Here is a 115,343-nt window from a genome sequence, read left to right as displayed (position 1 = left end):
AGACATTCGCAGCCAATTATGCGCCTTAAAAGGCATAGGTAATTGGACGGTAGATGTTTACCTGATGTTTGTGTTACAACACACCGATGTGTTACCCATTGGCGATCTGGCTATTGTAAACGCCATAAAAAAGCTAAAAGGCCTGCCAAAGGAAACGCCCAAAGAAGACTTGATATTAATAGCGCAACAATGGCAGCCATACAGAACTGTGGCGAGCATGATGCTTTGGCATTATTATTTAGCCTCACCTAAATCCTCTCCAAAGGAGAGGACTTAAAACCAGTTCATCAAACCCTCTCCTTTGGAGAGGGCAGGGTGAGGTACTACACGTTAAACAAACCGTTCCGTTCTTGTTCCTGGTAGTTTTGTACCGTTTCGATGGCATTATCCACCACATCGCTTAGGGCAACAATAAATGTACCCGGCTTGGCAAGGCTCATGGCGTGTTTAATGGCATCTATTTCTTTGGGTACTATCTCGAACGATTTGCTATGATCAACCGACTTGATCCCCTGTATCAATAATTCCAGTATGTTTTCTTCGGTGCGGCCGCGCAGATGTTTTTCCTGGCGAAGGATGATGTAATCGAACATCTCTGCCGATATCTTACCTATCTCGCGTATATCATCGTCGCGCCTGTCGCCGGTACCGGCTATGATCCCTATTTTAAGCGGCGAATCGATATGGCTCAGGAACGATTTGATACCGTTAAAGCCATCAGGGTTGTGCGCAAAATCTATCATAAAGCGGAAATCTTTGAACTCAAAAATGTTCATCCGCCCAGGTGTTTGCGCCGCCGATGGTATAAAGGTTTCCAGCGACATTTTAATATCCTCGGTTTTAAATCCGTGTAAAAAAGTAGCCAGTGCTGCTGCCAAAACGTTCTCTATCATAAACGGCACCGTACCGCCAAAAGTTAACGGAATTAAAATGGTACGCTGTACCCGTATCTTCCAGTCGCCTTTTTGTATGGTGATATAGCCGTTTTCGCAAATAGCCGCTATGCCACCTTTTTTGCAGTGCGCTTTAATAATAGGGTTGTTTTCTGTTCGGCTAAAGTAGGCTACGTTACAATCGGCTTTTTTACCAATTTCAACACAGTACTTGTTATCGGCATTTAAAACTGCCCATCCGTCTTTTTTTACAGAATCTATAACCACACCTTTTACACGGGCCAGGTCGTCAAGGGTATGTATGTCTGATAACCCCAGGTGGTCCTCCTGTATATTGGTTATTACGCCAATATCACACGAGCTAAAACCCAGGCCCGAGCGCAGTATACCACCACGCGCGGTTTCCAACACGGCAAAATCAACGGTAGGGTCTTTTAAAATAAACTCGCTGCTTACAGGGCCAGTGGTATCGCCCTTCATCATCATGTTGTTTTGCACGTAAATACCATCAGAAGTGGTGAAGCCTACACGGTGCCCATTATTTTTTACGATGTGGGCTATCAGACGCGTGGTGGTAGTTTTACCGTTGGTACCGGTAATAGCAATAATAGGTATCCGTGCCGATTTACCAGCCGGATAAAGCATATCAATTACATGCCCTGCCACGTTACGTGCCAAGCCTTCGCTTGGTGCAATGTGCATCCTAAAGCCGGGTGCAGCGTTCACCTCTAATATTACGCCTCCGTTTTCGGTAAGCGGTTCGGTAAGGTTTTCGGCCATAATATCTATACCGCATATATCTAAGCCTATAATCTTAGATATACGCTCGCAAATAAAAATGTTTTGCGGGTGCACATGGTCGGTAACATCAACAGATGTACCGCCCGTACTTAAATTAGCTGTCGATTTCACAAACACTTTTTCACCTTTCGCAGGTACGGTATCTAAGGTATAGCCTTTCTTTTCCAGCAGATCAAGCGTATCGCGGTCAACATCAATTAAGGTTAGTACGTTTTCGTGCCCGTAGCCGCGGCGTGGGTCGGTGTTTTCTTTATCTATAAGCTGTTGTATGGTTAGTTCTCCATCGCCTTTAACATGGGCAGGGTCGCGCAGGGCGGCGGCTACCATTTTGTTATCAATAACTAAAACCCTAAAATCAAACCCGGTTACAAACCGCTCTACAATAACACGGCGCGATATGCGTGCGGCAAACTCGTAGGCTGCAATAGCATCCTCAATGGTTTGTATGTTAATGCTTATGCCACGGCCGTGGTTACCATCAAGCGGTTTAAACACCAGCGGGAAGCCAATACGTTTAATGGCTTCTACCACCTGCTCGGTGCTGCTAATGGTCATGCCCTTGGCAACCGGGATAGCCTGTTCCTGTAGCAAACGTTTGGTCTCATCTTTATTACTGGCAATATCAACGGCAATGCTGCTGGTCTTTTCGGTCATGGTGGCACGGAAACGTACCTGGTTTTTGCCATAACCCAACTGCACCAACGATTGATTGTTTAACCGTATCCATGGAATTTTACGCGCTATGGCTTCTTCCACAATAGCGCCGGTACTTGGGCCAAGTCGGGTATTTTCGCGTATCTCACGCATTTGCTGTATATCTTTCTCCAGGTCGTAATCTTCACCATCTATAAGCGCCTGTACAATGCGCACAGCCGATTCGGCAGCAAAAACGCCAACCTTTTCTTCGAGGTAAGCAAATACCACATTGTATACACCCGGGGTTTTAGTTTCGCGGGTGCGACCAAAACCGGTATCCATACCGGCAAGGGTTTGTATCTCTAAAGCAACGTGTTCAATTACATGCCCCATCCATGTGCCTGCAATAACGCGCTCAAAAAAGCCGCCCGGCACGCCAGGCGAGCAGCGATGCGAATGCAAACTGGGTATAAGGGCTTTCATGCGCTCGTAAAAGCCATCTATCGTATTGGATGGGCGCTCTTCCATTTCCTCCAGGTTAAGGCGCATTTGTATCAGCTTTTTACGGCTAACACTCCAAATGTTTGGGCCACGTAATACCTGTATATTTTCAATTTTCATAGATGCTTTCTAAAAATGATGGATTAATAATTTTAAAGCTAAAAAACTTATGAATGTTTTAAAATCTTTTCAGCAATAAATGCATTTTTATTAATTAATACATTAGTTTTTAATGAATTTTATTTTAATTTGTAATAACTGATAGTAAGATTATGGATGTGCCGAAAGGAAAGCTGGTTATAATTGGAGGTGCTGTGGATATGGGCAGCAATGTGAGCGTACTTGAACATATTAGGCAGCCCAATTATATCAAGTTTTTTGAAAAAGGGATATTAAAACGCATCATCACCGAGTCGGACAAACACGAAGGATCTGTTGTTGAAGTAATTACCACGGCATCGCAAATACCCGAGCTGGTTGGCAACGAATATATAAAGGCATTTAACCAATTAAATGTTACACATATTAACGTGCTGCACATAAAAAGCCGCGAGGATGCTGCAAACCCCGAGTATTTAGAGCGCATAAGCAAGGCCGATGTAGTAATGTTTAGCGGTGGCGACCAATTACGCCTAACCGCCATTTTTGGAGGCACCCAATTTTTGCAGATACTAAAAAGCCGTTATAATAACGAGAATTTTGTGATAGCGGGCACATCTGCCGGCGCTGCAGCTGCATCAACCCACATGATATACCGCGGGCAAAGCAACGAAGCCCTTATAAAAGGCGAAGTGCAAATAACCGCCGGCCTTGGCTTTATAGATTCGGTTATTGTTGATACGCACTTTGTGCAGCGGGGCCGCATAGGCCGTTTACTTTATGCTGTAGCTACTAACCCGGGCATACTGGGCATAGGCCTTGGCGAAGATGCCGGCCTGTTGATAACCGAAGGCAATATGATGGAAGCAATAGGCTCCGGATTAATAATGCTGGTTGATGGCAAGAATATTGTAGAAACTAACGTTTATGACGTAGAGATAGGCGACCCTGTTTCTATTGAGAACTTAAAGGTGCATGTGATGTCGATATTTGATAAATACGACTTGTTGCAGCACCGCATGATCATTAAAAAGGTTGCAAAGGTTGAGGAGGGTGTTTTTGTTAGCGCCCCGCAGGACAATGATTTATTACAATAAATGAAGCTGATCATACACGGTGGGTTTTTTAGCGAATCGTTAACAAACCAGGAAGTAAAAAAGGCTAAGCAGGATGCCCTGCGCGAGATTGTGCAGTTAGGCCACAAATATTTAGAGAGCCATACCGCCCTGCAAACCGTGGTATATACTACCTGCCTTTTAGAGGACTGCGAGCTGTTTAACGCCGGCACCGGGTCGCAGATACAAAGCGATGGCAAAATAAGGCTAAGCGCATCGTTAATGGACGGTAAAACACAAAAATTTTCGGGGGTTATCAATATCGAAGATGTAAAGAACCCCATTTGCATTGCCGAAAAACTGATGGACTACGAAGACCGCGTGTTAAGCGGACGCGGCGCCAATACTTTTGCCGCCAATAATGGCGTTGCCTACTATAACCCCGAAATACCACAGCGCCGTAAGGAGTACGAAAAAAAGCTAAGCGACTCTATACGTTTAGGTACCGTTGGCTGCGTAGCCCTTGATATATATGGCGATATAGCTGCGGCTACATCAACCGGTGGCAAAGGCTTTGAAATGCCGGGCCGTGTGAGCGATTCGGCTACTACCGCGGGCAATTATGCCAATTCATATGCCGGCATATCGTGCACGGGCGTAGGCGAAGATATTGTAAGCGGATCTGTAGCTACAAAAATTGTTACGCGGGTAACTGATGGTATGCCGCTATCTGTAGCCACAGCAAAAACCTTAGACGAGATGAAACCATACGACGGCTTTGCCGGCATAATTGGCATTACCAACACCGGCGATATTTACCATGCCGATACCCACCCCTACATGGTTTGGGCTTTGCACGATGGCGAAATTGAGGTTTTTGAATAATTTTAATCCTTTGTATATCATTCAAATATATTTTATATTTGCATACCAGTTAATTTAACTATACCCCGGCGAAAAAAATTAAATGCGATATATAATTTTAGTTCTCCTTTGTACTATCAGCTTATCGGCATCCGCCCAATGGTGGCGCGGCGACTTTAAGAGCCATAAACGCTACCCCTTAATTGCACAGGTAAAAGACAATACCGTTAAAAAGATGATCAAGTCTTTAAAGCCTCTTGAACGTCGTTTTATTGTTGCTATAAAACTCCCTCCCAGCCCTTATATGCTCGAACTTGGCGAACGAATGACCATGCGATCGGCACAGCATAATATGCGTTACCGCGAGTATGCCATGGCCAGTTACGATTTTAGCGAACTTGCTAAAATATATGTGCAGGCAAACCGTTTATCTGAAGCTAAGTGGTATTATTTACAGAGCATCCAGCTATCAAAACAGCAGATGGATCATCAGCACACCATTAACAGCCTGGTAAGCCTTGCAATGGTTAAAGCCGACTTGGGCGACCTGGTACAGGCCAAACAGGATCTTGCCGAGGCCCGCCAACTGGCCCTTACAACCGGCCGTGCTGACGATGTTAGGCGTATTGATGAAAGGGTAAAATTTGTGCAAAGCAATAAGGTATGGCTGCCAAAATCTGAGTTGCGATACGCCGAAGCTGTTGATGCTACGGGCAAATCAAAATAGGCTGATATCTTTTTGTAACATTTGCGTAAAATGCAGCTCCTATAATAAAACAAACCAAACATTATTGTAATATTGTTATTCAATAAATTAGCGGGACGGCTTTGTGGCTGTCTCTTTTTTTATAACCAGAATTAAAACAGGCACAAGTATTGATGTTTCATACAAAACCCGATTTAAATAGCACAAAAGATATGTTTAAGAAATTATATTTAATGTTGGTTTTAGCCGCCGCAGTGGCTTGCAACGCAGCGCCATCAAAACCCGTAGCTCGCAGACTTGACCCGGGCGATTTACAACCCGATGCGCAGCAAAGCGTTGTTTGTATAAAAGTGGCCGGCCTTATAGCCCAATACAACTATAAAAAGGTTCAGCTGAACGATTCGCTTTCAACCGTGATTTTTGACCGCTACATTAAAAAGCTGGACGAGAACCGTAACTACCTTTTAGCATCGGATATAAAAGATTTTGAGCAGTACAAAACCGTTTTGGACGACGATATAAAAACCGGCAACCTTAACGATATTTTTTACATGTTTAATGTTTTCCAAAAAAGGTATAAAGAGTATGTTGATTACTCTTTGGCTCAATTAAATAACAATTTTGATTTTTCGAAGAACGAGACCTTTACTTATGACCGTGATGACCAGCCATGGGCGTCATCTGTTGAGGACGCGCACAAGCTTTGGTCGCAACGTGTTAAATACGACTTACTTAACCTTAAACTTACAGGTAAAGATGCTGCTGCTAATAAAGAAACTTTAAGAAAACGTTACAGCAATGTGCTGTCGCAATCAAATAAGTTATCTAATCAGGACGTTTTTCAGGCGTTTATGGATGCCTTTACCGAAGCGGTAGATCCGCACACCAATTACTTTAACCCAACAAACGCGGCTAACTTTAATATTGATATGTCGCGCTCTGTTGAGGGTATTGGCGCATCGCTGTTAAGCGAGAACGAGTATGTAACCATAAAAAGCATTGTAGCCGGCGGCCCTGCTGATAAAAGCAAGCAAATAAGCATCGAAGACAGGATTATTGGTGTTGCACAAGGCAAAACCGGCGAGTTTCAGGATATTGTAGGTTGGCGGGTAGATAACGCCATATCGCTTATACGCGGTACAAAAGGTACTACCGTACGTTTGCAAATACTACCAAAAGGTAATGCGGCCAATGCCAAACCAAAAGTGGTTGAAATGGTACGCGAGAAGATCATATTGAAAGATATATCTGCTCAAAAAGAAATACGTACCTACAACAACAATGGTAAAACAGTTAAGATAGGCGTAATTTCTATCCCGGCGTTTTACCTTGATTTTAACGATTACAAGGCGGGTAACCCTAACTATAAAAGCACCACCCGCGATGTGAAATTGATATTAGATACCCTAAAACGCGAAAACGTTGACGGTGTAGTAATAGACCTTCGCGAAAATGGCGGCGGTTCCTTAATGGAAGCTATTGAGCTTACCGGTCTGTTCATTAAAACCGGCCCGGTTGTGCAGGTTCGCGACTCGCGCGACCAGGTTGATGTAAACCAGGACGAAGACCCCGCAATTGCCTACAGTGGCCCAATGGCCGTATTGGTTGACCGCTTTAGCGCATCAGCATCAGAAATTTTCTCAGGCGCAATACAAGATTATGGCCGTGGACTAATATTAGGCACACAAACCTATGGTAAAGGATCGGTACAAAACGCTATCGACCTGGATAGGGTGATCGATCAATCCTTACGCGATAAGTTGGCGCAATTGGCCGGTAAACAAAAAACCGTAGCAACCGGCAGCCAAAACAAATTTGGCCAGCTTAACTTAACCATTGCCAAGTTTTACCGCATAAGTGGTAGCTCTACCCAGCATAAAGGGGTAATACCTGATATCGATTTCCCATCGGTAATTCCTTTGGATAAATATGGCGAAGACACCGAGCCATCGGCTATGCCTTTTGATATGATAGCCAAAAGCGAGTATCAAAAAACCGGCGACTTTACTTCCGTTTTACCTCAGCTTAAAAAACTGCACGATCAGCGCATGAGCAGCAGCGATAGCTACAAATACCTGCTGGATGATATTGCCGAAATGAAAAAACGAGAAGCAGAAAAAAGCATCACCCTAAACGAGCAGGAATTAAAAAAACAACGCGACAGCGACGAAGCGAAAGCCTTTGAACGCGATAACCAGCGCAGGGTTGCCTTAGGCTTAAAACCTTTGAAAAAAGGCGAGAAGAAACCAAAAAATGAAGACCTTGACTTTTTAAAGCGGGAAGCAGGGCAAATTTTAACAGACTATATCACTTTAGATAGCAAAACTGCCAGTATAAGGCAATAAGTAAACAAATAGCTTTTAAGCCCCGTTCAAAATTTGAGCGGGGCTTTTTTATTACAGCTCTTTTTATTGCCCTATGATAATTGGCAATACAGAATTTATCCATAAATTTGTTTAACTAATTATTAGTATGACAACTAAAAAATTTGATAGCTATTCCCACCTGCTTGATCGCACGGCGCGCAAAGTTAAAGGTTATGCCCAGCAAAGGTTTACATCGGGCAGTTTTGATATTACTGTTGACCAATGGCTGATACTTAAAAGCCTGGATAATGATAAATATTTAAAGCAAAAGGAGCTGGCCGAAATTACCGGCAAGGACAACCCTACCCTAACCCGCATAATAGATCTGCTATGCAAAAAGGGGTTAACAGAACGCGTTATGCACAAAGATGACAGGCGAAGCTTTACGGTGCACTTAACCCTGTTGGGCGCTGCTAAATTAACTGAGCTTGCCCCGCAGGTTGATGATATACGCATGAAAGCCTGGGAAAACCTTACTGAGCAGGATTACGAACAGCTAAAAACCATACTGAATAAAATTTATCAAAATTTAGCATCTTAAATAAATAACAATATGATAACTACAGATATAGGCATTATAGGTGCCGGGCCTACAGGCATGTTTGCCGTTTTTGAGGCGGGGTTATTAAAAATGCATTGCCATTTAATTGATTCGTTACCGCAGGCGGGTGGGCAACTATCAGAAATTTATCCGCAAAAACCAATATATGATATTCCGGGTTACCCGGCTATAAACGCACAGCAACTGGTTGATAACCTGTCTGAACAAATAGCACCCTTCCACCCCGGATTTACCCTGGGCGAACGCGTGGAAACATTAGAAAAACAGCAGGATGGTACCTGGACAATCGGCACCAACGAGGGCACACTTATTAACTGCAAGGTAGTAGTTATAGCAGGTGGCCTGGGTTGCTTTGAACCGCGCAAGCCTGAGGTTGACCGCTTAGCAGAATTTGAAGGTAAAGGCGTATTATATGCCGTTAGAAACCCCGAAGCCTTCAGAGACCGGAATATTGTAATTGCCGGCGGCGGCGATTCGGCTTTAGACTGGACCATCTTTTTAGCTAATGTTGCCAAAAAAGTAACACTGGTGCACCGCGGAGATACGTTTAGGGGCGCGCCTGATGCTGCCGAAAAAGTGGCAGAACTGGCACGTACAGGTATAATTGATTTGGTGCTAAAATCAAGGGTGGTAGCATTAGATGGTGCAGGGCACTTAGAACAGGTTACTATTACGGGCCAAAACGGGCAGGACCAGCATATACAGGCCGATAATTTTATACCATTATTTGGACTAAGCCCTAAGCTGGGGCCGATAGAAAACTGGGGGTTAAAAATTGATAAATCGGCTATAGAGGTAAACACGTTTGATTATAGCACGAATGTTGAGGGCATATATGCTATAGGTGATATCAACACTTATCCGGGTAAATTAAAGCTGATACTTTGTGGTTTCCACGAAGCCGCCTTAATGGCCCAAAGCGCATTTAAACACGTTTACCCCGATCAAAGATTAACGTTTAAATACACCACCGTTTACGGCATAACAGAACTAGCATGATCACATTTAATGTAAAGGATAGGGACGGAAAGCAAACAGCGATAGAAGTCCCAGAAGGCATAAGCCTTAACCTGATGGAAGTGCTTAAAGGCAGCGGATACGATATTTTGGCTACCTGCGGCGGCATGGCGCTTTGCGCAACCTGCCGTGTGCAGGTGAAAACCGGTGCGGAGCAACTTCCCCCGCCGGGCGATGCCGAGCTGGATATATTGGATACTTTACCCTCTATTGAAGATAATACACGTCTATCCTGCCAGCTAAGAGTTAACGAAAGCTTGGAGGGCTGCCATTTTACTATTCCGCCCGAAGACTAAATTCTACGGCTATACCAGCGCAAAAACTAATTGGACTTATACGGGTTAATGATAACATGGCCAAACCATTACTGGAATTTACCGACAGGGGTATTTACTGCGAACAGGGCAAATTTTATATTGACCCCTGGAAACCCGTAGACGATGCCATTATAACCCACGCACATGCCGACCATGCCTATTGGGGACACAAGCATTACCTGGCGCACCACTTATCGCGCGAGGTAATGCTCTACCGCCTTGGCGATATTAACCTGCAAACCGTTGAGTACGGCGAAACCGTAATAAAGAATGGCGTTCAGGTATCCCTATTCCCGGCGGGGCATGTTATCGGCTCGGCTCAAATACGGGTGGAGTATAAAGGTGAGGTTTGGGTAGTATCCGGCGATTATAAAACCGAGGACGACGGGATATCTACACCATATGAGCCTGTAAGGTGCCATCACTTTATATCTGAGTGTACATTTGGCATGCCTGTTTACCAATGGAAGCCACAAGCGCAAATATTTGCCGATGTAAATAACTGGTGGCAAACCAACCTTGAAAATGGCGTGGCTACTGTATTAGTTGGTTACTCATTAGGTAAAGCTCAGCGAATACTTCAAAACCTTGATATGGGTAACGGCAAGGTTTATACGCATGGCGTAATAGAAAATACCAACGAAGCGCTGCGCCGCAACGGCGTTATTCTTAACCCAACAGAACGTATTACAGCCACTTCATCAAAAGAAGAGGTGCGCAAAGGTATTATACTGGCACCGCCATCATCAGTAGGCACACCATGGATGCGTAAATTTGGCCCATACAGCTTTGGTTATTGCAGCGGCTGGATGGCCCTGCGCGGGGCCAAACGCCGGCGTGCTGCCGATAGGGGCTTTATTATGAGCGACCATGCCGATTGGGATGGACTGATAAGCGCTATTGATGCTACGGGCTGTGAAAAGGTTTATTTAACTCATGGCTATACTGCGTCGTTCAGCCGTTATTTAACCGAAATAGGATTTGACGCGCACGAGGTGCATACCCTATATGGTGGCGAGGAAGAAGATGCCAGCATTACTGAGGGTGAGGAAAAAAAAGAAACGACACCAGCCGGTGATGTGGAAAAGGAGTCGGTTATATGAAAGCCTTTGCACAACTATTCCTCTCATTAGATGAAACCAACAAAACCAACGAAAAGGTAAAGGTTTTAAAAGATTATTTTATCAGCGTACCCGATACCGATAAAATGCATATGCTGGCCTTGTTTACAGGTAGGCGGCCCAAACGGCCCATTAATTCTACCTTAATTCGCACCTGGGCCATAGAGGCCTCAAATATCCCCGTATGGCTATTTGAAGAAAGCTACCATGTAGTTGGCGACCTTGCCGAAACAATGTCGCTATTGATGCCTGAGAGCCCCGAGAGCAGCAGCAAAACACTAACCGAATGGATAGCCGAAATAAACAACATAGCTAACAAAACCGAAGAAGAAAAAAAGAGCTGGTTGCTGGCATCATGGGCCATGCTGGACAGGCAGGAGCGCTTTGTGTTTAACAAATTGCTTACAGGCAGTTTCCGTATAGGGGTATCGCAAAATTTGGTTATAAAGGCCCTTGCCGATATTACTGACATTAAGTCCGCGGCATTAACCCACCGTATTATGGGTAGTTGGATGCCCGAAGATTACACTTACGACCAATTGGTGCAGGAACAAAATGCAGCTGATAATATATCACGGCCCTATCCATTCTTTTTAGCTTACCCCATACAGGAAACATCAGAAAAGCGGAAAACCGCCGACGAAATAAACACAGCCTTAGGCGAAGCCGCCGAATGGCAGGCCGAGTGGAAATGGGACGGCATACGTGCGCAAATGATAAAGCGCGACGGCCAAATATTTATATGGAGTCGCGGCGAAGACCTGGCTACCGAAAAATTCCCCGAACTGCACCCTTTTTTAAATGCCCTGCCAGACGGTACGGTACTGGATGGCGAAATATTAAGCTTTCAGGATGGGTTACCCATGCCTTTTAATGTTTTGCAAACACGTATCGGCCGCAAAAATCTCAGTAAAAAAATATTAACCGATAGCCCGGTTGCTACCATAGCTTACGATTGCCTGGAATACGGTGGAGAGGATATCCGTCATAAAACACAATCGGAACGCAGGAAAATATTAGAAAAAATACAGCAGGAAACCACCTTCCCCGAGGTGTTCAGGATATCTGCCTTAATTGATTTTAAAAGTTGGGACGAGCTGGCCGAAATAAGGGAGCAGTCGCGTGCTATGATAGCCGAAGGCATTATGCTTAAACGCAAAAGCGCCACCTATCAGGTAGGCCGCCGCCGTGGCGACTGGTGGAAGTGGAAGATAGACCCCCTAAGCGTTGATGCCGTTATGATATATGCCCAAAAAGGCCACGGCCGCCGCGCAGACCTTTATACCGATTATACCTTCGCCGTATGGGATGGCGATAAGCTGGTGCCCTTCGCCAAGGCCTATTCGGGTTTAACCGATCAGGAAATAAACAAGGTAGACTACTTTATAAAGCGAAATACTTTAGAGAAATTTGGCCCTGTACGTACCGTAAAACCCGAACTGGTTTTTGAGATAGGTTTTGAAGGAATAAACCGGTCGACACGGCACAAATCGGGTATTGCTTTGCGCTTTCCGCGTATATTGCGTTGGCGGCAGGATAAACCAAAAGAAGAAGCCGATACATTAGACAATTTAAAGGCCCTGCTAAATGAATAACACACTGCATATACTAAACGGGGATGCCACCTTAACCGGCTTTGAACAAACCGGGCTTAATGGCGATGTTTTGGTTTGGCGGGAAGTGCTGTCACAAGGGCCGTTGCTTGCCGATATATCATCAGCCGAGTTTTGGGAACGGCGCAGCAACTGGATATGCGAAAACTTTAGCGAAACACCCGGTCACTATCACGATAGTGTAATAGCCCCTTTAGAAAAGCTGAATTTAGGTTATAATGAAATAACCCTTTGGTTTGAATTTGACCTGCATTGCCAGGTAAATATGCTAGGGGTAATGATGCTTTTGAAACAACAGGCTGACCTTAACGAGCGCGCGATATATTTGATATGCCCGAACACATATCCCGGCAAGGATGACTTTGCAGGCATGGGCGAATTGGATGGAGAACAACTTACCTATCTGTACGACAATATACGCCTGCAATTAAGCGAGTATGATTTTATTTTAGCAGCAGAAGCATGGGACGTTTATGTAAGCAACAATGCGGACCGTTTAAAAACATGGCTAACCGAAACCACCTTTTGGGGTAATTTGCATATGCTGCAGGCCGCAATGCGCGCCCATTTAAAACGATTAGAGGTAAACAGCGACGGACTAAACTACATCCATCAAAAACTGCTGGCTATTTATAATAGCGGCACCCATAAACCCATTGATATTTATCGTGCCTTTTGGGCCACCGAAAAAATATACGGCATGGGCGATAGTGAATTGAACATGTACCTATTGCAATTGGGTGATAAAGGCCTGATCAAGTTAGATTAATTATTGTGTACTAATCGCGGCTGTCGGCGAGCGGTCGCTTTCATTCTTCAACCTGTCGATAGCCGTTACCACGTAATAGTACGATTTGCCCCTCTGTACGTTTGTATCCTGGTAAATAGGTATGGTATTATACTGAATAGACAATATGTTTTTAGGGTCGTTCATTTCAAACTTGTCATTCTCTTCAAAACGATAAATAATATACCCGTAAACCGGCTCGCTATCCCTGGCTAAAAGCGGTGGCTGCCATTTTAAGGTTATGCCGGCTTTGCCTTCGTATTTGGCCGCAATACCCTGTGGTGCATTCGGTGCTATCGAGTCGAGCCAAAGCATAGGCGGGGGCAAGGCAGGGTAACGGTAAAAGTTGTGCTTAAGCGTATCGGCTAAATGGTTCGCATTGGCCACAAGCGTTTGCGATCTGAAGAACACGCTTCCCTGTACGCGGGGGTTAGCACGTAATAAACGTATCTGGTTAGGTATCTCTGATGGATTTTTATACGCGGGGCTACGCTGCTCGTAATACCTGTATGGCCCCTGCCCAATGTATAGGTGCCGGTTATAGGTATTGTTGCTCCACCAGTCCAGCAGCTTTTCAAAAGCGGCCAGGCGATAGCCTATATGCCAGTATATTTGCGGATTAATATAATCTATCCAACCCTGCTGTACCCACTGGCGGCTATCTGCATAGTTCTCATAATATGACGAGCCACCGGCAGTTTCCGACCCTTCCTCGTTTTGCGCTTTGTTGGCCCATATACCAAATGGGCTAATGCCAAATTTCATGCGGGGTTTTACTTTGTGTATGCTATCTCCCAGCATTTTTATCAATGTATCTACATTGCTCCGGCGCCAGTCTTTAATATTATCAAACCCTTCTCCGTATTGTTCAAAAGCAGCCTGGTCGTTTACTTTTTGGCCATCAATAAGGTAGGGGTAAAAATAATCGTCCATATGGATGCCATCTACATCGTAGTTTTTTACAACATCTAATATCACCTGTACTATATATTCGCGCACTTCCGGCAGGCCCGGGTTAAATAATTTTATACCGCCGTAAATAAAAAACCACTCGGGTTTGGTACGGGTGATGTGGTTTGGCGCAAGGGTATAAAACTTGCCATCAAAAGTAGCGCGATATGGGTTAAACCAGGCATGCAGCTCCATATTGCGTTTATGGGCCTCTTCGATGGCAAACTCCAACGGATCATAAGTTGGTGCCTTGCCTTGTGTGCCGGTTAAATATTTCGACCAGGGTTCGCGGCTTTTAGCGTAAAAGGCATCGGCAGCAGGCCTTACCTGAAACATTATAGCATTGATACCGGTACGCTGGTGAGCGTTTAGCTGGTCTATCAGGTCGGTTTTTTGGCTTTCTTCGGTACCGCGGGCGTTTTGCGGCCAGTCAAGGTTTACTACCGTAGCTATCCAAACACCACGAAACTCGCGCTTTGGCTCGGGTTGGGTAGTTTCGGTAGCAGTTGTTTGTGCGTTTGATACTGTATATAGTAAGGAGAAAGCTATAAAGGCAGAAATATATTTATGTAGATGCATTAAGCGACTATTTGTTTAAAAGCTGCAAAGATATAAACTCATCAATAAGCAGTTTTATTATTAACATAATAAATACACGCATTTTGTGTTTTAATCATATTGTACTTAATTTTAGCCCTTAGGGGTATAAGTGCTGCAAGCAAACAGATTTTTATTATTTTGCGGCGCATTTTACCTACATTTAGGTACAATATTAAAAGCAACTATAGCTAATTAAAGGCCTTTAGGCCTTTGGTACTATTTAAACCTTTAATTATTATAACATGGAATACTCTCCTCAACCGGAACAACAATCGCCAAAAAAGAACTCGAACGTAATTTATTTTTTGATAGCTGTTGTAGTAGCCTTGTTAGGTACTGATGTGTACCTGTACATGCAAAAAAACAAGTCGGATACCAAGATCGTATATCAAAATGACGAAAAAACCAGGTTACAAACCGAACTTGACAGCCTTGAAGCGCAAATAGAGCAGGTTAATGCAGGTCGCGCTAAAATGACTGTAGAAATGCAAGCTAAAAACGATTCGTTAAAAGCTAAGATCAAAGTTTTACGCAGTGAATTAGCCAAAGGAAAGCTCACCGTAGCCGAATTAAGCAAAGCACAGGAAGACATTAAACAATTAAGGTATTTTGTTACTAAATACACTGCCGACATTGAAGAACTTAAAAAAGAGAACACCACCCTTGCTACCGAACGCGATACCTTAAAAACCAATTTGGCTACCGTTAGTCAAAAGGCTTCTGACCTGGAGCAAAAAAACCAGGAGCTTGATACCAAGGTAAAGGTAGCATCGGCTATTAAGGTGGGTACGGCCAGCGTGGTTGCCTATAAGGTAAAAAACAGTGGTAAGGAAGTCGACGTTACAAAAGCCAAACAGGCAAGCAAAATAAAAATAAACTTTACTGTTGCCAGCAATGCCGTTGCCGAAAAAGCACTGCATGACGTATACGTACGGATTATTGACCCAACCGGCAACCTGATTACGCAAACAGATTCAGGTACATTTAACGCCGATAGCCAGGATTTGCAGTACACCTATAAAACTGCTATCGATTATAAAGATGACGGCAGCGTTTACACTATAGATTGGGTTAACCCTACGCCTTTTCAAAAAGGCAGCTATACCGTTTTGTTGTATGCCGATAGTTATACAATGGGTAAAACAAGTTTTACACTTAAATAAGTAACAACTTAATACTAACAAAAAAACCGCCTGAACAGTGTTTCAGGCGGTTTTTTTGTTAAAACGGTGCGTTAATTGGCACAAGGGGTGTATATTTAGGCAGGCTATACATCAATTTAAATGGCATTTAAAAATTACGGCAAAGCTTTAAATTTATTTTTATTGCTGATTTGTGCCGTTGCAGTAACCGTTAAATGTTTAGGCGACGCTTTTACGCCCCGCTTGCCGTTAAAGTTGAAGCCTGTAATTATTACCAAAGTTCATGTCTATCCGCCTTTGGTAGTTGTAAGTACTAACCAGCACGTTGCTTGCGAAAATACCGCTTTTATTTACACCGCTTCGGTAACATATGGCGGTTTAAACCCGGTATACAAATGGCAGCTTAACGGGGTATCTGTTGGCGGTAACAGCCCTAAGTTAACTATTAATAATACATCCATAAAAATAAAGCCTGGGGATGTAGTTAGATGTATTGTTAAAAATTCCGAAAACAACCTGAGCGGCACATCAAACAGTGTTACCGGTATATATACTTACCCATACGCAACGCCTACAATACGAATTTACGACCTTACGTACCCTCCCCCGCTTTGCAGCGGCGACGAGATCACGATAGGTTCAGAAATATCAGGTTATACCCTTAACATGTTTCGCAATTACCGATTGCTTTGGTATATAAACGGCGTTTTTATTAGAGCTACCGATCATACCGGCTTAGTAGTGAACACTGTAAAAAATGGTGACGTTATAACCTGCGAATTAATAACAACAGGTGAGTGTTATATAAGTACGCCGCAGAAGTCTAACCGCTTTGTGGTTAACCTGCAGCCAGACGCAGCAGCAGCGCGAATTACAATAGCTACAAACACCGTTAATGCGTGTGCCGGTTCGGCGTTAACTTATAAAGCTACCGTTGCAAACGGGGGCGAACGGCCCAAATACCAATGGATAGTAAACGGCCAAAATGTTGGCACTAACAGCGATGAATATACTGCAACAAACTTGCAAAATGGCGATAAGGTTAGCTGTAGCATGTTATCATCGGTGCTCTGCTCGGCAGGGCCTGTTTTATCAAACCAGGAAACCGTAAGTGTTAAGACCGTAAGCAACAATTCGGTTAGTATTACATCTACTGCGGTAGATAATTATATAAAAGCCAACGAGGCGGTTACTTTTACTGCCGTTGCAGCAAATACCGGCAATGTTAACTATCAATGGCAGGTAAACGGCGTAAACGAGGGCCTTAATAGCGCTAATTATACACGCGCGGGCCTAACCCTTGGCGATAAAGTTACCTGTATCATATCTGAAGAAAACAAGTGTGTTACAGCGCCCGTTTCAAATACCATAACCATCTTAATAAAGCTGCCGATAGTTATACCCAATACCTTTACCCCTAATGCTGATGGTGTAAACGATACCTGGGAGATAAAGGCTTTAGTTGCCTATCCGGGTAGCACGGTTAGCATTTTTAACCGCTCAGGGCAACAGATCTATCACTCGGTAGATTACAGCACTCCCTGGAATGGCACTTACAATAATCGGCCAATACCTGCAGGCACATACTACTATATCATCGATGTAAAAAATGGATCGGCCAAGCTTTCGGGCTATGTTACCGTTTTAAGATAAGCCGGCCTCATTTACAGCAGGGAAGCTTAGGTAAAATGTAGTACCGGTGCCGGTAGTGGTTTCAAACCAAACCTTACCACTGGCGTTTTCGATGGAGTTTTTAACAAATGCCAAACCAAGTCCTGTACCCGAACTTTTTGTGGTAAAGTTAGGCTCGAATATTTTATCGCGCATATTCTCAGGTATACCGTTACCATTATCCTTTATAGTAAGCAATATATTTTTGCTGGTAGTTAAAAAGTTTATTTCAATAACGCATTGCGTATCCTGTGGGGTAGCCTCGATAGCATTTTTCAACAAGTTGTTAAAGCAGCGTAACAACTGATCCCTATCGGCGCTGATAAAAAACGGATCGTCGGGTATCTGCATTAAGATGGTCACGTTGTCCATATGTTTAAAAATGGTAACGGCCTGACCGAGCATATCAAAAATGTTTATGGACTCGATGCGGGTATCGGGCATTTTTGCAAATGCCGAAAACTCCGAGGCAATTGATGATAAACTTTCTATCTGCTCAACAAACGATTTGCTAAAGCGCTCAAACTTCAAATCAAACTTAGGGTCTTTATCCTTCCACGATTTATCAAGCAGCTGTAAACCCAGTTTTAATGGCGTTAGAGGGTTTTTAATTTCGTGAGCAACCTGTTTAGCCATTTCGCGCCAGGCGGTCTCACGCTCGCTCTGAGCAAGCTTTTGGGCACTGTTTTCCAGTGCAGCTATCATGTTGTTATACTCTTTAACCAACGCACCTATTTCATCGTCGCGCTCCCATTTGATGGGCTCATTTTTCTTACCGTAAATGGTGCGGCTTAAATTGTATTGTATAAAATTAAGGGGCGCGGTAATTTGCCGGGCTATAATTACGGCAAATAAACCAATGGCTATAAACACCAGCGCGTAAACGTTTATCATTATATTTAGCAACGAGCCAATTTGCTCGGTATAATCAGTAACATTTGAAAAATAGGGCAGTTGCAAATAGGCAACAGTTTCGTGTTTTAAATTGCGCAAAGGCACATAGGCCGATTTGTAAACAAGGCTGCCCACCTTCTCTTCGTTCACCACTTCAGATTTTTGCTCTTTACTTAACGCAATAAATGCCCGGCCGTTTATGCGCGGGGCTATAAGCCCATACTCGTAAATTTTAGGCTGGGTAGACATTAAGGGTACGCCACGTAAATTAAACAGTGTAATATCGGCCGAGTAGGTGTCGGCCAATCTGTCAAAGTTTACCCTGCTTTCCTCATTAATATCCTTTGTAAAACTGCTTAGATACGAACTTTCTATAGCCGATGCCAGCTGCATTATTTTAGACCTGATCAATTTATCCTGCTGCGCCTGGTATTGGCTACTGATAGAAAAAAAAGTAATAAACCCTACCAAAACAAGCGTTACCACCACGGCAAATATCATAGAGAATTGTATGCGGGTTTTATATAATATCTTATCAAAGTTGAGCTTAAAGCCCCATTTGATACGGTTATTATTGATATTGAATATTCTTACTTTGATCCATAACAGGCGTATGGCAAGTACAAGAGCATCAAATAACAGTATCACCACAAAAAAGAAAGTAATAGCGGTAATGTTAGACAACAGCAGGTTGCTGTCTTTAGTTACCACTATAAGGTTGCGCTTGCTGGGCTGATAAATAAGGTGGCTAAACTTTGTAAACCTATTGTACCAGCCCTGTTTGGCACTCTTTGTATTGGCGAACGTAAACTGCTTAAGTTTCCCTTTAAACGAGGTGTTTTTTATGCTATAAACAACGGTGCCGCTTTGCCCCACCAGGCTATTATCGGTGTAAAAAGCATAGGAGTAATCTTTAAACTCGTCGGCCGGAACAATCTCTTTATCTATCAGCAATTCGGGGAAAGTACCGTTAGCCAATAACGGTTTGGATCTAAGCTCAATTACAATGGTGCCCAGGTTTCGGCCTTCATCAATTACCGGCAATATGGCAAAATAGCTTTGGAAACCAAATGAGTCGTTTTCTCGGTAAAAATAATCTGATACCTTAAAGGAGCTGTAAACCACCATATCCTTAAAAACATCCAGTGTATAGTTTTTATCGGCCGATACGGGCTGGTTATCGTCATTGTACTCATGTACCTTAAAATCGTACCTGGATAGGTATCTGTCAAAATACAGCTTTTGCAAGCGTGTTTTCAGGTAATCGGAGGTATGGTCGGCCGTGCGGAAATACTGCACTAAAAGCGGGTCGACTATTATTTGTTTCTCTATTTTTTTAAAAAGGATATCGGCAGTAGCATCGTCGGGCACTTCCAGCCTTTGTACAAGTGCCTTGCGTGTTTCCCTTTCTTTATCGGCTTCAAAGCGGTTAAGTTTTGTTGAGGCAATTAATGCGCAAATAACTACGATGCTAATAAATGCACCTGATGTAAATCTTCTGTCGTTATAAAAATAAGCGTGCCCCCTTATTAATACCAACACCATCCAAAACACATAAAAAAGGCTAAACTCTACATAAACACCTACTACGGCTGTGATAATTAAAATAGTTGCTATAAAAAGCACCGCCTGTATACCTACAGCTATATTTAGCTTGATACAAATGGTTAGTATGGTTTCGGTTAATAATATAAATGTTAAAAAGCTAAAGCACAGCATTAACACCCCCAGCAGGCTAAATACCGAAAGGTTAAGCACGTTATTTACATCAAAACTGATCTTCGAGTTAACAATAAGCCCGTAAAAAATATGCAGCAAAGTGGTAGATGTAACCACAAGCACCAATATACAAACCGCAAAAACAGCATAGCTTACCGCTTTACCCGGTATACCTTTTAAAAGATGATTACGCTGCGTGTATAAAAAGCTACTGAACCAGGTTATCGCTAAGATATTGATGCAAAAATCGCCCAGGGAAGGGAATACATAATTTGACGCGTAAATATTAGGGTCGAAAAGCTTTAACGGCCTGGTAAAGTTTGGCCAGCCATAATGCAAATTAACAAACCTAAACACTATAATAAACACAGCCAACACCAATAAGGCCAAATACACCTGCTGCCTGCGGGCCATATAGCTTATAATGTTGTGTACTAATACACATAGCGTGAGGATGGTCATTAGCCAAAAAGCAACCACAAAATAATAGAACCGCTCGTTCAGCTTTTCTTTTACCAGCTTAACCGAAAACAAGTACCTGTTGTTAACATCATGTAGAGCATAAACACCCTTATCGGTAAAATCAGCTATATCAATGTTATCCTCGGTGGTTAGCTCCTTATTAAAGTTGTTTTGAAGGTATTTGTTGGTGAAGGTATAGTTGTTTTTTACGTGTATAAAAAAAACTATTGTTATAGCGCCCTCAGTATGCTTAATAGCTTCGTAATAGCCATTAGGCATTTTAAGGAATGATGAGCCCTCTTTTATTTGGCTCACATCATCGGGTATTACTTTAACCCCTGTCCAGTAATCCAGCTTATTGTTGATGTAGGTAAATATCCAGATGTTCTTTTTAACGGTAAACCTGTCTATATACTGTACGGCTTTTGTGGGGTTAACCGATAGCAGCTTAATCTCGTTAAGCGTTTTTTGATCGTTAATTGCCGCGTAAACGTAGTTTTCCCTATCGTGCAGGTTGTTTTCGAGTATCCTGGCGGTTTGCGTTAAGTTATTTGCAGGGGTGTACGTTTTTTCAACAACAATTGCTGTAAACAATAGGCTGACGAATAGCAAAGCCAGCAATCCCCGAATTTTCCCTGCGGTAGTCAAATCGTTTTAAATGTACTCAAAGATGAAAGAAAAAATAAAGCCACCCATATGTGAGTGGCTTTGTAACTATACTATTACAGCACTTGTTGTTTCTGCTTCTTTATTAACTTTTTTAACCAGCCCCTGCAATACTTTACCTGGCCCAACTTCGGTAAATAAAGTGGCACCATCGTCAAGCATGTGCATAACGGTTTGTGTCCATTTAACCGGGCCTGTAAGCTGTGCAATTAAATTATGCTTGATATGCGCTATATCGGTATATGGTTTAGCATCTATATTTTGATAAACCGGGCAAACGGGTGTGTTAAAGGTGGTTTGCACTATAGCCTCCTCTAATTCAACGCGGGCGGCCTCCATCAATGGCGAGTGGAATGCACCGCCAACATTTAATTTAAGCGCACGTTTGGCACCGGCAGCCAGCATTTTTTCGCAAGCGGCATCAATACCCGCTACCGAGCCTGATATAACCAATTGGCCGGGGCAGTTATAGTTTGCAGGTACCACCACATCGCTTACCTGGCGGCAAATATCCTCTACAGTAAAATCGTCGAGGGCCAAAATGGCAGCCATGGTGCCGGGCTGCAGGTCGCAGGCCTTTTGCATAGCATTGGCACGTGCGGCCACTAAACGCAATCCATCCTCAAAAGATAATGCACCGGCCGATACCAATGCCGAAAACTCGCCTAAGGAATGGCCGGCTACCATATCAGGGGCAAAATCGTCGCCCAATACCTTAGCCAATATCACCGAATGTAAAAATATGGCCGGCTGTGTTACATTGGTTTGTTTAAGGTCCTCTTCGGTACCGTCAAACATTACATCAGTAATGCGGAAACCCAATATTTGGTTTGCCTGTTCAAATAATTGGCGGGCCTGTTCGCTTTGTTCATAAAGGTCTTTACCCATACCCGTAAACTGGGCGCCTTGCCCGGGGAAAATGTATGCTTTCATGTGTTGCCCCCTAACCCCCTAAATGGGGAATAAGATTTTAATTGTTAATTATATAATGTAGCCAACCTTCACCCCCTTTAGGGGGATGGGGGGCCACTAACTTAATTTAGATGATATCAGGTTTAAAAACTCGGTACGGGTTTTTTCTTTTAAAAACTCACCGGTAAATGCCGATGTGGTGGTTACCGAATTTTGCTTTTGTACACCACGCATGCTCATACACAGGTGCCTGCACTCAATAACTACGCCAACGCCAATGGGGTTAAGCGTTTCCTGTATACAATCGCGTATCTCGTTGGTTAAACGTTCCTGTACCTGCAAGCGACGCGAAAAAACATCAACCACACGCGGTATTTTGCTTAGCCCAACAACGTAACCGTTGGGTATATAGGCAACATGCGCCTTTCCAAAAAACGGCAGCATGTGGTGCTCGCACATCGAGTATACTTCAATATCTTTTACTATTACCATTTGGCTATACTCTTCTTTAAACATAGCCGAATTAAGGATATCCTTGGCGCTAAGGTCATACCCATGGGTAAGGTATAGCATTGCCTTGGCCATACGCTCGGGCGTTTTTAATAAGCCGTCACGTTCAGGGTTTTCGCCGATATCTTTCAGCACCTCGTGGTAAAGGCCCGATAGGTTTTTTATCAGTTCGGGGTTGTAGCGGTCAATCTTCTGGTAGCCGTTAATGCCCGAGTCCCTGTCGGGAATATTGTTATCTTTATTCATGGGTCAAGTTTATCCGCCAAAGTACTCGGCAAAGTTGTTTTCGGTTTCGTATAGTTTCACCGAATGTAAAAACACACCCGGATAAGCTTCAATGGGCCCCTTTAGCTGGTTAAATATCTCTATACACAACAATTCCGTCGATGCCATTTTGCCGGCCATAAAATCAACGTCCTTGTTTATATTTTTATGATCCAACTTCTCTATCACGTAATCGTTTATGATCACCTTTAGCTCTTTAAGGTCAATTAAATAGCCGGTGGCATGAGTTACTTCGCCTTTTACTGTTACAAATAAATTGTAATTGTGTCCATGCCAGTTGGGGTTGGCGCATTTGCCAAACACTTCCTCGTTTTTTTCTGCGCTCCATTCTTCGCGGTACATGCGGTGTGCGGCGTTAAAATGTTCTTTGCGCGTTATATGTATCATCATAGCAATTAATGGTGCAAATATACAAAACAAAAACAGGTGAGTTGTTTTATCTTAGCTGTCAAAAATTATATTGATATGCGCGTATTGTTTGTAACGGCTACTGCTTTCGAGGTCGAAAGTTTAAAGTCTAAAATAGAAAGTATAGGCACCACGGCAAGCTTTGAACTTTCTACTTCAAACTTTAAACTTTTAACAACAGGCGTAGGTATGGTAGCAACCGCTTATGCTTTGGGGCGCGAACTGGCAGCAAACCAATACGATTTAGCCATTAACCTGGGCATTGCCGGCAGCTTTGACCGCTGCATACCCTTAGGCGATATTGTTGAAATAACCGAAGACACCCTTAGCGAATTAGGCGCCGAAGATGATGAAAACTTTTTGCCCATTACACAAATGGGCTTTGGCGAAAGTACATTTAAGGCAACCCAAAGCATTGCCAACCTTTCTAACAATTTTAAACTTACACAAGCCACAGCCATAACGGTAAATACTGTACATGGTAACCAGGTATCCATCCAAAAGCTGCAAGCACGGCATAACTCGCAAATTGAAAGCATGGAAGGCGCGGCTTTTTTTCATGCCTGTAACACTGCAATGGTACCTTGCATACAGATCAGGGCAGTGTCAAATTACGTTGAAAAGCGTAACCGCGATAACTGGCAGATAGGGCTTGCCGTTAAAAATCTGAATACATTTGCGCTGGAGTTGTTGGAACGTTTAAAAGTTGCAAAGTTGTAAGGTTTTATTCAGCTTGCCAACGTTACAACGTTTTAACCTTGCAACATTACAACAATAAAACATGAAACTAACCATAGGTTTTTCGCCCTGCCCAAACGATACTTTTATTTTTGATGCGCTTATACATCATAAGATAGATACCGAGGGACTGGAATTTGAAGTCTTTTATGATGATGTAGAAACGCTGAATCAAAAAGCCTTTCGCGGCGAATTAGATATTACCAAGTTAAGTTACCATGCCTTTGCCTATGCAGCCGATAAATATATTTTACTGGATGCAGGTAGTGCCTTAGGCTTTGGCGTGGGACCACTTTTAATTTCGAACACCGAAATTTCGATTCAGGATTTGGAAAAAAATCAAATCGTAAATCTGAAATCTGAAATCGTCAATCCACTGATCGCTATCCCCGGCAAATACACCACTGCTAATTTTTTGCTAAGCCTGGCTTTCCCCGGAGCTACCAATAAGCAAGAGGTTGTTTTTTCGGACATAGAAAATGCTGTTTTAGATGGCCGTGCCGATATTGGCCTTATCATTCACGAAAACCGCTTTACCTACCAGGACAAAGGCCTCAAAAAAATTATCGACCTGGGCGACTACTGGGAAAAACGTACAGGTTGTGCTATACCCTTAGGCGGTATAGTGGCTAACCGCAATTTGCCGCAAGATATTCAGCATAAAATAAACAGGGTAATAAAACGATCGGTAGAGTTTGCCTTTGCCAACCCAAAATCGGGCCTGGACTACATCCGCAGCCATGCGCAGGAGATGAGCGAGGAGGTGATGTACAAACACATCGAACTATATGTTAACCAATACTCGCTTGATTTGGGCGAAGAAGGTAAAAAAGCCGTTAAACTGCTTTTTGATACCGCGCTTGAAAAAGGCATTATCCCGCAGATAAGCGAGCATTTATTTTTGAATCAATAAGCCTCACCTAAATCCTCTCCAAAGGAGAGGACTTAAAGACTATATTTTAAAACTCCCTCTCCTTTGGAGAGGGTTGGGGAGAGGTTATTTCTCTGCCAACAGATCATCTGTCAGCTTTTCAAATTCGTTTACAAACTCGGTATAATGTTCGCCGGTGCCGGGGCCGCTAAAGCCTGTATGTATTTTACGCACATCGCCGCTTTTATCAATAATAATAGTTGTAGGGAAACCCACTACCTTGGTTAACATAGGTAAGCTTTTAGCCGTTTCAACCCTATCGCTGGTATAGCCGGTAATTAAAAGCGGGTAAGGCACGTTAAAGCGATTTTTTATTTGCGACAGTGCTTTTTGCGAGCGGGCAAAATCGGTTGTGCGCTCGTAGGCCAGGCCAATTACCTCAACGCCTTTAGCCTTATATTTTTTGTAGTAGTTAACCATGTAAGCGGTCTCGTCCATACAGTTAGGACACCACGATCCCAATATCTGCACTATCACTACCTTGTTTTTATACCTCGCATCGTTAAGCGATACGGTTTTGCCATTTATATCTTTAAAACTAAAGTCTATTTTTTTGTAGCCGGGTTTAAGTGCGCTAAGGCTGTATGCATCGGGTAGTTTGGCATTCTCATCTTTAACAGCTGCCCATACCGTGCCGCCGCTATAGCCCGAAAAGAATTTACCATCAGTTATCGTATTATCATCTTTTACTTTGGCAGTAAATAAAAAGGCATGCCCGCCATCAAAGCACGACAGGTACAGGTCATCGCCGCTTACAGTACCTTCTAAAAAGCGATAATCGCCGGTAGTAGTTAAAAAAGTGCCGGTTACTTTGTTGCCGGTTTGCACAAATTCGCCAACAGTAGTATCACGCCCATCGCCATCGCCAATAATGGCCGACCAACGGCCCGATACATTTTGTGCGGGTGCTTCGGGTTTTTCTAAAAAGCGATAGGCCGTGCCTGCAGTAGCTGTAAAGGGTGTAAGCACATCATTATTGGCCAGGTGCTTTACCCAGTTGCCGGTTAAGGTATTACCCGCCAGCTTTAATTTAAATTCCGAATCGAACAAAGGCATACGTATAAATACCGAATCGCCTTTGGTGGTTACATCGGGTACTTTAAAATGCTCGCTACTGTTTATTATAGCCAGTTCCTGCTTGTTACCGGCGTTGTTTACTTCAAAGTTGAAAGGTATTTGGTTACCCGTTTTTGTTGTTAGCGCGCCGCGCCAACTGCCGGTGGCCAGTTTGGTTTGTGCTAAACTGATATTTACAAACGCGCCTAAAGCCAGCGCCACTAACAGTGTTTTCTTTATCATGGGTAAAATAGTCTACTAATTTTATATACTTTATCAAAAGTAATAAAAGCAGCCAACTATTTCAACACTTCGCGGGATATGACAATCCGCTGAATTTCGGATGTGCCCTCGTATATCTGGGTTATTTTGGCATCGCGCATTAATCGCTCTACATGGTATTCTTTCACAAAGCCGTAGCCGCCGTGTATCTGCACCGCCTCTACCGTAGTGCGCATAGCGGTTTCTGATGCAAACAGTTTAGCCATTGATGCTGCCTGCGCATAAGGGCGTCCGTTATCTTTTAACCAGGCTGCGCGATGGCACAATAAGCGCGCCGCCTCAATTTCGGTAGCCATATCGGCCAGTTTAAATTGTATGGCCTGCAAATCGGCAATGGTTTTACCAAAGGCCTTACGCTCTTTGGCATATTGTACAGATAATTCATAAGCGCCGGCTGCTATACCCAAGGCCTGCGATGCTATACCAATACGGCCGCCCTCTAAAACAGCCATGGCAAACTTAAACCCAAAACCATCATCGCCAATACGGTTAGCTTTGGGCACCTTTACATCGCTAAACATCAGCGAGTGGGTGTCAGATCCGCGTATGCCTAACTTGTTTTCTTTGGGCCCTATGGTAAAGCCATCCAAGCCCTTTTCTACAATTAAGGCATTAATACCCCTGTGCTTTTGCGAAGCATCCGTTTGTGCTATTACTATATAGGTAGATGCTGTACTACCGTTGGTTATCCAGTTTTTTGTACCGTTAAGCAAATAATGGTCGCCCATATCAATGGCCGTGGTACGTTGCGATGTAGCATCAGACCCTGCCTCTGGTTCGCTCAGGCAAAAGGCGCCTATCTGTTGGCCGGTAGCCAGCGGCACCAGATACTTTTGTTTTTGCTCTTCGTTGCCATATTTCTCCAGCCCATAGCATACCAGCGAATTATTTACCGATACCACTACAGATGTGGAGGCGTCAACCTTCGATAATTCTTCCATTACCAGGCTGTACGATATGGCATCCATACCGCTGCCGCCATATTGTGGCGATACCATCATGCCTAAAAAGCCAAGTTCGCCCAGCTTCTTTATCTGCTCGGCCGGGAATTTTTGGTGTTCGTCTCGTTCTATTACACCGGGCTTTAATTCTGTTTGGGCAAAATCTCGTGCCGCCTGGCGTATCATCAGGTGTTCTTCGGTTAATTCAAACTGCATGGGCTTTTAAAAAAGCTAATTTATAAATATTATGCATGCATAGCAAAAGTGTCATAACAAAAAAAGAGAGCTTTTTGATGAGCTCCCTTTTCCCCTAATTAATTTAAACTATTGATTAAACCCAAAACAAAAGAACAAATTCATCTCAGCTTGGGCATCTGAGAATATTTTTAAAAATATTTTTATAGGTAGATGTAAATATTTTTTCAAAGATGTATGTAGGACCGTTTACATAATAACAAAAGGCAAGCCACAAATAAATATTGCCTAAAAATTAAAATCATTACAGATGCACTCTCATAAGGCATGTATGGGCTGCAAACAGCCCGTAAACGTCTTATCTCCTGATTTTGAATGGCTTAATAGTTAAATCAATTATCGACAATCGCCCTTTACAACTTTTAGCTATGCTATTGTAATATTGTTTTTACCAAAATATTGGTCTATGCTTTAGGTTTAGCCACACTTTAACCTCATTTTTAATTTTTAATTTTAAAAATGTGCTGTATATAAAAAAGACACAGTCTGCTTTTATATACACCCCTTGTATTTTATTTCGTACAAAACTCAAATTATGATAAAAAATAACACATTTAATGCAATTGCAGCCTGCGCCATTGGCGCGATAATGCTTAGTGGCTGTAAAGACAGGGATAAGATATACGCCGATAATGATGTGCTGATAAAAAACATGGATAAGTCGGTAAAACCGGGCGACGACTTTTTTAAGTATGCTAACGGCACCTGGCTTAAAAATAACCCGATACCGGCGGCTTACTCTGCCTGGGGCATTGGCAATATTGTGCAGGAAGACCTGCGCGATAAGCTAAAGCAGATAAACGAGAACGCCCTGCAAGGAGCCGCAGACAAAGGCAGCAACAACCAAAAAATAGGTGATTTTTATTACAGCGGAATGGATACCGTTAATATTGAAAAACAAGGCCTGTTACCATTAAAACCAGAGCTGGACCGCATTGATAAAATAGCCGATATTACCGGTTTAGTAAACGAATTTGCCCATTTAAACACCATTGGTGTACCAACCCCACTTGGTACCTACGTAGGCCAGGACGATAAAAACAGCGAAAAAATGGTGCTGTCGTTATACCAGACGGGTATTGGGCTGCCTAACCGCGATTATTACTTTAACACCGATGAGCATAGCGTAACCATACGCAACGATTATCAGCAAAAGCATTTACCAACTTTATATAAGTTGATGGGCTTTACCCCACAGGCAGCAGATGCGGCGAGTAAAAAAACATACGAGTTAGAGAAATTTTTGGCAGATAGCTCCCGTAAATTACAGGACCTGCGCGACCCGTATAAAAATTATAATAAAATGCCTGTTGCCGGCCTAAGTAAGCTTGCGCCAGATGTGGATTGGAAAAACGCCTTTAATCTGATGGAATTTAAGGGTGTTGATACCGTAATTGTTGGCCAGCCCGAGTATTACCGCGCGGTAAATAAGGCGCTAAAAGCCTTTACGCTCGACGATTGGAAAAACTACCTGCGCAAAAACCTGGTGAACGATTATGCCGCCTACCTAAGCAAGCCGTTCGATCAGGAAAACTTTCGCTTTTATGGCAATGTAATATATGGCAGCAAAGAGCAATTGCCGCGCTGGAAACGTGTTTTAGATGCCGAGAACAGCCTGATGGGCGAAGTGCTGGGCCAAATATTTGTAAAAGAATACTTCCCCGAGAAAACTAAAAAGCGCTACGTGAACCTGGTTGAAACCATGCGCGAAACGTTTAAAGAGCATATTGATAAGCTGGACTGGATGAGCCCGCAAACCAAAGAGAAGGCTTATGGCAAACTAAAAAAGGTATTCCCTAAGGTTGGCTATCCGGATAACTGGAAAGATTTTTCGTCGCTGGAGATAGATAGGTCATCCTACGCGGCAAACGTAATGCGGGGCAATGTTTTTTGGCATAAATACAACGCCGATAAGTTAGGCAAACCTGTTGACCGCACCGAATGGGGTATGACACCGCAAACTTACAATGCTTACTACAACCCCTCAAACAACGAAATTGTACTGCCCGCGGCTATATTTATGATACCCGGCGCTTTAGATGAAAACATTGACGATGCCGTTGTATACGGCTACGCGGCCGCATCAACCATTGGCCACGAAATGACCCACGGTTTTGACGACTCGGGCCGCCAGTTTGATGAGAAAGGCAATTTAAAGGCCTGGTGGTTGCCGCAAGATTCGGTTAAGTTTACGCAGCGCGCCAATATGCTGGCCAATCAGTTTAGTGCTTATACCGTTTACGGCCTGCACATTAACGGCAAGGCCACCCTTGGCGAAAACATTGCCGACCTGGGTGGCATCGTAATTGGCCTTGATGCCTTCAAAAAAACAGACCAGTATAAAGTTGGCAAGCCAATTAACGGCTTAACTCCCGTGCAGCGCTACTTTATGGGCTATGCCTTAGGCTGGCTGGGGCAGGATAGGGCAGAATCGTTAAAAAGCCAGATATTGACCAATGAGCACTCGCCCGGCTTTTTACGCGTGAACGGCCCCTTTAGCGATGTACCCGAGTTTTACGAAGCATTCGGCATCAAAAAAGGTGATAAAATGTATTTAGCACCCGAGAAAAGGGTGAAGATCTGGTAAAATAACCTCGCGTCATTGCGATCTGTTGGCTAACGGATCGCAATGACGTTTTTGGCATAGCGCACATACATTCCGCTCATCTTTAAATCCTTTAATCGTGTTATATTTACCGCATGCAAATTATACAGGCGTTGCAGCAGTGGTGGCAACACCAAACCTTACTGGAAATTAGCGGGGTAATAACGGGCCTATTGTGTGTATACCTGGCTGCCAAAAACAACATCTGGAACTGGCCGCTCGCCATCATCAGCGTTATCTTATACATTTTTATATTTTTTGAGGCCCGCCTATATGCAGATATGGGTCTGCAGGTTTATTTTTTGGTCACCAATATTTATGGCTGGTATTTTTGGAGCCACAAACCCGCTACCGAAGTAAAGACTCCGGTAACACTCATCAGCAAACGCGAAGGTTTATACTCCGTAATTGTTGTAGCCATAGTTACGCCATTGCTGGGTACGGCTTTAGTAAAGTTATCGCCCATATTGCATTATACACCGGCATCGTACCCCTATCTTGATAGCTTTTGCACGGCCTGTAGCCTGGTAGCCCAGGTGTTTTTAGCACGAAAGGTGCTGCAAAACTGGCTGATATGGATTTTTGTTGATGTTATTTATGTAGGCGTTTATATTTTTAAAGATCTGCACCTTACCGCGGTAATGTATGCCGTGTATGTAGCCATTGCCGCAATGGGGTATATAGATTGGAAGAAGGATTACATCAAACAAGCGAAATAGACCTTAAGAAGCAGGGATCAGGATAAAAAGAGTGCCTTTAAAACATCTCCAATGCAAAAATTTGAAATTGAAAATCCGGGCTCCGAAATCGTCAAGATAGCTGTTGTTGGGCCCGAATCTACCGGTAAATCTACCATGTCGGCTTATTTGGCGGCGCATTACCAAACGGTTTGGGTGCCAGAGTATGCCCGCGAGTACTGCGCCAAACTAACCGAACAACCCACCTGGCAAGATGAGATTAACATGTTTTACGGCCAGCTGGCTTTAGAGGCCGGGCTATTGCCCAAGGCCAATAAGCTGCTGATATGCGACACTACGTTTATCACCGTAAAAATTTGGAGCGATCACATCTTTGGCCACTCACCGCAAGAGGTACTGGACGAATTGCCCAAACACCCTTACGATCTGTACTTACTACTGAATATCGACCTGCCCTGGGAGGAAGACCCCCTGCGCGATTTCCCGCATCTGCGGCAGTATTTTATGGATAAATGGGTAAGCGAGTTAAACGCCTTAAATGCCAATTATACATTAATATCTGGCACCGGAGCCGACCGCTACGAAAACGCCGTTAAAGCCATACACGATTTCGGGATTTAAGGATTTATGCTCCCGCTGCATATCCTTAAATCGTGCAAAATCATATAATCGTGTATTTTTTTTACCTTCCATGCAACGTTGTTACACGCCCTGCGTCATTTAACCTGAAACCTGTCATTAATTTGGAAGCTGTATACATCGATAAGCACTACGACCTGGTGGCCGAGTGCAAGCAGGGAAGTAAAAAAGCCTGCTATGAACTGTACCGATTATATGCTAAAGCGATGTTAAACGTCGCCTTTAGGATAGTGGGTAATGTTGCCGAAGCTGAAGATGTTTTGCAGGAAGCTTTTACAGACGCGTTTAATAAACTAAAGGATTTTAGGCAGGAAACAACTTTTGGTTTATGGCTAAAGCAAATTGTGGTGCACCGGTCAATAAACCTTTTGCGTAAACGCAAGTTAGATTTTGTTGAGTTAGAAGATGGCCAGCTGGATAATGTGGCCGATGAAGAGCCCTGGGACGACGAAGATGTACAATACCAGGTGGCACAAATAAAAGAAGCCATGAGGGAACTGCCCGAAGGCTATCGCGTGGTATTATCGTTATACTTATTAGAAGGATACGACCACGAAGAGATTGGACAGGTATTAAATATTAGCGAAAACACATCGCGTACACAGTTTTTACGCGCAAAAAGAAAATTAAGCGAGATACTAATAAAGAAAGGGATAAAAAAATGAGCAAGCGGTTAGAAGACTTTATAAGCAACAACAGGGAACAATTTGACGACCTGCAACCACGCGCCGACCTTTGGAGCAATATTGAAAAAGAACTGGATGCCTGGGAGGAACAACAAAAGCCAAAAAAGCGCGAAGCAAAAACTTTTTCGCTGGGCTTTGTACTAAAAGTAGCCGCAACAATAATTGTTGTTATGGGCATCGGCTTCGGGGTGTACATACAAAGCCAAAAAACCGAAGAGGTAGACCTGGCCGATATTAACCCTACTTACGCCAAGCAACAGGTGCATTACGCATCGCTTATAGAAACCAAACGCACACGGCTTAAATTAATAGCCAAGTTTGACCCGCAGCTATACCGCGAATTTAGCGGCGAGATAGCCAAAATGGATGCCAACTATAAAAAACTAAATATAGATTTAGCTACCAGCCCCAACCAGGAGCGTGTTTTACGTGCAATGATCCGGAACTTGCAAATACAAACCGAGGTGCTTAATCAGCAACTGAGTGTTATTGAACAATTTAAGGAAAGTAAAAAGGATCAGCAAAATGGAAACAAAGATATTTAAACAAGCGCTGCTTACTGTTATTGCAGCAGCGGTGGTAGGCTCGGGCGCGTTTGCCCAGCGCAGCAAAACAAAGCAAAACCCCAAGCCCAAGGCCAAAAATGCCGATGTAGAGGTGTTTGACAGCGAAACGTTTAACCTGCAAATGGATAAGCTTAACGTAGAGTTAGGCAGCCTGGGCACGCAAATAAACGCGGCGGTTAAGGGCCTTGATGTAAAACTGGTTAACAACCTTAAAGACCTGGGTAAAAATATTGCCACCAATGTATCGGTTAACCTTGACGGCCTTGAGGCGCTTAACAATATAACTGTTAACACCAACGATGACGCCGACGATGATGATGACAACGACAAGGATAGCGACGACCATGACAAGGGCGGCTACAACAATTCGGCTGGCAGTTTTGCAAACGAAAAGGTTAAAAGCTACAGCAAAACCTATAGTATTGATGGTAACGACCTGATACAAATTAACAACAGCTTTGGTAAGGTAACCCTTAACACCTGGGACCGTAAAGAAGTAAAAGTTGATGTGCAAATAAAATTGGGGGCCGATGATGACGACGATGTGGACGAAATGTTGAAGAACATTACCATAAGCGATAGCAAGGTAGGCTCAACCGTATCGTTTAAAACTAACATCCGCAACAATAATAACCATGGCCGTAACAACCATATGGAAATTAACTACACCGTTTATATGCCGGCAAGCAACCCGCTTGATGTTAAAAACAGCTTTGGCAGCGTAATTCTGCCCGATTTAAGCGGTAAGGTTATAGCAAGGGTATCGTACGGATCGCTTAACGCGCAACAGCTTTTAAGTAATGATAATGATGTTAAGGTGAGTTTTGGCGATGGCAGCATCAGCAACTTTAACGGCGGCCAACTGGCCATTAGCTACGGCAAACTAAAAACAGGCACGGTTAGCAATGTTAATTTAGATATTGATTTTGCAGGCTTTAGCACCGAAAGGTTGAAAAACTCGGCCAAGGTTGATATTAAATACGGCGACGGCTTTAACGTAGGTGTGATAGACCGCAGCGTGCGCAACTTAAACATTAAGGCATCGTTCACCAAAATAAGGCTTGATTTTAGCGAATCGCAAAGCTTTAACTTTGATGTTACCACCAAAATGGGCGGCTTTAATTATGATGATGATAAGGTAAAGGTAACTTCCAAATCACCGTCAGACGAAGACCACGGCTGGTCGTCAACCAAAACCTACAAGGGTTATATAGGCAAAAACAACTCTGATGGTAAAATTACCATAGATGCCGATTTTACCAATGTAAAGTTTAACTAAACCATCCCAAAAAATCAATTTATAAAACCCTTGCCATAAACGGCAGGGGTTTTGCTATTTTAGTGCCGCACATAATATACCGCCGATGGAAATATTTACTAATCCGGAAAACTGGATATCGCTTATTACACTTACCGTTTTAGAAATTGTTTTAGGCATCGATAACGTGATATTTATATCCATACTGGCCGATAAGTTACCAAAGCAACAGCAAAACAGCGGAAGAAAGGTAGGCTTGGGGATGGCCATGATCACCCGTATATTACTGCTGCTATCTATTACCTGGGTAATGACGTTAACCGCGCCTATATTTAACATATCGGGCCTGCTAAACATAAACAACCACGAGTGGGTGCAAAAGCTGGCCATATCCGGCCGCGACCTGATACTTATTATTGGTGGCTTATTCCTGATATATAAAAGCACATCCGAAATTCACCATAAAATTGAAGGCGAAGACGAAAACGCCGAGAACGTAAAACCACACTCGTTTTGGGGTACCATAGTACAAATAATGCTGCTGGATATCGTTTTCTCGCTTGATTCGGTAATTACCGCGGTAGGTATGGCCCAACACGTCGAGATAATGATAGCCGCCGTTGTGGTTGCCGTTGGTATAATGATGTGGGCATCAGCCGGGGTAGCCAACTTTGTAAACAAGCACCCTACGGTTAAAATGTTGGCGCTATCGTTTTTACTGCTGATAGGCGTATCGTTATTGGCCGAGGCCTTTGAACAGCACATCCCTAAAGGGTACATTTATTTTGCCATGGCTTTTTCTATACTGGTAGAGATGCTGAACCTGAAGATGCGTGCGCAGCGCGCCAAAGCTGCCGAAAAGGCATCGCGCAAGGCTGCCGCTAAAAAACAACAGTCGTAAAATAAGCGTTGCAACCTGCATTACAAATGCGTTGGTTAGTTTTGATAATTACAATTTTAGTTATATATTATTTTGTTATTTAAAAAAATACAAAACAATATATCTTTATTAAACTTTTATACGTATACTTGGTCATACAATATAATAGCCCGTTTGGCGTAATTGTATATAATTAACCGCATTGCACACTTTAAACAACAACGCTATGTTAAAGTCTTATCAATCCATTTATGTATCAGCATACAGGTGGAGCTTTAAAAATTTCGGTCACGGTACCTTGCCACAATTCAAGTCTATGTTTAACGTAAGCTTTTTGTTGGTAATATTATTAACCAATGCCATGTTGTTTACCAAGCTGGCGATTAAAACGCAAATGCTTACCCTAAACGCGGCAACCTGCTTAGCTATAATTACCGGCACTATATTACTGTTGTTTGCCAACCACTTTATACTGTTAAACAACCGCTGGTTAAAAAAGGTGAATATGCGCCTGGCAACCATCAGCCATCATAATAAAACCCTGTTTTCGGTAGCGTTAATGGTTAATGTGATACTGGCCTGTGGGTTTTGCCTGATGTAAGCCGGTTTATATAAGATATGTAGAGACGCGATACTTCGCGTCTTTTTTTTGCCTGGTGGTTTTGCCCCCACGCCATTGCGAGGAGCGATATCGACAAAGCAATCATCGATAGAAAAGTCGGCTAAAGGCAATGTTGAAGATTCTACTGACTTGAGCACACGCGGCACGCGTGCGCCACCGTTTAAAACGAAATATAAAAAGAGCGCGGGCCTTCTGTCAGCGCGCGCGGGCCAGGTGTATGGCGGGAATGACGGTTTAGCTTTTTTGGATGGATTGGAGCAAAGCGAACAATCGACAAAAAAGCGTGAAGAACCGGCAGGGAGCGCAGGAAGCATCGCGCTAACTTAAATTTTGGTTACTTTGTTTCAAGACAAGTAACAGCCCCCGCGGCTACTGAGCGGCGAAAGCTCGTTTGAAGTACAAAGTTCGTTACTTGTCTAGTCAAGAGATTGCTTTGTGTCTCGCAATGACACGCGGGAAAAGAATGTGGCAATCTGTGTTTTCATCCCTCAAATAAAATCTATATCTTTCGCTATAAATAAACCTTATCAGTGTTAGTTAAGACGTTTGGCAGTGCGGTTTATGGTATACAGGCAATTACCATAACAGTTGAAGTGAATATAGCATCAGGCACCAAATACTTTGTGGTAGGCCTGCCCGATGTAGCCATTAAAGAAAGTTATTTCCGTATCGAGTCGGCTTTAAAGAATTGTGCTTACCGCATGCCGCGCCAGCAGGTGGTGGTAAACATGGCACCTGCCGATATAAAAAAGGAAGGCTCATCCTACGATCTTACCATTGCCATTGGCGTTTTAGCAGCATCAGGGCAGATAGAGGCCAACAACCTGGACAAATACCTCATTATGGGCGAGCTATCGTTAGATGGCGGCCTGCAGCCCATTAAAGGTGCACTACCTATTGCCATACAGGCCCGTAAAGAGGGCTACAAAGGTTTTATACTACCCAAGCAAAACGCACGCGAAGCCGCCATTGTAAACGACCTGGAAGTTTACGGCGTAGAAAATATAAAACAGGTAGCCGATTTTTTTAATGGAGATGCTACCCTTGAACGCGAGGTGGTAAACACCCGCGACGAATTTTTTAATAGCCTTACCGCATACGACAGCGACTTTAGCGAAGTGCGCGGGCAGGAAAACATTAAGCGCGCCTTAGAAATTGCTGCCGCTGGCGGCCATAATGTAATATTAATAGGCCCGCCCGGCGCAGGTAAAACCATGCTAGCCCGCAGGCTGCCCAGTATTTTGCCGCCACTTAGTCTGCACGAATCTTTAGAGACCACCAAGATACATTCTGTTGCCGGCAAGCTATCCGCGGCAGATGCGCTTGTAACCACACGGCCATTCCGCTCGCCGCACCATACCATAAGCGATGTAGCGCTTGTTGGCGGTGGCAGCAACCCGCAACCCGGCGAAATTTCGTTAGCGCACAATGGCGTTTTGTTTTTGGATGAATTGCCCGAGTTTAAGCGCAGCGCCCTTGAGGTAATGCGCCAGCCGCTGGAAGAGCGGCGGGTAACCATATCGCGCGCCAAATTCACCGTTGATTACCCCAGCAGCTTTATGCTGGTGGCCAGTATGAACCCCTGCCCCTGCGGCTACTACAACCACCCCGAGAAGGAATGTATATGCCCGCCCGGAACCGTACAAAAATACCTGAGCAAAATATCCGGCCCTTTGTTAGATCGTATTGACCTGCATGTGGAGGTTACCCCGGTAAACTTTAGCGAGCTATCGTCAGAACGGTTGGCCGAGAAGAGTGAGTTTATCCGAGAGCGGGTGATAAAAGCCCGCGAGGTGCAGATGGAGCGTTTTGGCAACAAGCCCGATCTGCATGCCAACGCCCAAATGAGCCCGCAAATGGTGCGCGACGTTTGTAAAATAACCGATGCGGGGCAGCTACTGCTAAAAAAGGCCATGGAAAACCTGGGCCTTAGCGCCCGCGCTTACGACCGAATACTAAAAGTAAGCCGTACCATAGCCGACCTTGCCGGCAGCCCCGATATAAAAATGGAACACCTTGCCGAAGCCATCCACTTCAGGAGTTTGGACAGAGAAGGGTGGGCAGGGTGATGAGGAAATTGTTAACTATATTAGTATTACTTGTTACTATTAATTGTAGTGCGCAACAACAAACCCAAAAAGACAGTACTGTTGAAGAGCTGGTTAGCATACGCCCTATTCCACCACCTGATACCGCCACTAAATTCATTGTTTATCGCAACAACCAGATAAATAAGAGATTAAGGAATAAGATTAAAAATTTAAACGATACTTTGCTATCTGCATATTTAGACAATGATACATCGAAGCTTCATTCTATGTATTCAGATAGGTCGAAAATTCAATTAGCTAACTTTAAAAGCCTGGAAGAAAGTTTTCCCTCTCCGGTATTTAAGGTGGAGCGCTATACTGATATTACAGAGAAACGCTATCGCGTGCTTGACGAATTCTCGTATAGGTCTAACGAGATTGGTAAGGTGGGGGTAATTGTTAAAGATTCGACAAGTGGCAATGGTTACAAATTCAAATTTTTCATTACCCAAAAAAACACATACATCTCGTTATTAATTTGCCCGGGAGAGAACAGGGAGTTTTTATTAGCCAGTGTATATTGCAAATATGGCAATACCTGGAAGATGGAATTTTATGCTGTACTGCCCTATAGTATAAAGGGTATTACAGCGGTCGACTTTTATAAATTAGCCCGGCAATATTACGGCAAGGGCTATTTATTAGATACCTATAACAATATTATTTTATCAGCCCGCACAATATCACCATTCCCGCAAAGCTTCAACTACACAGAGCTACCGGCGATGAAAAAATTTGAAGCAGAAGTATTTAAAGAGATGGCCGAAAAATATCCTATGCCTATTAAACTCTCTAAGATTCCTACAATGCCCGAAATTGTTTATGTAAGTCCATTTACTGCAAGTAATGGGATATTTACATCTATCACCTATATAACCAAGATACCTCTACAAAACACCGCAGAGCTAACAGCTGAAAACGAAGAGATTAAAAAGATACTTGTTGAGCTCTTTCCCGGTATTGAAAAAGGCAAAAAATATGTATACCTAAAAGCCTTAAACGAGTTGCCCAGCGTAACAAAAAAAACCGTGCAGAGTTACGGTTTTATATTGCGTGGGGATAGCGAGTAATCTAACATTATAAAAGTAAGCCGCACCATAGCCGACCTTGCCGACAGCCCCGATATAAAAATGGAACACCTTGCCGAAGCCATCCACTTCAGGAGTTTGGACAGAGAAGGGTGGGCAGGGTGATGGGAGACATCTCGGTTTGCCAATAAATTTTTATATTAGTTAAGCACACCCAACGAATTAAAACGAAAAAAAGAGAAAAAATCCCGCATGACCACGAAAAAATTGGAATGGTTTATGCGCAGGTGTGGAATGTAAAAAACCGGCTGTTGGTAAATGACGTATCTAATGCTTATCCCGCTAATTAAAAAATTTGCTTTTTTTAAAACTTCTTTTTAGTTTCACATCCTACATTTCCAATGAGCAACACAAACAAAAAGATCATTATTTTTGATGATGATGAGGACATTCTGTCTATCTGTAGCTATATTTTAGAGGAACAGGGATGGGAAGTTCATACCTATACAGATTGTAACGACATCGTAGAAAAGGTTTCGGGTATACAGCCGGATGTGATTTTGATGGACAACTGGATACCTGATGCCGGTGGCATTATAGCTACCCAAACGCTTAAAAAGGACGATGACCTTAAAAACATCCCCGTAGTTTACTTCTCGGCTAATAGCGATATACAGCTACTCGCTGACCATGCCGGTGCCGAAACCTACCTGGCCAAACCATTTGATCTGGAGGAGCTTGAGCGGGTTATTAATACTGTATTAGTAAAAAACTAAAAATCATAAAGTATAAAAAAGGCCCCTGTTTCATCAACAGGGGCCTTTTTGTTATATAGCAGTTTAGAATGTGCCGCCGCCCGGAGGGGGGCCGCCAGCCGGAGGGCCGCCAGCAGGGCGATCGCCGCCGCCACCTTGTCTAAGGTCTCTGTTTTGAGTTGGGGCCTTTCCCGAGAATTTTTGCAAACGCAGGGTAAAGCTCACCAGGTAATAACGGCCAAGCCTGTTTACGTTAGTTTGGGTTACTGTACTGCCATTGGTAACAGTTGAGTAGCCCGTATTCTCGTTAAATATATCGTATGCGGCAAGGCGTATGGTACCGCGATGGTCTTTTAAAAAGCGGCGCTCTACGTATGCATTTAACAGGTTAGGGTTTTTAATATTAAGCGTTTGCGAGTAACCGTAGTTTAATTGTTTGGTGTAGTCGTAGCTTAAGGTCCAGTCTTTCCAGAAATAATTTTTGCCATTTGCACCGAGCTCTAAGGTACGGGTGTTGGTATTGTTGTTGAAAACCGGGTTTTGTAACGAGTTATTGGTTTTGTTGATGGTGTATTTGGCGTTCAATTCCGCATCAATTATATCAGTAATATTCATTCTGAAACGCACATTAGGAATAACTGATAGCGTTTTTGCTATGTTTTTTTCTATTGCAGAGAATACGTAGTTGCTATCTACACTTTGCGAGAAACCAATGTTATTGGTATAGGCAACGTTACCGCCAAATATTAAGGTGTACCTGCGCTCGGCCCATGGTTTTGAATATACTACACCACCGCTTAACTGGTAATAGCCGCTGGTATTTAAATACTGGGTTAAGTTAGTATTTTGTAGTCGCTTGGTCTCGTCAGATGCTGTAGCCAATACTGCAGCCGTAAACTTTTCGGGATAGGTGACGGTATTTGCTACGATCTTATTATTTGTTGATGTGTACGACAGATTGCTGAAAAATATATTACCTGTTTGAAAGCTAAAGTTGTTGTATCGTAACGAAACATTGTTGGCAAACTCGGGCTTTAAGTTGGGATTACCTTGTACAGGGTATAACGCATTAGAAAAATCGGTAACAGGTTGTAATTGATTAAACGATGGCTGGTTACTATTACCATTATAGTTAAAACGCAAAGCCTTGCTACGCGAAAAGTTGTAGTTAAAGTTTGCAGCTGGTATAACATTAAAAGTTGATACACTGGTTTTGATGCCATTTTGCAAATTAACGCCCGATAGTGTTGCCGGCTGTACACCAACACCCACTGTATAGTTGTACAATTTTTCTACTACCCTATAATTTAACCCAAAGCGGTTAGTAGTAAACGTGTAATTATAATTGTTGCTTAACAAATCGTATCGGTTATATCTGTTAGTATTATCAAGCGTATCGGTTTGCTTATCGCTGGTGTTGTAAGAGTGATTATAAGCGTAATTTAACTCCAAGAAGGAAACCTTACCTATGGGCTCAAGGAAAGAAAAGTTTGCACCATAGCTATTTGTGCGGCTATCGGTGTTAATAACCTGGTTAATAGGCGCAGTAGGGTTGCCTACCGTGTAATTATATATAGGGTTATCGTACGATGAGTTTTTTGATGTATTAGCATTGAAGTTGATGCTTAAATTACGGCCCTTACTATTAAACCTGTGATTGTACAAACCGGTAATGCCATAATTAGGCGAGGTGGAATTGCTGATAGAGTTTGATGTATAAGCTAAATTAGGCGCATTGTTTCTGGTTGAACTTACATCATCAAAACTGGTTACATCTGTACCCGAATAAGAAAAGGTCGGCGTAAGCTTTAAGTAATTAATAGTATCCGGCTTCCACTCTAAATTAAAATTAAACCGGTGATTTAATGGATTGGCTGTTTCCTGGCTATTGGTATTACTAGTCGTTGGCGTTTGGTTATTATTTTCTTGTAGCGATGTCGAATTTGTAAAGGTGGTGTTATTAGTATAACTATAGCTACCATAAACAGCCAAATTTTTACCCCATTGATCGCGAAAGTTTAAGCCGATAGAATGGGCATTGGTTATACCATTTGCGTTGGTTGTTGAGCCTGTAGAACCGCCCCGCAAAGCGTTACCGCGGCCACCGCCACCGCCGCCGTTACCACCAAAACCGCCACCACCACCACCTGTTGGCGCGCCGTAGCTAAAGGTATTAACGTTGGTATTGTTTATACTGCCTAAAACAGATATTTGCTGGTCTCCTTTAAATTTAAAAAAGTTTAGTAAGCCAACATACCTGTTTTCGTTAGTTACACCAGGCTCTTTTGGTAATAGGTCACTGCCATCACCTGCTGTCGCTTGCCCAAAATAACCATAGTTTTTATCCTTACGTATTGTAAAGTTTAATATTTTGGCTGGTTCGCCGGTTTTAACACCGGTTAGGTTGGCCTGGTCGCCATAGTCGTCTACTATTTGTACGCTTTCAATTACATCAGCCGGTAAGTTTTTGGTAGCGCTTTGTACGTCGCCGCCAAAAAAGTCTTTACCGTTTACGCGTACTTTAGTAACCTGCTTACCTTGCGCGGTTACAGTACCATCCTTCGCTACATCAATACCGGGTATCTTTTTTAATACATCTTCAACAGGTGCGTTTTCGCGTACCTTATAGGCACTAACCTTATATTCAACGGTATCTTCCTTAAAAACCACCGGGTTAACACCCACAATAGTTACCGCGGCAAGCTGCCTTGTGTCTGATTGCAGTATAATGGGGTCGAGCGTTACCGGGCCCGTGCCTGCATCAAGGGTAAAGTGTTTAATTATTGCCTGGTAGCCAATTGAGGTAATGGCCAAATTTATCTTAGTGCCCTTTACTTCCGGGAAAGTAAATTTTCCGTTAGCATCGGCTATAGTAATAACGCTATCGCCTTTATCCGACGTAAGGCGTAGGTTGGTGCCCGGCAAGGTTAGTTTTGTACTGTCTATAACAGTACCGCTTACCTGGCGTGTGGCCTGTGCATTCGCTTTAATTATACCAAAGGATATAAGTATGAGTATTAAATATAAATGTTTCATAATCGTCTTAAATACATATACATGCTGTAATTTCCGCAGGGGTAACGCATATATTGTGCAAATGTTCGCTTATTTAGTTTTAAATATTTAACTAATCATATTATTGTTACATATAACCGTATTAAAGCAATACCATTGTTACATTAAACAATAAAGGGGCGCTGTTAGCAGCTCCCCTTTATTTATATAACCTTTTGGCTTGTATACATTTACATACAATGCCACTATTAATTACCTAACCGCAATGCCGATGCTACTTGCGTATAATCCTTTAGATTTAAGCCCGGATGCACAGTGCCTAAATTGGTGAGCCCGGTGCCCGATATCACAACTATTCTAAAATCGAGGTTGTTAGCAGTAAAGTTTGCCTTAACATCTAAACTGCCGGCGCGGTATGATGATACGGCAAGCGTGTTCCCCGCCTCGTTATAGGGCAGCGAGAAATAACCGGTACCACTACCAGATATGCGAAAGTAAACAAGCACTAATCCCTGATCTACTATTTCCTGGGTAATAGCCGGAATACTAAATGTTGTAAAGCCTGTTAGCGCAACACTGCGGTTGGTTAGCAAAAAGCTTTGCACGTTGGCATTGCCATCTGCCCCTTGCGGGCCTTGTGCGCCGGTTTCGCCGGTGGCTCCTGTCGGGCCGGCGGGGCCTTGTGGGCCGGTTGCACCGGTAGCGCCCGTTGCGCCGGTTGGCCCCTGCGGGCCGCCGGTACCTGTGGCACCCGTTGCACCTGCCGGGCCGGTTGCACCCGTAGCGCCGGTTGCACCGGTTTTGCCGGTATTCCCCGTTTTACCTTGCGGACCAGGCATGCTCAATTTTTTGCAAGCGCTTACACTTATCATAGCCGGCAACAAAATGGCAATCAGTAGTCTGTTTATTTTCATAAATATTTTATTTGGATACCGTCTTGTACGAGGTATCCTTCAATTAGTTTCAAAAATTTCTTTGATGTGTATTAATTTTCTTTAAAGAATTAAATAACCAGTTACAGGTTACATTAGCAATTAACTATTGTTAAAAAATCAATGCTGCAAATCGCGCAACATTTTCAACTCGCTTTTCGTTAAACTTTATAAATACATTAACCTATGGATAATTTTGCTGTGTCATTGCACTCAAGGGTGCATAAATGGATGGATGCCATTGGATTTAGGCTTAACGCCTCGCAAACAAATAATAAAAGCCACATTACAACTAACCATTATTTTTATGAGACCTTCAATTTTTTGGAGAAATCAAAAGATAACGACCCCCGAAAGTCGAAGTTTCTTTGCTTTGATACTTATGGCGAAAAAATAAGTGTGCGCACTCTTTTGGACATCCAGACTGCTTTTTTTGAAAATATAAGCCAGTTAAAATAAAAAGCCCCCGTTGAAAACATCAACGAGGGCTTAATGTAAAGCACTTGATTTTTAATATTCTATCTGGCTGTTATCATTAGCTAAACGCCCCGGCGCACCGGCAGGTATGTTCACAATCGGCCTTGTTGGATATAAGGCTTCTTTGATACGCAAACGCAGATCGGCGTAATGTGCTGCTGTTATGGCATCCCCACCTTTAGGCAAGCCTGCACTTATTTTAGTTAACTCGGCCCTAACCAACGGCCTGATGTCAGACAAGGCAATGTTGATAGGTGTTAAACCATAATTGGCTAATTGCGCCGATGTAGCGCCAGGAAAGCTTCTGCTGGCATCTTCGTTCAACAAACTCTTTAAGTTATCAATATAACCACGTTGCAGGTTTCTTTTAAACTGATCAGGTTTGCCTGTGGTGAATATACCGGCATGTAAGTCAGTCAGCAATTCGGCTACTGTATAAGCTTTTGCGCCATTTTTAGCCTCGTTATCAAACATACGCGCCAACCTTGATGCGTTAAGCACATTAGCTGTAACGTTTACCTGTAGCGCCTTAATACGGCCTAATACTACACCATTGTCAAACTTGCTTAGTTCCGAATTATTTATTAGCCAGTATGGGGTAGTAAATAATTGCTGATTTAAAAACATTACTGCATCGTGTTGCAGGCTTTTGTTTACAAAATCATAAACAGGGCCCTTCTGATCGTATGTTTTAAAGTTTTCGTTCATACCCCCAATATTGGTAGTAACATGCCCCATGTACCTATTAAACTGTCCAATAACCTCGTTATACAGGTCCTGCACATCAGAATAGTCTTCTCCTTTTTGAAAGGTCCATTTTTCGATGTTTGGCAAAATACGTTTTAAGTTGGCTATACCATAGGTACTTGCTTTCATGGCGTTATCGCCCAAATCTTCGTTTTGTAAACGCGGGTCGATAGATGTGCCCTGGCGGCCGTAATAATAAAGCGGGTTACCGGCTTTTTGCATTGTCCAGACATCCAATATTTCTTTTTCTTGCTTAAGAGTTTTTTTACCAGGAAAATAGCTGTACCCCCATTTGATAGACCAAAGGTCGTACTCGCCAATTTGCGGATACAAGTGAGTAACACCATCGCCCGGCTGCGCTATGTAATTAAAACGGGCGTAATCCATTATTGATGGTGCTGTACCATGTGTAGCGGTAAATGTTTTTGACCGCAACGAATCTACCGGGTAAGCGTAGCTGCTACCAAAGTTATGCGGTAGCCCCAAGGTGTGGCCAATCTCGTGCGATGATACAAAGCGTATCAGTTCGCCCATTTGCTCATCAGTAAATTTAGGGTTGCGTACATTAGGGTTTACAGCCGCGGTTTGTATAAAAAACCAGTTACGCAGCAAGCTCATTACGTTATGGTACCAACCTACGTGGCTTTCTAATATCTCGCCGCTGCGCGGGTCGGATATATGCGGGCCGTAAGCATTTTGCACATCTGATGCGAAGTACCTGATTACGCTGTAGCGGGCATCTTCGGTACTAAATTCAGGGTCTTCTTTTGCAGTTGGCGCCACTTTACCAACAATGGCGTTTTTAAAGCCTGCCGCTTCAAAACCTTTGTTCCAGTCGTTAATACCTGCTATTAAATAGGGCACCCATTTTTTAGGGGTTGCGGGGTCTATGTAATAAACAATTTGCTTTTTAGGTTCAACCAATTCGCCGCGTGCATATGCCGCTTCGTCTTTAGGCTCTAACCTCCAGCGGTGTATATATGCTGTACCTTCGGCTTTTTGGGCACCTGTACCATAATCTGTTTGGTATTGGCCAAAAAAGCCAACCCTGTCATCGTTTAAACGTGCCTGCATTGGCACTTTAGGCAATAACAGCATTGATGTATTCAGCTCAAAGGTTACCGCACCGGTGGTATTATCCGTTGGCGACTCGGCAGCTCTGTAAGTTTTTAGCGTACGTGCTTCAACATTTATTGGGAAGCTTTTTATAGTATCAATGTAAGAGCGGGTATTGTCGAGCCCGGTTACTTTGTACATTTTTTTGATGTTATCAGGCAATCCTATTGCTGCGATATCGCCATTATAAAGGTCGGTTACATCAACTAGCACACCTGTAGTATCCTTATTGTAAGCCTTTATATCAAACGCTGCCAACACGGCATCAAGGTTTGAGTTTTTTACCGACTGGTACATATCGCTGGTGCTATCGGCCCTCACGGCATAGCTGGGTATGCGTATAAAAACTTGTTTATCGTGTCGCTCCCATTTCCATACCTGGTCGTTAACTTCTTCGCCGCCATACTGCTGGCCAAATGATTTTAAGCCAACGGGGGTTTTAACAAAACGGGTAACTACTAGCATTTCGCGACTTACCAGGCTATCCGGAATTTCGAAGTAATACTTACCGTCGATCTTATAGGTATTAAAAAGGCCGGTATCGGCTTTTGTTTTACCCACCAGGTCGCTGAATTTTTTAATGCCTTCTTTTTTAGCCGGCCCAACGGTTGCGGTAGCTGTAGATCCGGAAGAAGTGGAGGTGGTTTTAAGAGTAACTGTTTGGCCCTGGGTTGCCTGTTTTTTTGTAGCGCACGATGTTGCTGCAATCGCAAGCGTAGCAACGGCTATAGGGAGGTATTTACTTCCCCGTAATATTGACATCATTGTAAAAGTTTAAATTATTAGTAAAGGCTAAAAATATCGATTTTACAGCGATAAAACCAACTGCAATAGTTTTGTTACAGTTATATTCGGCGCTTTAACGTTATAATAACCCGGTCGTATTTTTTATCATGAAAAATATCGATTAGCAGACTACGCTCGCTACGCGATTTAAAGAAGTTATCAACCTCTTCGATACTCATTTTTGAAACCGGTTTAAAGTTTATCGAAACTATCTCGTCATCTTTCTCCAGTCCCGCAATATCTGCCGGCGACCCCGGCTCAACCCTGCTGATAAAAAGGTGGCTAAGTTCAGGCCCGCCCGAGTAGTATTCCATCCCGGTCATATCATGTTCAAATGGCTCGCGGTAGGTTTCGTTGGGTTTAATATATAAGGCACTATTGCTGTAGTCGAAAATTAAATTAAACCTTTTTAATAAGCCTATGCCAATATTACCATCGCGTTTAATGCTAAACAAGCGCTTGGCGTAGTCAATATCGGGGAATGATGTTAGCACGCCCTTTACTTTGTATTTGCCTACCTCCACCTCGTTCATCCTGCTTATATAACCGGTTATGGGGCCGTTGAGTGCTACCCCTAAGTTGGCTGCTATATATTTTGGCGGCAACCCACTTTTTTGAATCAGGTTCTCTAAAGATAGCGGGTGCCCGGCGCCCAGGTCAATTATCAATTTATTCAGCACTTTCTTACCGTCTGGGAAAACGATATTCGATTCCATATAGGGCTTTTTATCTTCGATAGTAATAGGCACCTTATTACTCCTGCGGGGTATTTTAAAGTATTTTGGTTGGGTTACTGTTATGGTGCTGTCGCTAAAGTTAACACCTACCACAAGGTTGCTAAAAAACTCATATCCCAACAAACCATGTATTTGCGAGCCCACAAAGCCCGACAGGTTAAAGTAATCCTTTTTTAACACCGCTGCCGATACCCCAACACTTCTAATTCCTGATATGTCCACATCTATAGGCGGGGTAACCAGCGCTTCAAAAGCTTCGGCTTCGCCCAGGCCGGATATTTTAATAGTACGTGTATTTTTTATTTGAATAGAATCTACCAGTTTGGGGTCGGTTATCAGCATTAAACCTACACCAGTATCTAATATAAAGTTAAACGGGCCTTGTTCGTTTATTTTTACTTTAATAATTAGCATGTTCCGAACAACCTTAAACGGTATTGTCATGCTTCGCCGGTTACTATCAATGGCAAAACTTTGAGCCCCTGCCGAAACAATTGTACAGCACAATAGCACGGTAAAAAGCCATGCAGCAAGGTTTTTAATATTTAAAAAGGAGCCGCTTAACACTTGTTTAAATTGGTAGTTAAATCTACAACATTATTTGTAATTAATGCTGATTTAACCACCTATTAACAGTGTAGCCGGCAATTAAAATATCACCCCTAATACGTTGATAGGCACCTTATTTATTCTCGTCGCATTTCAGGTTGCCCTTTAATTCGGGGTTCTGCGGGGGGAGTTTGTCTACCACCCGCTCTATTTCGGTTTGCTTTACGCTTACAGCATATTCTGCCGGCTCAATATGGCTGCCTATGGCTTCGGCATACACCTGCGTAAACTCGGCACCAATGTATAGAATTGCCGCGGTATAGTATATCCAAACCAATATAACGATCAGCGAGCCTGCGGCGCCATAGGTAGAGCCCTGTGCCGTATACTGAATATATAAACTAATAAGGTACTGGCCAATCATAAAAAGGATAGCTGTAAATATTGCCCCGGTACGCACATCTTTCCATTTAATTTTAACATCGGGCAAAAACTTAAATATAATGGCAAACAAGGTTGATATAACGATCAGCGTTATACCCAGGTTTACACCCTGTATAAGCAGTTTGGTGAGGCCCGGTAAAAAGTGGTTTATGCGGTCGTTTAAGGCACTTATTAATAAATTTATAGCTAATGATGCCATCAATAAAAAGCCGAGGCTGATAATAAGCGAAAAGGATAAAAACCTGTTTTGCAGCATTTTTACCCACCCGCGTTTTGGCTTTGCCTTTACACGCCATATGGTGTTTAACGAATCCTGCATCTCAATAAATATACTGCTGGCACCTATAAGCAGGGTAACCACACCAATAACTACAGCAACACCTGTTTTGCCTGACAACTCTAACTGTTGTAGCATCTCTTGTATCTGCAAAGCCGCTTTAGAGCCTACATAGTGTTCTATTTGCGGATAAAGGCGATGAGTGGCCGCATCAGGGCCAAAGAACAGCCCCGCAAGCGATATGATGAGTATCAACAAAGGTGCCAGCGAAAACACTGTATAATAGGCTAACGAAGCACTAAATTTTAGACCGTTATCATTAGAAAAACCACTAAATGTGGCTAATAATACTTTCCAAAATTGCTTTAAATACTCTTTGCTAAATAATTTCATGTCAAAAATCAGATATATTTGTTAGTGCTTATTTCTAAAACAGGTTAACATAGCTTTATGAAACATGCTCCCTTAATATTATTTTTACTTATTAGTTTATTGGCAAGCAATTTTAATGCCCGTGCACAAAAAACTATTATTTATATAGTTCGCCATGCCGAAAAAGTTACCGGCACTGCTAATAACGACGACCCTGTTTTAAGCAGTGCCGGGCAGGAAAGGGCATTAGCCCTTGCCAAAGAACTAAAGCGTGCCCACATTAAGGCTATTTATGTTACTAAATATAAACGCACAGGTTTAACCGCAAGGCCATTGGCTTACCAGGCAAAACTTTTACCGCGTGTATACCCCGATACTAACCTTAAAAAGTTTGCCGCTACCATTACTAAGAACTTTAAGGGTAATAATGTTTTAATTATTGGCCACTCAAACACCGTTATGCCGCTATTAGATGCATTTGGTGCCGAAATGCCTTTTGAAACACTGGATGATGAGGATTATGATATGCTTTTTAAAGTGATCATACAGGAGAATGGCGATGTGGAGCTGGAAATTACCAACTACGGGCAAAAACACCATTTAAATGATATACCCGACAAATACCTGCCGGAGGTAGTGCACCCTGAATATGCCAGGCCGTATTATTGATCAGTGGTTAGATACAACTAGCAGGTCCAGGTCTTTACATGGGATAGAGAAGCGCTCGCCCAGGTGCTTGTTGGTAATATGCCCCTGGTAAATGTAAACCGCTTTGCGTATACCTGCCTTTTGCCATATTACATTTTTTAGGCTGCCCTGCTCGCCAATATCTACCAAAATGGGAGCAAATATATTGGTTAACGCATAGGTTGCCGTGCGCGCCACGCGCGATGCTATATTTGGTACGCAATAATGTATCACATCGTATTTGCGAAACACCGGGTGGGTATGGTTGGTAACCTCTGATGTTTCAAAACAGCCGCCCTGGTCTATACTTACATCTATAATAACCGAGTTTGGTTTCATTTTGCTAACCGTCGCTTCTGAAACTATGCAGGGGCTGCGGCCATCTTCGGCGCGTATGGCACCTATTGCCACATCGCAGGTGGTGATAGCCTTCTCCAGCACAATAGGCTGCACTACCGATGTAAATACCCGGGTACCAATATTATTTTGCAGCCTGCGTAGCTTATATATCGACGGGTCGAAGACTTTTACTTCGGCACCAAGGGCTATAGCGGTACGGGCAGCATATTCGCCAACAGTGCCGGCACCTAATATTACAATTTCGGTTGGGGGTACACCGGTAATGCCACCAAGCATTAATCCCTTACCTTCGAAAATATTACTTAGATATTCGGCTGCAATCAGTATAGATGTAGCGCCTACAATTTCGCTCATGGCGCGTACTACGGTTAACGATCCGCCCTCGTCTTCTAAATGCTCAAAGCAAAGGGCTGTAATCTTTTTTTTGATAAGGGCATGCAGGCATTCGGCTTTTAAAGTAGATACCTGCAGGGCCGAAATAAGCAGTTGCCCCGGCTTCATCATTTCAATTTCTTCCAGCGTTGGCGGTGCTATTTTTATAATGATGTCGGCTTCGTAAACGCGTTTGGTATCGTATACTATTTGCGCGCCTTGCTCACTATAATTATTGTCGGTAAAATTGGCGGCTTGCCCGGCATTGCTCTCCAGCACTATTTCGTGCCCGTTGTTTACCAATAACGCTACCGATAGCGGCGTAAGCGGGATGCGGTTTTCCTGGAATGAAACCTCTTTGGGTATACCAATATAAAGTTTGTTCTTTTTGTTTTTAACCTCCAGCATCGATTCCTGGGGTTGCATCATCGCCTGTTTGGCGACATCAGAAAACCCGCTTAATTTCCCTGAACTCATATTATTCTATTTTTCCGGCTGATGAAGATAAGAAAAAAACAGGATTGATGACTAAATGTTTTCAACGGTAATTTGTCTGCTTCCGTCACCTGTTACCTGTATGCGCACCCCTGTATACTGTTGCGGTATAAGGCCTCCAATTTTTTCGGGCCACTCTATAAAGCAATAGTTGTCCGAGTAAAAATATTCTTCGTAGCCCATATCCAATGCCTCATTCTGATCTTTCAACCTGTAAAAATCAAAATGATAAATTGGACCGTTACTCCCGGCGTATTCATTTACAATTGAAAAAGTAGGGCTGGTAACAGCATCCACCACACCTAATTCTGCGCAAAGGTTCTTAATGAGCGTGGTTTTGCCCGCGCCCATATCGCCATAAAACAAAAATATTTTATTAGCCCCTGCGTAGCTTATAATTTGAGACGCTACTTCGGGCAGTTCGGATAGGGATGAGATATGTAAGTCCAATTTAAGATAATTCGTATAAAACCAAGTCGAGATCCGGAATCTTCTTAAAATTCTTATCTGCGGTAACAAATGGTAACTTCTTAGTTAACGATGATGCTGCAATGATGCTATCTGGCAGCTTCATTTTGTAATTTCTCCTTATATCAATTGTCTTTTGCTTAATATCATTAGATATATCGATCAATGTAACCGAATTTATAAAAGCTTTTAAAATATTTACAGAAGTGTCGCTTTGCCCATGATAAGCAAAAAGTTCAATTTCGGTAATAAATGAAATGTGAATACTTTGATCTTGTAAAAGCTTGGCTAATTTGGCATCTCCATTCAATAAATAAATACAAATATTGGTATCTATGAAGATATCAGTTCCACTCATTTCTTAATCGCAGTTGAATTTCTAAAGCGTCTTCATCTGTTTTTAAAAGCCCGCAAAACTTTTTTGCGTCAAACTTTTTACTTTGACGCTCTGCCAATGCTTTTTTTATTTTAATAACGTCTTTTTCGGTTTTTAATACTACAACCATACTCAAAAATACTAAAAAAAATTAATTATTTAGGCCCGTAAGTTACTATCGGGATGATCATTTCTTCTAAAGATATACCCCCGTGCTGGAAGGTTTCGTTATAAAAATTAACAAAGTGATTATAGTTATTAGGGTATACAAAGTAGCTATCGCCCTTGGCAAAAACAAAGCTCGAGCTTACATGCAGCTTAGGCAGCATGGCATCGTGCGGGTTACGGATGTGAAACACCTCTTTTGCATTATAATTAAGGTTTTTACCTTGTTTATAGCGCAAATTGGTGTTGGTGTTACGGTCGCCGATTATTTTGCTGGGGTTTTTAACGCGTATGGTACCGTGGTCGGTGGTTATTACCACCCTAACCTGTTTTGATGCCAAAAACTTAAGCAAATCAAACAACGGCGAATGCTCAAACCACGATAGCGTTAACGAGCGGTAGGCGGCATCGTCGCTCGCCAATTCGCGTATCATTTGCATATCGGTACGGGCGTGGCTAAGCATATCAACAAAGTTGTATACCACTACGTTAAGCTCGTTATTCATCAGGTTATTAACCGACTCATTCAGCGCCCTGCCTTCATCAATATTTAAAATTTTATGGTATGAGTGCTTAATATCTTTACGCAGCGTTCTTTTTAGTTGATCAGCAATAAAATCGGCCTCGAATAAATTTTTGCCGCCCTCATCCTCATCATTTTGCCACATTTGTGGGTAGCGGGTTTCCATTTCTAATGGCATCAGGCCCGAAAAGATGGAGTTACGCGCATATTGTGTAGCGGTAGGTAAAATACTGTAATAAGTATCTTCATCTTCCAGCCTGAAGTATTCAGATATGATAGGGTTAATTATCTTGAACTGATCGTATCTTAAGTTATCTATCAGTATAAAAAATACCGGCCCTTTACCGTCCAGCTTAGGGAAAACCTTCTTTTTAAATAACTGAGGAGATGTAGTTGGCCCATTCTCGGGGTCCTTTATCCAGCCAAGGTAATTGCGCTCAACAAACTTGCAAAACTGCACATTGGCTTCGGCCTTTTGCATGGTAAGTATCTCGTGCATACCGGCGTCTTCAAGTGTTTCCAGCTCCAGCTCCCAATAGATCAGCTTTTTGTAAACATCTACCCATTCCTGGTAGCTTAGGTTGTCGTTAAGCGTCATCCCCAGGTTACGAAAATCCTGCTGATAGGCCATAGTGGTCTTTTCTGTCACCAGGCGTTTGTTTTCGGTCAGTCTTTTTATAGTAAGCAGTATCTGCTTTGGGTGTACGGGTTTTATTAAGTAGTCGTCAATTTTAGAGCCGATGGCATCCTCCATTAAGTACTCTTCTTCGTTTTTGGTTATCAGCACAATAGGTACATCGTTATTAATGTTTTTTATTTGCTGCAGCGTTTCAAGGCCGGTTAATCCTGGCATATTCTCATCCAGAAAAACCAGGTCAAAATAGCCTTTCTTGAATTCATCTACCGCGTCGTTACCATTGGTAACTGTAGTTACTTTATATCCTTTTTCGTTCAAAAAAAGTATGTGCGGTTTTAACAGATCAATTTCGTCATCGGCCCATAATATGGTGGTGTCCTGCATAATTTTATATATTTTTCACCAACTATAACCTGTTAGCCGGGTATTTGTTGTAAAAATAGGTAAGGATTAACATATATTAACAATTAGACCATACATGTTTTGTCATAATTCATCACTTTTGCATACTTTACAGCTACTTTGAACAAAAAGAAAATTATAAACGACCCCGTATACGGGTTCATCAGCATACCTACCGACCTGGTGTTTGACCTGATAGAACACCCGTACTTTCAACGCCTTAGGTATATAAAACAGTTGGGCATGACTCATTTGGTGTACCCCGGCGCGCTTCATACACGCTTTCATCATGCTTTGGGTGCCATGCATTTAATGGGCATGGCCATAGAAACGCTTTGTAATAAAGGCCAAACCATTACCCCCGAAGAAAAGGAAGGGCTGATGATAGCCATTTTATTGCACGATATTGGGCACGGACCCTTCTCGCACGCTTTAGAGCATACCATTGTTGAGGGCGTGAGCCACGAAGATATATCTATACTATTAATGAACCGCTTGAACGACGAGTTTAACGGGCAACTTACTTTGGCTATAGCTATATTTAAGGGCACCTATCCTAAAAAGTTCCTTCATCAACTGGTAAGCAGCCAGCTGGATATGGACCGTATGGATTACCTTAACCGCGACAGCTACTTTACAGGTGTATCTGAGGGGGTAATAAGCAGCGACCGCATCATAAAAATGCTGAATGTTAAAGATGACAGCATTACGGTTGAAGAAAAGGGTATTTACTCGATAGAGAAATTTTTGATTGCCCGCAGGCTGATGTACTGGCAGGTTTACCTGCATAAAACCGTTATAGCCGGCGAACAATTGCTTTGCAAAATATTTAACCGCAGCCGCGAACTAACTTTACAGGGTGCTAAGTTTGCTATTACCCCCGCGCTCAACCATTTTTTAGAAAAGATAATATCTAAAGAAGACTTTATTACCAACACCCTGCATTTAGAAACATTTGCACTGTTGGATGATACCGATGTAATGGCAGCAGTAAAGGTTTGGGCCGATAGCGACGATAGGGTTTTAGCCACCTTATGCCACAACTTTATTAACCGCAAGCTCTATCATGTTGATATTACAGCCGATAAGCCTGATGAAAAACTGATAAAAGATTTAGCGGCTAAGGCCATGACAACCTACAACATCAGCGAGGATGATGCCAGCTATTTTGTGTTTACCGATGCCATACGCAATAATGCCTATAACAAAGGCGATGGTAACATACACATATTAATGAAAGACGGCACAATTAGAGATATTACGCTGGCCAGCGACAATTCAAACCTCGAAGCCTTATCAAAAACCGTGAAAAAATACATACTTTGCTACACCAAAGGCTTAAAATAAGCGTATAAAGGCTAAAAGTTAATAATTTGTTGCTTTGGTTTTAACATTTAAATTTGTACGATGCAATTTACCGCAAAGGATATAGCCTTTATGCTAAACGGAACAGTTGAAGGCGATCCGCTTGCGGCCGTTAACCAACTGGCCAAAATTGAGGAAGCCGGCAAAGGTTCGTTGTCATTTTTAGCTAACCCTAAATATGAGCAATACCTTTATACTACCGGTGCAAGTATTGTTATTGTTAATAATACGCAGCAACTTACCGGCCCGGTAAATACCACCCTTATACGTGTAGAGAACGCTTACAGCGCTTTTACACTACTACTGGAACAGTACAACACCATTAAACTTCATAAGGCTGGTATTGAGCAGCCAAGCTTTATACACCCATCGGCCACGGTAGGAAAAGATATTTACTTAGGTGCCTTTAGTTATATAAGCCAGGATGTAGTAATGGGCGATGGTTGCAAAATATACCCTGGTTGTTACATTGCCGATAATGTAAAACTGGGCAATAACGTAACTTTGTTCCCCGGTGTTAAAGTATATTTCGATTGTGTAATTGGCAATAATGTGGTTATACATTCGGGCACCATTATAGGCAGCGATGGTTTCGGCTTTTCGCCTAATGCCGATGGTACTTTTACTAAAGTGGCCCAAATAGGAAACGTAATAATTGAAGACAACGTAGAAATTGGTGCCAACTCTACTATTGACAGGGCCACCATGGGATCAACAATTATACGAAAAGGTGTTAAATTAGATAACCTGGTTCAAATAGCCCATAATGTAGAGTTAGGGGCCAACACTGTTATTGCCGCGCAAACCGGCGTTGCGGGCAGCACAAAACTTGCCGAAAATGTAATGCTTGGCGGCCAGGTAGGTGTAGTGGGCCACATTACCATTGCAAAAGGCACACAGGTACAGGCACAATCGGGTATTAGCCGCACCATTACGGATGAAGGTAAAAAATGGGCAGGTTCGCCGGCCATACCTTATGGTAATAATATGCGATCGAACGTGGTGGTGAGCCGCCTGCCCGAATTGGAGAAACGAGTGAACGAACTTGAAAATATAATAGCGCAGCTAATTAAAGAGCGCCAATAGTTTACTATTGAAAACAACGAACGGTATAACATGAATGTAAAACAAAGAACTATTAAGGCACCCGTTTCGGTTTCGGGCACGGGCCTGCACACCGGGCAAAGCGTTACCATGACGTTTAACCCCGCAGCCGAAAAACATGGCTATAAATTTCGCCGGGTTGACCTGCCGGGCCAGCCTATTATCGATGCCGATGTGGATAATGTTACTGATACATCTCGCGGCACTACCATTACGCAAAATGGCGCAAGTGTAAGTACTGTAGAGCACGTATTAGCCGCTTTAGTTGGTTTAGAGATAGACAACGTGCTGATAGATTTAGATGGCCCTGAAACGCCTATAATGGACGGCAGCTCGATACAGTTTATTGATGCTATTGAAGAAATTGGCTTTACCGAGCAGGATGCCGATAGAGAGTATTACCATATACCCTATAACATTCACTACTCCGAGCCCGACCGCAAGGTAGATATGGTAGCCATGCCATTAGATGATGAATACCGCTTCACCTGTATGGTTGATTATAACTCACAGGTTTTGGGCAGCCAGCATTCTACTATTTCAAGCATATCAGAATTTAAGAAGGAAATAGCATCCAGCCGTACTTTTTGCTTTTTGCACGAGTTAGAAATGCTGGTAAAGCACGACCTGATTAAAGGCGGCGACCTTAACAACGCTATAGTAGTTGTTGATAAAGAGGTTGACGAAGAAGAGCTTGCCCACCTGGCTAAAATATTTAACCGCAAGGATATTAATGTTGCCCCGCAGGGGATATTAAACAACATTGAGCTTAGGCACCAAAACGAGCCTGCCCGCCACAAACTGCTGGACATGATAGGCGACCTGGCCTTGGTTGGTGTGCCTTTAAAAGGCCATATCATGGCGGCAAGGCCGGGCCACGCGGCTAACGTTGCCTTCGCTAAAAAAATAAAAACGCTTATCAAAAAAGAGCGCAGCCGCAAACATGTAAAGGTATACGACCCCAACATGACACCTGTATACGATACCGTTCAGATAATGAACATATTGCCGCACCGCCCGCCTTTACTGTTGGTTGATAAAATATTAGAACTGACCAAAACGCACGTGGTAGGCCTTAAGGCGGTAACCATGAACGAGCCGTTTTTTGTGGGCCATTTCCCGGGTGCGCCGGTTATGCCGGGTGTGCTACAAATAGAGGCTATGGCACAAACAGGTGGTATATTGGTATTAAACACCGTGCCCGACCCCGAAAACTGGTTAACCTTGTTCCTGAAAATTGAAAATGCCCGCTTTAAAGACAAGGTTTTGCCGGGCGATACGTTAATATTCCGTTGCGACTTGATAGCACCTATACGCCGTGGTATAGCACAAATGAAAGGTATAGGAATGGTAGGCGAAAAGATTGTAGTAGAGGCCGAGCTAATGGCACAAATAGTTAAATATAAATAAATATGATACAGCCCTTAGCGTATATACACCCGCAGGCCAAAATAGCCGACAATGTAGTTATCGAGCCCTTTGTTACCATACATAAAGATGTAGAGATAGGCGAAGGCACTTGGGTGGGATCAAATTCGGTGATTATGGATGGTGCCCGCATCGGCAAAAACTGCCGTATTTTTCCGGGAGCTGTGATATCGGCACCGCCACAAGATTTGAAATACAAGGGCGAACCCAGCACCGTAACCGTTGGCGATAACACCGTTATCCGCGAATGCGTAACCTTAAACCGCGGTACAGCACTTGATAAAAACACTACCACCATAGGGAGCAACTGCCTGTTAATGGCCTATGTGCACGTAGCGCACGATTGTGTTATTGGCGACAATGTTATCATAGCCAATGCTGTACAGTTGGCCGGCCACATTAATGTTTACGATTACGCCTTTATAGGTGGTACATCGGCCGTGCACCAGTTTGTTGAAATAGGCGCGCATAGTATGATATCCGGCGGATCGCTGGTACGTAAGGATGTTCCTCCATTTACCAAGGCCGGCCGCGAACCATTATCGTACATTGGTATCAACTCGGTAGGTTTACGCCGCAGGGGTTACTCGGCTACTACCATAAACGAAATACAGGAAATATACCGCATCATCTTCCTTAAAAAATACAACATGACCAAGGCACTTGATATCATCGAGGCCGAGTTTAATCCAACAGTTGAACGCGACGAGATCATCAATTTTGTTCAAAACTCACAGCGTGGTATCATGAAAGGTTTTGGAAGTGTCTAATCATCTGAATTAATAGCCGATAGGCCAATTTTAATGCAGATAACCCTCGATAACATCGGCCGTCGTTTTAACCGTGAATGGATATTCAGGGGCATTACCTATACCTTTAACCCTAAGCAAAGCTATGCCATACTTGGCCCTAATGGTTCGGGCAAGTCTACCTTATTGCAGGTTTTAAACGGCAGTTTAGGGCCTTCCGCCGGCACGCTTCAATATTTTGATGGTGATGCAACAATTCCGGTAGAAAGCGTATTTGAACACCTTAGCCTGGCCGCGCCTTATTTAGAGGTAATAGAGGAGTTTACCTTAAACGAGATGATAGACTTTCATTTTAAGTTTAAGGCCTTTAAACCCGGTATTGATAAAGCTGCACTTACCGATATTTTAAGTTTAGCCGGCAGCCAAAACAAACCTATCCGGTACTTTTCGTCGGGTATGAAACAAAGGCTTAAACTGGCGCTCGCTTTTTGCTCGGATACCGGCATGCTAATGCTTGATGAACCCACCTCAAATTTAGACACCCAGGGCATAGACTGGTATTTAAACCTTGTAGAAAAGTTTAGCGCAAACCGCCTCACCATCATCTGCTCAAACCAGCAACACGAATACAGTTTTTGCCAGCATCGCTTAAGCATTGCCGATTATAAAAGCTAACCCGCAAGGCAAACTTGTTTCTTTGCCCTTCAATAATTAATTTTGTCGCCTCAATTATAATATCTATGGCAAAGGCATCTGATGTAAAGAATGGAAATATATTACGCTTTAACGGCGAACTGGTACAGGTAGAGGAGTTTTTACACCGCACACCTGGTAACCTGCGTGCGTTTTACCAGGCCCGCATGCGCAACGTTAAATCGGGTAAACTGGTCGAATACCGCTTCCGTACAGATGAGGAGGTAGATATTGCACGCGTTGAAACCAGCGATTACCAGTACCTATATGAAGATGGCGATTCACTGGTGGTAATGGATAACACTACTTACGATCAGCATAATGTTCCAAAGAAGTTATTTGGCAATGCCGTAAAGTTTTTAAAAGAGGGCATGAACGTTATTGTTGCATTTGAAAGCGATGAACCCATTATGGGCCAGATACCGGGCTCTGCCGAATTAGAGATCACCTACACCGAGCCTGCTGTAAAAGGCGATACCTCTACCGGTGCCCTAAAAAACGCCACTGTTGAAACCGGTGCCGAAATAAAAGTGCCCCTGTTCATCAACATTGGCGATAAAGTGAAGGTAGATACTGCTACAGGTAGTTATGTAGAAAGAGTGAAAGCATAGTAATTTAGATATAAAAGCCTTCATTTATGGAGGTTTTTTGTTAGGTGGTAATACGTTATCTTTGAATATGCAGGACATTGAAAAATATAAGGCTTTAATACTACCGGTTTTAAAACGGTATTTTATTAAGCGCGCTGCTATTTTTGGTTCTGTTGCTAAAGGCAGCCAATCTACTACAAGCGACGTTGACCTGTTGATAGAAGGGCAGAACGATTTTACGATTTTCCAGCTTTTAATGCTTGAAGAAGAAATATCAAAATTGGTTAACCGAAAGGTAGACCTGGTTGAATATAACGCTATAAAACCATCTATAAGGAACGAGGTTTTAAATTCAGCCGTCGCCATTCTATGAGATCAGATAGTGTCTATATTCAGGATATCATAGAGTCAATATGCATTATCTAAGCATATATTGACACTAAAACAGAATTTGATTTCACAAGTGATATGATGATGCAAGATGCTGTAACCCGCAGGTTTGAAATAATTGGCGAAGCAGCATCTAAGGTATCAGATACAATTAAGCAAAATTATCCTCAGGTACCCCCGCTGGTGCGCGCGTGTCGCGCGTTCGCCAAGGAACTTTCGGGCAATAGTTTAATCATGGCACTAACCTGCTGAAATGCGACATGTTGGAGAACGCGCGACACGCGCGCACCAGCGATGTGAAATAAGCTTATCCACGAATACTTCGGGCGTATCTGCCACCACCATTTATTCTACGATCAAACTTGATTTTACCTATACTAAAAGAGCAATTATTGTTAATAAAATAATTGCTCTTTAGAATATCTGATAGTCATTTATATAGTGCGATGCTACATCGTTTCCGGTCTAAAACTCTAATTCCAGCAAAACCGGGCAATGGTCGGAGTGTTTGGCTTCAGGTAGTATGGCGGCGCGTTTAATGTTATCTTCCAGCTCTTTACTGGCCATAGCATAATCAATACGCCAGCCCAAATTTTTGCCGCGTGCACCGGCTCTAAAACTCCACCAGGTGTAGTTATGCGGCTCTTTGTTTACATGTCTAAAAGTATCTACAAAGCCCGACTCTATAAAGTTCTCCATCCATTCCCGTTCTTCGGGTAAAAAGCCCGATGAGTTGGCATTTGACTTTGGGTTATGTATATCAATTGGGCGATGGCAAATATTGTAGTCGCCGCATATCACCAGTTTTGGATGATCTACCTTTAGCAGGGTAAGGTATTTACCAAACTCATCCAAAAAGCGGTATTTAAATATCTGCCTTTCATCACCGCTGGAGCCTGAAGGGAAGTAGGCGCTCATTACCGATACCTCATCAAAATCTACCCGTATACAGCGGCCCTCGCGGTCAAAATCGGGTATACCGCAACCATACTCAACATGGTTGGGTAAGCGTTTGGTGAATATAGCCGTGCCGCTATACCCCTTTTTTTCGGCCGGGAACCAATAGTGCTGGTAACCCAGGGCATCAACCAAATGCAATTCGTTGATCACATCCGGCGTGGCCTTAATCTCCTGCAGGCAAACTACATCAGCATCGGTAGCCTGTAGCCATGCCAGCCAGTCTTTATTTATAGCCGAACGTATGCCGTTAACATTGTAGGTAATTATCTTCATGCCCCCTCCGCCCCCTAAAGGGGTACTTTTTTAAGTTTAATTGATTCTTTTATTAGCAGACCACACCATACGTCCCCTTTAGGGGGTTGGGGGGCCAAGTATCTTATCCAACTGTTTGCATTCGCGTTTGCTCAGCAATTCTACGGTCATGGGTACATCGGTTTCAGGGCGGTCGTTCTTATCGGTTTTAACACCGGCAATACGGTCAACCATATCCAGGCCGGTAACCACCTCGCCATAAACGGTGTAATTTTGGTCCAGGTGCGGCACGCCGCCTACGGTAGTATAAACATCGCGCTGCCAGGCAGGTATTTTACGGCCTTTTAAACGGGTGTTTTCCAGCGTGTCTAATTTGCCGGGTGTAAAGCGTTTGCCCTCTACAATATAAAACTGTGCCCCGCTCGACGCCTTGGCCGGGTTATCGTCCCGGGCTGCAGCCAGCACCCCCCGCTTATGAAACAAGCTATCTCTAAATTCGGCAGGGATGGTATATTTTACATCGCCGTTACCCAATTCGGCACCGGGTTTATTTTTGGTCGTATCTTTAGAGTCGGGGTCGCCGCCCTGTATCATAAAGTTTTGTATCACCCTATGAAAAAGCACACCATTATAAAAGCCGGCCTTTGTTAGCTTTATAAAATTATCGCGGTGTTTTGGGGTTTGGTTATACAGGCGTATAATGCAGCTGCCATAGCTGGTTTTTATGCGCACATATTGGTTTTTAGGCGGTTTAGCAAACGCTATAGTAAATGTTAGCAGTAATAAACACAGGGTAAAAAGTTTTTTCATATCAATAGCGTCCGGGTTTTTTTTGATCAGGATAAGCCCCATTCCATTTCGTTTTCAAAGTAATCAATTATCAGCGATTTCAACAGCATCTCCTGCTCTAATATAGTATAGTTAGGTACCACTTTCACCAACTTCCAATGCGGCCAGCCGTCCTGGTCAAGCCCTTCCAGTTCATAAAATCCCATTTTGCTAAACAACTTGCAATTGGCAATATGCATCAGCTCTTCCTTTTGCCTTTTACTGAATTTTCGCGGCCCCTGGCCAAGCTCCTGCACGCCTATTAAAAACAGCATTACTTTAAGGTCGGGCTTTTCGTTATCAAACTCCGTAGCTATCCTGTCTTGCAGCGCGGCCCATTTTAAATTGATCTCAGCAGGTTTCATAAGGCAAATATACATTAGTTTTTACAGCACAAGAACCAGCAATAATTAACAACATTGTTACGTTTTAAAGGCAGGGTTAGCATATTATTAACTACTTTTGCATGGTATTGCAAATAATACATGAAAAGAAGCACTTATCATATTATTTACTCGTGGGCCCTGCTGGTTTGTTTTGTAACAGGCCAGTATATGGTATATGCCCACCAGCATAATATTGTTAAGAAAGCTCATTTTCATGCCCTGCAAAACGATAACAATTCATCTAAACAAGTACTAACAGAAAAGTGCCCCCTTTGCGACAGCATGCACCATACCCATATGGAGCTTACGCACAATAACACTTATTACACTTCTAACAGCATCAATCATACCTATATTACCGTTACGTATGATTTTAAAAGCATAGCCCTTATACTCGCGTCCGGGCGTGCTCCTCCTGTAATTTCATAATAATTACCATCCAAACAAACGCCGGTAACCGGCATTTTCTTGAATCTTTTATTTATTTATTATTATGAAACTAAAGCTAATTAGTTGCTTTTTATTGTTGTTCGTTCAGTTTACTGCATTTGCAGATGCTATAGATATTAAGGGTAAAGTTATTGATGCCAAAACTAAGGAGACGCTCCCCGGCGCGGTAATAAGCATTCCCGATTTGCATATTTCCGTAGGGACCAATGCTAACGGCGAATTTGTTATACACTCCATACCGGCTAAGGGTAAGTTTGTGGTGCAGGTACAATACTTAAGCTATAAAACACTAACCCAAACCGTCGATTTTTCGTTAAACACACCGCTTGTTTTTGAACTGCAAAGCAGCATTGTAGAAGCACACGAGGTAGTAATTACCGGCACGCCTATAACAGCGGGCAGCAGGTACAACAGCACGTCGGCATCGGTAGTATCAAAAGACCAGCTGATGGCATCGTCTACCAATTTAATTGATGCGCTGGCCAAGCAGGTACCGGGCGTAAGCCAGATAACTACCAGCCAGGCTATATCTAAGCCTGTTATACGTGGTTTAAGCTATAACCGCGTGGTTACTTTAAATGATGGCGTTAAACAGCAGGGCCAGCAATGGGGCGATGAGCACGGCATTGAAATGGACCAGTACGGCGCGGCCCGTGTTGAGGTTTTGCGCGGCGCGGCATCGTTAATGTACGGCTCGGATGCATTGGGTGGCGTTATTAATGTAATAGACCCGCCTACCCCGGCCGAGGGCAATATACAGGGCGAGGTATTATCCAACTACTCTACCAACAGCGGCTTAAGCAATACATCGTTAATGTTAAGCGGAAACGAAAACGGCTTTGTTTGGCGCGGGCGCGGCACTTATCAAAATGCCTATGCTTTTAACACCCCACTGGGCCATTATATTAACAGCGGCTTTAACCAAACCAATGCCAGTGGTATGCTGGGGGTAAACAAAGCGTGGGGTTTTTCGCATTTAAACTTCTCGTACTTTAAAAACAACATCGGCTTTTACGATGCCGAGCCGGGCGACCCATTGTACACTACATCAACCAGCCGTACTTTAGATTACCCAAGGCAAGATATCCGACACTATAAATTAGCTTTAAATAACAACTTCATATTTGGCAGCAGCTCATTAAAACTCGACCTGGGTTACCAAAAAAATCAGCGCCGCGAGCTGGAAAACAGCCCGGACCCATCGCTGTTTTTTGATCTGAACACTTTTTCGATAGATGCTAAGTATAACCTGCCGCAAAGCAACGGCTGGAGCCCTGTAATAGGCTTAAGCAGCAGTTTAGAGCATAGCATTAACCTGGGTAAAGAATTGCTTGTGCCGGCTTATGACGAGTTTACAACAGGCGGCTTTATCTACGCCAAAAAAACTTGGGACAAGAACACTTTTAGCGCAGGCGCAAGATTAGATTATATTAGCAACAAAGGCAAGGCGCAGCAGGATAACGGCACCGTTATTTTTGACGGTTTCGATAACAAGTTTGCCAACCTAAGCGGCGCATTGGGCTTTACGCATGTATTTAACGATAACTTTAGCTTTAAGAGCAATGCGGGTTCGGCCTTCCGTGCGCCAAACCCTGCCGAGTTAGGCTCTAACGGCGTGCATGAGGGTACCAACCGCTACGAAATTGGGCTTGGCTCTCTCAACCCCGAAAGAAGCTACCAGGCCGATGCTACCTTAGAGTATGGATCGGGCTTTGTTACCGGCAGCTTAGGCGTTTACGAAAACTATATCCACGACTTTATTTATGCATCAAACACCAATAAAGAGCAGGTAACCGTAATTAACCCCGATACCGGCCTGCCCACCAGTTACGATGCTTACCGCTATGGCCAGGTAAACGCTAATCTTTACGGCTTTGAGGGTAATTTAACGCTGCATCCAGTAGCGTTTATCCACTTCGAAAACACGTTTAGCTATACTCACGCGCAAAACCAATCGTTTAACAGGCCATTGCCATTGATACCTGCCGGCACCTTGCACAACACCTTACGTTTTGAGCCAAAAATTAAAGGCCTAAGCGATGTTTACATTTATGGTGGTATAGATAACTATTTTAAGCAAACCCGTATAGATGCTACATTTGAAACCCCAACAGATGCTTACACGCTTATTAATGCGGGGATCGGCGCAACTATAAAATTAGGGGCGCAACCGCTTAAATTGTATGTATCGGGCACCAACCTGGCTAATAAAAAGTATTACGATGCGCTTAGCCGTTTAAGGCCGGGCCGCTACAGCCAGGAAGACCCCACTTTTGGTGTTTACAACATGGGCCGCAATATCACCTTTGGTTTTTATCTGCCTTTTGGCATCAACAAATAATACTGATTAGTATGTTTTTTAGACGACCCCGTTAATTAACGGGGTCGTCTTTTTTTAAGAGAAGGATGAGACCTGCCAATAAATATAAAAAAGCAAAAACCTTCGTTTACCTATTTTTTATATGCCGGATTTTGTTATATTAGTAAACATCCCCCAACGAATTAAAACGAAAAAAAACGAATAGCCCACAGCGTAACACGAAAAAAAGTGGAATATTTTTAGCTTAATGGTGGAATGTTAAATAACTGTTAATGTCCGGCTATCGAATTTCCTGAGTTGGAAAAAATTCCGTTATTTGACCATACTTTATGAACCCTTACCAACAAAAACGCCGATGGAAATACTCTCTGCTTGCATTTGCAGTGGTTATAGCCTGCGGGTCGTTGTTTTATACGCGCCACCTGGTTAACAACATAGCCCGGTCCGAGCGCACCCGGGCGCAGGTTTGGGCACTGAGTATCAAGCAGATAGGCGGTACATTTGACAATGATGTACTCAGTTACGTATTTGCCGTAAGGGATAGCTTATCTGTACCAGCCATAGTAACCGGCGCCAACGGTGATTTTAAGTTTACCCGCGGGTTAGATACCAACAAAACCTTCATAAAGCTGGATGATACCGAACTTAAACGCACCAAAAAGCAGTACGACCCCGACTACTTTAAAGACGAACTGGCCTACATGCAATCGCAGCACGAGCCTATCCGCCTAACCATACTAAACGAGCCCTGGCTGGTTTATTATAAGGATTCGGCCTTGTTAAGCCAATTAAAGATATTCCCCTATGTGCAGTTATCGGTCATCGCCATATTCTTAATGGTAGCCTACACCGCCTTTAGTTCGTCCCGAAAATCGGAACAAAACCAGGTTTGGGTGGGTTTGGCTAAGGAAACTGCCCACCAACTGGGTACGCCTATATCATCGCTAATGGCCTGGATAGAGCTGATCAAAGACAAGTTTAATGCGGAGGACGACCCGCTAATGGCCGAAATGGAAAACGATGTAAAGCGGCTCGAAATAGTAGCCGATCGCTTTTCAAAAATAGGCTCAAAACCGCAGCTGGAAGATCACTCTGTATATGAGGTGGTTAAAGACTTTGTAGATTACTTTAAAGTACGGGTTAGCGACAAGATACACTTCGAGCTTAGTGGTAACAAGGGCCTCATTGCAGGTATAAACATTCCTTTATTTGATTGGGTATTAGAAAACCTGCTTAAAAATGCGGTTAACGCTATTGATACCAGCGGTAGCATAACCGTGCAAATAACCGGCAATAAGCTTAAAAAACAGGTATATATCGATGTTACCGATACAGGCAAGGGTATACCACGGTCAAAGTTTGATACGGTATTTCAGCCGGGCTATACCACCCGCAAACGTGGCTGGGGGCTGGGGCTATCATTAACCAAAAGGATGATAGAAAACTACCACAACGGCCAAATTTTTGTGCGCGAATCTGAACTAGGCAAGGGCACAACATTCAGGATAGTATTAAAAACAATAAGATATGATAAGCAGACCTCAGCCTGACGATTACTCGCCTTATGCAGCCGGGTATGTAGCCGCCGTACCCGATGGTGCCGATGTAATGGAGTTGTTAGAAGCCAACCAAACGCAAACCTATAACCTGTTCAGTAACATGACGGAGGAGCAAGCTATGCACGCCTACGCCGAAGGTAAATGGACACTAAAAGAGGTACTTGGCCACATGATAGATACCGAAAGGGTGTTTAGCTTTCGTGCGTTTGTATTCTCCCGGGAGGATATCTCATTGCCGGGTTTTGACCAGGAAACGTATGTAAACAGTACCGATTTTAACAGCCGCAGCATACAAAGCCTCGCTGCCGAATTTAGGGCCGTGCGCGAAGCTACACTATATCTTTTCGGCTCCCTTAGCCAGGAGCAGTTAAACCGGCACGGTGTTGCCAGTGGCAACCTGGTTAAGGTTAGTGCCTTGGTTTATATAACGGCAGGCCACGAATTGTATCATTTAAAGTTGATTAAAGATCGATACTTAGCCTAAACAAAAAGGGACCCTGTGATCACAGAGCCCCTTTTTTGTTAGATAGCATTTACAATTACTGCTTGTTTTCGTTATCGTATAGCTCTTTTTTCTCTATGCGGTACGAAAGCACCAGTCCAAGGCCACCAAATATGGCTATCAGGCCAAAATAGATGGCTTCGTTTTCATCGCGGGTGTTTGCAAACACTGTTCTGTCAAGCAAAAATGCCAGGAACAAGCCAATACCGGCACCTATAAGCAATAAACCCCATTTTAAATTTTGATAAGGGGCTGGTTGTGCCTTATAAGCACGTGGGTCCATCCCTCTTTCGATCATTGCCATTCTCTCCCGGTTTCTTATGTAAAAGATACCAAACACCATTGCGAAAAATCCAAGTGGTATTAATATGGGAACTAAAACTCCTTCCATGATAATATAGTTTAATTAGTTAATAATAATTTTTTCAAAGCCACCAACCCGGTGTATTTGTATGCTATGACCACGTGTTTCTTAATGAGGTTACAGGCATCCCTAAAAATATTTTAGATATTAATTACGGGGGAGCCTTGTGGTATATATAATAGATTAAATGTATATATTTAATAAAAGTGTAACCTAACCATGCGCTATGTAGTCACAGGGGTTATAATATGCAAAGCAAGCTTTCAGATATTGATTTAATAAAGCAAACCCTTGGCGGTAACCAATCGGCATACGCCGATTTGGTTAAACGGCACCAGCGTTTTGTTTTTACTCTTGCTTTGCGTTTCGCGAAAAACAGGGAAGATGCCGAAGAAATTTCGCAGGATTGCTTTATAAAAGCATATAGATCCTTAGCGTCATTTCAACAGCAATCTAAATTTAGCACCTGGCTTTATAGCATAGTTTACACTACCGCTATGACATTTTTACGCAAAAAGCGGGTAGATACTACCTCTATAGATGATGAAGAAACGTATTTGCAGATAGAGGGAAAACCCGGCAGTTTTGATGAGAACAACGTCGAGAATAAGTCGCGGTCGTATTATTTAAACCAGGCTATAACCCAGTTACTGCCCGATGATGCAACTATTATAACGATGTTTTATAAAGGCGAACAATCTTTAGAAGAAATTGCCCAGGCAATGGGGATTGAGGCCAACACCGTTAAGGTAAAACTATTTAGAGCGCGCCAGCGTTTAAAAGAACGGCTGGAGCGCAATTTGAAACATGAAGTTAATGAACTGATATGAATAGCATAGAAGAAAAACTTTGGAGCTATATAGATGGCACTTGTACTACAGAAGAGCATGCAGCCATAGCGCGCCTTATTGAGCAGGACAGTGTGTATACCACAAAATACAGTGAGCTGTTGCAGTTGAACGATGAGTTTGCTGCCATAGAACTGGATGAACCATCAATGGCGTTTACCTATAAGGTAATGGAAAACATACGTGCCGAACATGCCAAAAAGCCCCTAAAGGCGGCGGTTGATAAGCGCATTATATTGAGCATTGCAGCCTTTTTTGTAATTACAATCTCGGCGTTGCTTGTCTACTCGTTCAGCTTGGTTAACTGGAATACCAGTAGCAATATTAAACTGCCACAAGAAGTGAGCCCTGCACACATTAAGGGGTTTTTTACAGGCCCGGTGGTAAACGGATTTATGTTTGTTAGCGTGGTTATGGGCTTGTTTATATTAGACAACATTTTGCGCCGCAAAAATGAAATAAAGCAAGGATAAGTGTTTAGTTTTTAGGTTTAAAAAGTGGACACTTTTATATAACTGAACAAGAATCTAAGGTATTAGATTTAAAACTTCACCAAAATGCCATTATAGGGCTATTTAAAAGTGGCATGAAAAATTGTACTCAATTGGTATAGTATTTGTACTAACCTATACGGACCGGTAATCTTACCGGTTAATTGTGATAAGGTTTAGGTTGAAAGTCCCCCGGAGCAAGTCTGGGGGGCTTTTATTTTTTATCGTTATCTGGCAACTCCTCTCAAATACTTTTTCACCGAAAATTCATTTTACAATTATTAACTTCGTGGGAAAGAAAAACTAATGAGAAAACCTTTATTATACTTGTTTACCATGCTAATGGCATGTGTAACTTTAAAAACCTATGCGCAGGAGCCCCGCATTCCTGAAGCCAGTTCGACGCAAACCATCATACAAGATTTTGGATTGGGAAAGATAACCGTAACGTACTCTCGCCCAAATGTTAAAGGCCGTAAAATATTTGGCGGCATAAACCTCTATGGCGAAGTTTGGCGCACCGGCGCAAATGCGGCCACAACCATTACTTTTAGCGAGAATGTATTGGTAGAAGGTAAAAGTGTACCTGCAGGCACCTACGCGTTATTCAGCATACCCGAAAAGGACGAATGGACCATTATTTTAAACAAAACCGCAAAACAATGGGGCGCCTATAGCTATAAACAGGCTGATGACCTTTTGCGTGTTAAAGTTAAACCATTGAATGTTAAAGAGAAAAGAGAAACCTTTACCATTGCATTTGCCAACACAACAACAAAATCAAACGATCTGTATTTGGTATGGGACCATACAGCAGTTCCAATTCACCTTCAAACAGATGATGATGCACAGATAACCGCCAACATTGAAAAATTAATGCAAGGTCCGGATGTTAAAAGCAGACCTTATTTTAACGCTATACAGTATTACTACGAAAACGATAAAGACCTGAACAAGGCATTAACATGGGCCCTGGAAGCCGAAAAGATTGAGCCAAAAGCGCCATGGTATAAACTGTGGAAAGCCCGCATACAGCTAAAAATGGGCGATAAAGGCACCGCAATTGCCACGGCCCAACAAGGCATAGCATTAGCCAAAGCATCAAACGATGATGAATATATCAGGCTGAATGAGGCCGTTATATCGCAAGCAAAAAATTAAATTATACCCCTACTATTATATTTATAAGCCTTAAGCAGCAATGTTTAAGGCTTTTTTTTATGCCAACCCGTTAGGCATATGCGAGTAGCTTTGAGGTTGTACAAACACCAGCTTTATTAATGGAAATGCGCTTTTTATAGCCAGGCGTACCCTTTCTATTGATGCTGTTATCTCCTCGGTATCAATATCCGGGTCAAATTCTACTATCAGCATTAATATCACATCTTCGGGCGATTGATAGGTGGATAGGATGTTGACCACTTTAATAATATGCTGATCACCTTCAGCAAGTGCCTTTATTTTGTTTTGAGTTTCGGGCGCAATACCCTCGCCCATAAGCAGGCTCCGGCTTTCCCTTGCCAGTATGGTAGATACGCACACCAGCAATAAACCTACAAGGGTAGATGCTACGCCATCTAAGTAAGGCATGTGGTAATTATGCCCTATTAACATAAAAACAAACACAATGCTTAACCCCATTACCGCGGCACCATCCTCAAACAACACCAAAAAGCTGGATGGGTCTTTACTTTTTACTATAGCCGCCCACCACGACATACCATTACGAACCTTATTGAATTCCTTTATCGCAACCATTAGCGATGCCCCTTCAAATATCATAGATAGCGCCAGTACAACGTAATTCCAAATGGGGTTGGTAACGGGCTCAGGATGAATAATGTGTGCGATCCCTTGATAGATTGATATCCCCCCACCCAGGCCAAATATCAATATAGATACAATAAACGACCAAAAGTAAAGCTCGCGACCATAGCCAAATGGCCTTGTGCTATCGGGCGGCTTTGTGCTGCGTTTTAGGCCATACAGCAGCAATATTTGGTTTACGGTATCTACAACGGAGTGTATACCCTCGGATACCATTGAGGAGCTATTGGTGAAGATGCCAGCAATAAACTTGGTTGCTGCAATGAGCAGGTTTGCCGCCAGCGCGCTGTATATGGATGTCCTGTTTTTAGCCATTTGGATATATGTTATAATACCAAACGGGTAAATGTGTTTGCAGTAGCTTAATTTTTAGTGCTTTCAGCCTTTACTCAATACCATTTTACGCAGTTTAAGCATTGGTCTCTCAACCACTAACTGCAGTAAAATTGCGCCAATTATCACAGAGATCATGCATAACACGAACATTAAATTACCATTCTTGGGGATAGAATGGCTTTCTAAATGTTGCTGCACTAAATGAATTATACCCTTATGAATGAGATAGATACCATATGACAACCCGGCCAACTTTTCGGTTATAAACGACTTGTATTTATATAGCACACTACCCCCGCTTACCGCGCACAGCACTATAGCACCATAACCCAGCGCAACCACCGGGAAACCAAATATAGTGCCTTGATAGGAGTGCTGGTCTATACATAACCAATAGGCAAAGGCCAGTATAGCTAAGCCAAGGGGTAATAGCCAGTTGCCATATTTTGCTATTTTTTTAGCTATAACAGGCTGATAATGAAGTAGCGCAGATACGGCAATTCCCATTAAAAGTCCGTCAAGCCTGTTGTAAATGGGGTAGTATATATACATATACCAATAGCGGAAAAAGTCGTCGGCGCCCTGGTGGGGAGTAACCAGGTGGTACCAGCTAAATGCCCTTATAGCAAAGCCCAATAATGCTATTAGCGCAAGTATATAAGCGCCTTTTCTTAACAATAACTTTCTGTATATCAACAACAAAGCCAATGGCAGCAACAGGTAAAACTGCTCCTCGACGCAAAGTGACCAAGCGTGCGAAAAGGTGCCGCCTGTAGCAATGTTTAACCCTATGTTTTGGGTAAAGGTGAGGTGTTTCCAAATGGGTGGCAACGCTTCGCGTTCACGAAAAGCGGGTATAAAGTAGTAAATGGCCAAAACCAGCCAGTACCCCGGCAGTATGCGAAAGCTGCGTTTAACAAAGAAGTTTTTTAACGAAATAGTCTGACTATTAGACAGTTCGGCAAATAGTTGCGAAGATATTAAGAACCCGCTGAGCACAAAAAACAGGTCGACACCCGTCCAGCCGAACGAGCCAAGGGTGTTTACCCAATTAGGGTGCCCAAAGGACTGGTAGTGGAATATAACTACAAAGCTAATGGCAAAAGCACGCAGATGATCAAGGCCGTAAAGTTTTGCGGGATGGTAAGGGTCGGCGTTTTTAGTCACGTTTTGAATGGGGTTACACTTTATTGCAGCTCCTGTGTGTTTTATTCTTTTATTTTCGCCGTCACAGCTAAAATTTTTCTTCTTTTTCGTTTTTTTTTTCGTTCGGTCAGGTTCACTAATATAACAAAATCCACCATATAAAAAATAGCTCAAAGCCTCTTTTTTTGAATCTTCTGATAAATATCAGGCGGCGACATTTTCATCTTTCTCAAACATGGTGAGCAAGCCGGCTACCAGTATAACGCCTAAACACCCAATGGCATTTAGCCAAAGGTAGGCTACGGTGTTGTAATACCCCATCACACATATCACCACTTCGGTTACAACGGCGGCAATAAACACCGCCCTGCCCTTAATACGTTTAATGTAAAAGGCCACCACAAACACCCCAAGTATGGTACCGTAGATATAGGAGCCCAGTTGGTTCACTGCCTCCAGCAGATTGCCAATTTTGCTGGCATATAACGCCATGCCAATACACACCACTCCCCAAAACAAGGTAGCCAGGCGCGATGCGTTTACATAGGCCTTATCGGTAGCGCCGGGGTTGATGATGCGCTTATAAATATCTACCACGCTGGTTGATGCCAACGAGTTAAGCCCACTGGCGGTTGAACCCATCGACGCCAGGAAGATGATGGCGATAAGCAAGCCTATTAAGCCCTTTGGCAGGTAATGGGTAACAAAGGTGAGGAATACGTAATTGGTATCGTTAACCTCGCTGTTGCCGCTACTTTTTTTGATGATATCTACCGCCTGTTTACGAATAGTGTCGGCGTGGGCAGCAGCTATTTTAAGGTCGGCTTTAGCGCTGGCTATTTGTCGGGGGTTATTACTGTCGAAGGCTTTTACAAGGGCCTCGGTCTTTGTTTTGCGGGTATCGGCAGCGGTGGCATATTGCTGCTCCAGTTGGTTAAACGCCGGGGCATACTCGGTTTTTTTAACCTGCTCCACCTCGTAGTTGTTAAAAAACACCGGAGGGCGGTTAAACTGGTAAAAGCTAAATACCAGTACCCCTATCAGCAATATTAAAAATTGCATGGGTATTTTTATCAGCCCGTTCATGATAAGGCCCAGGCGGCTTTGCCCAACCGAGCTACCGGTGAGATATCGCCCCACCTGGCTTTGGTCGGTACCGAAGTAGGATAACTGCAAAAAGAAACCGCCGATGATGCCACTCCAAATGTTGTAGCGGTTATTAGGGTCAAACTTCCAGTCTATAACATTCATGCGGCCCATGTTGCCGGCCAGCTTAATAGCCTTGCCAAAACCAACATCGGCAGGCATTAGCATCACCACAAAAACGCCTGCCAAAAACATACCCGTAAATATGATGCTCATTTGCAGCAGCTGCGTGTACGATACCGCCTTGGCCCCGCCGTAAACGGTATAAAACAGCACCAGCCCGCCTATAAATAATGTGGTGTAAGTAGTGTTAATATGCAATATGCCCGATAGGATAATAGCCGGCGCATAAATGGTAATACCAGTTGAAAGCCCCCGCTGTATCAAAAACAAAACGGAGGTTAGCACGCGGGTTTTTAAATCGAACCGGTTCTCTAAAAACTCGTAGGCGGTATAAACCTTTAGCTTATGAAAAATGGGGACAAAAGTGATGCACAAAACGATCATGGCCAGCGGCAACCCGAAGTAGAACTGAACAAAGCGCATCCCATCGCTGTAGGCCTGGCCGGGGGCCGATAAAAAGGTAATGGCGCTGGCTTGTGTAGCCATAACCGATAGCCCTATGTGGTACCAGGGCAGCGATCGGTTGCCCGTAAGGTATTGGTCGATATTTTTACTGCTGCCGCTTTTCCATACGCCGTAGGCAACTATGGCCAGCAGGGTGGCGCCTAATACTATCCAATCGGTTAAGCTCATTCAAATGATCGGGTAATGAGCCAAAACACCGTAATTAAAAAAACCAGCCATACAACAACAATGCCGTAAAACTGGTTCCAGTTTTTTATAAAAGATGGTAGGTCGGTATGGTCGTTAGACCTCTTCACGGCCTTTCACCAGCAATTTAAGGAATGTAGCAGCAGTTAATAGCCCAAACACACCACCTACAGGTATCCATATAAAGCCACGCTCAACAATGGCGCCTACAAACATGCCGGCAACTAATGCTACAAGGTAAAATACGTTATCGAAGTTCTTTTCTTCTTTTGGATGATGGTGATGATGTGACATTGTATACTATTTATTGTTCGGTACAAATTTATATTATTAAACGATTGATGCCTAATTGAATTGCGAGTTTTTGTAAAACGCAGTAAAATAGGTTTTAAGTATAAACTTATAACCCTCCGCCCTTGTTGGTGTTGTCACCAACAAGCCACAGGGCATTGCGTCTGCCTCTTTATCACTTGTCCTAAAGGTTGTTGGAAACAAACCAATAACGGCATAATCGCGACCATCCTATAACGATGGAATCAACTCTTCATAAAAGCCACCCAGGCCAATGTAATTGACCCGTTTGTTATTGCCAATTAAGGTAGCCTCATAAAAGCGCACGCCCGCATCGGCTATGCCCTGCATAAACTCGGGGAAATTGGTTTTACCCTGCTGATTATCGCGTATGGCTTGTATCACCTGCGCCCGGTTAAAATTTAAACCTATCATACGCGGGGCTACATTACTGTTGTTGTGCAAAAGGGTTTCGCCACCACTTAAACGATATATTATGGCCGTGGTAGATACCTCTACGGTATACGATTCTATCCCCACTGCTGCCAGTTTAGCAGCCAGGTCTGGGTAGTTTTTGGCGGTGGCATAGGCTTGTTGTACCTTTTCTTCGGTTTTCATGTTGGTTTTAATGTAGCTGTAATAATCTTAAGCGGGCCTAATAATTTAATGACTCGCTGTATACGTACGTTGGCTCAAATATGTATTCTGCATAATAGCAATTTTTAGCTGGTCGGCAGCGCACACATAAGAGCTATACCCCATAGGGGTTAAAGCTTGGTAGAAAAAGGGAATAGAAGCGCATTCCGTGCCGTAGTTATGGCACCATGTAGCGTACCTACGGCACGCATAACCCACGTTTATTTTTCTACCAGGCTTTTGCACCTAACGGTGCATTTTACTCAATCATAGTGCACGATTTTTATTATAGTTTATTCTTCTTAAAGTCGTTGTATTTTTGTTCGACTATTTTTTTGGAGTCGTTAATCAACTCTAAAAATTCAGTATATTCAAATTCAAGATGTTGGATATCAGCAAATAATACCTCACTTACCCCTTTGTCATTTATTGATACGACTATAGCGCATTTCCCTTTGTACCAAATTTCGCAATCATAACCATCGTTATCATGCGATGAGCTTATTATTCTTTTAATTTCATTTTTCCCAACTAACATCGCATCCAAATTAATCCTTCGGCTTGCTTAATAAATTAATAAACAGCCTGTACGCGCCCGGCACGCCTGCTGGCAGCTCCCTAAAAAATACCAGCGACGTATATATGTACCGGCCCTTGCCATAGTCGGCTACTATTAACGAACCGTTTTGTGGCTGCTGGCCTGGGTCGTGCATTTGCAGGGGGGCCTTATACATAGGGTCGATATTGTTTACCATATATATGCTGCGTTCCTGTATCCAGCCGTTAAAATCATTCTGGGTTATTTTGTTGGGGTAGTTCAATACCGGGTTACTGCTATCAAAAATGGTAACGGGCGCGTCCTCATTGGTTACGCGTTCGTTCACTACCTTAAAGGGATATGGGCCCAGTTGCTGTGTAACCAGCCCGTTATTATTATTGTACTGCACCACCAGGTTACCGCCATTTTTAACGTACTCCATTAATTTGGGCTGCTCGTAGGCCAGCCGTTCGCTTACATTGTAGGCGCGTACACCGGTAACAATAGCATCATAACCGCTCATGTCGGTGTTCAGTATCTCGTTCTCGGTCAGCTGGTGCACCTCATAGCCTACTTCGTGCAGGGCCTCGGGTATCAGGTCGCCTGCTCCGGCTATATAGCCTATTTTTTTACCCGCGGTTTTCAGGTCTATGTTTACCAGCTTGGCCTGTGCCGGCGGGAAGATTGTAATGGCCGGTACGTGGTTGTATTTAATATTAAGCAGGCCCTGAGTAAATGTTTTATCGCCTACGGTACTTTGCACTTCTAAAACGCTGGTTTTAGGGTCGGCATTGGCGGGGGTAACAGTAAAGCCAACGGTCCATTCTTCGCCTTTTGCCTTGCCTGCAAAGTCTATCTTTTCGGGGCTTATCTTCCAGCCTTTTATGGTTTTAATGCTTACGCTGCCCGTAGCATTGGTAAAGCTTTTTAGTTTTACCTGTATGTTTTGCGGCTGGCCGTTATTAAAAATGTAAACCTTATCGGCAATGTTGGCGGTGACAGGCGGGGCCACAACCAAGGGTTGATACAATTCGCCACGGGCAGGATCCACATATTTGAATTGAATGGTACGCGGCATTAATATTATCTTACCGTTTATAGTGAATTCAAAATATATTTTGGGCGCATCCGGGTTTTCGGGATTACCTACCTTAAGGTCGTCGTTAATGGCATAGGCGCCTATGCCATGCGGCGCTTCCAGCCAGTAAGGCTGCGATATTTTGCCGGCCTTTATTTTATAGTTTACGGTTTTAAGCTGGTTAAAAGGCAGCGCGTTATCTTTTAATACAATATAATCTGCCGGGGTGGTGCTAAAGGCGCTCAGCTTTGCATCAACATTGCTTTGGCTGATGGCCTGCAACCTCACATTTATCGAATCGCCTAAGGCATAACTTGGCTCGGCGCTGTACGCCTCAAACCATAAGCCCGCGCAGGCCGCTATCAATTCTTTTAATTCCTTTGTTTTTTGCTTGTGCCAATAATCATAGGCGGCGGTGGCGGTTTCTATCAACCGTACCGTTTGGAATGCTTTATTAGTAGCAACTGTTTGGTCTACCTGGCCCAGTAAGGCCACCAACGCCGGCACCGATGCCTGTGGTGCATCATCATTAAAAGCTTTGGTTATGGCGGTTATTTGGGCGGCAATGGGTGCGCCAAAAGGCGTCCTATCCCAGCTTACATCCACGCCGTCCATCAGGTCGGTTTTGGGGGCATCGCCTAAAATGGTTCTAAAATATTCAAAGGCGTCGCCGCGCTGCCTGGCCGAGCCAAAGCCCTGGGTTTTATGGTTGCTGCGGCTTTCGGCAGCTATTTCGCCATAGCTTTTGCCCAATATGGTGTTGTAACCGCCTACATTAATTTTAAACTGATCTTCGGAGGTGGTGTTGGTATTGCCAAAGTTAAAGGTGTTCCACAACAGGCGTTTGGCCTGCCATACCTGTACATATTTTAATTGTTCGGGGTAACGTTTTGGGTCCGCCGCCGCGCTGAAGGCTTCCTGCGCCAGTATGGCCGATGCTGTGTGGTTGCCATGTCCGCCTTCGCCTGTAGTAGGGAAACGGCATATCATTACATCGGGCCTAAAGTTGCGTATCACCCAAACCATATCGCCCAATACTTTATCCTTATCCCAAAACTTCAAAGTCTCTTCGGGATTTTTTGAAAAGCCAAAATCGTTTACGCGGCTAAAAAACTGCTCGGCACCATCTACACGGCGGGCGGCTAATAGCTCCTGTGTACGTATCAGGCCTAATAATTCGCCCTGCTCGGTACCTATCAGGTTTTGGCCACCGTCGCCGCGGGTAAGGCTTAAATAGCCGGTGCGGTAATGCTTTTCCTGCGCCAGGTAACCCAGCAGGCGGGTATTCTCGTCATCAGGGTGGGCGGCTATATATAGTACGCTGCCCAGTACATTCAACTTTTTAAGGTTTTGATGAATGGTGGCTATATCTGCCGGCGGGGCCGTTTGGGCAACTACCACTTTAGCTGCAAATAGAAAGATAATGGCGGGCAATAAACGCTTCATATAAAACAAATATATCGAAAGATGCATTGGTGCAATAATTGCTGCCATAATTATACGGTCAAAAAAACTATTTCGCTGTAGCACGTTAGTTAAACGATAAATTTTCCGCTCCCGCTATCAATTCCTTACAATAATATTACAAAAACATTTTCCACTAATCAATCGTTTGATTAATTTTGCCCCGCGACAATAAAAAAATGGAAAAAGAGAAGATAGATAAAAAGGATCATATCCTTGATGTAGCAGAAAGAGTTTTTGCTGAATTAGGATATGACGGAGCATCAACCCGCCAGATATCGGGCGAGGCTAATGTAAACATGGCCATGCTTAATTATTACTTCGGTTCAAAAGAAGGGCTTTTCCTGGCCATATTCGAGCGACGGATAACCGCTTTTCAAAAGGCCCTGGCCGATATAGGCAACGAAGACGGAGCAACATCATGGCAAAAGCTGGATAAGTATATAGATAGCTACGTGAACAAAGTGGTTAACAATAACTGTTTCCACATTATGCTGCACCGCGAGATATCTAAATCAAAAAAGACCGAATTGACCGACCAGATAACCAGCATTGTTATGAAAAACGTGAAGGTTTTTCAAGGCATTATAGCCGAAGGGGTTAAAAACGGTGAGTTTAATAAGGATGCCGACCAGGAAATGTTGGTGGCTACCATGTTTGGCACCAAAAATTATATTGTTAACACCCCGCATATATCATCGCGCATACTTGGTTTTGATGTGATGGACGATAACAACCAGCAAAATCTACTTAAGCCACGCTTAAAAACATATATGAAAAACCTGCTAACAGCTTATTTACAGAAAGAAAATGACAACAAGTAACATACCTCCCAAACCTTACCTTACAAAAACAACGGCCGCAGCCGGTATTATTATACTGCTGCTATCGCTGATTTTTACTGCTACCGTGAACGCGCAGGACAGAGCTATTACCCTTGACGAAGCCCTTAAGCTTGGTTTAGATAACAGCAAAACCCTTAAGCTGTCACAATCTAAGATCGATCAGGCTGTATCGCAATACAACCAGGCAAAAGACCAGGCCTTGCCAACAGGCAGCGCCAGCCTTGGCTACAACCGCGCGCAGATACCCGCTAACAAGTTAAACGTAGGCCAGGAAGCGCTAACCCTGCCTACCAGCGCTAACGCTTACCTGGGTACTATATCGTTAAACCAAACCATATTTGCAGGCAACAAGTTAAAGTATGCCCGCGAGTCTACCAACCTGCTTACCCAGGTGGCCCGCTTAGATGCCGTTAACGATCGCGACGAGATTAGCTACAACATTATTAACGCTTATTACAACCTGTACAAAGTGCTGCAAAGCAAAAAGGTTGTCGAGCAAAATTTGGCTACCATTGATGCCCAAATAAAACAAGCGCAACGCTTTTTTGACCAGGGCCTGGTTACCAAAAACGATGTACTCCGTTTCCAGCTGCAACGCTCTAATATCGAGCTAAACGGCATCGACCTGGAAAACAACCGCCGCATCATCAACTATAACATGAATGTTTTGTTGGGCCTGCCCGAAGATACGCAGTTAACCATAGCACAAATTGTTGAAGCCGACAGAAGCCCTGCGCCTTTAGCCGCTTACCTTGATACCGCAATGGCTAACCGTGTAGAACTTAGGCAGCTTGACTTGCGCACACAGGTTGCCGAAACCAATATTAAAAGCATAAAGGCTAATACAACGCCTACGCTATCGGCATCGGGCAGTGCATACTATGTAGGTATATCGGGTAACCCTATACCAAAAAGCGGTAACTACATTACACCTATATCATTAGGCGTAACCGCTGCCTGGAACTTCGGCTCGCTTTGGACCAACAAAAACAAAGTGAAAGAAGCACAGATACAGCGCGAGCAGGTGATCATCAGCAAAGGTATCACTACCGATAATGTGAAGAATGAGGTGAACCAAAGCTACCAAAATTACAAAATGGCGGTAGATAAGATAACGCTGCTGCAAACATCAATTGCACAGGCGCAAGAAAACAACCGCATACTGGAATCGAAATACCGTAGCAATATATCATCGGCTACCGACAGGGCCGATGCGCAAACCCTGCTTTACCAGGCCGAAATAAACCTGGAACTGGCTAAAGCCGATGCAGGATTAGCCTACTATACCTTATTAAAATCAACTGGAAAACTTAACAAATAATTACAATAATTAAAGCAATGGCAACACAAGAAACAGAAACCAAAAAGAAACCAAATAGAGTTCTCCCGATCATCCTGGGGATCATCCTGGTGGGCGGTATTATTTTTGGTGTAAAAGAATATATATACTTCAGCAAGCACGTTGACACCGACGACGCGCAAATTGACGGCGATATAAGCCCTGTTGTAGCACGCGTTGGCGGCTATGTAGACAGCATTATGTTTGAAGAGAACACCCACGTTGAAAAAAACCAGCTACTGGTTAAAATAGACGACCGCGACTATAAAGTAAAGTTAGAGCAGGCACAAGCCGCCCAAGTTGGTGCAAGTGCAGGCATTAACGTTGGCCAATCGCAGATATATGCTACTGCTGCCAACTCGTCGAGCGCTAAGGCAGATGTTGCTTCGGCATCGGCACGTTTAGATAAGGTGCGTAAAGATTACGATCGTTATGCCAACCTGGTTAAAGACGGATCGGTAACCCGCCAGCAATTTGACCAGGCCAAAGCCGACCTGGAAGTGGCACAAGCCAACTACAACGCTGCCCGCGATAAATATAAAGCAGCAATGGAGCAGGTGGGTACTACCCGCAGCCAGTTAAAGGTTACCAATACCGGCGTTAGCCAAAAGCAGGTTGATGTTGATTATGCAAAACTACAGTTAAGCTATACCAACGTTAAATCGCCGGCAAGCGGTATTGTTGCCAAAAAGAATGTACAGGTGGGTCAATTGGTACAAGCCGGCCAAACATTGTTTTCGGTAGTTAATGATAACAGCATTTATGTTACCGCCAACTTTAAAGAAACACAGTTAAACAAAATACGCAACGGCCAAAAGGTAGACCTTAAGGTAGATGCATACCCTAACCTTAAAGTTGAAGGTACGGTATATAACTTTTCGCCGGCTACAGGCGCTAAATTTTCGTTACTGCCGCCAGATAACGCTACCGGTAACTTTGTTAAAGTGGTACAACGTGTACCTGTTAAAATTAAAATTACAGGTAGTAAAGAAGAACTTGCGAAACTGCGCCCGGGTATGAGCGTTGATGTTTCGGTAATTACAAAAGACTAATTAAAATGGCTGAAACTGGCTTTAAAAAATGGATCATTACCATTACGGTAATTATGGCATCGCTGCTTGAGCTGATAGATACCACCATTGTAAACGTAGCTATACCGCACATACAGGGTAACCTGGGCGCCACATTAGAGGATATTGCCTGGGTGGTTACCGGTTACGCCGTGGCAAACGTTATCATCCTGCCTATGTCGGGCTGGCTTGGGGGGCGCTTTGGCCGTAAAAACTATTTCCTTACTTCAATTATCGTATTTACCATTGCATCGTTTTTATGCGGTAATGCCACCTCGCTTGATGAGTTGGTAGTTTTTCGTATACTACAGGGTATTGCTGGCGGTGGTTTAATATCTACCGGCCAAACCATCCTGATAGAAACCTGGCCTCGTGAACAAATTGGTACTGCCACCGCTTTATTTGGCTTAGGCGCGGTAGTAGGCCCAACTGTAGGCCCAACCATTGGCGGCTGGATAACCGAAAATTACTCGTGGCCATGGATATTTTATGTGAATTTGCCGGTAGGCGCACTTGCCGCGTTCCTGGCGTATACCTTTATTAACGAAACGCCCAAAGAAGCTAAGAAACCCATAGACTGGTGGGGCATTGGCTTGCTGGCAGTAGCGGTAGGCAGTTTGCAAACCATACTTGAAAAAGGCGAGTCGGAAGACTGGTTTGCTAAAACCTATATATTGGTATTAACCATTACCGCTATACTGGGTACTATATTATTTATATGGCGTGAGCTAAGTACCGACCACCCCATTGTAAACTTTGCCATTATGCGGCACCGCAGCTTTGCTGTAGGTATGTTTACCTCCTTCATCCTCGGGTTTGGGTTGTATGGCTCGGTGTTCGTGTTCCCGGTATTTTGTCAAAACCTGTTGGGCTTTAACGCGCAGCAAACCGGGCAACTATTATTCCCGGGTGGTTTGTGTACCATATTTATGATGCCGTTTATAGGTAAAATGCTCAATAAGGGTATCCCTGCGCAGTTTATGGCTACAGCGGGTATGTTCCTGTTCTTTGTGTTTACCTGGATGCTAAGCAACTCTACCCTGGCAACAGGCGAAAAGGATGTGCTGATACCCCTGTTAATTCGTGGTGTAGGTATGGCTTTATTATTTGTGCCATTAACCACATTGGCCATGGCCGACCTGAAAGGGCCGGAAATTGGACAAGGATCGGGTTTAAATAACATGATGCGCCAATTAGGCGGTTCGTTTGGTATAGCCGCCTTAACTACCATTATACACATACGCCAGGGCTTTCACCGCAGCACGCTTATAGAGCATGTTAACCCTTATAACCCTGCGTTTACTGAAAGGTTTAACCAGTACCTGCATGCTTTTATGGCCAAGGGCAAATCCATTTCTGATGCTACCCAGATGGCCTATGGCGCAATTGAAGGTGTTGTTATAAGGCAAACCATGTTGCTTACCTACGATGATGCCTACTGGATATCGGGGTTGGTGATGCTATTTTCGATACCGTTGTTATACCTGCAGCCTTTCCGTAAAAACATGAAGGCTGTTACCGACGCCCACTAAATAATAAAGCCGTTCCATTTTTATCAAACGGAACGGCTTATCCAAAAAAATCAACAATTAAATTTGTGTTATCCCTGTATCAGTAATGTTTCCGTAAAAAAATAATTATTGGTTACAGGGGTTAGCGCAATCTTAAGCTATAAAATTAATTGTTTTTAGTTTAGAAACACAAATTTTATTTTACAATTATTTTTTTAGGCACTTTATATACTTTTTTCTTTAAAAAAGAATTTTGCCAGTAGCTGTAACCAGCGATGCAATACGCACCGCATCAAAAATACGCTCCTCGGTTGTGCCCATTTTTATTAACGAGTCCTCGTGCGCGTTTACACACATTTCGCAGCCATTTACCGCCGAAATGGCTAAACTCATCAATTCAAAAAACTCTTTGCCGGTTACCGGTTTCATCATTAACTGCATGCGTATGCGGGCAGGTATTTGCGTGTACTTTTCTTTTTGGGTAAAATGCCTGAAACGATAAAAAACGTTATTTGATGCCAACAACGATGCACAGCCAACAGCTTCGGCAACCTCGGCGGGTGTAGCGCCCTGCTCTTCGGCATATTTAGTGTAAAAAGCAGTAAGCGGCTGGTTGTTGTTATTGATAGCAGTGCTTAAACCAAGCAAGGCGCACTCTTTAGCGCTTAAATGCTCGGATGTTAAGGTGCTGCTAAAATTCAGTTTCAGATCGCGCAGGTAGCGGCTTTCGCCGGCCTCTAATAAATTAAGGCTTGATGTGCGGTAGGTAGTATCAACATTAATGCTTTGCAGCAATTCGGTTATTATTTCGGTGCTTTCGCTCATGATATTTTTGGTAATAAAAAAGCCCCTGCACTTTTGGGTACAGCGGCTTTGTAATGTTATAATTAAACAGTTAAAGTTTCCTGGCCTTTTTCCCAGTTACATGGGCAAAGTTCGTCGGTTTGTAAGCCATCCAATACACGTAAGACTTCTTTAACGTTACGGCCAACGCTTAAATCGTTAACACACACCCAACGGATGATGCCTTGTGGGTCGATAATGAAGGTAGCACGGTAAGCAACCTTTTCATTTGGCTCTAATATGCCTAAATCTTCGGCTAATGATTTTGAAGTATCAGCCAGCATAGGGAATTTCAGATCGCGCAAATCGTCATGGTCTCTTCTCCAGGCAGCGTGTACAAATTCGCTATCTGTTGATGCGCCTATCAGGCGGGTATCACGGTCGCGGAATTCGCCAAAGTTTTTGTTGAACTCGGCAATTTCTGTAGGGCACACAAAAGTGAAATCCTTTGGCCACCAAAACATTACCGTCCAAACGTTATCCTCATTGGTTAGGTAGTCAGAAGTTATTGTTTCAAACTCTTTACCTTTTTCGATGCTTGTTACCGCTATTTTAGAAAATTGCGGAAACTGTTGTCCTATTGTTAACATAATAGATGTTTTATTAAATTTTATGTAACAAATATACGCTTTATTTTCGCTCAACTTTATCTTAAATATCTATATGATATAGTTTTTATCTATATAAAATACTATTATAATTGATAAATGCTATTGAATTGATTTTCAATACACAACATTGCCGAGCTCCTAATATGTAATAATTTGACCCTTCTGCCTTTTGTAAAGCCGGCTTAGTTTTTTTAAATTGCATTAACAAAACATCACACACTATGCAAAACTTTAAAGACCAACTACAGGCCATGTTTGTGCCCGAAGAAAATATACCTGCCGAACATCGCATAAGCGAAGTGCATCAGCGCGAATACCTCGTAAACGGCGAAATGCGCCCCTGGGATGGCGAAGTAGCCAAAGTATATTCGCCTGTGTGTATCCCTGATGCCGATGGCGTGTTGACGCGCAAACTAATAGGCACATACCCGGTATGTACCGAAACCGAAGCTATGGAGGCTATGGAGGCCGCCCTGCAAGCCTATGACAACGGCCGCGGCGAATGGCCCACCATGAGCGTTGCAAACCGTATAAAGTGCATGGACAAGTTTGTTTATAAAATGCTGGAGCAACGCAGCCTGGTAGTTAAACTGCTGATGTGGGAAATTGGCAAATCGTACGCCGACTCGGCCAAGGAGTTTGACCGCACAGTTGAGTACATTAACGCTACCATAGATGGCTTAAAGGATATAGACAGGCAATCGTCGCGGTTTGAGATGGCCGAAGGGCTTGTTGCACAAATACGCCGATCGCCGCTTGGGGTAGTACTTTGCATGGGACCTTTTAACTATCCGCTTAACGAAACTTTTACCACGCTTATACCGGCCCTTATTATGGGCAATACCATTTTATTTAAACCACCAAAACATGGCACGCTTTTACACTACCCTTTGCTAACTGCTTTTAAGGATGCGTTCCCTAAAGGCGTGGTAAATACCATTTACGGGCGCGGGGCTGTGGTTACACCGGGCCTTATGGCTACCGGCAAAATAAATGTATTAGCCTTTATAGGCAGCAGCAAAGTGGCAAACGATTTAAAAAAGCGCCACCCCAAAGTAAACCGCTTACGCGCGGTATTAAGCCTTGATGCCAAAAATGCGGCCATTGTAACCAAAAATGCCGACCTTAAGCTGGCTGTAAGCGAATGTATACTGGGCGCCCTGTCGTTTAACGGGCAGCGCTGTACAGCCATTAAAATAATTTTTGTACACAAACAAGTAGCCGACGAGTTTTTGAAGCTGCTGAGCGCGGCTGTTGAGGCCCTAAAGCCCGGCCTTCCCTGGGATAAGGATGTTAAACTTACCCCACTGCCCGAGCCACATAAGCCGGCCTATTTAAAAGAATGTATAGATGATGCCATAGCCAATGGTGCCAAAGTGATAAACGAACATGGCGGCATCACTGCGGAGTCGTTTGTTTTCCCGGCGGTGGTGTACCCTGTAACCGAAAATATGAAGCTTTACCGCGAAGAGCAGTTTGGCCCCATTATACCGGTTATCCCGTTTGAATCTATCGAAGAGCCGATAACCTACCAGATAGATTCGCCGCATGGTATGCAGGTGAGTATTTTTAGTAACGATGCTAAAGAGATATCATCGTTGATAGACCCCTTTGTAAATTTGGTAAGCCGCGTAAACATCAACAGCCAGTGCCAGCGCGGGCCTGATGTATTCCCTTTTACCGGGCGAAAGGACAGTGCCGAAGGTACACTATCTGTACATGACGCGCTAAGGTCGTTCTCCATCCGGTCGTTGGTAGCCACCAAAATGAACGATACCAATAAGCAACTGATCAACGAGATAGTGAACGATAACGATTCGAACTTTTTAAGTACAAAGTTTATACTGTAAGGCTTAAATAAAAAAGGCATTCTAATCATCGTTAATGATTAGAATGCCTTTTCACACGCTGTTGTGCGTAATTATGGGGCGCGTTTAACACGCGAGTAATATGCCTTTAAAACCGGAGTAAAATTTAGTCCAGCGTTATTTGCCTTTTAATGCTTTCCTCTAATGATATAAATGTTTCGGTGCGTTGTATGCCTTTTACGCTTTGTATCTGCTCGTTCAATACCTCGCGCAGGTGGTTGGTGTCGTGGCAAACTATCTTAGCGAAAATGCTCCAGCTGCCGGTGGTGTAGTGCAACTCTACAATTTCGGGAACCATTTTTAATTGTTTAACCGCTTCGTTATACTGCGAGCCCTTCTCCAGGAATATACCCAGGAAGGCGGTTACATCGTAACCCAATTTTTGCGGATTAACTTCCAGGCTGGCACCTTTAATTACACCCATCTCCTCCAACTTTTTCATCCGCACGTGTATGGTTCCGCCCGAAACGATCAGTTCCTTTGCAATTTCCGTGTACGGAGTAGTTGCATTTTTCATCAATATTGATAAAATCTGTATATCCAGATTATCAATTTCTAAATTTTGAGGTTTCCTGTGAGGCATAATTTTAAATATCTATATTCAAACACAAGTATAATTATAATAAAACTAAAAATAAAAATATTTTGTTGAAATATTTGCAAGAAATTGTCAACAACTATACATTTGTATTGTAGCAACTGACCATTGCTTGTCGTTCTTTAAAAAAACAAACATTGTTGGGTGGTGAAATTTTTGGCAGACACACCTCCTTGTCGCGGTGGCGGAGATCATGGAAAACCCGAAGCGGGCTAACCACTCTGTGAAGGTTCGAACCCTTCCCCAACAGCTAATCTGAGCGATTCAGATTACTATCCTGTAGGATGGTGAAATTTTTGGCAGACACACCTCCTTGTCGCGGTGGCGGAGATCATGGGAAACTCTTAGCAATAAGAATAACCACTCTGTGAAGGTTCGACCCCTTCTCCTACAGCTCTTCTCATAATTTAGGTTTATAATTGGTTAGCAAAAGCCCCTGCCCATCAGGGGCTTTGCTGTATATAATGGTTTTTAGTCGGCACGGGCAGCCCCCTGAATGTAAATAATACAGAATAATGAATTTTGAATGTAGATATCGAAGTGAAGCGCTTTGCCTTTCATCATTCCAAATTTAGCGTTCGGCATTCGATGTTAAACAAAAAAGCCTCCCGGCATACCGGAAGGCTTTTTTGTTTATAACGTTTACAACCTTTTAAAGCAACTTAAAGCCAACGCTTAAAGCCCAAAGATTTTGGCGCTGGCCGTAGCTTTCGTTAATTTTGGTAAGGCCGCCTTCGTAACGTAAATCGGCAGTAATGCGGCCAATATCAACGCCGCCGCCCGCCTGGAAACCCAGCGTGCTTTTCTTGTAATCGCCAAAATCGTTATAAGCGCCGCCCACATTATCGCTAAAGTTTTGGTTTTTGTTTAAAACATAGCTGTAAATGGGCCCGGCCATTATCCTGAAATTCAAATTATCGCCACCGAAAGATTTACCCAGTAACAGGGGTACATTTAAAGTGGTAAAGGTTACCTTACCATCACTGGTAACCGTAGTATTGTTAGTATTAAAGTTAAACTTACCACCACTGCTGCCCAAATAAAGCTCGGGCTGTAAGTACAACGAACTGCCAAAACGGCCAAATAAACCCGCCTGGTAGCCCGCAACGGTCGATTCGTTTACATTATCGGTGTTTATTTTTGAAAAATTAACACCGGCTTTAATACCTATTGTTGATTGCGCCCTTGCGCCTACTATGCCTGCTGCTACTATCGCAACGCTTAAAAAAAACTTTTTCATTGGTAAATGTTTTAGTTAATAATAAGTGTTTGATGGTCTGCACTGTTAAAAGTTTAGCCATCGCACAGGATATTAAACGTTAAGCACGGCGTATTTTTTATATTTTTGCTAAAATATTTTAACTATGGCTGAGATTACTATTAGCAATAAAGACTGGGATCGTATTAAAATAAAGGTGCAAAGAAAGTATAACCACCTAACAGACGAGCAGTTACAATACACCGAAGGACAGGAAGAAAATCTGATAACCCGCTTAATGGACCTGGTTAACCGCGACAGAAAATATGTAGTATTTACATTGCAAAAGGCTTTAACTAATATAGATAATAACCGCCTTTAAAATGAGTTACTTATAAAAAGCTGCCCTGCTTTTTGTAGTTTTATATTTATAATATAATAAGGTTTTGATGATAAAGGATAAGGATAAAAAGAGCAGCTATTACAAACGGCCGCTAATTATAGCCGGCGCGCTAACGTTTGCTGTTACCATTTGGAGCTTTAATGACGACCTTTTCCAGATATCAAAAAACCTGGATGTATTTGCATCGGTATATAAAGAGGTAAATATTAACTATGTTGATGATATTAACTCGGCCAAGCTGGTAAAAACAGGCGTTGACGCTATGTTAGACGGCCTGGACCCCTACACCGAATTTGTACCCGAATCGGAAATTGAAGATTACAAGCTGCACTATGTAAGCACACAATACGGTGGTATAGGTGCAAGTATTTTTGCCCGCGACGGCAAAATTTATATATCAGATATATTTACAGGTTTCCCGGCACAAAAGGCCGATATACGCCAGGGCGACCAAATGGTGAAGATAAACGATATTGACCTTACCGGTAAAACCAACGACCAGGTGAGCCTTTTGCTTAAAGGATCTAAAGGGGCCGCCATAAAACTCACCATGAAACGCGATAACGAGCCTGAGGTTGTTAAAAACCTGGTCCGCGACGAGATAAAACAACCTAATGTAGTATACTCGGGCATGGTTGGCGGTAATATGGGCTACATTAAACTGAATAAGTTTTTAGAGAATTCGGCCGATGAAGTAACCAACGCCTTGGTGGCTATCAAAAAAAACAACCCCAACGGTATTATATTAGACCTGCGATCGAACGGTGGCGGTATTTTACAGGAGGCTGTAAAAATTGTTAACCTGTTTGTACCAAAGGATGTGATGGTGGTGTCGCAAAAAGGAAAAATCAAAGAGAAAAACTTTACCTACAATACGGTAGCCACCCCAATGGAACCTAATTTGCCTTTAGTGGTGCTGGTAAACGGCAGATCCGCTTCGGCATCAGAAATTGTCGCCGGTGCCTTGCAGGACCTTGACCGCGCTATTATTATAGGCCAGCGCAGCTACGGCAAGGGCCTGGTACAACAAACCTTTAACTTACCTTATAATAGCCTGGTAAAAATTACTGTAGCTAAATATTATGTACCGTCGGGCCGTTGCGTGCAGGAGATAGATTACACCCACCGTAAAGATGATGGCAGCGTAATTAAAGTAGCCGACTCGCTGATACACGAGTTTAAAACCAAAAATGGCCGCTCGGTTTATGATGGCAGCGGTATCTACCCCGACATTTTTATCAAGCAGGATAAGTTTGCCAATGTTACACAGGCATTAGTGAGCAAGCTGCTGGTTTTTGATTATGCTACGCAATACCGTAACAGCCACCCTAAATTGGAAGATCCGCGCGGCTTTACCTTATCTGATGTGGAGTACAATAACTTCGTATCTTATGTGGCCGGTAAAAATTATACCTATACAACCATATCAGAAAAATTGCTGAATACCCTAAAAACAGAAGCTACTAAAGAGAAGCAATACACCGCCATACAGGCCGAATATGATGCCTTAAAAGCTAAACTGCAAAGCAGCAAAAAAAACGACCTTCAACAGCATAAAGACGAAATAAAGCAAATACTTGAAAACGAGATAGCATCGCGTTATTATTACGAAAAGGGCCGCTACGAGTCGAATTTTAAATACGACCAGGAAATTGCCGAAGCGATAAAAACCATGCAGGACAAAACCCAACTGGCATCCATACTAAAAGGCGAAGGCAACTTTAAAACTATAGGCAAGCCGGTATTGGCTATGGCAGGTAAAAAAGACGATAAAGATAATAACGACGAGTAAGTTTTTAAGGCTTATACATTAATCCAAAAGGCGAAAGGTTTATACTTTTCGCCTTTTTTATTTCTGCATCTGACCCGGTCAGTTAAGCAGACATCTTGTAACATCGCCGTTATACAGCCGCTTAGGACTGTATGTTTATTAAACCTTAGGTATTGCGGGCTGTCATACCTGCAAATAACATACAACTATGAAAAAGATAATTTTAACAGCCGCATTATTTTTAGGCTTATTATCAATAAAACAAGCCGATGCGCAAATAAGTTTAAGTATTAATATTGGCAGCCAGCCAGCCTGGGGCCCCGTTGGATACGATCATGCAGATTATTATTATATGCCTGATATAGACACCTATTATGATGTGCCTGCACACCAATATGTGTATTTAGAAAATAACGCCTGGGTGCGCCGTGCCTCTTTGCCGCCACGCTACAGTAATTACAACCTTTACAATGGTTATAAAGTAGTGGTTAATGAGCCAAGGCCATGGGCCCGTGCCGATGTGTATCGTGTAAAGTATGCCAATTATAAGGGCCGCAAAGGGCAAACTGTTATACGTGATAGCCGCGATGTAAAGTACAAAGACCATTGGGATAACAGGCGCGAACTGCGTAACGACCGCAAGGAAATACGTAACGACAGAAAAGAAGTGCGCCATGACAGGAAAGAAATGAAGCATGACCGTAAACACTAATTATTGAATAAATGTGATTGATAAGAAGGCCCCTTTATAAGGGGCTTTTTTTATTTTTCGAGTATGCCGCTTACAAATGATTTCCATTGTGGTAACGATAAGCCCTCGCGGGCTGTTAGCGCTATAATGGTGTTGCGTATCCTATCATAAATATTGGTATCTGTCGTGTTGGGGGTTTCGTTACGGCCATGTACAGCGGCACTTACATGGTTTTTGTAACGCTCAACAATAAAAGTATTGGTAGATGCATGTCCAAAAAAATGTGCCGTAGCCTTGTCGGGGTGCATTGGGCTGGCAATAGGCCTAACAGTTATGGCTATATATTCATTTTCCGTTTCCTCGCCTTCTTCAATCACTATCTCCTCTATTCTAACCCATTCTTTTCCATCACCGGCCATTGGCCCCGGGGCGGGCAGATTGATATAAAAAATATCACCCTTTTCGGCCATTTTATAAACTTCGTCGCCTTTGCTATCGGTTATACCAAACCTGGCCGAAAACGTGCCGCTGAAGTTGTGCCACTGCGAAACATCCCGCAGCCTGTCTTTAGCCAGTAAAAACAAATGATGTGCTTCCTGTACCGATGGCATATCCTTAAAGTGTATGGCATCGGTTTTCTCTCCTTCGGTTTGTGGCGGTATATGGTCGTTTGGATTATCCATGGCGCATTCTTATCTATATACAACATAGCCGGATAATTACTGTTTACGATATTTAATAATTGTTTGATGTAGCATATTGTGCATGCATTTCGTAAAATTATTATGACAATAAGCTATAATATTTGGCTTTCAGTCAATTACAGTAAAAAAATTAATTTAAAGTATGTAGATTCAGTTTTTATAACCCTAAATTAAAATGAGTCGGCTTTATATTAAATTAACTATGGTGTGCTGTGCATTCCTTTTTACCGCAATTACCTGTTTTGCCCAAGGCCCCGATGCCGACACCCTATCGCGTCAGGCAATGATAGACGATATTGTAGATAGCTTTAATAAAAACATAGGCGATCAGTCGCACCTGTATAACGGCCCTGAGTATACTTTTTATGACCCTGCAATTAAAGGCAATGCTTATTATAAGGACGATGCCAATTTTTTAACAGGCCGGGTTGAGTATGACGGATTTGTTTACAAAGATGTTAGTTTATTGTACGATTTAAATAAAGATGTGCTTGTATTGCAGTTACCAAGCAAAGTAATAAAGCTGGCGCTGATAAAAGACAGGGTGCAAAATTTTGATATGGATAACCATCATTTTGTAAATATAAATGCCGATACCATTAGCAAACCCGGCAGTATTCCATCAGGCTTTTACGATAGGTTATATAATGGAAAAATTGATATGCTGGTTAGGCGCGAAAAAAACATACAGAGTACATCTAATGCCGAAAACTATTTTAACGCATCAACAAATATATACATCAAAAAGGGTGGTATTTACACCAAAGTGAGTGGTAAGGGCGATGTGTTAGATGTTTTAAAAGATAAAAAGGACGCACTTAAAAAATATATCCGCAGTAATAATATAAAGTTTGGCGACGACGAGGAACTGGCCACTGTAAGGGTTGTAAGCTATTATGACCAGTTAACCCAATAATATGAGAAAACGTTACCTATTAGTTTTTTTCTGCTTGTTTATCGTTAAAATAGTTTCGGCCCAGGAAACGGTTAAAAAAACAATCAGCGTAAATTTTCAACAGGCGGGTATCGAGGCTTTTGTTGCTGATATCGAAAGTAAAAGCGGTTATCATTTTTATTATGATGCACCCCAGTTTGATAGCTTAAGGGTTACCCTGCAGGCTAATGATAAAACGGTAGATGAAGTGCTTAACCTTGCTTTTAAAAACACCAATTACACTTTTGCTATTACCCCAGCCCTGCAAGTATTTTTAACCAAAGGCCGCGCAATTACCCCATACCTGGCAACAGGCTTTTTTAATAATACGCCACAACCGGCCGCGGTTGCCAGTGCCAATACACCCGTTGTAGAATTTACCGACGACAGGGATAAAAAAATACCCGAAGCCACTACCGAGAACAAGCTTTATGAAATTGGCATTAAAACAAACGATGTTAAAAGTGGTAGGGCTACCTTATCGGGGTATATAAAAAATATAAAATCGGGCGAGGCGGTTACGGGGGCCAGTATTTACATTGCCGAATTAAAAACAGGCGTAGCAACCGACCAGTTTGGGTATTTTACGCTTAGCCTGCCGCGCGGTAAGCACCAGCTTATTATACGCGGCCTGGGCATGCGCGATACCCGCCGGCAAATAAGCCTTTACTCGGACGGGAAGATAATTATTGAAATGCAGGAGCAGGTAACCAGCCTAAAAGAGGTAAAAATATCTGCAGAAAAAGTTGCCAACGTACGCAGTGTCGAAATGGGAGTTACCCGTTTAGATATTAAAAGCATTAAGCAGGTGCCAACTGTTTTTGGCGAGGCTGATATACTAAAGGTAGTATTAACGCTACCGGGGGTGCAATCAGTAGGCGAGGCTACTACCGGCTTTAATGTTAGGGGTGGCTCGGCCGATCAGAATTTGATATTGCTTAACGATGCTACAATTTACAACCCTGCTCACTTCTTTGGTTTCTTCTCGGCATTTAACCCCGACATTGTAAAAGGTGTTGAACTATATAAAAGCAGCATCCCCGAAAAATTTGGCGGAAGGTTATCATCAATATTAGATGTTACCGACAGGGAAGGGAATAAAAAGCTGTTCACCGGGTCGGCAGGTATTGGTTTAATAACCAGCCGGTTTAATATTGAAGGGCCGATAATAAAAAATAAAACCTCGTTTATTTTTGGTGGCCGTGCCACCTACTCAGATTGGTTGCTTAAACTATTGCCCAATGAATATAAAAACAGCCAGGCATCGTTTTATGATTTTAACCTGGATATAAGCCACCAGATAAACGATAAAAACAACATTTATATAACCAGCTACATAAGCCGCGATAAGTTTAAGCTAAACAGCGATACCTCTTACAGTTATGCCAACCGTAATTTTAACATAAAATGGAAACATAACTACAACGATAAACTGTTTAGCCTGTTTACTGTAGGAAGCGACCACTACGAGTATAACATTGCCAGCTATGACAACCCCGTAAATGCCTATAAATTGGATTTTGATATTAACCAAACCAATTTAAAAACAGATTTTACCTATTACATGAGCAGGCAGCACACGCTTAGCTTTGGTTTAAACAGTATATATTACAAATTGCACCCGGGTAACTTTCAACCTAATTACGCGCAATCGTTGGTACTGCCTGATGTAATTGACGCGCAGCAGGCTTTGGAGAGCGCCCTTTACTTAGGCGATAAATATGACGTTACGCCCGATCTGTCGGTAAGTTTTGGTGTACGCTACTCCATATATAACTTTTTAGGGCCGCAAACGGTTAATAATTACGCACCTAACCTACCTAAAAACAGCACCAATTTGCTCGATAGCACTACCTATAAAGGCGGTCAGATAATTAACACATACCACGGCCCCGAAATAAGGGTATCGGCACGTTATAACTTGGGCGATGATATGTCGGTTAAGGCTGGCTATAATACGCTTAGGCAGTATATACACCTGCTGTCGAATACCACAGCTATAGCGCCTACAGATGTTTGGCAGCTAAGTAACCCTAATATTAAACCGCAGTACGGCGATCAAACTTCGTTAGGCTTATACCGTAATTTTCAATCCAATACCATCGAAACATCGGTAGAAGTCTATTACAAGCACCTTTATGATTACCTTGATTACCGCAGCGGCGCAACCCTTGTATTAAACCATCATATCGAAACCGATGTGATTAACACCAAAGGAAAAGCATATGGCGTAGAGTTTTTGGTGAAAAAAAATACAGGTAAAGCAAACGGTTGGATTAGCTACACCTACTCGCGCACTTTCCTGAAACAAGACGACCCGAATGCAGGCCAGCCGGTTAACAATGGTAACTATTACCCGGCCAATTACGATAAGCCGCATAGCTTTAACTTTATTGGTAACTACCGTTTTTCGCATCGGTTTAGCGTATCGTTAAACGTTACTTACAGTACCGGCAGGCCAATTACTTTACCTATTGCCAAGTACTATTATGCCGGCTCAGAAAGGGTGTATTACTCCGACAGGAATGCCTATCGTATACCCGACTATTTCCGCAGCGATTTTTCGATGAATATAGAGGGTAACCACAAAGTGCATCAAAAAACGCATAATTCGTTTACTATTGGCGTATATAATCTAACCGGCAGGCAAAATGCCTACTCTACCTATTTTACTCAACAAGCGGGTGTAATTAGCGGGTATAAGCTATCCATATTTGCAACGCCGGTTCCGTTCATCAATTATAATATCAGGTTTTAATTAAGGATAAGAATAAAAGACAGATCAGCCTATTTAACCATGAAATTTAAAAGAAAATATATTTTATATATAGCCTTGCTGGCCATAGCCATAAGCTGTAAAAAGCCTTATACACCTCCACAAATTACAGCGCCAAGCAGCTATCTGGTTGTAGAAGGAACAATAAATAGCGGCAGCGACACTACTTTTATAAACTTGAGCCGCACCCGTAACCTGGGCGACAGTGTTAATGTAAGCGGCGAACGAGGAGCAACTGTAATAGTAGAAGGTGACGGTACAAGCTACAACTTACCTGAGCTGCGTAACGGTGTTTATGCACACCAGGGACTTAATTTAGACGTGACCAAGAAATATCATTTGCGCATAAAAACAGCCGATGGGCAAGAATATCTTTCAGATGATGTAGAGGTAAAATCGGCGCCGCCAATTGATGATGTAGGCTATGAAATTAAAGACAAAGGCTTGCAAATTAATGTAAGTACCCACGATCCGGCAAATAAAACACTCTATTACCGTTGGGAATATGTAGAAACCTGGCGCTTTCATACCAGGTACCGGTCCGACTTTGTGGTGGCCCCCGCACGTGATACCGTGATACTTAGAACAGCCGAAAATCAGATATACTATTGCTTTAACACAGTAGCATCAAGTACTATTAGTATTGCATCATCAACCAAACTATCACAAGACGTTATTTCGAAGGCTCCTTTAACTTTAATCGCGCCCGAATCTGATAAAATAAGCATGCGATACAGCATTTTAGTGAAACAATATGCGTTAACTAAAGAAGCCTATGAGTTTTGGGAAAACCTTAAAAAGAATACCGAAACTTTGGGAAGTATTTTTGACGCATTACCTTCAGAAATATCAGGCAACATCCATAATATTAAAAACCCATCGGAACCTGTAATTGGCTATATAAGCGCGGGTGCGGTGCAAAGCAAACGGGTATTTATTGATAAAAGCCAATTGCCTGATACATGGAAAACCGCTTACCCGGAATCGTGCAGACAAGACACCACATTGTATGTAGGAGACCATGGTTTTAATGAAGTACGTGATTATATCTTGTTAGGCACTGCTATACCTACAGCATCAATTACAGATCCACGAGGTTTTACTATTATAGGTTTCTATCGTACCGACCCTATATGTGCCGATTGTACTTTAAGGGGCCGCGTTCAGCAGCCTGCCTTTTGGAAATAAGTTATGACGATACGCAATATATATCCGGTTACCATAGCAACAGCTCTTTGCTATATAGCGGTAGGGTGTAAAAAGCCTTACGTGCCGCCGGTTATTACCGCGCCATCGAGTTATCTGGTTGTAGACGGTGTGATAAACAGCGGTGCCGACTCTACATTTATCAGGCTAAGCCTTACAAAAAACCTGGGCGATACTACAATCACCAATGGTGTTGCAGGGGCGGCTCTGACTGTAGAAAGCCAGGACATAAAGTATAATTTGAGCGAAATAAAAACGGGGGTTTATGTCCATTCGGGGTTAAATTTAGATAAGACAAAAAAATACAGGTTGAGAATTAAAACAGTTACCCATCAGGAGTACCTATCAGACGAAGTGGAAGTAAAACAAACTCCACCGATTGATAGCATTACTTTTGAGCCCCAAAGCAATGCTTTAAACATTAACGTAAGCACACACGATCCGTCTAATAAAACAGTGTATTACCGTTGGGATTTTGACGAGGATTGGCGTTTTCATGCCAAATATTCATCAGGCTTTGAAGCCGCGCATGATACCCTCAGGCTGCGGACCGATGACCATCAAATATATTATTGTTTTAATAAAGACAGGTCTAACCATATCGCGTTGGCTTCATCTGTAAAGCTTGCCCAGGATGTTATTTCAAAAGGCCTGGTAACAACTATACCGTCTTATTCTGATAAGATAAGTGTGCGTTATACCATGCTTTTAAGGCAGTATGCACTAACAAAAGAGGCGTACAATTTTTATGAGAATTTACAAAAGAACACCGAAACTTTAGGGAGTATATTTGACGCTCTCCCATCAGAAATAACAGGTAACATCCATAGCATAAGCAACCCTAAAGAGCCGGTAATTGGCTTTATAAGCGCAAGTACGGTAACATCAAAAAGAATATTTATTGATAAGGCACAGCTACCGGCCAATTGGGTAACCGCATATCCCGAAACCTGTACGCAGGATTCGACCATAGGGTTTGATGCCATCAATACTTACATCCTGTCAAAGGCGATGATAGCAACATCTGGTATATATAAACAGGGCTTTCTAATAGGGGTATTCAGGAGTACGTACGAATGTGCTGATTGCACGGTTAGGGGAGTTGTAAAACCACCACCGTTTTGGAAATAATATAAATGTTATTATAAGTTATTGGAATTGAACAAAACATGAAGGCAATTAAAAATATACTACTTCTTACAGTTACAATGCTATGCGCCATTAGCAATAGCTATGCGCAACAATTACAGCAATTGCAAAGCAGCTTTAACAAATACGAGCAGGGCGCATTGCAGGAAAAAGTTTTTGTACATACCGATAAGAGCGCCTACCTATCGGGCGAGATAATTTGGTTTAAGGCTTATTGTGTTGATGGCACTTATCACAAACCGCTTAACATTAGCAAAGTGCTGTATGTTGATGTGATAGATAACACTCAAAACGCTATATTGCAAGCTAAGATATCTCTTACAGCCGGTAGCGGTAACGGATCGTTCCTGATACCGGTATCGGTTGCTAATGGTAACTATAAGCTAAGAGCCTACACCAATTGGATGAAAAACTTTGGCCCTGATTACTTCTTCGAAAAAAAGATAACCATTGTAAATACGTTGCGACCCCCCGAGCAGGTTAAAACAACCGCAGCTGCGTTTAACGTTCAGTTTTTCCCCGAAGGTGGTACATTGCTGGCCGGTGTTACCAATAATGTGGCGTTTAAAGCAGTAGCTTCAAACGGCAAAGGTATTACGTTTAAAGGGGCTATTGTAAACCCGCAAAATGATACAGTGGCCAGGTTTCAGCCATTAAAATTTGGAATGGGCCACTTTAGCTTTACGCCTGTAGGTAATACTATTTACCGTGCGGTAATAACTACGGTGGGCAATAAACCGTTTATAAAGGATATGCCTGCTGTTAGTGCTACCGGATATGCTATGCAGCTAACCGATGCCGGTGGCGGTAATTTACGGGTACGCGTAAACGGTACATCAAGCGGTCGTATTTATCTTTTTGCACATACCGGCCATCTCACCAAAGTAGCCCAAAGTGCCGATTTAGATAACGGAACTGCTAGTTTTGTGATTAGTAAAGCGGCTTTAGATGAAGGCGTATCGCACATCACCATTTTTAACGAGAATAAGCAACCTGTGTGTGAGCGCTTATATTTTAAGCGACCGAAGCAGGCGCTATTCATAAATGCCAATACTGATATGGCGCAGTATGCTACCCGTAAAAAGGTAAATGTACAGGTTGCGGCAAAAGATGCGTCGGGCAAATTGTTGCCGGCCGGCCTTTCTATGGCTGTTTTTAGGGCCGACTCGTTACAGGATGTAAACCAGGAAGATATTGCCAGCTATTTTTGGTTAAGTGCCGACCTGAAGGGAACCATCGAATCGGCAGCATATTATTTAAACACAATTACCGCCGAAGCCGATGAAGCAGCGGATAATTTGATGCTTACCCAAGGTTGGAGCCGCTTTAAATGGGATAATGTATTAAAAGATAAGACCCCTGCATTTACCTATTTACCCGAATATAACGGGCATATCGTTAATGCAAAGATCATTGATCAGGCTACTAATTTGCCAGCATCAAACGTGGTTGCGTTTATGGCTATACCGGGTAAAAGGGTGCAGTTGTATGCCGCTAAAAGCGATTCGGCGGGCCGCCTTTTATTTAATACCAAACAAATGTTTGGCCCTGGCGAAATTGTGGTGCAAACCAATACCGAGCTGGATAGCACCAGTAAGTTAGAAGTGCTAAGCCCCTTTTATGAGCAGTACTCAAAAAATACTTTACCCATATTTAGCCTTACACCCGGCATGCAAAAAACCTTGCAGGAGGCCAGTATTGGTATGCAGGTACAAAATGTATACGCAGGCAACAAATTAAAACAGTTTTACAACCCCGGGGTTGATAGTTCCGCTTTTTACAGCAAGCCCTACAAAACTTATAAGCTTGATGACTATACCCGCTTTATAACAATGGAAGAGGTACTGCGCGAATATATAAGAGAAGTGAATGTTTTTCACCCTTCGGGCAAGTACCATATAAAAGTTATAGATGAGAAAAGCTTTTTAAGCGGCGACCCTTTGGTATTGCTTGATGGTATACCTGTATTTAACATTAATAAGGTAATGGCGATAGATCCGCTTAAGGTTAGGCGTTTAGAGGTAATAAGGAACCGCTATTACTGGGGCCCTTCGGTTTACGAAGGGGTATTAAGTTATACGACCTATAAAGGCGACCTTGGCGGCACAGAAATGGACCCGCACGCGGTTATTGTAGATTACGAGGGGATGCAGTTGCAGCGCGAATTCTACTCGCCCGTTTACGAAACAGATGCCCAGGTTAAAAGCCGCATGCCCGATTTCCGCAGTCTTTTGTATTGGTCGCCGGATATTGATACGGGTACACAGGCACCAAAAAGCGTTTCGTTTTACACCTCGGATCAAGCCGGTAAATATTGGGGGGTGGTACAAGGCATGACCCCCGGCGGGCAGGCAGGCTCCCAAATATTTAGCTTCGAAGTAAAATAATTGTAAAAGCCTTATGAAAATAAGGCTTTTTTTATGCCCATCTCAAGTCCGCGCAGCTCGGCAAGGCCTTTAAGGCGGCCAATAGCCGAGTAGCCATGATAGGTATTATGGTTAAAATCGTCGAGCAGTTTATGCCCATGGTCGGGCCGCATGGGTATAGCGGTATCTGCACGGCCGGCATTAGTACGTATCTGTTGTTCTAATATCACCTTTTTCATCACTGCAAACATATCGCTGCTACCGCCAAGATGCTCAGCCTCATAAAAGCTGCCATCGCTTTGGCGTTGTACATTGCGTAAATGTAAAAAGTGAATATGGCTGCCCAGGCGTTCAATAATTCCCGGCAGGTCGTTATCTGCGCGCGCGCCTAACGATCCGCTGCAAAAGGTAATGCCATTACTTATGGATGGTGATGCGTTGATCACATCATTCAGGTCCTGCTCGGTTGATACTACCCTTGGTAACCCTAATATCGGGAATGGCGGATCATCCGGGTGTATACACATTTTAACCCCCACCTTTTCCGCAGCAGGAATTATTCCCCGCAAAAAATAAGCAAGGTTAGCTTTTAATTGTGCGGCGTCGGTATAGGCATATTGCTGCAGGTGCTGCGTAAATTCGGCAATAGTTAAGGTTTTGTTAGTGCCCGGCAGGCCGGCCATCAGGTTGTTTATCAGCTGTTGCCTTTGTTGGGCGCTTATATTATCTAAAAAAACTTTTGCTGCTTGCTGTTGCGCAAGGGTATAATCGATATAGGCGCCTTCGCGCTCTAAAATATACAAGTCGAACGCCGCCATAGCTACCGCGTCAAACCGCAGGGCCGATGCATCGTTAGGCAGACGGTAGTCAAGGTCGGTACGTGTCCAGTCGAGCACCGGCATAAAGTTATAGCACACGGTTTTTATGCCCGCCAACGATAGATTTTGCAGCGTGGCTGCATAGTTATCTATAAACCTGTCGCGCCCCGCAGAAGCCGTTTTGATGCTTTCGTGTATGTTCACACTTTCTACTACCGACCAGCTTAAGCCGGCATCTTCAATAATTTTTTTGCGGTGGTTTATTTCTTCTAAACTCCAAACATCGCCAACGGGTATATGGTATAACGAGGTTACTACTCCTGTAGCCCCGGTTTGGCTAATGGCTTTTAACGACACCGGGTCCTGCGGACCAAACCAACGGAAAGTTTGTTCTAAATTGCTGATCATATTGACGATTGGGTGGGCTAATTTAAAGTTTATCAACCATAAAAAAAGCGGCCTTGTGTAAAGCCGCTTTTTAATATTGTATTTGTTATTACCAAAAGAACGAGTAAAGCGCTACAATAATACCGCCCACAATTAAAGCACCTGCTGTAAAGGCCCGTGATGTTTTAAACATCGAAGCGTCAATTTCCAATCCGTTGGTTTTAACACCTTTTGCCTGGTCTATTTTAGATATGATGAACATGCCAAGAACGCATATTAAAAACACAAAGCCCATTCGGTCTATAAACGGTATTTCGTAAACCCCCTTTTCGTTCATTTTTGAAAATCCAAAAGGCGACATGAAGGCAAGGTTGGCGTAGTAGGGTAAAAACTTAAATATCACCGAGAATACGAAGCCACCTATTGTGGCAAATAAAGCCGCGTTTGATGACGCTTTTTTCCAGAAGAAACCTAAAATAAACATGGCAAATATACCCGGCGATACAAAGCCCGTATACTCCTGAATATATTGGAAGCCCTGCTTGCCCTCGCCCATTAATTGCTCACCAATAACTAAGGACATTATTACGCCTAAAGCCATAGCTACCACAACCGACCATTTGCCCAATACCACCAAATTTTTATCGGTAGCGGTAGGGTTAATGGCTTTTTTGTAAATATCTAAAGTAAAAATAGTAGCAATGCTGTTTGCCTTACCCGCCAGCGAGGCTACAATAGCGGCTGTAAGCGCCGCAAATGATAATCCCTTTAAACCGGTAGGCAACAGGTTTAAAAGCGAAGGATAAGCTTTATTTACATCGGTAACGCCCGACGAGCTAAGCATCTCTTGATGAAACATGCCTTTTTGATAAAGCAGATAAGCCGCAATACCAGGCAGCACCACAATAACCGGCATTAACAACTTTAAAAACGCCGCGAACAGGATACCCGCACGAGCTGTTTTCAGGTTAGCACCTAATGCCCTTTGTGTGATGTATTGATTACAGCCCCAGTAGTTAAGGTTTACTATCCACATACCACCTATTAATACCGATAGGCCCGGTAGGTCCATATAATTGGCGTTATCCTTTTTAAATATCATGTGGAAGTGGTCGCTGGCCTCGCTGCGCATAATGTTTAAACCATTCAACAAGCCCGTAGTACCCGATTTTTCGCTGATGAGGTTTAAGGCCAGGTAAGTAGCAACCAAACCGCCCAGTACCAAAACAAATACCTGTATAACATCGGTATAGCCAATAACCTTCATACCGCCTAGTGTTATCACGACTGCAAACACCGCCAGCAGTGTAATACATAAAGTAATATCTAACCCGGATATGCCGCTAATTGCCAAAGCACCTAGGTACAAAATAGACATTAGATTAACCACAATATAAAGCAGCAGCCAAAATATAGCCATTACCATGGCCACTGTACCATTATACCGCTGGTGTAAAAACTGCGGCATGGTAAAAATTTTATTTTTTAGGTAGATGGGAATAAAGAAAACAGCTACGATAATTAATGTAGCAGCGGCCATCCACTCGTAGGTAGATATAGCCAGGCCCATTTTAAATGCCGACCCGCTGGTACCAATAAACTGCTCTGCAGATATATTGGATGCGATAAGCGATGCACCGATTGCCCACCAGGTTAACGAGCCTTCGGCCAAAAAGTAATCCTTCGAGGTAGCATCCGCATTATGCTTGCGTTTGTATATCCAGTATCCGTAAAAAGATACAATTAAAAAATAGATGAAAAATACATAGTAATCACCAGTGGATAGCGTCTTCATTTAAGCTGTTGGTTTAAATAATGGTTTAATGTTTTGGAGGGCTAATATTAAGCTATAAATGCGGTTTTAGCAAGTTTTAGGCTAAAAGTCATCGCTAAATCTGTAAAAATTATATGACGCTACGGTTGTGCTTAATAATTGAGGCACAGGCTTGTAGTTTACGAGCAGCATATCACAAAAAAGGCCTAAAAACTATAAATATGATAAATTTTTAAAAACAGCTTGTGTAAAACAAAAAGGTGCGTATATTTGCCAACCCAAACGGAGTGGTAGTTCAGCTGGTTAGAATGCCTGCCTGTCACGCAGGAGGTCGCGGGTTCGAGTCCCGTCCATTCCGCAAAAAGGTTTCACAATTGTGAAGCCTTTTTTGCTTTATAAGATTTTAACTTATGCCCTTTTAAACAGATTGGCAGCGAAGACAAAAAGCCCTTTAGATGAACTCTAAAGGGCTTCTTGTTTTAATTCTTTATCACGAAGTGGTTACACCTGAGTGCTTCCTCAATGCTTTGGAAACTCCGCATTGGCTTTAACCTCATCTATTTGCTGGGTATGCCGGTTGCTATGTGCGGCTATCAGCAAAATAAATTGATAGCTATCGTAAGTACCAACGGGCAGTACAAGCACATGGTTGCGCAAATCCGCCTTTGTATCTTTAACCAGCGAGATCAATCTTTCGCGTTGCGCTTTAAAGGCGGCTAAGGCTTCCGGCACTGTTTTATATGGCGAATTAGCAGGTTCCAGCGCGGCAAAGGTTTTGGATTTATGCGAACGGTCTTCTACCGCTTTAATCAGGTCATCATCGCTGAATTTGATATCCGCTCTTTTTTCTGGGTTAGCCGGTTGGCTTAAGGCAGGCTCGGCCATGGCCCAAAGTTCTTTTTCTGCCGCGGCAATATGCTTAATGCAATCGGCCACACTCCATTTGTCGGCAGCCGGTTTAAAATTAAGCTGCTCTTCGCTCAATCCTTTTACAGCATCAAATACGCCCGAATTGGTCTGTGTTAATAATTGAATAGCTTTTTCTCGTTCTGATGGTGTAAGCATATTGGTTTTTTGTTGTGCGCTGCCCTGGTAAACTGCAAGGCTTAAAATCGCGGTTATAAATATTCGTATCATATTAAAATAAAGGGGTTAATGATTGCGATGTATTGACTGCCCCGGCAAGCTGCGCCACGTTATTGTAAGCGGCCCTATACAAAAATACCGCCATGCTTATCCTTTTAACACCAGCATTTGCTAACGTATCCACAGTAGCAAGGTTGGCGTTCCCGACGATATTGACCGGCAGAGAAACCGCTGAGGTGATCTGTTTAATAACCGATGCATCGCCAATGCCTGTAACAAAAAGGCCATCTGCACCGGCGTTGTGATAAAGCTTAGCTCTATGTATAACTGTCTCTAATGGCGATGGCAACTTTTGTAAAAAAACATCGGTACGGGCGTTTATATAAAGTTGCTGCCCGGTTTTAACCAGGTAATTTTTGATGCTGTTTAATTTGCCTAAATAAACATCCTCGCCCTCGGCATCTTCTAAATTGATGCCCGCAACACCAATGTCCAACAGTTTTTGTACCTGGTCATTGATCTTGGTGAGATCATTGCCATACCCTCTTTCCATATCTACCGATAATGGTATAGTTGTAGATGCTTTTATTCTTTGAACTATATATAGCAATTCTTCAAACGGGATCTGCTCGCCATCGGCGTAACCCAGGGAGTCGGCAATGGCACCGCTTGAAGTAGCTATGGCCGGGAAACCTGCGCTTTCTATTAACCGGGCGCTTTTAGCGTTCCATGCGTTGGCTAACAAAAACGGGGCAGTTTGATGATGCAGTTGGTAAAAGGCTTCGTATGCAGACATAAACAAATGTAAGGTAATCTATATCCTCAGGCGAGGGTGTAATTAGACATTCTGGCGGGCCGTTTTGGACCATCTATACACCACGGGGGCAAATACAGAAGTGTGCTTATCCCTCCAAACCATTTTTACAGCCGCGGGTTTAAGGAGTACATGCAATACCAATCCAAACAGCAAGCTACCCCCATTATGTTCGGTGCCGAGGTTTTTATAGAACCCGGGCAAACTGCCGAAGAAATTGATACCTGGTTTTTACGCTTGAAAGAAGCGGGGATGACCGTTACCCGCATACGGCTGTTTGAAAACTACATGCGTAAGCCGGATGGCACATGGGATTACACCTTATATGATACCGCTTATAAAGCTGCCGAAAAATATGGTATTAAGGTTTATGGCAACCTGTTCCCGGCTACAGCATTTACCGACCTGGGCGGATTAAAATTCCCGAGGGATGAAGAGCACTTAAACAATATAGCGCGATATGTACAAAATCTGGTAAGCCATTTTAAAACGTTTAGCGCTTGTTACGGCTGGGTACCGGTGAACGAGCCGGGGGTTGGTTCTTTCCCGCAAGAGCAATTTGCTACTTATAAATATAAGGAGTGGAAGGCAGCACATGCCCAAGCCGAATACAACAGCGGCGGCTACGACCGTTTTGATTTTGCCGATGAACGCTTCCATCTGTACTACAACACCTGGTTTTTAAAATGGCTAACGGATGAGATACATAAGCATGACCCCGGCAGCATCATACATGTAAATAACCACGCCATATTTAAAAATGTATCTGAATATAATTTCACCGAGTGGCGCGATTTTTTAACCAGCCTGGGTGGTTCGGCACATGCCAGCTGGCATTTTGGCTATTTTAACCGCAGCCAATATGCCTTAGCCGTTGCTGCAAATTGCGAAATATTGCGCTCGGGTGCGGGTGATATCCCCTGGTTTATGACCGAGCTGCAAGGTGGCAACAATACCTATAGCGGCTTTTTATCGCTTTGCCCTACAGCCGAAGAAATTGCCCAATGGCTTTGGCTAGCCATAGCCACAGAAAGCAAAGGCGCTATATTTTGGTGCTTTAATCCCCGATCATCGGGTATAGAGGCCGGTGAATGGGCCATGCTTAATTACCATAACCAGCCAAGCGACAGGCTCTTGGCGACTACAAAAGTTATTAATAGCATCAACCAAAACTCGCAGTTTTTTGAGCATGCAAAAGAGGTAGAATCAGGTATAAATATTTTATATACCCGCGAGTCGATGTGGGTAGAGAAGACGTTGCAGATGCACGGCAAAAGCTACGAAGGGCGTGATGAGGGAGGGGTGATGAAATCGGCCCTGGCCTATTTTGAGGCCTTGAGCGAGGCTGGTGTACAAGCCAATTTTAAAGAGATCAGCGAGTTTGATTTTACTAAAGCCGACTACAAAGGGCAGGCCATTATATTGGCGCATCAAATATCTATTCCATCAACCTATTGGCCGTTGCTTACCGCTTTTGTGCATAACGGTGGCCGGTTAATAGTAGATGGCCTGACCGGATATTACGACGAAAACGCGGTTTGTACCATGCGGCTTGGCTTCCCCCTACGGGATATATTGGGTGGCGATGTGCTGGAATATAAAGCTATAGATGAAATAGAAACGCTGCAAATTGAGGATATAAGCCTACCTGCTTACCAATGGAAAGGTATTTTAAAAGAAACAACCGCCAAAGTTTTAGCCACCGATAACTCTTTATCTGCCGCCTTAAGTAATAGCCATGGTAAAGGGATTGTTCATTGGATACCCACACTTGCAGGGTTAGGCAGCCGTATACAAAACGATTACTCCGCGCTTAACCAGTTACTGGTAAAAGCGCTTAAATACCGGGGGCCTTTTATGTTTGATACCCCGCAAAAGGGCATGCTTATAAAAACGCTGCAGTATCAGCAAGAGGTAGTTACTATCATCATAAATAAGTTTAACCTCACCCAGGAAGTTAAGCTTGTAACGCCGAAAAATGCAAGACCAATTATGCTATCGGCTAACAAGCAGGGGCATGTATTGGGTAACATTGTTACTATAAACCCCGAAGAAACACTGGTAATTAAGTGGGCTTAACAGATTTTCATAATTTAGAGCCTTATTCCTGGCTGCTATGATGAAAAAGATACTGTTCCTTGCTGTTGTTTGTTTGGCGTTAACTTCTACCATATTTGCTCAAACTTCTATAACCATACCCCTTGGTGGCAACGCCTGGGCAGGCGGCAAAGCAGTTATTACCGATGATGGCTTAATAAATTGGGGTGATGCTAAATCATCGGCAAGTGTTTATTTCAGGGTTCCCCAGGCGCAGCAATTATCGTTGGCACTACGTGTTAGGGTGCCGGCGGGTAAAAGCCGGATAAGCGTATCGGTTGGTAAAACTGTTTTTACCAAAAACCTAACAAATACCAATTTTGATACCATAAGCATTGGTAAGGTAAATATTGCCAACGCGGGCTACGTAAAGCTTAGCCTAAAGGGCATCAGCAAAACCGATAGTGTTTACGCCCAGGTAAGCGATTTAATTGTAACCGGCACAAGTGCCGAAAAGGAATATACCTACGTTCGGCCGGGCTTCTCTTACCACTTCGGCAGGCGCGGGCCGTCGGTGCATTTGCGTTACACGGTGCCGGCCGAGTTTAAAAACCAGGTAAAATGGTTTTATAACGAAATAGTAGTGCCCGAAAAAAATGACATCATCGGCTCTTATTTTATGGCCGACGGCTTTAGCGGGGGCTATTTTGGTATGCAGGTAAATTCGGCTACCGAGCGCCATGTACTGTTTTCGGTATGGAGCCCTTTTGAAACAGACGATCCCAAAAGCATCCCCGATAGTCTGCGGATAAAGCTGCTTGCTAAAGGCGCTACCGTGCATGGCGGCGAGTTTGGCGCCGAAGGTTCGGGCGGGCAAAGCTATATGAATTACCCATGGCAAGCGGGTAAAACCTACGCGTTTTTAATGCGCGCCGAGCCTGATAAGGCCCATAACACCACCACTTACACCGCCTGGTTTAAAGATGTTGCTGCCAATAAATGGATGCTGGTAGCCAGCTTTAGCAGGCCGCAAACCAACGCCTATCTTGGCGGCTTGTATTCCTTTCTTGAAAATTTCGAACCCGATAATGGCGACAAAACACGCACAGCCCGCTACCAAAACCAGTGGATAGGCGATGCTAATAACCAATGGCACCAAATTACCGGCGTAACCTATACCGGCGATGATACGGCACGAAAGAATAACCGTAAAGATTACAGCGGCGGCCAGCAGGGTAGTTTCTTCTTTTTACGCAATTGCGGCTTTTTTGATGACCTGGTTACACTTAACCGGCAATTTACAAGGCCGGCCAATAGCCAGGCCCCGGTTATTGATATTAACGCTTTGCCAACAAATTAAAGGTTTTCTAATTCCTCTATCTTTCGCCTTATCAGTTGCTTATCGGCCTGGGTTTTGGCTAAGTGGAGCGCCTTTAATAAATTGCTTTGCGCTTCCTGCGGATCGATGGTTTTGTATAGCTCGCCAAGCAGGGTGTAGTAAAAGTGGTTGTTACTTAAATTCAGCTTTTCGGCAGCTATAATGGCAATCCTGTTACCCCTAACCTTTGATAAGGCATACGTGCGGTTTAGTGCCGCAACCGGCGAATACTCTATCATGAGCAACTGGTTAAACAGGTGCAAAATACCTTCCCATTTTTCGGTAGTATCTTCTTTAATGGTATGCCAATAGGCAATACCTGCCTCGATATGATACTTTGATAGTTTGTTTCCTGTAGATGCCTCGTTAAGATAGTAAGCCCCCTTTGCAATAAGCTCTTGGTTCCATAACGATTCGTCCTGGTCGTTATACAAAATGACGGCTCCGTTTGCATCTTTCCGGGCCTCAAACCGCGAAGCATGGAAACACATGAGTGCAAGCAAGGCGTTCACGTCAGGCTGATTTGTTGGCGGGTATTCGATCAGCATATAGGTTAACCGCATAGCTTCCAGGCACAGGTCGTTGCGCAAAATGGTGTCGCGGCTTTCGGAGTAGTAGCCTTCGTTAAACAACAGGTAAAGGGTGGTAAGCACGGCTTGTAAACGGTTGCCTATCTCTGCCTCGGGCGGGAAGGCGATGGCAACCCGCTCAGTCCGCAACTTCTCCTTCGCCCTAAAAAGGCGCTTATTGATCGTTTCTTTGTTACTTAAAAAGGCATTGGCTATTTCATCAATCCCAAACCCGCAAAGTATGCACAGGGCAAGCCCTATTTGTGCTTCGGCAGGGATGGCCGGATGGCAAATGGCAAACAGCATTTGCAACTGGCTGTCGGCTATGTTTTTGGGCGATAGGTCAATCTCAAATTCTTCGCCTAAGGCAGTTCCAGCCTCTACCTGTGGTTTTATTTTATCGTTAAATAAGTGACCGCGGCTAATGAGGTTTTTGGCCTTGTTTTTTGCTACGGTATACAGCCATGCAACCGGGTTTTCGGGGATACCCTTGTAGGGCCAGCTTTCAAGTGCGGCTAAAAAGGTTTCGCTAACCACATCTTCGGCGATACTCACATTTTCTATACCGAATAGTTTGCACAGCACAGCTGTTAGCTTTCGCGATTCGGTACGGAATAAATGCGGTATTAATTCTTGCTGCTCCATAAAAAATATAAAGTCCCGCCCACAACAGGCGAGACTTATGATAGAACGTTACATCGGGCTAACTTCGCGCACCTCTAAACTGCCATCTACCAAAAATATAGGGCAATCTTTCGCTATTTCGACAGCAGCTTCGTATGATTCAGCTTTGATGATCGAATATCCGCCTACAAATTCCTTAATTTCGGTGTAAGGGCCATTGGTTATTATTTGGCCGCCTTTCATCACCTTACCACTTGGGTGCAGGCGGTTACCCCTATCGGTAAGGTTGCCTTGGGTTGCTATGCCGACTACCCAATCCATCCATTTCTTTGTCATTGCTTCTCTTTCTTCTGGCGAAGCTTCCGCCATAACTACATTGTCTGACCTGAATATCAATAAAAAATCTTTCATCTTTTTAAGTTTTAATGTTTGTTAATGGGTGCCGTCGTTTTTTGCAATTTTCCTTACCTCTACCGTATTGCCTTCGCCTTGTAAAACAGGGCAGCCTTTGGCAAACTCTACCGCTTCTTCAACGGTATCGGCTTTAACAATAACAAAACCGCCAAGCGTTTCTTTGATATCGCCAAATGGTCCGTTGGTAACTACGTTATTGTAGTGTACCACCTTGGCTTCGGCAAAGGGCAGGCCGGTGCCGCTTACAAATTTGTTTTGCGCGGCTATGCCGCCAATCCAGTCCATGGTTTGTTTCATCCAGGCCTGTATCTGCTCGGGCGATGCTACCTTTTGCCCGTCCTCGTGCCTGAATATTAATGCATACTCATCCATAATTTTTTTGTTTAATTGTTATCAGATAATTTGTTTATACCCCAATAACAAACAAGGTTTTAGTAATTGGACAGGTTGGTTGGCTTATTTTATTTTACTCTTGTTCTCTTTTACCCTATGCTGCACAATCCTGGTGATCAGTTCCAGCGGCATAGGATCCCCAAGCGGAAATTGTACCGAACCTTTCGCGCTTTTATAACTGGCAAACTCGTGCTTAAAGGCAGCAATGCCCAGGCTTGTAGGGTAAAAGCCAATGTGTTTATCATAGGCCGCAAAATACACCAGCATCCCATTTAATTTATAGGCCGGCATACTATAACTAATTACTTCTTCGGCACCCGGAGCGGCATTTTTTATAGTAGCCCGTACCAACTGCATCACTTGCTGTGTTTCGGCCGGGAAACGCGAGATATACTCGTCCACGTCTTTAGGTTTATTCATAGCCTGGGTTTAACATTGTAATATCTAAGGTGCTCAAAAAAATATTTATTACCTAATTGCTTCAATGCTTGTTATTTAAAAAGATATTATATAGTATTGTGTAGTAATGACACAATAATTCTTTGTTTGTGCATTAAAACCAATTATACGCATGCAATTGCATGTGCAAACCAAGTACTATAAATTGTTTATGAAAAAAATTACCTTATTAGGCGCAGCTATGGCTGTAGTAGTGTTGCCTGCCACTTTGCTGGCGCAAAATAAATGGACCGAAACTAAAAATGGTACTATTGCCACTGTTAACAATAGCGGCGGCCGCACGCTTGGCTATTCAACCACTTCGGGCGTAAAAATTTTAACGGTAGATGGCCTTGCCTTTAAGGACATGAACAAAAATGGCAAATTGGATAAGTATGAAGACTGGCGCCTGCCTGTTGATGTAAGGGCAAAAGACCTGGCATCAAAACTAACGGTCGATCAAATTGCAGGGTTAATGCTGTATAGTCGCCACCAAATGATACCGGCCGCGCCTGTTGGGCCATTCGCGGGCTTTTATGGTGGCAAATCTTTCCAGGAAAGCGGCGCCAAGCCTTACGACCTGTCTGATCAGCAAAAAGCATTTTTAGAAAAGGATAACGTACGCCACGTATTGATCACATCGGTACAAAGCCCCGAAATAGCTGCCCAATGGAACAACAACGCGCAAGCGTTTGTAGAAGGCATTGGCTTTGGCATACCGGCCAACAACAGTTCCGATCCGCGTAACGGAACGTTGGCAACTGCCGAGTTTAATGCTGGTGCCGGCGGCAATATATCTATGTGGCCCGGCTCGTTGGGTATGGCCGCTACGTTCGACCCTGCCGTAACCCAAAACTTTGGCCATATTGCCGCGCAGGAATACCGTGCCTTAGGCATCGCTACAGCCTTATCGCCCCAGGTAGATATTGCTACCGACCCGCGCTGGAACCGCGTGAGCGGTACATTTGGCGAAGACCCCGAGTTGGCGGCTGATATGGCACGCGCTTATATCGATGGTTTTCAAACCTCAACCGGCGATAAAGAAATAAGCGGCGGCTGGGGCTATAACAGTGTTAATGCCATGGTAAAACACTGGCCTGGCGGTGGTGCCGGCGAGGGTGGCCGCGATGCACACTACGGTTTTGGCAAGTATGCCGTTTATCCCGGTAATAATTTTACCCAGCACTTTATCCCCTTTACCCAGGGCGCGTTTAAACTAAAAGGTAAAACAGGTATGGCCGCGGCGGTAATGCCTTATTACACTATTAGCTATAAACAGGATACCAAAAACCACGAGAACGTAGCTAATAACTATAACAAATACATTATTAACGATTTGCTGCGCACCAAGTATAAATATGATGGTGTTATTTGTACCGATTGGCTGGTTACCGGCGATGAAACTGTTATCAACAGCTTTTTGTCGGGTAAATCATGGGGGATGGAGAAGGCTACATTAGCCGAGCGCCATTATAAAATATTAATGGCCGGCGTTGATCAGTTTGGCGGCAACAACGATGCCGCGCCTGTTTTAGAGGCCTACCAAATGGGCGTTAAAGAACATGGCGAGCCCTTTATGCGTGCACGCTTTGAGCAATCGGCGGTAAGGTTATTAAGGGGGATATTCCGCACCGGATTGTTTGAGAACCCATACCTTGATGCAGAGGCCACTAAAAAAACAGTGGGTAATGCCGATTTTATGGCGGCAGGTTACCAGGCGCAACTAAAATCGATAGTGATGTTAAAGAACAAGGCAAACGTTTTGCCTTTGCAAACCGGCAAAACCGTTTATGTGCCTAAAAAATTCACCCCGGCGGGTAAAAACTTTTTGGGTATGCCTTACCCCGAAAAACTGGAATACCCGGTGAATATAGAAACTGTAAAAAAATACTTTAAAGTAACCGAAAACCCTGATGAGGCCGATTATGCCCTGGTATTTATTGCCAGCCCTATTGGCCACGGCGGATATGATGCAGACGATGTAAAAGCCGGCGGAAACGGTTATTTACCGGTATCGTTACAATATGGCAAGTATACTGCCGAAACAGCCCGCGAAACCAGCATTGCCGGCGGCGACCCATTAGAGAGCTTTACCAACCGCAGCTATAAAGGCAAATCAGAAACATCAACCAATGTAACCGATTTGGCTATGGTGACCGATACTTATGCCAAAATGAAAGGTAAGCCGGTTATAGTATCGGTAAACCTGAATAACCCAATGGTTTTTGGCGAGTTAGAAAAACAGGCTAACGCGATAATAGTAGATTTTGGCGTACAGGGCCAGGCCAGTTTAGATATATTAACCGGCAAGGCAGAACCATCGGCATTATTGCCTTTACAGATGCCTTTAGACATGAAAGTAGTAGAAGCACAGTATGAAGATGTACCGCATGATATGAAATGCTACACCGATACCGAAGGCCACACTTACGATTTTGGTTACGGCTTAAACTGGAAAGGTGTAATTAAAGATGCCCGTACTGCAAAATATGTAAAAAGCAAATAACTATAATTAACAAGCAGTAATTTCACTTAAGAGATGATTAAGAGGGTTTGAGAGGGTAATTAAAATCCCCCATTCGTGCAATTCGCTTTAATTCGTGAAATTAGTGTCCATTTAAACCAAAAATTATGAAACGCTTCCTGGCTTTATCCTTAACCATATTGTGCGCATTTGGCGCTACGGCACAAAACCCCTTCCCTATTGTGCGCACAACAGGCGGCAAAATTTCGGGAAGCGTTAATGCAGATGCATCGGTAGTAGCATTTAAAGGCATCCCGTTTGCAGCACCGCCCGTTGGCAACTTGCGCTGGAAAGCGCCACAACCGGTAAGCCCATGGTTGGGCGTAAAAGCCTGTACCGATTTTGGCCCTAGCCCTATGCAAACCGTGCCAACGCCTTTTGGGGTTTATACCGAAGAGTTTCTGATAAAAAAAGAACCGATAAGCGAGGACTGCCTTTACCTTAACGTTTGGACAGGCGCAAAATCGGCAATCGAAAAAAGGCCGGTATTGGTTTGGGTATACGGCGGCGGCTTTGTTAGCGGTGGCACCAACGTACCTATTTACGATGGCGAGGCCTTAGCGAAAAAAGGGGTGATACTGGTAAGCGTACCTTACCGCGTTGGCATTGTTGGCTTTTTAGCACATCCCGAACTAACTAAAGAATCGCCTAACCATACCTCGGGCAACTATGGTATACTCGATCTGGTGGCCTCGTTAAAATGGGTTCAAAAAAATATAGCGGCTTTTGGCGGCGACCCTGCCAATGTAACTATTGCAGGGCAGTCGGCAGGGGCCTTTGCTGTTAATTACCTGGTGGTATCGCCATTGGCAAAAGGCCTGTTTCAGCGAGCTATTGCCGAGAGCGGTGCCAGCATGCTACCCGGTCCGCTTGGTGGCACCGATTTGGCCGAGGCCGAAGCAAACGGGGTTAAAACAGCCCGGTTGCTTAATGCCAAATCGCTTGCTGAGCTAAGAAATTTGCCTGCGGAGCAGTTGCTTAAACAAAATAATTTTCGCCCTATAATTGATGGCTATGTTTTGCCACAGACCCCATCAAGCGCATTTGCTGCCAATAAAGAGAACCAGGTGCCTGTTTTAACCGGATGGAATGAGGATGATGCTTTTATTGGGGGCATAAAAAACGCCGCCGATTATACAGAGGGTATTAAAAAGCGTTTTGGCGCAAAAGCGGCAGAAGTGCTAAAGCTATATCCCGGATCGATAGATGCCGATGCCGAAAGATCGCAGATCAGGCTATCACGCGATGGAATGTTTGGTATACAAAACTATAGCTGGGCCAATGCGCAATCGGCAAAGGGCAAGGCCAAGGTTTACCTGTATCGTTTTACACGCCGCATGCCTGCAACCGAAGCGTTTAAAAAGTACGGCGCTTTCCATACCGGCGAGGTAGCTTATGTGTTTAACGACCTGAAATTTGTGAACCGCCCCTTTGAGCCGGTCGATCAGGAGCTGGCAAACACCATGTCGACTTACTGGGTTAATTTTGCAAAAACCGGCAACCCTAACGGCCCCGGCTTGCCCGAGTGGCCGGCCTATACCCCAACCGGCAACCAGGTGATGATGTTAGGCGAAAAGCCCGGCGCGGTACCATTGCCTGATAAAGCCGCGCTTGACTTTATGGTAAAGGACGCGACAAAATAAAGGAGTCCGAAAGTGTCGTTTGAGCCCATGCCTGTCCGCGCGGACGGGTGCGGACTTAACAAAAACTTTTTTATATGAAATAAAATGTTATATTAGTGAGTGAGGGGTAGCGAAAAAAAACGAAAATTTCCCGCAAGACCAACAAAATAAACGAAAAATTTATAGCCAAAAGTGGAAAGGAAACGGCCCATACGTGCCGCAAAGGCCTTTTTTATCTCAAAACTATATTCAAAAAGACAACGCTCCAAAATTGAAAATAATTGTAGTGCCTTTTGTCCTGCATTAAACGCCGCCGTTTCCATTTCTCATTCATAAATTCCTTATTATTACATTTATAAACCTGTAATAAACAATACGTTTTGCTATGAGATCATTTTTAAATGCTGCCACCATGCTGCTGTGCTTGTTGTTTTCCAACACAGCCTTCTCACAAGCCATAAACCCCGATATTTTAAACCATCCCTGGAAAGCCTCGTGGGTATCGGTACCTAACCAACCACTGCGCGACTATGGTGTATACC

At 43.3% G+C, this 115,343-nt stretch carries 103 protein-coding genes, 1 tRNA gene and 2 pseudogenes (2 of these 106 cut by a window edge); 64 read left to right on the top strand and 42 right to left on the bottom strand.

The genetic code is table 11. The features are described from left to right. A protein-coding gene (locus tag FFF34_013965) for a DNA-3-methyladenine glycosylase 2 family protein (protein TSD64996.1) crosses the window boundary here: on the top strand, positions 1-277 show its final stretch. 368 nt of this gene lie to the left of the window's left edge; only the last 277 of its 645 coding nucleotides appear in the window; the start codon falls outside the window, past its left edge; the stop codon is at positions 275-277. A gap of 46 nt (positions 278-323) precedes the next feature. Here FFF34_013965 and cphA read toward each other — a convergent pair whose 3' ends face one another. Then, positions 324-2,951 carry a cyanophycin synthetase gene (cphA, locus tag FFF34_013960; GenBank protein TSD64995.1) on the bottom strand — a complete coding sequence of 876 codons (2,628 nt, stop codon included), beginning with the start codon at positions 2,949-2,951 and terminating at the stop codon, positions 324-326. Between the two features lie 152 nt (positions 2,952-3,103). Between cphA and FFF34_013955 the strand changes: the two genes are divergently transcribed. From FFF34_013955 to FFF34_013910, 10 genes are all read left to right on the top strand, one after another. Continuing rightward, positions 3,104-4,027, top strand: a complete 924-nt coding sequence (locus FFF34_013955) for a cyanophycinase (GenBank protein ID TSD64994.1) — start codon at positions 3,104-3,106, stop codon at positions 4,025-4,027. Further along, on the top strand, positions 4,028-4,870 hold the full coding sequence (locus FFF34_013950) for an asparaginase (GenBank protein TSD64993.1): 843 nt from the start codon (positions 4,028-4,030) through the stop codon (positions 4,868-4,870). It begins immediately after the preceding gene. Positions 4,871-4,952: 82 nt separating this feature from the next. Beyond that, entirely contained in the window at positions 4,953-5,576 is a 624-nt protein-coding gene (locus tag FFF34_013945; protein TSD64992.1) for a hypothetical protein, read from the top strand. A 152-nt stretch (positions 5,577-5,728) separates the two neighbouring features. Next, positions 5,729-7,900, top strand: coding sequence for a tail-specific protease (locus FFF34_013940; protein ID TSD64991.1), 2,172 nt, complete (start codon positions 5,729-5,731; stop codon positions 7,898-7,900). A gap of 127 nt (positions 7,901-8,027) precedes the next feature. Then, complete coding sequence (locus tag FFF34_013935) at positions 8,028-8,462, top strand: winged helix-turn-helix transcriptional regulator (GenBank protein TSD64990.1); 435 nt, start codon at positions 8,028-8,030, stop codon at positions 8,460-8,462. A gap of 12 nt (positions 8,463-8,474) precedes the next feature. Continuing rightward, positions 8,475-9,482: an NAD(P)/FAD-dependent oxidoreductase gene (locus FFF34_013930; protein TSD64989.1), complete on the top strand. Its 1,008-nt coding sequence runs from the start codon at positions 8,475-8,477 to the stop codon at positions 9,480-9,482. After that, positions 9,479-9,796, top strand: a complete 318-nt coding sequence (locus FFF34_013925; GenBank protein ID TSD64988.1) for a (2Fe-2S)-binding protein — start codon at positions 9,479-9,481, stop codon at positions 9,794-9,796. Before FFF34_013930 ends, FFF34_013925 begins: the two co-directional genes overlap by 4 nt. Positions 9,797-9,852: 56 nt before the next feature. Further along, entirely contained in the window at positions 9,853-10,920 is a 1,068-nt protein-coding gene (locus FFF34_013920) for a ligase-associated DNA damage response exonuclease (protein TSD64987.1), read from the top strand. Then, positions 10,917-12,533 carry an ATP-dependent DNA ligase gene (locus FFF34_013915; protein ID TSD64986.1) on the top strand — a complete coding sequence of 539 codons (1,617 nt, stop codon included), beginning with the start codon at positions 10,917-10,919 and terminating at the stop codon, positions 12,531-12,533. Before FFF34_013920 ends, FFF34_013915 begins: the two co-directional genes overlap by 4 nt. Beyond that, positions 12,526-13,320 (top strand): DUF1835 domain-containing protein, encoded by a 795-nt coding sequence (locus tag FFF34_013910; protein TSD64985.1) that lies wholly within the window; start codon positions 12,526-12,528, stop codon positions 13,318-13,320. Before FFF34_013915 ends, FFF34_013910 begins: the two co-directional genes overlap by 8 nt. Here FFF34_013910 and FFF34_013905 read toward each other — a convergent pair whose 3' ends face one another. Next, positions 13,321-14,868 (bottom strand): family 10 glycosylhydrolase, encoded by a 1,548-nt coding sequence (locus FFF34_013905; GenBank protein ID TSD64984.1) that lies wholly within the window; start codon positions 14,866-14,868, stop codon positions 13,321-13,323. A gap of 263 nt (positions 14,869-15,131) precedes the next feature. Between FFF34_013905 and FFF34_013900 the strand changes: the two genes are divergently transcribed. Next, on the top strand, positions 15,132-16,052 hold the full coding sequence (locus tag FFF34_013900) for a hypothetical protein (protein TSD64983.1): 921 nt from the start codon (positions 15,132-15,134) through the stop codon (positions 16,050-16,052). A 120-nt stretch (positions 16,053-16,172) separates the two neighbouring features. After that, positions 16,173-17,684 (top strand): gliding motility-associated C-terminal domain-containing protein, encoded by a 1,512-nt coding sequence (locus FFF34_013895; protein ID TSD64982.1) that lies wholly within the window; start codon positions 16,173-16,175, stop codon positions 17,682-17,684. On the opposite strand, the gene FFF34_013890 is transcribed toward FFF34_013895, so the two are convergent. From FFF34_013890 to FFF34_013875, 4 genes are all read right to left on the bottom strand, one after another. After that, positions 17,676-21,371, bottom strand: coding sequence for a GHKL domain-containing protein (locus FFF34_013890; protein ID TSD64981.1), 3,696 nt, complete (start codon positions 21,369-21,371; stop codon positions 17,676-17,678). The two genes, FFF34_013895 and FFF34_013890, sit on opposite strands and share 9 nt — an antisense overlap. A 120-nt stretch (positions 21,372-21,491) precedes the next feature. After that, positions 21,492-22,376, bottom strand: coding sequence for an ACP S-malonyltransferase (gene fabD, locus FFF34_013885; GenBank protein ID TSD64980.1), 885 nt, complete (start codon positions 22,374-22,376; stop codon positions 21,492-21,494). Between the two features lie 96 nt (positions 22,377-22,472). Then, entirely contained in the window at positions 22,473-23,111 is a 639-nt protein-coding gene (gene folE, locus FFF34_013880) for a GTP cyclohydrolase I FolE (GenBank protein TSD64979.1), read from the bottom strand. A 9-nt stretch (positions 23,112-23,120) separates the two neighbouring features. After that, entirely contained in the window at positions 23,121-23,537 is a 417-nt protein-coding gene (locus tag FFF34_013875) for a 6-carboxytetrahydropterin synthase (GenBank protein TSD65073.1), read from the bottom strand. 78 nt (positions 23,538-23,615) lie between these two features. Between FFF34_013875 and mqnB the strand changes: the two genes are divergently transcribed. Both mqnB and FFF34_013865 read left to right on the top strand, forming a co-directional pair. Further along, positions 23,616-24,278 carry a futalosine hydrolase gene (gene mqnB / locus FFF34_013870; GenBank protein ID TSD64978.1) on the top strand — a complete coding sequence of 221 codons (663 nt, stop codon included), beginning with the start codon at positions 23,616-23,618 and terminating at the stop codon, positions 24,276-24,278. Positions 24,279-24,339: 61 nt separating this feature from the next. Continuing rightward, positions 24,340-25,209, top strand: coding sequence for a 1,4-dihydroxy-6-naphthoate synthase (locus tag FFF34_013865; GenBank protein ID TSD64977.1), 870 nt, complete (start codon positions 24,340-24,342; stop codon positions 25,207-25,209). A gap of 84 nt (positions 25,210-25,293) precedes the next feature. On the opposite strand, the gene FFF34_013860 is transcribed toward FFF34_013865, so the two are convergent. Together FFF34_013860 and FFF34_013855 are read right to left on the bottom strand one after the other, a co-directional pair. Continuing rightward, positions 25,294-26,523 carry a TlpA family protein disulfide reductase gene (locus tag FFF34_013860; GenBank protein ID TSD65072.1) on the bottom strand — a complete coding sequence of 410 codons (1,230 nt, stop codon included), beginning with the start codon at positions 26,521-26,523 and terminating at the stop codon, positions 25,294-25,296. Positions 26,524-26,582: 59 nt separating this feature from the next. Then, positions 26,583-27,722, bottom strand: coding sequence for an acyl-CoA dehydrogenase (locus FFF34_013855; GenBank protein ID TSD64976.1), 1,140 nt, complete (start codon positions 27,720-27,722; stop codon positions 26,583-26,585). A 574-nt stretch (positions 27,723-28,296) separates the two neighbouring features. On the opposite strand from FFF34_013855, the gene FFF34_013850 reads away from it, so the two are divergent. The 13 genes and pseudogenes from FFF34_013850 to FFF34_013790 all read left to right on the top strand — a co-directional run bounded on the left by FFF34_013850 (position 28,297) and on the right by FFF34_013790 (position 39,609). Continuing rightward, on the top strand, positions 28,297-30,348 hold the full coding sequence (locus FFF34_013850; GenBank protein ID TSD64975.1) for a M13 family metallopeptidase: 2,052 nt from the start codon (positions 28,297-28,299) through the stop codon (positions 30,346-30,348). A 113-nt stretch (positions 30,349-30,461) separates the two neighbouring features. Further along, positions 30,462-31,085 (top strand): nicotinamide mononucleotide transporter, encoded by a 624-nt coding sequence (locus FFF34_013845; GenBank protein TSD64974.1) that lies wholly within the window; start codon positions 30,462-30,464, stop codon positions 31,083-31,085. 51 nt (positions 31,086-31,136) lie between these two features. Beyond that, on the top strand, positions 31,137-31,685 hold the full coding sequence (locus FFF34_013840) for an ATP-binding protein (protein ID TSD64973.1): 549 nt from the start codon (positions 31,137-31,139) through the stop codon (positions 31,683-31,685). Positions 31,686-31,807: 122 nt separating this feature from the next. After that, positions 31,808-32,368 carry a sigma-70 family RNA polymerase sigma factor gene (locus tag FFF34_013835; protein TSD64972.1) on the top strand — a complete coding sequence of 187 codons (561 nt, stop codon included), beginning with the start codon at positions 31,808-31,810 and terminating at the stop codon, positions 32,366-32,368. After that, positions 32,365-32,934 carry a hypothetical protein gene (locus tag FFF34_013830; protein ID TSD64971.1) on the top strand — a complete coding sequence of 190 codons (570 nt, stop codon included), beginning with the start codon at positions 32,365-32,367 and terminating at the stop codon, positions 32,932-32,934. Before FFF34_013835 ends, FFF34_013830 begins: the two co-directional genes overlap by 4 nt. After that, positions 32,915-34,234 (top strand): hypothetical protein, encoded by a 1,320-nt coding sequence (locus FFF34_013825; protein TSD64970.1) that lies wholly within the window; start codon positions 32,915-32,917, stop codon positions 34,232-34,234. The genes FFF34_013830 and FFF34_013825 overlap by 20 nt, the downstream gene beginning before the upstream one ends. An 85-nt stretch (positions 34,235-34,319) precedes the next feature. Then, complete coding sequence (locus tag FFF34_013820) at positions 34,320-35,114, top strand: TerC family protein (GenBank protein TSD64969.1); 795 nt, start codon at positions 34,320-34,322, stop codon at positions 35,112-35,114. Between the two features lie 205 nt (positions 35,115-35,319). Then, the gene (locus tag FFF34_013815) at positions 35,320-35,694 is read left to right on the top strand and encodes a hypothetical protein (protein ID TSD64968.1); all 375 of its coding nucleotides are present in this window, start codon (positions 35,320-35,322) and stop codon (positions 35,692-35,694) included. Positions 35,695-35,769: 75 nt separating this feature from the next. Continuing rightward, entirely contained in the window at positions 35,770-36,042 is a 273-nt protein-coding gene (locus FFF34_013810; protein TSD64967.1) for a hypothetical protein, read from the top strand. Positions 36,043-36,245: 203 nt separating this feature from the next. After that, positions 36,246-37,784, top strand: coding sequence for a YifB family Mg chelatase-like AAA ATPase (locus FFF34_013805; GenBank protein TSD64966.1), 1,539 nt, complete (start codon positions 36,246-36,248; stop codon positions 37,782-37,784). Continuing rightward, positions 37,784-38,875 (top strand): hypothetical protein, encoded by a 1,092-nt coding sequence (locus FFF34_013800; GenBank protein ID TSD64965.1) that lies wholly within the window; start codon positions 37,784-37,786, stop codon positions 38,873-38,875. Before FFF34_013805 ends, FFF34_013800 begins: the two co-directional genes overlap by 1 nt. A 6-nt stretch (positions 38,876-38,881) precedes the next feature. Then, positions 38,882-38,998, top strand: a pseudogene (locus FFF34_013795) (hypothetical protein). A 236-nt stretch (positions 38,999-39,234) separates the two neighbouring features. Further along, a complete protein-coding gene (locus FFF34_013790) occupies positions 39,235-39,609 on the top strand; it encodes a response regulator (protein TSD64964.1) in 375 nt (124 codons plus the stop codon). Positions 39,610-39,672: 63 nt separating this feature from the next. Here the strand turns inward: FFF34_013790 and FFF34_013785 are convergent, their stop codons facing one another. Beyond that, positions 39,673-42,624 carry an outer membrane beta-barrel protein gene (locus FFF34_013785; GenBank protein ID TSD64963.1) on the bottom strand — a complete coding sequence of 984 codons (2,952 nt, stop codon included), beginning with the start codon at positions 42,622-42,624 and terminating at the stop codon, positions 39,673-39,675. A gap of 590 nt (positions 42,625-43,214) precedes the next feature. Then, positions 43,215-43,427, bottom strand: a pseudogene (locus FFF34_013780) (hypothetical protein). A gap of 294 nt (positions 43,428-43,721) precedes the next feature. On the opposite strand from FFF34_013780, the gene FFF34_013775 reads away from it, so the two are divergent. Beyond that, the gene (locus FFF34_013775; GenBank protein ID TSD64962.1) at positions 43,722-43,994 is read left to right on the top strand and encodes a hypothetical protein; all 273 of its coding nucleotides are present in this window, start codon (positions 43,722-43,724) and stop codon (positions 43,992-43,994) included. 51 nt (positions 43,995-44,045) lie between these two features. Here FFF34_013775 and FFF34_013770 read toward each other — a convergent pair whose 3' ends face one another. From FFF34_013770 to FFF34_013760, 3 genes are all read right to left on the bottom strand, one after another. After that, positions 44,046-46,631, bottom strand: a complete 2,586-nt coding sequence (locus FFF34_013770; protein TSD65071.1) for a zinc-dependent metalloprotease — start codon at positions 46,629-46,631, stop codon at positions 44,046-44,048. An 89-nt stretch (positions 46,632-46,720) separates the two neighbouring features. Beyond that, positions 46,721-47,842: a peptide-binding protein gene (locus FFF34_013765; protein ID TSD64961.1), complete on the bottom strand. Its 1,122-nt coding sequence runs from the start codon at positions 47,840-47,842 to the stop codon at positions 46,721-46,723. 238 nt (positions 47,843-48,080) lie between these two features. Further along, complete coding sequence (locus tag FFF34_013760) at positions 48,081-49,061, bottom strand: YihY/virulence factor BrkB family protein (protein ID TSD64960.1); 981 nt, start codon at positions 49,059-49,061, stop codon at positions 48,081-48,083. Positions 49,062-49,118: 57 nt separating this feature from the next. On the opposite strand from FFF34_013760, the gene FFF34_013755 reads away from it, so the two are divergent. Continuing rightward, positions 49,119-49,709: a histidine phosphatase family protein gene (locus FFF34_013755; GenBank protein ID TSD64959.1), complete on the top strand. Its 591-nt coding sequence runs from the start codon at positions 49,119-49,121 to the stop codon at positions 49,707-49,709. Here FFF34_013755 and FFF34_013750 read toward each other — a convergent pair whose 3' ends face one another. The 4 genes from FFF34_013750 to FFF34_013735 form a co-directional block, all read right to left on the bottom strand. Beyond that, entirely contained in the window at positions 49,710-50,936 is a 1,227-nt protein-coding gene (locus FFF34_013750; GenBank protein TSD64958.1) for an alanine dehydrogenase, read from the bottom strand. A gap of 51 nt (positions 50,937-50,987) precedes the next feature. Beyond that, positions 50,988-51,404, bottom strand: coding sequence for a tRNA (adenosine(37)-N6)-threonylcarbamoyltransferase complex ATPase subunit type 1 TsaE (gene tsaE, locus FFF34_013745; protein TSD64957.1), 417 nt, complete (start codon positions 51,402-51,404; stop codon positions 50,988-50,990). 1 nt (position 51,405) lies between these two features. Continuing rightward, positions 51,406-51,780: a type II toxin-antitoxin system VapC family toxin gene (locus tag FFF34_013740; protein ID TSD64956.1), complete on the bottom strand. Its 375-nt coding sequence runs from the start codon at positions 51,778-51,780 to the stop codon at positions 51,406-51,408. A 173-nt stretch (positions 51,781-51,953) separates the two neighbouring features. Further along, positions 51,954-53,507, bottom strand: a complete 1,554-nt coding sequence (locus tag FFF34_013735; protein ID TSD64955.1) for a bifunctional response regulator/alkaline phosphatase family protein — start codon at positions 53,505-53,507, stop codon at positions 51,954-51,956. 138 nt (positions 53,508-53,645) lie between these two features. On the opposite strand from FFF34_013735, the gene FFF34_013730 reads away from it, so the two are divergent. The 8 genes from FFF34_013730 to FFF34_013695 all read left to right on the top strand — a co-directional run bounded on the left by FFF34_013730 (position 53,646) and on the right by FFF34_013695 (position 60,096). Further along, positions 53,646-54,872, top strand: a complete 1,227-nt coding sequence (locus FFF34_013730; GenBank protein TSD64954.1) for an HD domain-containing protein — start codon at positions 53,646-53,648, stop codon at positions 54,870-54,872. Positions 54,873-54,932: 60 nt separating this feature from the next. Then, the gene (gene lpxD / locus FFF34_013725; protein ID TSD64953.1) at positions 54,933-55,976 is read left to right on the top strand and encodes a UDP-3-O-(3-hydroxymyristoyl)glucosamine N-acyltransferase; all 1,044 of its coding nucleotides are present in this window, start codon (positions 54,933-54,935) and stop codon (positions 55,974-55,976) included. A 30-nt stretch (positions 55,977-56,006) separates the two neighbouring features. After that, on the top strand, positions 56,007-57,404 hold the full coding sequence (locus FFF34_013720; protein TSD64952.1) for a bifunctional UDP-3-O-[3-hydroxymyristoyl] N-acetylglucosamine deacetylase/3-hydroxyacyl-ACP dehydratase: 1,398 nt from the start codon (positions 56,007-56,009) through the stop codon (positions 57,402-57,404). Between the two features lie 2 nt (positions 57,405-57,406). After that, the gene (gene lpxA, locus FFF34_013715; GenBank protein ID TSD64951.1) at positions 57,407-58,192 is read left to right on the top strand and encodes an acyl-ACP--UDP-N-acetylglucosamine O-acyltransferase; all 786 of its coding nucleotides are present in this window, start codon (positions 57,407-57,409) and stop codon (positions 58,190-58,192) included. A gap of 33 nt (positions 58,193-58,225) precedes the next feature. Then, positions 58,226-58,846: an ABC transporter ATP-binding protein gene (locus FFF34_013710; GenBank protein TSD64950.1), complete on the top strand. Its 621-nt coding sequence runs from the start codon at positions 58,226-58,228 to the stop codon at positions 58,844-58,846. 65 nt (positions 58,847-58,911) lie between these two features. Continuing rightward, positions 58,912-59,475, top strand: coding sequence for an elongation factor P (gene efp / locus FFF34_013705; protein ID TSD64949.1), 564 nt, complete (start codon positions 58,912-58,914; stop codon positions 59,473-59,475). Positions 59,476-59,542: 67 nt separating this feature from the next. Then, entirely contained in the window at positions 59,543-59,827 is a 285-nt protein-coding gene (locus FFF34_013700; GenBank protein ID TSD64948.1) for a nucleotidyltransferase family protein, read from the top strand. A gap of 95 nt (positions 59,828-59,922) precedes the next feature. Then, complete coding sequence (locus FFF34_013695) at positions 59,923-60,096, top strand: hypothetical protein (protein ID TSD64947.1); 174 nt, start codon at positions 59,923-59,925, stop codon at positions 60,094-60,096. 213 nt (positions 60,097-60,309) lie between these two features. Here the strand turns inward: FFF34_013695 and xth are convergent, their stop codons facing one another. The 3 genes from xth to FFF34_013680 all read right to left on the bottom strand — a co-directional run bounded on the left by xth (position 60,310) and on the right by FFF34_013680 (position 62,249). Continuing rightward, on the bottom strand, positions 60,310-61,077 hold the full coding sequence (gene xth, locus FFF34_013690; protein TSD64946.1) for an exodeoxyribonuclease III: 768 nt from the start codon (positions 61,075-61,077) through the stop codon (positions 60,310-60,312). 78 nt (positions 61,078-61,155) lie between these two features. Continuing rightward, positions 61,156-61,866: a peptidylprolyl isomerase gene (locus FFF34_013685; GenBank protein TSD64945.1), complete on the bottom strand. Its 711-nt coding sequence runs from the start codon at positions 61,864-61,866 to the stop codon at positions 61,156-61,158. Between the two features lie 26 nt (positions 61,867-61,892). Further along, a complete protein-coding gene (locus tag FFF34_013680; GenBank protein TSD64944.1) occupies positions 61,893-62,249 on the bottom strand; it encodes a hypothetical protein in 357 nt (118 codons plus the stop codon). A 120-nt stretch (positions 62,250-62,369) separates the two neighbouring features. Between FFF34_013680 and FFF34_013675 the strand changes: the two genes are divergently transcribed. The 4 genes from FFF34_013675 (at position 62,370) to FFF34_013660 (ending at position 67,083) form a co-directional block, all read left to right on the top strand. Then, complete coding sequence (locus FFF34_013675) at positions 62,370-62,699, top strand: hypothetical protein (GenBank protein TSD64943.1); 330 nt, start codon at positions 62,370-62,372, stop codon at positions 62,697-62,699. Between the two features lie 61 nt (positions 62,700-62,760). Beyond that, complete coding sequence (locus FFF34_013670; protein ID TSD64942.1) at positions 62,761-65,061, top strand: TonB-dependent receptor; 2,301 nt, start codon at positions 62,761-62,763, stop codon at positions 65,059-65,061. Between the two features lie 308 nt (positions 65,062-65,369). Further along, the gene (locus tag FFF34_013665) at positions 65,370-66,590 is read left to right on the top strand and encodes a HAMP domain-containing histidine kinase (protein TSD64941.1); all 1,221 of its coding nucleotides are present in this window, start codon (positions 65,370-65,372) and stop codon (positions 66,588-66,590) included. Beyond that, the gene (locus tag FFF34_013660) at positions 66,568-67,083 is read left to right on the top strand and encodes a DinB family protein (protein ID TSD64940.1); all 516 of its coding nucleotides are present in this window, start codon (positions 66,568-66,570) and stop codon (positions 67,081-67,083) included. Before FFF34_013665 ends, FFF34_013660 begins: the two co-directional genes overlap by 23 nt. Positions 67,084-67,138: 55 nt before the next feature. On the opposite strand, the gene FFF34_013655 is transcribed toward FFF34_013660, so the two are convergent. After that, the gene (locus tag FFF34_013655; protein ID TSD64939.1) at positions 67,139-67,492 is read right to left on the bottom strand and encodes a hypothetical protein; all 354 of its coding nucleotides are present in this window, start codon (positions 67,490-67,492) and stop codon (positions 67,139-67,141) included. Between the two features lie 221 nt (positions 67,493-67,713). Between FFF34_013655 and FFF34_013650 the strand changes: the two genes are divergently transcribed. The 3 genes from FFF34_013650 (at position 67,714) to FFF34_013640 (ending at position 69,965) form a co-directional block, all read left to right on the top strand. Then, positions 67,714-68,295 (top strand): sigma-70 family RNA polymerase sigma factor, encoded by a 582-nt coding sequence (locus FFF34_013650; protein ID TSD64938.1) that lies wholly within the window; start codon positions 67,714-67,716, stop codon positions 68,293-68,295. Further along, positions 68,292-68,786, top strand: a complete 495-nt coding sequence (locus FFF34_013645) for a hypothetical protein (GenBank protein ID TSD64937.1) — start codon at positions 68,292-68,294, stop codon at positions 68,784-68,786. Before FFF34_013650 ends, FFF34_013645 begins: the two co-directional genes overlap by 4 nt. A 324-nt stretch (positions 68,787-69,110) precedes the next feature. Next, entirely contained in the window at positions 69,111-69,965 is an 855-nt protein-coding gene (locus tag FFF34_013640) for a DUF2911 domain-containing protein (protein ID TSD64936.1), read from the top strand. A 57-nt stretch (positions 69,966-70,022) separates the two neighbouring features. Here the strand turns inward: FFF34_013640 and FFF34_013635 are convergent, their stop codons facing one another. The 7 genes from FFF34_013635 to FFF34_013605 all read right to left on the bottom strand — a co-directional run bounded on the left by FFF34_013635 (position 70,023) and on the right by FFF34_013605 (position 78,022). Then, entirely contained in the window at positions 70,023-70,946 is a 924-nt protein-coding gene (locus FFF34_013635; GenBank protein ID TSD64935.1) for a cation transporter, read from the bottom strand. 63 nt (positions 70,947-71,009) lie between these two features. Then, positions 71,010-72,134 (bottom strand): acyltransferase, encoded by a 1,125-nt coding sequence (locus tag FFF34_013630; protein TSD64934.1) that lies wholly within the window; start codon positions 72,132-72,134, stop codon positions 71,010-71,012. A 183-nt stretch (positions 72,135-72,317) separates the two neighbouring features. Next, complete coding sequence (locus FFF34_013625) at positions 72,318-74,015, bottom strand: sodium:solute symporter (protein TSD64933.1); 1,698 nt, start codon at positions 74,013-74,015, stop codon at positions 72,318-72,320. A gap of 114 nt (positions 74,016-74,129) precedes the next feature. Then, on the bottom strand, positions 74,130-74,327 hold the full coding sequence (locus FFF34_013620) for a hypothetical protein (protein TSD64932.1): 198 nt from the start codon (positions 74,325-74,327) through the stop codon (positions 74,130-74,132). A gap of 228 nt (positions 74,328-74,555) precedes the next feature. Continuing rightward, positions 74,556-74,942: a DUF1398 domain-containing protein gene (locus FFF34_013615; protein ID TSD64931.1), complete on the bottom strand. Its 387-nt coding sequence runs from the start codon at positions 74,940-74,942 to the stop codon at positions 74,556-74,558. A 304-nt stretch (positions 74,943-75,246) separates the two neighbouring features. After that, a complete protein-coding gene (locus FFF34_013610; protein TSD64930.1) occupies positions 75,247-75,507 on the bottom strand; it encodes a hypothetical protein in 261 nt (86 codons plus the stop codon). 1 nt (position 75,508) lies between these two features. Further along, a complete protein-coding gene (locus tag FFF34_013605) occupies positions 75,509-78,022 on the bottom strand; it encodes a PIG-L family deacetylase (GenBank protein TSD64929.1) in 2,514 nt (837 codons plus the stop codon). Positions 78,023-78,219: 197 nt separating this feature from the next. Between FFF34_013605 and FFF34_013600 the strand changes: the two genes are divergently transcribed. Genes FFF34_013600 through FFF34_013585 form a run of 4 tightly spaced genes read left to right on the top strand, consistent with a single transcriptional unit; the run spans position 78,220 to position 82,826 of the window. Next, on the top strand, positions 78,220-78,864 hold the full coding sequence (locus tag FFF34_013600; GenBank protein TSD64928.1) for a TetR/AcrR family transcriptional regulator: 645 nt from the start codon (positions 78,220-78,222) through the stop codon (positions 78,862-78,864). Beyond that, a complete protein-coding gene (locus FFF34_013595; GenBank protein ID TSD64927.1) occupies positions 78,851-80,206 on the top strand; it encodes a TolC family protein in 1,356 nt (451 codons plus the stop codon). The genes FFF34_013600 and FFF34_013595 overlap by 14 nt, the downstream gene beginning before the upstream one ends. Before the next feature lie 17 nt (positions 80,207-80,223). After that, positions 80,224-81,276: an HlyD family secretion protein gene (locus FFF34_013590; GenBank protein TSD64926.1), complete on the top strand. Its 1,053-nt coding sequence runs from the start codon at positions 80,224-80,226 to the stop codon at positions 81,274-81,276. A 5-nt stretch (positions 81,277-81,281) separates the two neighbouring features. Beyond that, positions 81,282-82,826, top strand: a complete 1,545-nt coding sequence (locus FFF34_013585; GenBank protein TSD64925.1) for a DHA2 family efflux MFS transporter permease subunit — start codon at positions 81,282-81,284, stop codon at positions 82,824-82,826. Positions 82,827-83,045: 219 nt separating this feature from the next. Here FFF34_013585 and FFF34_013580 read toward each other — a convergent pair whose 3' ends face one another. Continuing rightward, the gene (locus tag FFF34_013580) at positions 83,046-83,630 is read right to left on the bottom strand and encodes an alkylhydroperoxidase (protein TSD64924.1); all 585 of its coding nucleotides are present in this window, start codon (positions 83,628-83,630) and stop codon (positions 83,046-83,048) included. A 62-nt stretch (positions 83,631-83,692) separates the two neighbouring features. Further along, positions 83,693-84,238 carry a peroxiredoxin gene (locus tag FFF34_013575; GenBank protein TSD64923.1) on the bottom strand — a complete coding sequence of 182 codons (546 nt, stop codon included), beginning with the start codon at positions 84,236-84,238 and terminating at the stop codon, positions 83,693-83,695. 242 nt (positions 84,239-84,480) lie between these two features. Between FFF34_013575 and FFF34_013570 the strand changes: the two genes are divergently transcribed. Beyond that, entirely contained in the window at positions 84,481-86,109 is a 1,629-nt protein-coding gene (locus tag FFF34_013570) for an NADP-dependent glyceraldehyde-3-phosphate dehydrogenase (protein ID TSD64922.1), read from the top strand. 124 nt (positions 86,110-86,233) lie between these two features. On the opposite strand, the gene FFF34_013565 is transcribed toward FFF34_013570, so the two are convergent. Both FFF34_013565 and FFF34_013560 read right to left on the bottom strand, forming a co-directional pair. Continuing rightward, on the bottom strand, positions 86,234-86,710 hold the full coding sequence (locus FFF34_013565) for a winged helix-turn-helix transcriptional regulator (GenBank protein ID TSD64921.1): 477 nt from the start codon (positions 86,708-86,710) through the stop codon (positions 86,234-86,236). Between the two features lie 667 nt (positions 86,711-87,377). After that, positions 87,378-87,965 (bottom strand): PorT family protein, encoded by a 588-nt coding sequence (locus FFF34_013560; protein ID TSD64920.1) that lies wholly within the window; start codon positions 87,963-87,965, stop codon positions 87,378-87,380. 124 nt (positions 87,966-88,089) lie between these two features. On the opposite strand from FFF34_013560, the gene FFF34_013555 reads away from it, so the two are divergent. The 3 genes from FFF34_013555 (at position 88,090) to FFF34_013545 (ending at position 90,809) form a co-directional block, all read left to right on the top strand. Then, entirely contained in the window at positions 88,090-88,305 is a 216-nt protein-coding gene (locus tag FFF34_013555; protein ID TSD64919.1) for a hypothetical protein, read from the top strand. 67 nt (positions 88,306-88,372) lie between these two features. Next, a complete protein-coding gene (locus tag FFF34_013550; protein ID TSD64918.1) occupies positions 88,373-90,118 on the top strand; it encodes a S41 family peptidase in 1,746 nt (581 codons plus the stop codon). Between the two features lie 187 nt (positions 90,119-90,305). Next, positions 90,306-90,809, top strand: coding sequence for a hypothetical protein (locus FFF34_013545; GenBank protein TSD64917.1), 504 nt, complete (start codon positions 90,306-90,308; stop codon positions 90,807-90,809). A gap of 50 nt (positions 90,810-90,859) precedes the next feature. Here the strand turns inward: FFF34_013545 and FFF34_013540 are convergent, their stop codons facing one another. After that, a complete protein-coding gene (locus tag FFF34_013540) occupies positions 90,860-91,471 on the bottom strand; it encodes a hypothetical protein (GenBank protein ID TSD64916.1) in 612 nt (203 codons plus the stop codon). A gap of 223 nt (positions 91,472-91,694) precedes the next feature. Here FFF34_013540 and FFF34_013535 point away from each other — a divergent pair, with 223 nt between their 5' ends. Genes FFF34_013535 through FFF34_013515 form a run of 5 tightly spaced genes read left to right on the top strand, consistent with a single transcriptional unit; the run spans position 91,695 to position 99,944 of the window. Beyond that, positions 91,695-92,408, top strand: coding sequence for a hypothetical protein (locus tag FFF34_013535; GenBank protein ID TSD64915.1), 714 nt, complete (start codon positions 91,695-91,697; stop codon positions 92,406-92,408). Position 92,409: 1 nt separating this feature from the next. Next, on the top strand, positions 92,410-95,184 hold the full coding sequence (locus tag FFF34_013530; protein TSD64914.1) for a TonB-dependent receptor: 2,775 nt from the start codon (positions 92,410-92,412) through the stop codon (positions 95,182-95,184). A 39-nt stretch (positions 95,185-95,223) separates the two neighbouring features. Next, entirely contained in the window at positions 95,224-96,390 is a 1,167-nt protein-coding gene (locus FFF34_013525; GenBank protein TSD64913.1) for a DUF4249 domain-containing protein, read from the top strand. 3 nt (positions 96,391-96,393) lie between these two features. Next, complete coding sequence (locus FFF34_013520) at positions 96,394-97,539, top strand: DUF4249 domain-containing protein (protein TSD64912.1); 1,146 nt, start codon at positions 96,394-96,396, stop codon at positions 97,537-97,539. Between the two features lie 38 nt (positions 97,540-97,577). Continuing rightward, positions 97,578-99,944, top strand: coding sequence for a hypothetical protein (locus FFF34_013515; protein TSD64911.1), 2,367 nt, complete (start codon positions 97,578-97,580; stop codon positions 99,942-99,944). A gap of 11 nt (positions 99,945-99,955) precedes the next feature. Here FFF34_013515 and uxuA read toward each other — a convergent pair whose 3' ends face one another. Continuing rightward, positions 99,956-101,149, bottom strand: coding sequence for a mannonate dehydratase (gene uxuA / locus FFF34_013510; protein TSD64910.1), 1,194 nt, complete (start codon positions 101,147-101,149; stop codon positions 99,956-99,958). A gap of 88 nt (positions 101,150-101,237) precedes the next feature. Next, a complete protein-coding gene (locus tag FFF34_013505; protein TSD64909.1) occupies positions 101,238-102,923 on the bottom strand; it encodes a sodium/solute symporter in 1,686 nt (561 codons plus the stop codon). A 263-nt stretch (positions 102,924-103,186) separates the two neighbouring features. Here FFF34_013505 and FFF34_013500 point away from each other — a divergent pair. Further along, positions 103,187-103,263, top strand: a tRNA-Asp gene (locus FFF34_013500). A gap of 158 nt (positions 103,264-103,421) precedes the next feature. On the opposite strand, the gene FFF34_013495 is transcribed toward FFF34_013500, so the two are convergent. Both FFF34_013495 and FFF34_013490 read right to left on the bottom strand, forming a co-directional pair. Next, positions 103,422-104,039 (bottom strand): DinB family protein, encoded by a 618-nt coding sequence (locus FFF34_013495; protein TSD64908.1) that lies wholly within the window; start codon positions 104,037-104,039, stop codon positions 103,422-103,424. 1 nt (position 104,040) lies between these two features. Beyond that, positions 104,041-104,784 carry an isocitrate lyase/phosphoenolpyruvate mutase family protein gene (locus tag FFF34_013490; GenBank protein TSD64907.1) on the bottom strand — a complete coding sequence of 248 codons (744 nt, stop codon included), beginning with the start codon at positions 104,782-104,784 and terminating at the stop codon, positions 104,041-104,043. Between the two features lie 150 nt (positions 104,785-104,934). Here FFF34_013490 and FFF34_013485 point away from each other — a divergent pair, with 150 nt between their 5' ends. Together FFF34_013485 and FFF34_013480 are read left to right on the top strand one after the other, a co-directional pair. Further along, complete coding sequence (locus FFF34_013485; GenBank protein TSD64906.1) at positions 104,935-106,881, top strand: beta-galactosidase; 1,947 nt, start codon at positions 104,935-104,937, stop codon at positions 106,879-106,881. Between the two features lie 37 nt (positions 106,882-106,918). Beyond that, positions 106,919-108,199, top strand: coding sequence for a DUF3472 domain-containing protein (locus FFF34_013480; GenBank protein TSD64905.1), 1,281 nt, complete (start codon positions 106,919-106,921; stop codon positions 108,197-108,199). On the opposite strand, the gene FFF34_013475 is transcribed toward FFF34_013480, so the two are convergent. The 4 genes from FFF34_013475 to FFF34_013460 form a co-directional block, all read right to left on the bottom strand. Next, entirely contained in the window at positions 108,196-109,431 is a 1,236-nt protein-coding gene (locus tag FFF34_013475) for an RNA polymerase subunit sigma (protein ID TSD64904.1), read from the bottom strand. The two genes, FFF34_013480 and FFF34_013475, sit on opposite strands and share 4 nt — an antisense overlap. 48 nt (positions 109,432-109,479) lie before the next feature. Beyond that, on the bottom strand, positions 109,480-109,821 hold the full coding sequence (locus tag FFF34_013470) for a transcription initiation protein (protein TSD64903.1): 342 nt from the start codon (positions 109,819-109,821) through the stop codon (positions 109,480-109,482). Between the two features lie 21 nt (positions 109,822-109,842). Beyond that, positions 109,843-110,196, bottom strand: coding sequence for a transcription initiation protein (locus FFF34_013465; protein TSD64902.1), 354 nt, complete (start codon positions 110,194-110,196; stop codon positions 109,843-109,845). An 84-nt stretch (positions 110,197-110,280) separates the two neighbouring features. Next, positions 110,281-110,637, bottom strand: coding sequence for a DUF1801 domain-containing protein (locus FFF34_013460; protein ID TSD64901.1), 357 nt, complete (start codon positions 110,635-110,637; stop codon positions 110,281-110,283). Positions 110,638-110,827: 190 nt separating this feature from the next. On the opposite strand from FFF34_013460, the gene FFF34_013455 reads away from it, so the two are divergent. Together FFF34_013455 and FFF34_013450 are read left to right on the top strand one after the other, a co-directional pair. Then, positions 110,828-113,161 carry a glycoside hydrolase family 3 protein gene (locus FFF34_013455; protein ID TSD64900.1) on the top strand — a complete coding sequence of 778 codons (2,334 nt, stop codon included), beginning with the start codon at positions 110,828-110,830 and terminating at the stop codon, positions 113,159-113,161. Positions 113,162-113,286: 125 nt separating this feature from the next. Beyond that, positions 113,287-114,822: a carboxylesterase family protein gene (locus FFF34_013450; protein ID TSD64899.1), complete on the top strand. Its 1,536-nt coding sequence runs from the start codon at positions 113,287-113,289 to the stop codon at positions 114,820-114,822. Positions 114,823-114,914: 92 nt separating this feature from the next. On the opposite strand, the gene FFF34_013445 is transcribed toward FFF34_013450, so the two are convergent. Further along, on the bottom strand, positions 114,915-115,124 hold the full coding sequence (locus tag FFF34_013445) for a hypothetical protein (GenBank protein ID TSD64898.1): 210 nt from the start codon (positions 115,122-115,124) through the stop codon (positions 114,915-114,917). A gap of 62 nt (positions 115,125-115,186) precedes the next feature. Between FFF34_013445 and FFF34_013440 the strand changes: the two genes are divergently transcribed. Then, a protein-coding gene (locus tag FFF34_013440; protein ID TSD64897.1) for a Bacterial alpha-L-rhamnosidase crosses the window boundary here: on the top strand, positions 115,187-115,343 show its 5' portion. The gene runs 2,225 nt beyond the window's last position; the window shows 157 of its 2,382 coding nt (coding positions 1-157); the start codon lies at positions 115,187-115,189; its stop codon lies beyond the right edge, outside the window.

Source organism: Inquilinus sp. KBS0705 (assembly GCA_005938025.2).
GTDB lineage: Bacteria > Bacteroidota > Bacteroidia > Sphingobacteriales > Sphingobacteriaceae > Mucilaginibacter.
This window is presented reverse-complemented; position numbering and strand designations above follow the sequence as displayed.

Excerpts from the sequence above, each read along its gene's own strand:
- FFF34_013530 (TSD64914.1), top strand. The coding sequence starts at position 92,410 with ATGAGAAAACGTTACCTATTAGTTTTTTTCTGCTTGTTTATCGTTAAA.
- FFF34_013495 (TSD64908.1), bottom strand. The coding sequence starts at position 104,039 with ATGATACGAATATTTATAACCGCGATTTTAAGCCTTGCAGTTTACCAG.
- FFF34_013565 (TSD64921.1), bottom strand. The coding sequence starts at position 86,710 with ATGCCTCACAGGAAACCTCAAAATTTAGAAATTGATAATCTGGATATA.
- FFF34_013685 (TSD64945.1), bottom strand. The coding sequence starts at position 61,866 with ATGAAAAAACTTTTTACCCTGTGTTTATTACTGCTAACATTTACTATA.
- FFF34_013920 (TSD64987.1), top strand. The coding sequence starts at position 9,853 with ATGGCCAAACCATTACTGGAATTTACCGACAGGGGTATTTACTGCGAA.
- FFF34_013895 (TSD64982.1), top strand. The coding sequence starts at position 16,173 with ATGGCATTTAAAAATTACGGCAAAGCTTTAAATTTATTTTTATTGCTG.
- FFF34_013585 (TSD64925.1), top strand. The coding sequence starts at position 81,282 with ATGGCTGAAACTGGCTTTAAAAAATGGATCATTACCATTACGGTAATT.
- cphA (TSD64995.1), bottom strand. The coding sequence starts at position 2,951 with ATGAAAATTGAAAATATACAGGTATTACGTGGCCCAAACATTTGGAGT.
- FFF34_013710 (TSD64950.1), top strand. The coding sequence starts at position 58,226 with ATGCAGATAACCCTCGATAACATCGGCCGTCGTTTTAACCGTGAATGG.
- FFF34_013905 (TSD64984.1), bottom strand. The coding sequence starts at position 14,868 with ATGCATCTACATAAATATATTTCTGCCTTTATAGCTTTCTCCTTACTA.
- FFF34_013580 (TSD64924.1), bottom strand. The coding sequence starts at position 83,630 with ATGAGCGAAAGCACCGAAATAATAACCGAATTGCTGCAAAGCATTAAT.
- FFF34_013815 (TSD64968.1), top strand. The coding sequence starts at position 35,320 with ATGTTAAAGTCTTATCAATCCATTTATGTATCAGCATACAGGTGGAGC.
- FFF34_013515 (TSD64911.1), top strand. The coding sequence starts at position 97,578 with ATGAAGGCAATTAAAAATATACTACTTCTTACAGTTACAATGCTATGC.
- FFF34_013655 (TSD64939.1), bottom strand. The coding sequence starts at position 67,492 with ATGGAAGGAGTTTTAGTTCCCATATTAATACCACTTGGATTTTTCGCA.
- FFF34_013465 (TSD64902.1), bottom strand. The coding sequence starts at position 110,196 with ATGGATGAGTATGCATTAATATTCAGGCACGAGGACGGGCAAAAGGTA.
- FFF34_013740 (TSD64956.1), bottom strand. The coding sequence starts at position 51,780 with ATGAGTGGAACTGATATCTTCATAGATACCAATATTTGTATTTATTTA.
- FFF34_013445 (TSD64898.1), bottom strand. The coding sequence starts at position 115,124 with ATGGAAACGGCGGCGTTTAATGCAGGACAAAAGGCACTACAATTATTT.
- FFF34_013545 (TSD64917.1), top strand. The coding sequence starts at position 90,306 with ATGAAAAAGATAATTTTAACAGCCGCATTATTTTTAGGCTTATTATCA.
- FFF34_013595 (TSD64927.1), top strand. The coding sequence starts at position 78,851 with ATGACAACAAGTAACATACCTCCCAAACCTTACCTTACAAAAACAACG.
- FFF34_013660 (TSD64940.1), top strand. The coding sequence starts at position 66,568 with ATGATAAGCAGACCTCAGCCTGACGATTACTCGCCTTATGCAGCCGGG.
- FFF34_013790 (TSD64964.1), top strand. The coding sequence starts at position 39,235 with ATGAGCAACACAAACAAAAAGATCATTATTTTTGATGATGATGAGGAC.
- FFF34_013850 (TSD64975.1), top strand. The coding sequence starts at position 28,297 with ATGATAAAAAATAACACATTTAATGCAATTGCAGCCTGCGCCATTGGC.
- FFF34_013535 (TSD64915.1), top strand. The coding sequence starts at position 91,695 with ATGGTGTGCTGTGCATTCCTTTTTACCGCAATTACCTGTTTTGCCCAA.
- FFF34_013720 (TSD64952.1), top strand. The coding sequence starts at position 56,007 with ATGAATGTAAAACAAAGAACTATTAAGGCACCCGTTTCGGTTTCGGGC.
- FFF34_013490 (TSD64907.1), bottom strand. The coding sequence starts at position 104,784 with ATGTCTGCATACGAAGCCTTTTACCAACTGCATCATCAAACTGCCCCG.
- FFF34_013840 (TSD64973.1), top strand. The coding sequence starts at position 31,137 with ATGCAAAAATTTGAAATTGAAAATCCGGGCTCCGAAATCGTCAAGATA.
- FFF34_013570 (TSD64922.1), top strand. The coding sequence starts at position 84,481 with ATGCAAAACTTTAAAGACCAACTACAGGCCATGTTTGTGCCCGAAGAA.
- FFF34_013765 (TSD64961.1), bottom strand. The coding sequence starts at position 47,842 with ATGACAATACCGTTTAAGGTTGTTCGGAACATGCTAATTATTAAAGTA.
- lpxD (TSD64953.1), top strand. The coding sequence starts at position 54,933 with ATGCAATTTACCGCAAAGGATATAGCCTTTATGCTAAACGGAACAGTT.
- FFF34_013695 (TSD64947.1), top strand. The coding sequence starts at position 59,923 with ATGATGATGCAAGATGCTGTAACCCGCAGGTTTGAAATAATTGGCGAA.
- FFF34_013525 (TSD64913.1), top strand. The coding sequence starts at position 95,224 with ATGAAATTTAAAAGAAAATATATTTTATATATAGCCTTGCTGGCCATA.
- FFF34_013785 (TSD64963.1), bottom strand. The coding sequence starts at position 42,624 with ATGAAACATTTATATTTAATACTCATACTTATATCCTTTGGTATAATT.
- lpxA (TSD64951.1), top strand. The coding sequence starts at position 57,407 with ATGATACAGCCCTTAGCGTATATACACCCGCAGGCCAAAATAGCCGAC.
- mqnB (TSD64978.1), top strand. The coding sequence starts at position 23,616 with ATGCGCGTATTGTTTGTAACGGCTACTGCTTTCGAGGTCGAAAGTTTA.
- FFF34_013830 (TSD64971.1), top strand. The coding sequence starts at position 32,365 with ATGAGCAAGCGGTTAGAAGACTTTATAAGCAACAACAGGGAACAATTT.
- FFF34_013855 (TSD64976.1), bottom strand. The coding sequence starts at position 27,722 with ATGCAGTTTGAATTAACCGAAGAACACCTGATGATACGCCAGGCGGCA.
- FFF34_013475 (TSD64904.1), bottom strand. The coding sequence starts at position 109,431 with ATGGAGCAGCAAGAATTAATACCGCATTTATTCCGTACCGAATCGCGA.
- FFF34_013485 (TSD64906.1), top strand. The coding sequence starts at position 104,935 with ATGCAATACCAATCCAAACAGCAAGCTACCCCCATTATGTTCGGTGCC.
- FFF34_013700 (TSD64948.1), top strand. The coding sequence starts at position 59,543 with ATGCAGGACATTGAAAAATATAAGGCTTTAATACTACCGGTTTTAAAA.
- fabD (TSD64980.1), bottom strand. The coding sequence starts at position 22,376 with ATGAAAGCATACATTTTCCCCGGGCAAGGCGCCCAGTTTACGGGTATG.
- FFF34_013735 (TSD64955.1), bottom strand. The coding sequence starts at position 53,507 with ATGCAGGACACCACCATATTATGGGCCGATGACGAAATTGATCTGTTA.
- FFF34_013845 (TSD64974.1), top strand. The coding sequence starts at position 30,462 with ATGCAAATTATACAGGCGTTGCAGCAGTGGTGGCAACACCAAACCTTA.
- FFF34_013820 (TSD64969.1), top strand. The coding sequence starts at position 34,320 with ATGGAAATATTTACTAATCCGGAAAACTGGATATCGCTTATTACACTT.
- FFF34_013645 (TSD64937.1), top strand. The coding sequence starts at position 68,292 with ATGAATAGCATAGAAGAAAAACTTTGGAGCTATATAGATGGCACTTGT.
- FFF34_013930 (TSD64989.1), top strand. The coding sequence starts at position 8,475 with ATGATAACTACAGATATAGGCATTATAGGTGCCGGGCCTACAGGCATG.
- FFF34_013600 (TSD64928.1), top strand. The coding sequence starts at position 78,220 with ATGGAAAAAGAGAAGATAGATAAAAAGGATCATATCCTTGATGTAGCA.
- FFF34_013480 (TSD64905.1), top strand. The coding sequence starts at position 106,919 with ATGATGAAAAAGATACTGTTCCTTGCTGTTGTTTGTTTGGCGTTAACT.
- FFF34_013590 (TSD64926.1), top strand. The coding sequence starts at position 80,224 with ATGGCAACACAAGAAACAGAAACCAAAAAGAAACCAAATAGAGTTCTC.
- FFF34_013875 (TSD65073.1), bottom strand. The coding sequence starts at position 23,537 with ATGATACATATAACGCGCAAAGAACATTTTAACGCCGCACACCGCATG.
- FFF34_013575 (TSD64923.1), bottom strand. The coding sequence starts at position 84,238 with ATGTTAACAATAGGACAACAGTTTCCGCAATTTTCTAAAATAGCGGTA.
- FFF34_013555 (TSD64919.1), top strand. The coding sequence starts at position 88,090 with ATGGCTGAGATTACTATTAGCAATAAAGACTGGGATCGTATTAAAATA.
- FFF34_013605 (TSD64929.1), bottom strand. The coding sequence starts at position 78,022 with ATGAAGCGTTTATTGCCCGCCATTATCTTTCTATTTGCAGCTAAAGTG.
- FFF34_013560 (TSD64920.1), bottom strand. The coding sequence starts at position 87,965 with ATGAAAAAGTTTTTTTTAAGCGTTGCGATAGTAGCAGCAGGCATAGTA.
- FFF34_013505 (TSD64909.1), bottom strand. The coding sequence starts at position 102,923 with ATGAAGACGCTATCCACTGGTGATTACTATGTATTTTTCATCTATTTT.
- FFF34_013900 (TSD64983.1), top strand. The coding sequence starts at position 15,132 with ATGGAATACTCTCCTCAACCGGAACAACAATCGCCAAAAAAGAACTCG.
- FFF34_013520 (TSD64912.1), top strand. The coding sequence starts at position 96,394 with ATGACGATACGCAATATATATCCGGTTACCATAGCAACAGCTCTTTGC.
- FFF34_013635 (TSD64935.1), bottom strand. The coding sequence starts at position 70,946 with ATGGCTAAAAACAGGACATCCATATACAGCGCGCTGGCGGCAAACCTG.
- FFF34_013755 (TSD64959.1), top strand. The coding sequence starts at position 49,119 with ATGAAACATGCTCCCTTAATATTATTTTTACTTATTAGTTTATTGGCA.
- FFF34_013470 (TSD64903.1), bottom strand. The coding sequence starts at position 109,821 with ATGAAAGATTTTTTATTGATATTCAGGTCAGACAATGTAGTTATGGCG.
- FFF34_013865 (TSD64977.1), top strand. The coding sequence starts at position 24,340 with ATGAAACTAACCATAGGTTTTTCGCCCTGCCCAAACGATACTTTTATT.
- FFF34_013950 (TSD64993.1), top strand. The coding sequence starts at position 4,028 with ATGAAGCTGATCATACACGGTGGGTTTTTTAGCGAATCGTTAACAAAC.
- FFF34_013665 (TSD64941.1), top strand. The coding sequence starts at position 65,370 with ATGAACCCTTACCAACAAAAACGCCGATGGAAATACTCTCTGCTTGCA.
- FFF34_013935 (TSD64990.1), top strand. The coding sequence starts at position 8,028 with ATGACAACTAAAAAATTTGATAGCTATTCCCACCTGCTTGATCGCACG.
- folE (TSD64979.1), bottom strand. The coding sequence starts at position 23,111 with ATGAATAAAGATAACAATATTCCCGACAGGGACTCGGGCATTAACGGC.
- FFF34_013620 (TSD64932.1), bottom strand. The coding sequence starts at position 74,327 with ATGTCACATCATCACCATCATCCAAAAGAAGAAAAGAACTTCGATAAC.
- FFF34_013455 (TSD64900.1), top strand. The coding sequence starts at position 110,828 with ATGAAAAAAATTACCTTATTAGGCGCAGCTATGGCTGTAGTAGTGTTG.
- efp (TSD64949.1), top strand. The coding sequence starts at position 58,912 with ATGGCAAAGGCATCTGATGTAAAGAATGGAAATATATTACGCTTTAAC.
- FFF34_013915 (TSD64986.1), top strand. The coding sequence starts at position 10,917 with ATGAAAGCCTTTGCACAACTATTCCTCTCATTAGATGAAACCAACAAA.
- FFF34_013775 (TSD64962.1), top strand. The coding sequence starts at position 43,722 with ATGGATAATTTTGCTGTGTCATTGCACTCAAGGGTGCATAAATGGATG.
- FFF34_013910 (TSD64985.1), top strand. The coding sequence starts at position 12,526 with ATGAATAACACACTGCATATACTAAACGGGGATGCCACCTTAACCGGC.
- xth (TSD64946.1), bottom strand. The coding sequence starts at position 61,077 with ATGAAGATAATTACCTACAATGTTAACGGCATACGTTCGGCTATAAAT.
- FFF34_013460 (TSD64901.1), bottom strand. The coding sequence starts at position 110,637 with ATGAATAAACCTAAAGACGTGGACGAGTATATCTCGCGTTTCCCGGCC.
- FFF34_013680 (TSD64944.1), bottom strand. The coding sequence starts at position 62,249 with ATGAAACCTGCTGAGATCAATTTAAAATGGGCCGCGCTGCAAGACAGG.
- FFF34_013750 (TSD64958.1), bottom strand. The coding sequence starts at position 50,936 with ATGAGTTCAGGGAAATTAAGCGGGTTTTCTGATGTCGCCAAACAGGCG.
- FFF34_013650 (TSD64938.1), top strand. The coding sequence starts at position 67,714 with ATGCAAAGCAAGCTTTCAGATATTGATTTAATAAAGCAAACCCTTGGC.
- FFF34_013925 (TSD64988.1), top strand. The coding sequence starts at position 9,479 with ATGATCACATTTAATGTAAAGGATAGGGACGGAAAGCAAACAGCGATA.
- FFF34_013825 (TSD64970.1), top strand. The coding sequence starts at position 32,915 with ATGGAAACAAAGATATTTAAACAAGCGCTGCTTACTGTTATTGCAGCA.
- FFF34_013550 (TSD64918.1), top strand. The coding sequence starts at position 88,373 with ATGATAAAGGATAAGGATAAAAAGAGCAGCTATTACAAACGGCCGCTA.
- uxuA (TSD64910.1), bottom strand. The coding sequence starts at position 101,149 with ATGATCAGCAATTTAGAACAAACTTTCCGTTGGTTTGGTCCGCAGGAC.
- FFF34_013625 (TSD64933.1), bottom strand. The coding sequence starts at position 74,015 with ATGAGCTTAACCGATTGGATAGTATTAGGCGCCACCCTGCTGGCCATA.
- FFF34_013540 (TSD64916.1), bottom strand. The coding sequence starts at position 91,471 with ATGGATAATCCAAACGACCATATACCGCCACAAACCGAAGGAGAGAAA.
- FFF34_013940 (TSD64991.1), top strand. The coding sequence starts at position 5,729 with ATGTTTCATACAAAACCCGATTTAAATAGCACAAAAGATATGTTTAAG.
- FFF34_013450 (TSD64899.1), top strand. The coding sequence starts at position 113,287 with ATGAAACGCTTCCTGGCTTTATCCTTAACCATATTGTGCGCATTTGGC.
- FFF34_013640 (TSD64936.1), top strand. The coding sequence starts at position 69,111 with ATGAGAAAACCTTTATTATACTTGTTTACCATGCTAATGGCATGTGTA.
- FFF34_013945 (TSD64992.1), top strand. The coding sequence starts at position 4,953 with ATGCGATATATAATTTTAGTTCTCCTTTGTACTATCAGCTTATCGGCA.
- FFF34_013615 (TSD64931.1), bottom strand. The coding sequence starts at position 74,942 with ATGAAAACCGAAGAAAAGGTACAACAAGCCTATGCCACCGCCAAAAAC.
- FFF34_013955 (TSD64994.1), top strand. The coding sequence starts at position 3,104 with ATGGATGTGCCGAAAGGAAAGCTGGTTATAATTGGAGGTGCTGTGGAT.
- FFF34_013800 (TSD64965.1), top strand. The coding sequence starts at position 37,784 with ATGAGGAAATTGTTAACTATATTAGTATTACTTGTTACTATTAATTGT.
- FFF34_013675 (TSD64943.1), top strand. The coding sequence starts at position 62,370 with ATGAAAAGAAGCACTTATCATATTATTTACTCGTGGGCCCTGCTGGTT.
- FFF34_013760 (TSD64960.1), bottom strand. The coding sequence starts at position 49,061 with ATGAAATTATTTAGCAAAGAGTATTTAAAGCAATTTTGGAAAGTATTA.